The sequence below is a fragment of the Streptomyces sp. NBC_01551 genome (assembly GCF_026339935.1).
GTDB lineage: Bacteria > Actinomycetota > Actinomycetes > Streptomycetales > Streptomycetaceae > Streptomyces.
In genome coordinates, this window is the sequence record NZ_JAPEPX010000001.1 from 3,999,655 (window position 1) to 4,113,522 (window position 113,868).

Here is a 113,868-nt window from a genome sequence, read left to right on the forward strand (position 1 = left end):
GGGCTCGCCTACGCCGCGGGCGCCGCCGGGATCGAGGGCCCCTTCACCGTCGCCACCGACGCGCGGCGCAAGGAGGTCTACTGGGCCCGGTACGAGGACCCGCGCACGCGCGTCGGCGAGCCCGCCGTCGACCGGCCGGCGGACATCGCCGAACGGGTCGCCGGCCTGCCCGCGGTCGGCCAGGGGGCGCGCCTGTACCCCGAGGTCTTCCGGGACGCCCGCGAGCCCGAGCACCAGTCGGCGGCCGCCCTCGCGGCCCTGGCCGCCGAGCGACTCGCGGCCGGGGCGGAGTTCTTGCCCGCGACCCCGCTCTACCTGCGCCGGCCCGACGCGCAGGTGCCCAAGAACTACAAGGTGGTCACCCCGCAGTGACAGCGGTACTGCGCGAGATGCGCTGGTGGGACATCGAGCCCGTGCTGGAACTGGAGCACGAGCTGTTCCCCGAGGACGCCTGGTCCGCGGGGATGTTCTGGTCCGAACTCGCCCACGCCCGCGGCCCCGAGGCCACCCGCCACTACGTCGTCGCCGAGGACCCGGAGGGCCGCCTGGTCGGCTACGCCGGGCTGTCCGCCGCCGGCGACCTGGGCGACGTACAGACCATCGCGGCCGCGCGCGACCAGTGGGGCACCGGGCTCGGCGCCCGGCTGCTCACTGACCTGCTGCGCGCCGCCACCGCGTTCGAGTGCGCCGAGGTGCTCCTGGAGGTACGGGTCGACAACACCCGCGCCCAGAAGCTCTACGAGCGCTTCGGCTTCGAGCCGATCGGCTTCCGGCGGGGCTACTACCAGCCCGGCAACGTCGACGCGCTCGTGATGCGCCTTTCCGATCCCTCCAGCTCCGTCACCGCAGGCGGACCCGTACAAGGTGAGACCCATGGCTGACGAACCGCTCGTCCTCGGCATCGAGACCTCCTGCGACGAGACCGGCGTCGGCGTCGTCCGCGGCACCACCCTGCTCGCCGACGCGATCGCGTCCAGCGTGGACGAGCACGCCCGCTTCGGCGGGGTCGTGCCCGAGGTCGCCTCGCGGGCGCACCTGGAGGCGATGGTCCCGACCATCGAGCGCGCCCTGAAGGAGGCCGGGGTCAGCGCCCGCGACCTCGACGGCATCGCGGTCACGGCCGGCCCGGGCCTGGCGGGGGCGCTGCTGGTGGGCGTCTCGGCGGCGAAGGCGTACGCGTACGCGCTGGGCAAGCCGCTGTACGGGGTGAACCACCTGGCCTCGCACATCTGCGTGGACCAGCTGGAGCACGGGCCGCTGCCGGAGCCGACGATGGCGCTGCTGGTGTCCGGCGGCCACTCCTCGCTGCTGCTGGCCCCGGACATCACCTCCGACGTACGGCCGCTCGGCGCGACCATCGACGACGCGGCCGGCGAGGCCTTCGACAAGATCGCCCGCGTCCTCCAGCTCGGCTTCCCCGGCGGCCCGGTCATCGACCGGCTCGCGCGCGAGGGCGACCCGAAGGCGATCAACTTCCCGCGCGGGCTCACGGGGCCGCGCGACGCGGCGTACGACTTCTCCTTCTCCGGCCTCAAGACGGCGGTCGCCCGCTGGATCGAGGCGAAGCGGAAGGCGGGCGAGGAGGTGCCGGTGCGCGATGTGGCGGCGTCCTTCCAGGAGGCCGTGGTGGACGTGCTGACGCGCAAGGCGATCCGCGCGTGCAAGGACGAGGGCGTCGACCACCTGATGATCGGAGGCGGTGTCGCGGCCAATTCCCGGCTGCGCTCGCTCGCACAGGAGCGCTGCGACGACGCGGGGATCATCCTGCGCGTGCCGCGGCCGAAGCTGTGCACCGACAACGGCGCGATGGTGGCGGCGCTGGGCGCGGAGATGGTCAAGCGCAACCGTCCGGCCTCGGACTGGGACCTGTCCGCGGACTCCTCGCTGCCGGTGACGGACCCGCACGTCCCGGGCACGGCCGCCGCCGAGGACGACGGGACCGCGCACGGTCACGGGGGTCACGGGCACGCGCACGACCACGACCACGTCCACGAGCTGAGCAAGGACAACCTCTACTCATGAGCACCGTCGCGCTGATGTGGGAGGCCCGGGCCGTCGACGGGCGGGGCAACGAGCTGCTGGAGTGGGCCCGTTCGCAGGTGCTGGCCCGGGAGCCGGTGCGCCGTGAGGTGTTCCGGGCCCCGCAGGACCGGGTGCTCGTCATCACCTGGTGGGAGGCGCCCGAGGGGGTGGCGGCGGAGCTGCCCGAACTCCCCGAGCCCGCGGCCGACTTGATCACCCGGGCCGTGCACCGCTGGCGCTTCGAGTCGGTGGAGGTCGGCGAGGGCTGACGCGCCCCCGTCCCGTCCCCGTCCGTCCCCGCCCCGACCCCGGCTACGGCTGCGCGGGCGCGCCGATCAGCATCGACGGCGCGCCCGCCACCCGGGTCAGGAACACCGTCGCGGAGTTCGGGCCCTGCGGCTTGACCTTCTTGCGCAGTTCCTCGGGCTCGACGGCGGAGCCGCGCTTCTTCACCGTCAGGATGCCGACCTCGCGCTCGCGCAGCAGCGCCTTCAGCTTCTTCAGGCCGAAGGGCAGCACGTCGGTGATCTCGTACGCCGTCGCGTACGGGGTGGCGCGCAACTCGTCGGCGGTGACGTACGCGATGGTCGGGTCGATGAGCCGGCCGTCCAGCTGCGCGGCGACCTCGGCGACCAGGTGGGCCCGGATCACCGCGCCGTCGGGCTCGTAGAGGTAGCGCCCGACCGGCCCGGCCTCGGGGTCGGGCAGCGGGTCGGCGGTCTCCAGCGTGCGCGGCCCGGGGAGCAGGGTGGCGCGGACGGTTCCGGGGGCGGTGCCGAACCAGAGCACGGCCTCCTTGACGTCACCGGAGTCGGAGATCCACTCCGCCTCGGCCTCCTTCGGCACCGCCTCGTGCGGGACGCCGGGGGCGATCTTGATGGCGGCGCGCGGGGCCGACAGGGCGGCCTTCACGGCCCACGACAGCGGTGGGGAGTAGCTCTCCGGGTCGAAGACGCGGCCGCGCCCGCCGCGCCGGGCCGGGTCGATGAACACGGCGTCGTACCCGGAGGTGTCCACCTCCGTCACGTCCGCTTCCCGGACCTCGATCAGGTCCGCCAGGCCCAGCGCCTCGGCGTTGGCGCGCGCCACGGCGACGGTGAGCGGGTCGCGGTCCACCGCCAGGACCCGGATGCCGAGCCGGGCCAGGGCGAGGGCGTCCCCGCCGATGCCGCAGCACAGGTCGGCGACGCTGCGCACGCCGAGGGCCGCGAGGCGCTCCGCGCGGTACGAGGCGACCGATGCCCGGGTGGCCATCTCGCCGCCGCCGGGGGTGAAGTACATCCGGTAGGCGTCCTCGGCGCCGAACTTCGCCACCGCCCGCTGCCGCAGCCGGGCCTGCCCGAGCGCGGCGGAGACCAGCTCCGCGGGGTGCTCGCGGCGCAGCCGGGTGGCGACGGCCAGCTCCTGGGCGGGGTCGTGGTCGCGGAGCGAGTCGAGGAGGGCGTGGCCCTCGGGGGTGAGGAGGGCGGCGAAGTCTTCGGGGGTCACCGCTTCATTGTGGGCCAGTCGGTGGAAGGTCGGCCTCCGCTCGCGGTGTCGCCCGGGCGGCGCGGGCGGGTGGTGTAAGGATCCGCTGCTATGCAGCTAGTAGGACAAAAAGCAAATCAGAAGCAATACGGTCACCGGTCCGCGGGGCGTGCGCGCGGCCGGTTCGGGGTGGCCTTGGCCGCGCTGCTGGTCGCCGGCCTGGGAACGGCGTGCGGATCCTCGGACTCCGCAGCGCCGGACAAGACGGAGAAGACGAAGGCCGCCAAGGGCGCGGAGACGGGCGCCGCCGGCGCGCTGGCCCAGGCGGAGAAGGCCAAGGCCGCCCAGCAGGCCCGTGTCGCCCTCGCGAAGCGCTGGGGCCTGGCCAAGACCCCGCTCCTCGCCCCGGCCGCACCGAAGGAGAAGCCGGAGATCACCACCCGCGAGGGCTTCGAGGTGGAGGACGGCGAGGAACTGCCGCAGGTCTTCACCACCGTCCCGACCGAGGACAAGGTCGTCTTCCTCACCATCGACGACGGCGCCGAGAAGGACCCCGAGTTCCTGAGGATGATGCGGGAACTGAAGATCCCGTACACGGCGTTCCTCAGCGACTACCTGGTGCGGGACAACTACCCGTACTTCAAGGACATGCAGGCGGCCGGAGTCACCCTCAACAACCACACCCTCAACCACCGCTACATGCCCGGGCTCTCGTACGACCAGCAGCGCGAGGAGATCTGCGGCCAGCAGGACACCATCCAGAGGGTGTTCGGCAAGCGCCCGACCCTCTTCCGGCCGCCGTACGGGAACTACAACCAGGACACGCTGCGCGCGGCGAAGTCCTGCGGGATCAAGGCGGTTCCGCTGTGGAACGCCGAGGCGTTCACGAACCGCATGGACTACCGCGAATGGGACCGGGACCTGCACCCCGGTGACATCATCCTCACGCATTTCCGGGGCAAGGAGGACTGGAAGGGGTCGATGCCTGACATGATCCGTCATGTCATGAAGACCGTCACGGACAAGGGGTACGCCGTGGCCCGGCTGGAGGACTATCTGTGAAGCACGCGCGCCGGTTGGTAGCCGGAACGCTGGCGGCCGGCGCGCTCGCGCTGTCCCTGTCGGGGTGCGGGAACAGCGTGGACCCGATCGAACGGATGGGCCGCAAGGCCTCGCAGGGGGCGAGTCCGCAGGCCGCGGCCTCGCCCTCGCCCTCCGCCCGGTCCTCCGCGGGGGCGGAGGCTCCGGCTGACGACGCGTACAAGCGCTGGGGGCTCTCGCAGCCGCTGAAGTTCGCACCGAAGCCCGACCGGAAGCCCGCCCTCGCGTCGGCGGCACCGGGCAAGGCCCCGGTCGTGGACCGAATACCCGTGCCGGCGGGGGAGAAGGTCGTATTCCTGACCTTCGACGACGGCGCCGAGAAGGACCCCGAGTTCCTGAAGATGGCGGCCGACCTGAAGCTGCCGATCAGCATGTTCCTGACGGACAACGTGGCTTCGTCGGACTACGGGCACTTCGAGAAGCTCCGCGACAACGGCAGCGGCAGCACGATAAACAACCACACCCTGACGCACCCGAACCTGCGCACCCTCTCCTTCGCGGCGCAGAAGAAGGAGATATGCGGCCAGCAGGACCGCCTGCAACAGCGCTTCGGCCACCGGCCCCCGCTGTTTCGCCCGCCGTTCGGCAACTACAACGACGACACCCTGAGGGCCGCCTCCGAGTGCGGGGTCTCGTCGGTGGTGCTGTGGCGGGTGTCGATGCAGATCAACAACTTCCAGTACGCCGAGGGCTCGGCGCTGAAACCGGGTGACATCATCCTGGCCCACTTCCGCGGCAAGGCGGAGCTCAAGGGCTCGACGGAGATCGAGATGACGACGCGCATGCTGCGCCGCATCCAGGACCAGGGCTACGCGATAGGGCGGCTGGAGGACTACCTGTAGGGCGGCGCCCCCGCCGCCACCACAGGCGTGATCGTGGTTTCCACCGGGCCGCGGGCGTCCGCCTGGCGTTGGCGTTCCGCGCTGTCGCTGATGCGCAGGAGGAGCGCGATCATGATCCAGTTGGCCAGGAGTGACGAGCCGCCCTTCGCGAGGAAGGGCAGGGCCTTGCCGGTCAGGGGGATCAGGCCCGTCACGCCGCCCGCGACCACGAAGACCTGCAGGGCCAGCGCCGCCGAGAGGCCCACGGCCAGGAGCTTGCCGAACGGGTCGCGCGCGCCCAGGGCCATGCGCAGGCCCCGCTGCACGAGCAGGGCGTAGAGGATCAGGACGGCCATGACGCCGGCCAGGCCCAGTTCCTCGCCCACCGTGGTCAGGATGAAGTCGCTGCGGCCCGCGAACTTGATCAGCTCCGGGTGGCCCATGCCCAACCCCGTCCCGGACACCCCGCCCGTGCCGAAGCTGAACAGCGCCTGCGCCGACTGGTCCGAGGTGACGCCCGGCGGCCGGTCCTTCCAGTAGTAGGACAGCGGGTTGAGCCAGGCGGCCACGCGGGCCTTGACGTGCGGTTCGGTCGAGCCCACCACGAAGGCGCCCACCGACGCCATGAGCACCCCGCACACGATCCAGCTGGTGCGCTCGGTGGCGACGTACAGCATCACCACGAACACGCCGAAGAAGATCAGCGACGTGCCGAGGTCGCGCTCGAAGACGAGCACCAGCATCGACAGGATCCACACCGTGATGATCGGCCCGAGCTGGCGCATCGGGGGCAGCCGCATGCCCAGGAACTTCCGGCCGGTCAGGGACAGCGAGTCGCGGTGGATGACCAGGTAGCCCGCGAAGAAGACCGCGATCATGATCTTCACGAACTCGCCGGGCTGGAGCGAGAACCCGAACAGGATGATCCAGCGCTTGGCGCCGTACGTGTCCGCGCCGAAGAACACCGGCGCGATCAGCAGCACCAGCGCCACCGCCATGGTGATGTAGATGAACCGCTGGAGCAGCCGGTGGTCGCGCAGCAGTGCCAGCACCAGCAGGCACGCGGCGACCCCGACCACGGTCCACAGCAGCTGGTCCGGGGCGTTCGGATCGCCCCCGTACCGCTCGATGTAGCTCTGGTCGAGCCGGTGGATCAGCACCAGTCCGAGCCCCGTCAGCAGCATCGCGATCGGCAGGATCAGCGGATCCGCGTAGGCCGCGAACCGGCGCACGCCCAGGTGCCCCACCAGCGACAGCAAGGTCATGCTGAGGGTGAAGCCGGCGAGGTTCGGCGGCAGCTCGCCGTTCATCGCCAGGCTCGCGCTCGCGTGCCCGAAGACGGCGATGGCGATGACGAAGACGAGCAGCAGCGCTTCCGTGCGGCGGCGCGCGCCGGCCGCCGTCAGGGGCCTCAGTCCACGCACGGGATGCCGCCACCGTCCGCGGCGCTCTTCGGCGAGGCGCTGGGGGAGGGTGACGAGGGAGGTGCCGCGGAGTGCGCCTCACCGGATGCCGGAGGGGTGCTCGGGCCTGCGGAAGCCATGCGTCCGATCTGCTCGGCAATGAGGCGCTTTATCTTCATATCATCTACGACGTTGATGTCCTCCCCATGGTTCCTTCCGAAGCGCTCTATGGGGAGTGTCATGAACCTCGTTTTGCCGCCGGACAGGTTTTTGGCCTGTTTCACGAACGACAGCAGGTCCCACCCGGCATCCGTCACCACGTCCTTCTTCGCGGAGTCGATCAGCTTGATCAGCTTCGTGGGATCGGTGAACGTCCCGACCGAGTTCAGCTTCTGCGTCGCGCCAGCAAGGAAGGCCTGCTGCCGCTTCGTGCGGTCCAGGTCGCCCCCGTCCAGGCCGTGCCGCTGCCGTACGAAGGCCAGCGACTGCTGCCCGTCGAGGGTCTGCCGGCCCGCCGGGAAGTCGGCGCCCGAGTACCGGTCCTTCACCGCCTTGTTCAGGCAGACCGGTACGCCGTCCAGCGCGTCGGCCAGGTGGTAGAAACCGGCCAGGTTCAGCTCGGCGAAGTGATCGATCGGGACGCCCAGGAAGTCGCGTACGGTCTCCAGCTGCGCCTTGCGCCCCGCCTCGCGGCCCTCCCGCTCCAGTTCCCGCCGGTCCTTGACCCCCTGGGCGGCGAGGGCGTCCTCCCTGGCCGCCTTGGCCAGCCCGTACGCCTTCTTGATCTTGTCCTTCCCGTGCCCGCGGATCGCCACGAAGTCGTCGCGCGGGATGGAGAAGGCCGTCGCCCGCCCGCCGTCGCCGGGTACGTGCAGCAGGATCAGGGTGTTCGCGTTGTAGCCGCCGATGTCGGAACTCCCGGCGTGCAGCTTGTCGAGGACCTCCTCCGGCAGCTTCTCGCCGTTCTGGTCGCGGCGGCTGTCCAGGCCCATGAGCAGGATGTTCGTGTCGCCGAACCTCGACTTCTCGGCGCCCTCCAGGGCCTTGGAGCTGCCGATGCTGCCCGCCAGGTCCAGGTACGCGTACCAGGCGGTGCCGCCCGCGACCGCCGTCAGGACGCAGCCGGTGATCAGCAGCGTGCGGCCGAGCCGGCGGGACGGGTGCCGGCGGCGGGGCTTCCTCCGTTGCGCGCTCATGCCTGTCGATGCTGGGGGAGCGGCGCTGAAGGAAACCTGAGGGTCCTGAAGGCGCCTTCAGGAACGGGGCCGTCAGGAGCAGGGCCGTCAGGAGCAGGGCCTTCAGGAGCAGGGCCTTCAGGAGCGGGGCCGTCAGCCCCGGGGTGTCATGGCCGGGCCGTCAGGAGCCGGCCGTCAGGAGCCCGCAGGGCGCCCCGCCGTGCGCCCCGGCACGCGCAGGACCAGCCGTGCGCCCCCGGCGGGGGAGGGGAGTACGTGGACGTCCCCGCCGTGCGCCCGCGCGATCTCCCGGGCGATGGCCAGCCCCAGCCCGGTGCCGCCGCCGGCCCGGCTCCGGTCCGGATCCAGGCGTACGAAGCGCTCGAACACCCGGTCCCGGTCCGCCTCCGGGATCCCCGGGCCGTCGTCCGCGACCTCCAGCAGCGCCCAGCCCCCGGCCGGGTCCGCGTCCGCCCGGACGGTGACCCCGGCGCGGGCGTGCCGCAGCGCGTTGTCCACCAGGTTGGCCAGCGCCCGCTCCAGCCGCGCCGGATCCCCGGCCGCCGGTACGGGCGCCCCCGCGTCCAGACGTACCGGAACCCGGGGATCCGGGCGCCGCGCCACGTCCTCGGCGGCCAGCAGCGCCAGGTCCACCGGCTCGGAGCGGGCGCCGTCGCCGTCCCCGTCGAGCCGGGCCAGCAGCAGGAGGTCCGCCGCGATCCGCTGGAGCCGCTCGGTGTCGGCCAGTGCGGCGGCCACCGACTCCCGGTCGGGCCGCTCCAGCGCGACCTCCAGCCGGGACCGGACCGCCGCCAGCGGATTGCGCAGCTCGTGCGAGGCGTCCGCCGTGAACTGCCGCTGCCGGGCGTCGCTGCGCTCCAGCCGGTCGAGCGTGTCGTTGACGGCCCGGGCCAGTTCGGCGATCTCGTCCGCCCCGCCCGGGTCCGGAACCCGCCGGTCCAGCTCGCTCGCCGTGACCGCCGCCAGCCCCGTCCGGATCGCGGTGACGGGGCGCAGCGCCTGCCCCGTCACCCACCAGGCCAGGGCCGCCGCGAAGCCGATCAGCGGGGGCGCGCCGGCCAGCATGCCGACCGCGACGGCCCGTGTGGCGTCGTCGACGTCGCCGAGCACCGTGACCGCGACGACCTCGCGCGCGCCGGGGGCCGCCACCGCGACCGCCGCGCGCCGTTCCGCGCCGGGGCGCGCGGGCGGCAGTACGGCCGACCGGGAGTCCTCGCCGGACGGGGGGCGCAGCGGGCCGAGGTCGGGGGTGTCCTTCGGGTCCCCGCTGGAGGCGAGGATCCGGCCGGCCGCGTCCCGTACGAGGACCAGGTCCACGCCGCCTTCCGGCCCGGGCAGCCGCCCGCCGGGCGGGAGGGGCCGGGCGTCGAGCTGCGCGGCGACCTTGCGGGCGGCGAGTTCGGTGCGTCCGGTGGTGTTGTCGAGCAGGTTCGCCCGCAGCAGCGCGTACAGCCACAGCCCGCCGGCGCCGAGGACCGCTGCCATCGCGAGGGCAGCGGCCGCCGCGGTGCGCGCCCGGACACCCCTAGCCACCGTCGGGGGCCATCCGGTAGCCGGTGCCGTGGACGGTGAGGATCGAGCGGCGGCCGAAGGGGGCGTCGATCTTCCGGCGCAGGGAGGAGACGTACACCTCCACGATGTTCGGGTCGATGGCCTGCGGGCCGTCCCAGACCTGGTCGAGGATGTCCTGCTTGGCGACGGCCTCGCCGGGGCGTTCCAGCAGGCAGGCGAGGACGCCGAGCTCACGGGCGGTCAGCTCGATCTCGCGCTCGCCCCGGCGGCAGCGGCGGGCGGGCGGGTCGAGGACGAGGTCCCCGGCCCGCAGGGTGCTGCCGGCGCCGGGCGTGCCGGCGCGGCGGGCGAGGGCGCGCAGGCGGGCGGCGAGTACGACGAAGGAGAACGGCTTGGTGAGGTAGTCGTCGGCGCCGCGGTCCAGGCCGTCCGCCTCGTCGTGTTCGCCGTCCCGGGCGGTCAGCATCAGCACCGGCGTGGTGTCGCCGTGGGCGCGCATGCGGGCGCAGATCTCGTAGCCGTTCAGGCCCGGGAGCATCAGGTCGAGGAGGACGGCGTCGTACGGTCCGCCGGCGAGGGCGAGGTCCAGGCCGCGGTGGCCGTCGTGGGCGACGTCGACCCAGTGGCCCTCGGCGGACAGGCCCCGCCGCAGGGACTCGGCCAGGCCTTCTTCGTCTTCGACCACGAGGATGCGCACCGCACAAGCCTCACATATGGTGCGGCGGTCCGACCGGGGCCCTGACCGCCGAGCCGTCGCCGGCCGGGCTGCCGTCGCCGGCCGCGCCGTCCTCCCCGCCGGCATCGCCCTCACCCGCCGCGCTGCCGTCCCCGATCGTGCCGCGCCGGCGCCCGATGGCGTCCCGTACGGCCGCGATCACCGCCCAGACGGGGAAGATGCAGGCGAGCACGCCTATGCCGATGGGCAGCAGCGACGTGAGGAGGTCCGTCTGCACGACGGTGTCGGCCGAGGGCCCACTGACCCGGGCGGCCATCGGCTGCGTCGGCCGCTCGTCGAACAGGCCGTCGATGTCGATCCCTCGGAGCGTGAACGATCCGTCGGCGGCGGTGAAGGATCCCGTGCACGCCGCGTGCCGTTCCCCGTGCGTGTTCTCCTCCCAGCGGCACCGCTCGGCGACGAAGGTGCCCTCCACCCCGGTCAGCTGGGTCACCAGCCGCGGTACGGCCACCGAAAACGCGAAGATCCCGATCCCGAAGCCGATGAGGATCGGGATGGCGTGCCGCCAGCGGACGCCTGAGTTTGCCCTGGTCATGAGGCGGACAGTAGTGCTCCCGCCCGTACGCGCGTACGGGTTTTCGCGAGCCGGGAGGCCGGATCCGCGCAACGCCCGCCGACGGGAATTGGCACTCCGCTTGACCGAGTGCTAATCGCCGGAATAGTGTCGCACCTGGCACTCGCCACCGGTGAGTGCCAACACAGCGACAGGCAGGTCCGGCACCCGCGACGACGGATCGACCTGGTCGCCACCTCAGACAGTTAACCCCGGATCTCCGAAGGGGGAGGTCGGATCGTGACGACCGCCAGCTCCAAGGTTGCCATCAAGCCGCTTGAGGACCGCATTGTGGTCCAGCCGCTCGACGCCGAGCAGACCACGGCCTCCGGCCTGGTCATCCCGGACACCGCGAAGGAGAAGCCCCAGGAGGGCGTCGTCCTCGCCGTGGGCCCGGGTCGCTTCGAGGACGGCCAGCGTCTCCCGCTGGACGTCACCGTCGGCGACATCGTGCTGTACAGCAAGTACGGCGGCACCGAAGTGAAGTACAGCGGCGAGGAGTACCTCGTCCTCTCGGCTCGCGACGTCCTCGCGATCGTCGAGAAGTAATCACTTCTTCAGTTTTGCTTTGAGCTGCGCCCCTGGTCACCCCGCTGATTGCCGGGCGGCGAGGGGCGCTGCTCGTTAAACCCGAGTTTTCGAGAGGGCTGAACCGCTCCCATGGCGAAGATCCTGAAGTTCGACGAGGACGCCCGTCGCGCCCTCGAGCGCGGCGTCAACAAGCTTGCCGACACGGTCAAGGTGACGATCGGCCCCAAGGGCCGCAACGTCGTCATCGACAAGAAGTTCGGCGCCCCCACCATCACCAACGACGGTGTCACCATCGCCCGCGAGGTCGAGCTGGACGACCCGTACGAGAACCTGGGCGCGCAGCTCGTGAAGGAGGTGGCGACCAAGACCAACGACATCGCGGGTGACGGCACCACCACCGCCACCGTGCTGGCCCAGGCGCTCGTCCGCGAGGGTCTGCGCAACGTCGCCGCGGGTGCCTCCCCGGCCGCCCTGAAGAAGGGCATCGACGCCGCGGTCAAGGCCGTGTCCGAGGAGCTCCTCGCGACCGCCCGCCCGATCGAGGACAAGTCCGACATCGCCGCCGTGGCCGCGCTCTCCGCGCAGGACCAGCAGGTCGGCGAGCTCATCGCCGAGGCGATGGACAAGGTCGGCAAGGACGGTGTCATCACCGTCGAGGAGTCGAACACCTTCGGCCTGGAGCTCGAGTTCACCGAGGGCATGGCCTTCGACAAGGGCTACCTCTCGCCGTACATGGTCACCGACCAGGAGCGTATGGAGGCCGTCCTCGACGACCCGTACATCCTGATCAACCAGGGCAAGATCTCGTCCATCCAGGACCTGCTGCCGCTGCTGGAGAAGGTCATCCAGGCGGGTGGCTCCAAGCCGCTGCTGATCATCGCCGAGGACGTCGAGGGCGAGGCGCTCTCCACCCTCGTCGTCAACAAGATCCGCGGCACGTTCAACGCCGTGGCCGTCAAGGCCCCCGGCTTCGGCGACCGCCGCAAGGCGATGCTCCAGGACATGGCCACCCTCACCGGTGCCACCGTCATCGCCGAGGAGGTCGGCCTCAAGCTCGACCAGGCCGGTCTGGACGTCCTCGGTTCCGCGCGCCGCGTGACCATCTCCAAGGACGACACCACCATCGTCGACGGCGGTGGCGAGTCCTCCGAGGTCCTCGGCCGCGTCAACCAGATCAAGGCCGAGATCGAGTCGACCGACTCGGACTGGGACCGCGAGAAGCTGCAGGAGCGCCTGGCGAAGCTCGCCGGCGGCGTCTGCGTCATCAAGGTCGGCGCCGCCACCGAGGTGGAGCTCAAGGAGAAGAAGCACCGCCTCGAGGACGCCATCTCGGCGACCCGCGCCGCGGTCGAGGAGGGCATCGTCTCCGGCGGTGGCTCCGCGCTCGTCCACGCCGTGAAGGTGCTGGAGGACAACCTGGGCCTGACCGGCGACGAGGGCACGGGTGTCGCGGTCGTCCGCCGCGCCGCCGTCGAGCCGCTGCGCTGGATCGCGGAGAACGCCGGCCTCGAGGGCTACGTCATCACCGCGAAGGTGGCGGAGCTGGAGAAGGGCAACGGCTTCAACGCCGCCACCGGCGAGTACGGCGACCTGGTCAAGGCCGGCGTCATCGACCCGGTCAAGGTCACCCGCTCCGCGCTGGAGAACGCCGCTTCCATCGCCTCCCTGCTGCTCACGACCGAGACCCTGGTCGTCGAGAAGCCGGCCGAGGAAGAGGCCGACTCGCACGGCCACGGTCATGGCCACAGCCACTGATCGCGTCCCACGCCGAGAAGGCCCCGTTCCGCAGTCGCGGAACGGGGCCTTCCCCGTTTCACCCCGTTCGGGTTCAGGATCCGTACGGCGATCCCGAGCCGCCCATTTCGCGTTGCAGCTGTCCGGGGTTGTAGTGCCACCAGCCCTCGGCGATCTCCCCGTTCAGGATCCGGAACGTGGTGGTGCCCGACATCTCGTACGTCTTGCCGGTCGAAGCGACCCCCATGAACTCGCCCTTCTGGGTGCCGCGCCAGTTCCACACCGTGGTGACGAAGTCGCCCTCGCACACCTGGGCCACCGGCTCGAAGTTCATGTCGAAGGCCGCGCGCCACGTCTGCATGTCCGAGCGCATGCCGTCGCGTCCGACGACGGTGGACTCCTCCTTGCTGGCGTCGTGGTCGATGTAGTTCGCCGCGAAGCACTCGTCGAGGACGCTCATGTTCCCGTCCGTGACGGCTTCCTGGAACACCCGGTTGACGAGCTGCTTGTTGAGGTGCTCGTCGCGGACCACGTCGAGGTTCATGAACTTCGGCATTCCCTCGCAGAGAGCCACCATCTGCTGGAACATCCGGTCCGTCTCCGGCAGATGAGAGTTCTTCATGGCGTCCTCGTACGAGGCGAATTCCACCATGTCCACGTAGTGGTTCCGGGCTTCGCGGTCCTGGCCGATCATCGTGTGGGTCGCGGTGCGCTTCCCGCTGCTCTGCTCCGCCCAGCGGTCGATGAGCGCGTTCATCTCATCGAACCGCTTGGTCTCGTAATCGATCACCTGTACGAATGTCATCGCGTCGCCTCCCGCTGGAGATGGGACAAGTCCAGTTTAGGGAGGGTTCGCCCGTTTAGCGGCTTACTGGGGCCCGTACTTGCGGCCGGTGCGCGAGGACACCCCGCCCAGCAGGCCGCGCGGCGTCAGCTTCACCACGCTCATCAGAGCCTTGTACCGGGGGTCCGGGATCGACACCGTCCTGCCGCGCGCCAGGTCGGCCAGCGCCGCCGCCACCAGCTTGTCCGCGTCGAGCCACATCCAGCCGGGGATGTTGTCCGTCCCCATGCCGGCCCGCTGGTGGAACTCCGTGCGCACGAAGCCCGGGCACAGCGCCATCAGCCGCACCCCGGAACCCGACAGGTCCCGCGCCGCGCCCTGGGTGAACTGCACGACCCACGCCTTGCTCGCCCCGTACGTGCCGCGCGGTACGAACGCGGCGACCGAGGCCACGTTGATGACCCCGCCGCGGCCGCGTGCGCGCATCGACCCGGTGGCCGCCGAGGTCAGCCGCAGCACCGCCTCGATGTGCACCTTCAGCATGGTCAGCTCGTCGGCCATCGAGACTTCGAGGTAGCGGCCCTTGTTGCCGAATCCCGCGTTGTTGACCAGCAGGTCCACCGGGTGCGTCCGGTCGCCGAGGCGCTGCTCGACCGCCGCGATGCCCTCCTCGGTGGCGAGGTCGGCGGCCAGCACCTCGGCCTCGATGCCGTGCCGGTCGTGCAGCTCGGTCGCCTGTTCGGCGAGCCGCTTCGTGTCGCGGGCCACCAGTACCAGGTTGTGCCCCTGGGCGGCGAGCCGCCGGGCGAAAGCGGCGCCGATGCCCGCCGTGGATCCCGTAATCAACGCAGTCGTCATAGGCGCAACCTAGCCGCCCGCGCCGACGGCGCCGAGAGGACCCGGCCCGCAGGGCCTACGGGGCGCCCCGGGTCCCGTACTTCTCCACGTACCGCCGGACGGCGTCGTGCGCCTGCGGCTCCATCGCCGCGCCCGCCGCCGCCGTGCGCGGGAGCAGCGCCCGCTCGGTGGTGAAGGCGCGGAACCAGAACCCCACCGTCACCTCGTGGTCCGGGCGGTACAGGACCTCGACCCGGTCGCCGGGGCGGACCGCGCCCTCCTCGATCACCCTCAGGTACGCGCCCGGCCGCGCCGCCCGGGTGAACCGCCTGACCCACGCCGGCTCGCCGAGCGCGCCCTGGAAGGTCCGGCAGGGGATGCGCGCCGAGGCCACTTCGAGGACGAGGTCCGCGCCGACCCGCCAGCGCTCGCCGAGCAGCGCTCCCGTCACGTCGATGCCGGAGGTGGTGAGGTTCTCGCCGAAGACCCCGGCGGGCAGCTCCCGGCCCAGCTCCTCCTCCCAGCGGTCCAGGTCCTCGCGGGCGTACGCGTAGACCGCCTGGTGGTCGCCGCCGTGATGGCGCAGGTCGCAGACGGCGTCGCCCTCGACGCCGCTGCCGGCCGTGCCCTTGGGGCCCGGCGCGAACACCCGGACCGGTCCCGGGACGGGCCGCTTGCCGATGCCCGTCACGCCGCCCTCGGCGTCGGTGTGGTCCGAGGCCGTGGCGCGGCCCAGGTTGACGGAGATGAGGTGCATGCCCACCACGCTAGCCGAGCCGCCTCAAAGCCCCGGAGGGACATTCGCGCCGCGGTCAAAGCAGGGCTTATGCTCGAAGGGTGATCGAGGCACGTCATCTCCGCGTCCTGCGCGCCGTCGCCGGGACCGGGTCCTTCTCCGCCGCCGCCCGCGAGCTCGGCTGCACCCAGCCCGCCGTCTCCCAGCAGATGAAGGCGCTGGAGCAGTCGGCCGGCACCCCGCTGCTCATCCGCACCGGGCGCGAGATGCGGCTCACCCAGGCCGGTGAGGCCCTGGTGCGGCACGCCGCCGGGATCCTCGCCGGGCTGACGGCCGCCGAGGAGGAGGTCGCGGCCATCGCGGGGCTACGCGCGGGCCGGGTCCGGCTGGTGTCCTTCCCCAGCGGGAGCTCGACCCTGGTGCCGACCGCGCTCGCGGCGATGCGCGCCGAGCACCCGGGCACCCGCATCTCGCTGGTCGAGGCCGAGCCGCCGCGCTCCGTGGAGATGCTGCGCGAGGGCGACTGCGACCTGGCGCTGGCGTTCCGGTACGGCGGGGCCGCCCATTCCGCCGCGGAGTGGGAGGACCTGGTGGTGCGGCCGCTGCTGACCGACCGGCTCGTCGGGCTGGTTCCCGACGGGCACCGGCTGGCCGGCGCGGAGCGGGTGGGCATGGCGGAACTCGCCGACGAGCCCTGGATCGCGGGCTGTCCGCGCTGCCGCCGCCATCTCGTGGAGGTGTGCGAGGGCGCGGGCTTCACCCCGCGCATCGACTTCGCCACCGACGACTACCCGGCCGTGGTGGGCCTGGTCGGCGCCGGGCTGGGCGTGGCGGTGCTGCCGGAGCTCGCGGTGGAGTCCGTCCGGGCCAAGGGTGTGAGCACCCTGAGCGTGGAACCGGCCGTTGAGCGGGAGGTCGTGGCGCTGACGCTGCCCGACCTGGCCAGGGTGCCGGCCGTGGCGGCGACCCTGGCCGAGCTGGAGCGGGCCGCCACGCGCTGACCGTACGTACGGCCGGACGCGTGACGGCTCGGGGGCGAGGAAACGTTCCTTCGGGTGTTCCCCGCCCGTCGGTCAATGCGGCGCGATCGGTCCGATCGCGCTGGATGCGGGGATCAGGCGGTGCCGTGCGCGGCCCATCAGCTCTTCGCGTTCGTCTTCCGTGAGGCCGCCCCACACCCCGTAGGGCTCGCGGACGGCCAGTGCGTGGGCGGCGCATTCCGAGCGCACCGGGCAGCGCATGCAGACCTCTTTAGCCGAGGCCTCGCGCGCGCTCCTGGCCGCGCCCCGCTCGCCTTCCGGGTGGAAGAACAGGGAGCTGTCGACCCCGCGGCAGGCTGCCAGCAGCTGCCAGTCCCAGAGGTCGGCGTTCGGTCCGGGGAGGCGGGAGAAATCTGCCATGGGTAGTCCTCTTGGTGCCGGTACTGAGGCGGATACGGTCCATGTCTCCAACGGGTCTCCACACCTACTGTCTGAGTAGATGTAAATATGACTCATTGGGAATCTAGCCTCAGACACGTGCCAAACGGAAGGAAAGCCGCCAAATAGGGCATAGCTCCAGATGGAGGACAGATGAGTTGCGCCTCCCGCGTGGTGATCGGTTCCTCACGTAGAGTGCCGAAGGTGTCCGTCCAACCCGTAACTCTTTCGAGTGACCATCGTTGAGAGTGCGAAGGCGGTTGAAAGAAGAAGTTCCCGGACATGTGTCCGAGAGCATCGACCGCACAGGTGACGATACGTACCAGCCTGGAGGCTCAAGGTGACGCGCATCAGCAGCTGCGGAGGGCGGTCATGACATCCGTCCTCGTCTGCGACGACTCCCCGCTTGCCCGAGAGGCGCTCCGTCGCGCGGTTGCCACCGTGCCCGGCGTCGAGCGTGTGACGACGGCTGCCAACGGCGAGGAAGTCCTCCGCCGCTGGGGTGCCGACCGCTCCGACCTGATTCTGATGGATGTACGGATGCCCGGGCTGGGCGGTGTGGAGACGGTCCGCCGGCTGCTCTCGGCCGACCCGGGCGCCCGCATCATCATGCTGACGGTCGCCGAGGACCTGGACGGCGTGGCCCTCGCGGTCGCCGCCGGCGCCCGGGGCTATCTGCACAAGGACGCCTCGCGCGCCGAACTGCGGGCCACGGTCACCCAGGCCCTCGCCGACCCGACCTGGCGACTGGCCCCGCGCCGGCTCCGCTCGGCCGAGATGGGCGCCGCGCCCACGCTCACCGCGCGCGAGATCCAGGTCCTGGAGGGCATGAGTCACGGCCGGTCCAACGCGGAGATCGGGCGCGAGCTCTTCCTCTCCGAGGACACGGTCAAGACGCACGCCCGCCGGCTGTTCAAGAAGCTGGGCGCCTCGGACCGGGCGCACGCCGTGGCGCTCGGATTCCGCTGGGGCCTGGTCCGCTGACCGTCCGCCCGACCGCACGCCCGCCGGCCGGCCACCGCCCCTGACCGCGACCGGCCGGCCGCGCGTGTCCCGCCGTACCCGGTGCGCGCCCGGGGATTGGCGGGGCACAATCCGGGGGACGTGTCGCGGGGACGTGTCGCTTCGTGCGCGATGCCGCATCCTTGAGTGTGTGGCCGCGTTTTTCGGAGATGGGGCCGCGGGGATGATTCGGGCCGAGCGGAGGGGAGGGGGGACGATGAGTACCGGCGTACCCGCTCACAACGCTTCGATGCACAACAGTGACGACCGGGGTGCCACGAATGCTCCGGCGCCAAGGCACCATGGATTGATGCGTGACGACGAGGCCCTGGGGTCACCCGCGGCCACAGGCCCGAGCGGCACCGCCAAGAGCGGCAGTGCCGCGGGTGTCAGCGCGCTCGTACGCCGGGCGGTGGAGGGTGACGAGCAGGCCACGCACGACCTGCTCGCCTTCGTGCACCCGCTCGCCATCCGGTACTGCCGCACCCGGCTCTCGCGGCTTCCCGGTGACGCCCGCCACTTCGTGGAGGACCTCGCGCAGGAGGTCTGCGTCGCCGTCCTGATGGCCCTGCCGAGGTACCGGGACACCGGGCGGCCCTTCGAGGCCTTCGTCTTCGCCATCGCCGCGCACAAGGTCGCCGACCTCCAGCGCGCCGCCATGCGGCACCCGGGGAGCACCGCCGTGCCCTCCGACGAGATGCCGGAGCGGCCGGACGACTCGCTGGGCCCGGAAGAGCGGGCGCTGCTCAGCAGCGACGCCGCATGGGCCAAGAAGCTGCTGGCCAACCTCCCGGAGAACCAGCGCGAGCTGCTGGTCCTGCGGGTGGCCGTCGGGCTGACCGCCGAGGAGACCGGGCAGATGCTCGGGATGTCCCCCGGCGCGGTGCGGGTCGCGCAGCACCGGGCGCTCAGCCGGCTCCGCGCGCTCGCCGAGCAGTGACACCCGAATCCTCGTAGGACTCGCAGGAACATGGGTGGGACATGGGACTCGTAGGAACAGACGAAACTTCTGCTTGACCTTGGTCGTGGAATGAGACGCGTCGGGATCCCGTTAGCATGGACATCCGCGCTGAGCAAGACCATTTGGGAAGGTGTCATGACCGCCGACGGAGTGCCCGACAAATTCGCCACGCTCGGACTGACCTACGACGACGTGCTGCTGCTGCCGGGCGCGTCGGACATGGCGCCGGACCAGATCGACACCTCTTCCCTCATCTCGCGCAACGTCCGCGTGAACGTGCCGCTGCTCTCCGCCGCCATGGACAAGGTCACCGAGGCCCGCATGGCCATCGCGATGGCCCGACAGGGCGGCGTCGGCGTCCTGCACCGCAACCTCTCCATCGCCGACCAGGCCAACCAGGTCGACCTGGTCAAGCGCTCCGAGTCCGGCATGGTCACCGACCCGATCACGGTGCACCCGGACGCGACGCTGCGCGAGGCCGACGAGCTGTGCGCGAAGTTCCGCATCTCCGGCGTCCCCGTCACCGACCCGGCCGGCAAGCTCCTGGGCATCGTCACCAACCGCGACATGGCCTTCGAGTCGGACCGCAGCCGCCAGGTGCGCGAGGTCATGACCCCGATGCCGCTGGTCACCGGCAAGGTCGGCATCTCCGGCGTCGACGCCATGGAGCTGCTGCGCCGCCACAAGATCGAGAAGCTTCCGCTGGTCGACGAGGCCGGCATCCTCAAGGGCCTCATCACGGTCAAGGACTTCGTCAAGGCCGAGAAGTACCCGAACGCCGCGAAGGACAAGGACGGCCGGCTGCTCGTCGGCGCGGCCGTCGGTGTCGCCGGTGACGCGTACGACCGCGCGCAGGCCCTGATCGAGGCGGGCGCCGACTTCATCGTCGTCGACACCGCCCACGGCCACTCCCGCCTGGTCGGCGACATGGTCGCCAAGATCAAGTCGAACTCCTCGGTCGACGTCATCGGCGGCAACATCGCCACCCGCGACGGCGCCCAGGCCCTCATCGACGCCGGCTGCGACGGCATCAAGGTCGGCGTCGGCCCCGGCTCCATCTGCACCACCCGCGTCGTCGCCGGCATCGGCGTCCCGCAGGTCACCGCGATCTACGAGGCCTCCCTCGCCGCCAAGGCCGCGGGCGTCCCGGTCATCGGCGACGGCGGCCTCCAGTACTCCGGCGACATCGCCAAGGCCCTGGTCGCGGGCGCCGACACGGTGATGCTCGGCTCGCTGCTCGCGGGCTGTGAGGAGTCCCCGGGCGAGCTGCTCTTCATCAACGGCAAGCAGTTCAAGTCGTACCGCGGCATGGGCTCGCTCGGCGCGATGCAGTCCCGCGGCGACCAGCGCTCCTTCTCCAAGGACCGCTATTTCCAGGAGGGCGTGGGCGGCGACGACAAGCTCATCCCCGAGGGCATCGAGGGCCAGGTCCCCTACCGCGGCCCGCTCTCCGCGGTCGTGCACCAGCTCGTCGGCGGCCTGCGCCAGTCGATGTTCTACGTCGGCGGCCGCACGGTGCCGGAGCTCCAGGACCGCGGCCGGTTCGTCCGGATCACCTCGGCGGGCCTCAAGGAGAGCCACCCGCACGACATCCAGATGACGGTCGAAGCGCCGAACTACTCCCGTAAGGGGTAGCGGCCAGAGTCAGCGCATGGGGCGGGTCCGGAGCAACCGGGCCCGCTCCTCGCCGTTGCGGGGGCTGCGACCCCGGGCCCCCGCGCCTCACACTCCGGTGGGGCCCGAGCGGTGTCCGTACAGCGGTCGCCGGAACGCGGGCCCCCGGGGTTCGGGGATACTGGACAGGCAGACCCAGAGGAAAGGCCACCACACGTGACTGAGATCGAGATCGGGCGCGGCAAGCGCGGCCGCAGGGCGTACGCGTTCGACGACATCGCCATCGTCCCGAGCCGGCGTACCCGGGACCCGAAGGAGGTCTCGATCGCCTGGCAGATCGACGCGTACCGCTTCGAGCTCCCCTTCCTGGCCGCCCCCATGGACTCGGTCGTCTCCCCGCAGACCGCCATCCGCATCGGCGAGCTCGGCGGCCTCGGCGTGCTGAACCTCGAAGGCCTGTGGACCCGGTACGAGGACCCGCAGCCGCTGCTCGACGAGATCACGGAGCTGGACGAGGAGTCCGCGACCCGCCGTCTCCAGGAGATCTACTCCGCGCCGATCCAGGCGGACCTGATCCGGCAGCGGATCAAGGAGGTGCGCGACTCGGGCGTCGTCACCGCCGCCGCGCTCTCCCCGCAGCGCACCGCCGAGTTCTCCAAGGCCGTCGTCGACGCCGGTGTGGACATCTTCGTGATCCGCGGCACGACCGTGTCGGCGGAGCACGTCTCCGGCGCCGCCGAGCCGCTGAACCTGAAGCAGTTCATCTACGAGCTCGACGTCCCGGTCATCGTCGGCGGCTGCGCCACCTACACCGCGGCCCTGCACCTGATGCGCACCGGCGCGGCCGGTGTCCTCGTCGGCTTCGGCGGCGGCGCGGCGCACACCACGCGCAACGTGCTCGGCATCCAGGTCCCGATGGCCACCGCCGTCGCGGACGTGGCCGCGGCGCGCCGCGACTACATGGACGAGTCCGGCGGCCGCTACGTGCACGTCATCGCCGACGGCGGCGTGGGCTGGTCCGGCGACATCCCCAAGGCCGTCGCCTGCGGCGCCGACGCCGTGATGATGGGCTCCCCGCTGGCCCGTGCCACCGACGCGCCCGGCAAGGGCAACCACTGGGGCATGGAGGCCGTCCACGAGGACGTGCCGCGCGGCAAGAAGGTCGACCTGGGCACGGTCGGCACCACCGAGGAGATCCTCACCGGCCCGTCGCACACCCCGGACGGCTCGATGAACATCTTCGGCGCGCTGCGCCGCTCGATGGCGACCACCGGCTACAGCGAGCTCAAGGAGTTCCAGCGGGTCGAGGTCACCGTCGCGGACTCGCAGCACAGCCGCTGACGATCGCGCAACGCGTTGGGCCCGGCACCCCGGAAACGGGGTGCCGGGCCCTTCGGCGTTACGGGGCGGGCCGGCTCAGGCGGAGGCCTTGCGGGTCGTCTGGAACGCGACGTAGGCGCCGATCAGGAAGAACACGACCGAGATCGGGTCGAAGTTGTCCAGGTAGGACTGGTGGGTCTCGGCGATCCGGCTGGTGAGGCCCTCGGTCACCGAGATCGGCGGAAAGCCCTTGTGGATGAGGACGGCCTCGCACAGCACGTAGCCGGCGTACACGCCGACGAGCGTCAGCAGGGCGCTGACGGCCGGGAGGATCGGGTTGCGGCCGCCGAGGCGGGAGGCGACGAGGCCGACGAGGAGGCCGACGCCGGCCGCCAGGTAGCCGATCTGGTACTCGATCGCGCCCATGATGCCGCCGTAGGCGCAGCCCGAGGCCAGCGCGGTGAGCGCGGCGGCCCCGACGGCCAGGGCCACGTTGCCGCTGCGGGCGGGGGCGGGTGCGGGGGCCGGGGTGTAGGAGTCGGGCGCGGGCGGCTGGACGGACTGCTGGCTCATGCGGGTGATCCCCCCTGGGATGCGGATTGCACGTGTGTCCAGGGGACATAAGTGCGAGATAAGTGGACGCAGGCTAGCAGTCGTCCATGCCGTCCGCAGAGGGGATTCCCGAGGTGAAAAACGCCTTCTAGAGGCGGTGCGCCGCGCCGACGGGGCTGGCGCCGCGGGTGTCGAGGAGCAACTGGGCCTTCACCGCGAGGCCTTGGAGGTCGTACGTGCGGTGGTGCTGGAGCAGGATCGTCAGATCGGCGTTGGCGGCGGCCTCGTAGAGCGACTCGGCGCGCGGGACGGGCTGGTCCCGGACCCGCCACCCGGCGATGTACGGGTCGTGGTAGCTGATCATGGCCCCGAGGTCGAGGAGGCGGCTGGCGATCTCGCGGGCCGGGGAGCCCTCCTGGTCGGCGAGGTCGGGCTTGTACGTGACCCCGAGCAGCAGGACCCGGGCGCCGCGGGCGGATTTTCCGTGCTCGTTCAGCAGAGTGGCCGAGCGCTGGATGACGTACTGGGGCATCCGGTTGTTGATCTCCTGCGCCAGGCCGACCATGCGCAGGGGGTGGCCGGGGGTGCGCGTGGTGTGGGGGAGGTAGTTGGGGTCCAGGGGGATGCCGTGGCCGCCGACGCCGGGGCCGGGGCGGAAGGCCTGGAACCCGTACGGCTTGGTCTCGGCGCAGCGGATGACGTCCCAGAGGTCGACGCCGAGGTCGTGGCAGAGGACCGCCATCTCGTTCATGAGGGCGATGTTGACGTGCCGGTAGTTGGTTTCGAGGAGCTGTACGGTCTCGGCCTCGCGCAGCCCGCGGGCCCGGACCACCTTCTCGGTGAGGCGGGCGTAGAAGGCGTGCGCCGACTCGGTGCAGGCGGGGGTGAGGCCGCCGATCACCTTGGGGGTGTTGGCGATGCCGTGGGTGCGGTTGCCGGGGTCGAGGCGGCTGGGGGAGTAGGCGAGGTGGAAGTCGCGGCCGGCGCGCAGCCCGGAGCCCTCTTCGAGGATCGGGCGCAAGTAGTCCTCGGTGACGCCCGGGTGGACGGCGGATTCGAGGATGACGGTGGTGTGCGGGCGCAGCCGGGCGGCGAGGGTGCGGCCGGCCTCGCCCACGGCGGTCAGGTCGAGCGCGCGGTCGGCCCCGAGCTGGGTGGGGGCGCAGATGACGGCGGTGCGGACCCGGCCGAGTTCGGCGGGGTTGGTGGTGACCCGGAAGCCGGCCGCCGACATGCGGCGGATCTCGGCGGCGGTGAGGGTGCTGTCCGTGGCCGGACCGCTGTCGTAGCCGACGGTCTCGATTCTGGCGGCGACGGCCGCCTGGGCGAGGGGGAGGCCGAGGTGGCCGAGGCCGATGACGGCGAGATCTGCGGGCATGGGGGGCCGTCCCTTCCCTTCCCTGACATGCATGAGGGGGCGGTGCGCGCAAGTCCTGTGGACCGGGGGAGCAGGCTGGAGCTGGCGCAATGTCAGACTAGGCGTATATATGACAGAAATGTCGCATTACGGGGCGGTGGTCACGCTTGTGTTGTCCACAGGCGGTGGCCGATGTGGGTGCGGGCGGTCAGAATCATGAAACGGGGGATGTGAGCGGGATCACCAACGGGAGGCAGTCGTGAGGACAGCGGCACTGGGACCGGTCCAGCGCGCCGAGGCGCTCGCCCGGATGGCCGAGCGGGAACTGGACGTGCTGGTGGTGGGCGCGGGCGTGGTGGGAGCCGGAACCGCGCTGGACGCCGTCACCAGAGGACTCTCGACCGGGCTGGTCGAGGCGCGGGACTGGGCGTCGGGCACCTCCAGCCGGTCCAGCAAGCTGATCCACGGCGGGCTGCGGTACCTGGAGATGCTCGACTTCGCCCTCGTGCGGGAGGCGCTCAAGGAGCGCGGCCTGCTGCTGGGGCGGCTGGCGCCGCACCTGGTGAAGCCGGTGCCGTTCCTGTACCCGCTCCAGCACAAGGGGTGGGAGCGGCTCTACGCGGGCTCGGGCGTCGCGCTGTACGACGCCATGTCGGTCTCCAGCGGGCACGGGCGCGGACTGCCCGTGCACCGGCACCTCTCGCGCAAGCGGGCGCTGCGGGTCGCGCCGGCGCTGCGCAAGGACGCGCTGGTGGGGGCCCTGCAGTACTACGACGCCCAGATGGACGACGCGCGGTACGTCACCACGCTGGTGCGGACGGCCTCGGCGTACGGGGCGCACTGCGCCAACCGGGCGAGGGTGGTCGGGTTCCTGCGCGAGGGCGAGCGGGTGGTCGGCGCGCGGGTGCGGGACGTGGAGGGCGGCGGAGAGTACGAGATCCGCGCGAAGCAGATCGTGAACGCCACGGGGGTGTGGACGGACGACACCCAGGCGCTGATCGGGGAGCGCGGACAGTTCCACGTCCGGGCGTCCAAGGGCATCCACCTGGTCGTGCCGAAGGACCGGATCCATTCGAGCACCGGGCTGATCCTGCGGACCGAGAAGTCGGTGCTGTTCGTGATCCCGTGGGGGCGGCACTGGATCGTGGGCACCACGGACACCGACTGGGACCTCGACAAGGCGCACCCGGCGGCGTCCAGCGCGGACATCGACTACCTGCTGGAGCACGTGAACTCGGTGCTGGCGGTGCCGCTGACGCGGGACGACGTCCAGGGCGTGTACGCGGGCCTGCGGCCGTTGCTGGCCGGCGAGTCGGACGCGACGAGCAAGCTCTCGCGGGAGCACACGGTGGCGCACCCGGTGCCGGGGCTGGTGGTGGTGGCGGGCGGCAAGTACACGACGTACCGGGTCATGGCGAAGGATGCGGTGGACGCGGCGGTGCACGGGCTGGCCCAGCGGGTGGCGGACTGCGTGACGGAGGACGTGCCGCTGGTGGGCGCGGAGGGGTACCGGGCCCTGTGGAACGGCCGCGCGCGGATGGCGGCGCGGACGGGGATTCACGTGGCGCGGGTGGAACACCTGTTGAACCGGTACGGGTCGATGGTGGAGGAGCTGCTGGACCTGATCGCGGAGGATCCCGGGCTCGCGGAGCCGCTCGGCGGGGCGGAGGACTACCTGCGGGCGGAGGTGGCGTACGCCGCCTCGCACGAGGGTGCGCGGCACCTGGACGACGTGCTGACGCGGCGGACGCGGATCTCGATCGAGACGTTCGACCGGGGGACGCGGTCGGCGCGTGAGGCGGCGGAGTTGATGGCTCCGGTTCTGGGGTGGGACAAGCAGCAGATCGAGAGGGAAGTGGAACACTACGAGAAGCGGGTGCAGGCGGAGCGGGAATCGCAGCGCCAGCCGGACGACCAGACGGCGGACGCGGCGCGGCTGGGGGCGCCCGACATCGTTCCGTTGTAACTCCGGGATCTGGAACGGGGAACCGCAGACCCGGGGCTTCCGTCCGTTGCGGAGTGAGGAACAATGAGGGTTCTGCCGGGGCGGGTTCTGCCGGGGTTGGTCACCTGACACCCCGGCCGCCGGGGCTGCCTGGGCAGCCTGAGCAGGCGGCACGATCGCAGAGGGGACGCATGTCGAAGCCGGAGCACACCGAGTCGCCGGAGCCGTCTGTCGGGGCCGGTTCGCCTGCGGCGAAGCCGGGCGCGTCTCCGCGACCCCCCAAGCCGACGGGGTCCACCGGGTCCACCGGGCCTGCGGGGCCGGACCTGCGCAAGGCCGCGCCCGCGGAGCCGGAGGACGCCAAGCCCGCGGCGGCGGGGCCGGGCAAGGCCGCGCCCGCGGCGGCGAAGTCGGCCGCTGCGGCGGACGCGTCCGCGGAGCCGGAGGACGCCAAGCCCGCGGCTGCGAAGACCGGGTCTGGCAAGTCCGCTTCGGCGGCGGGCACGGGCGGCGGTTCGGCGAAGCCGGGTAGCGCCAAGCCGACGGCCGCCGGCCCGAGCCTGGGCAAGGGCGCGCCCGCCGAGCCGGAGGACGCGAAGCCCGCGCCTTCCGGCCTGAATCCGGGCAAGGCCGCGCCCGCCGAGCCCGAGGACGCGAAGCCCGCGGCGGCGAAGGCCGGGGCCGGCAAGCCTGGTTCCGCTGCGTCCTCGGACGCCAAGCCCGCGGCCAAGGGGCCCAATCCGGGCAAGGCGGTGGCCGGGAGTGGCGGGGGGAACCCCGTGGCGGAGAAGGCCGACGCGGTGGCCGCCGAGGTCAAGGCGCGGGCCGAGGCGGCGAAGGCCGCCGGGAACGGGCAGGACAAGGGCCGGCTGCTCGCGGGCCGGTACCGGCTCGGGGCCGTGCTCGGCAAGGGCGGCATGGGCACCGTCTGGCGTGCCGAGGACGAGACCCTCGGCCGGACGGTCGCCGTCAAGGAACTCCGCTTCAGCACCGGGGTCGACGAGGACGAGAAGCGTCGCCTCATCACCCGTACCCTCCGCGAGGCCAAGGCCATCGCGCGCATCCGCAGCGGCGGCGCCGTCACCGTCTACGACGTCGTGGACGAGGACGGCCGCCCGTGGATCGTCATGGAGCTCATCGAAGGCCCCTCGCTCGCCGAATTCATCCGCGAGCGCGGCACGCTGACGCCCCGCCGCGCCGCCGAGGTCGGCCTCGCGGTGCTCGACGTACTCCGCGCCGCGCACGGCCAGGGCATCCTGCACCGCGATGTGAAGCCCTCCAACGTGCTCATCGCCGGCAACGGCCGCGTCGTCCTGACCGACTTCGGCATCGCGCAGGTCGAGGGTGACCCCTCCGTCACCTCCACCGGCATGCTCGTCGGCGCGCCCTCCTACATCTCCCCCGAGCGCGCCCGCGGCCAGCGGCCCGGTCCGCCCGCCGACATGTGGTCGCTCGGCGGTCTGCTGTACGCGGCCGTCGAGGGCGTGCCCCCGTACGACAAGGGGTCCGCGCTCGCCACCCTCACCGCCGTGATGACCGAGCCGGTGGACCCGCCCAAGAACGCCGGTCCGCTGACCGAGGTCATCTACGGCCTGCTGGCCAAGGACCCGGCACGGCGCCTCGACGACGAGCGCGCCCGGGCGATGCTCAACGCGGTCGTCAACGCGCCCGACGAGCCCGAGCCCGCGCCCGAGCCGGTTCCTTCCCCGGAGGAGACCCGCCAGATCTCGCTCGTCGAGGCCAAGCAGGCCGCCGAGAAGATCGCCGGGGCCAAGGCTGCCGAGAAGGCGGAGAAGGCCGAGAAGAAGGAGCGCGAACGCCGCGAGCGCGAGCAGCGCGAACGCGCCCGCGCGGCCTTGAAGGCGGCCCGCAAGGCGGCGGCCGTCCCGGCCGCCTCGGCGGCCGAACCGCCGGCGCCCCGGCCCACCGCCCCGGTCGCCGCGTCGCTCACCGACGTCATGCCGCGCCGCACCATCGCGCTCGCGATAGCCGGCCTGGTCGTCGTACTGGCCGTCATCGGCTCGCTGCTCGTCTACGCGTTCAGCGGCGACGACTCGGAAGGCCGCAAGAACGAGGGCAAGGGCGGCGCGACCCCGAGCGCCTCCGGCAAGGCCTCCCCGGGCGGGGCGGACGGCAGCGCCAAGGGCGGCGGTGACGCCAAGGGCGGCGGGGAGCCCGGCACGGGCCAGTCGCCCAGCGCCCAGCAGAGCAGCCAGGGGCAGGGCCAGGGTCAGGTCCAGGGCCAGAGCGAAGGCCAGGGCCAGGGCCAGGGACAGAGTCAGGGGCAGGGGGCCTCGCCCGGAACGCCGGGCGGAGCGCTGCCGGCCGGGTACACCACGGTGACGGACCCCCGGTTCCACTTCAGCATGGCGATGCCCGAGGGCTTCCACCAGACCGACACGGCGGGTGAGAACTCCGGCGCGATATACAGCCGCGACGGAGGATTCCCCCGCATACAGGTCGACTTCAACGCCCGCCCGCTCGACGACGCGCGCGCCGCGTGGGCCTCGCTGGCCCCCGCCGTGGCCGGCAGCAGCAAGAACTACAAGGTGATCCGGATCGACTCGGTGAAGTACCGGGACTACCCGACCGTCGCCGACTGGGAGTTCGAGCGCGACCAGAAGGGCATCCGGGTCCGGGTGCTCAACCGCGGTTTCAAGGCGGACTCCAAGCACGGCTACGCCATCATGATCAGCTGCGCCGCCGACGAGTGGGACGGCGAGGAGTGCACGCGGATGCGCGAGACGGCGTTCGAGACGTTCCAGATCCTGGGTTGACGCGGATCCCCCGACCGGGGCGGGCCTTGTCAGCCCCGGGACGCGGGCGGCCCCGGCGACGTATCGTGTCCGAGGGGCCATGGGGAGCCCCGCCGCACTCGGGGGAGGCGATGTGGAGGACTACGCGGGCCGGATCCTCGCCGACCGCTACCGTCTGCCGCTGCCGCCGTCGGACGAGTACGAGCTGATCGAGACCCGGGCCTTCGACACGCGCAGCGGCCAGGAAGTCCTCGTACGGCAGGTGCCGTTGCCGGAGGTCGTGGACGCGGAGCTGCTGGACGGCCGGGGCGCCGGTCCGGCCGTGGCCGGGCGGGGGCCGGTGGGGGAACTCCCGGCGGTGCGGCGGGCGATCGCGGCCGCGCAGGCGGCGGCGTCGGTGCCCGACCATCCGCGCCTGGACCAGGTCTTCGACGTGTTCGCGGAGGGCGGGTCGCTGTGGATAGTGAGCGAACTGGTCCCCGCGAGGCCGCTGGCCGCGCTGATCGCCGACGAACCGCTGAACCCGTACCGGGCGGCGGAGGTCGCGGCCGATGTGCTGACCGCGCTGCGGGTGTTGCACGCGCACGGCTGGACGCACCGGAACATCACGGTGCGGACCGTGTTGATATGCGATGACGGTCGCGTCGTCCTGACGGGCCTGGCGGCGGGCGCCGCCGAGGAAGCCCTGTGCGGCTACGACCCGGTCCCGCCACCGGACGGCTCCACCACCGACCCGGAATCGGACTCCCGCTGGGGCGCCCCCGCCCCCGCCGCCCCAGCCGCCGACCCGTCCTGGGGCACACCGCCCCCCGGCCTTCCCGTCAGGTCCGCCGCACCCGCACACCCCGCCGACGACCCCGGTACGGGCGCGCCCGGCGGTGAGGGCGGCTCGGATTCCGCTGGCGGGGCGGCCGGCTACGCGCCGCTCGTCGCGCCCGGGTACGACACCGGGCCGCGGTACTCCGACCACATCACCCCCGGGCGGCCTCCGGAGCAGTCCGATGCGAAGGCCGCCGCGCGGGCCGGGGCCATCGCCGCCTACCGGGCCGGGGCGCAGGCCGCCGCCGCGCGCAAGGCGGAGGCGCGGCCCGAGGGGTCGAACCTGCCCGAGGGGTACGCGTACCCCTACGGCGGCCCGGAAGCGAACGCGGCCGCGCCCTGGCCGGGGGTCACCCGGCGCGACCAGCCGCTCCCCGAGCAGGAGCAGGAGCAGGAGCAAGAGCAGGAGCAGGAGCAGGAGCCGGAAGCGCCCACCCGGCCCGCGCTGCCCGCGCAGCTCGCCCTCCCGCAGGGCTACCGCCAGGCCGAGACCGCCGAACAGCCGCGTGCGGACGCCCCCGAAGACGACTGGGCCGGCCCCCGTGCCGGGGCCGGGGCGTACCCCGCCGGGGCCGCAGTGGCGCCGGGGCGGGGCTACGGCGGGGACGGCGGGCCGCGGAGCGGGCTTGACGCCGAGCGGGCCCGGCAGACGCGGATGGCGGTCGTCGGGGCCGTTACCGAGCGGTGGGCGCCCGAGCAGGCGCGGTCCGTGCAGGGGCCCTGGCAGCTGGCCGCGCCCGTCGGGCCCGCCACCGACCTGTGGGCGCTCGGCGCGCTGCTGTACCGCGCCGTCCAGGGGCACGCCCCGTACCCCGAGGACAGCGCCGCCGAGCTGGTCGAGATGCTCTGCGCCGAGGCCCCCGCGTTCGCCGAGGAGTGCGGCCCGCTGCGCCCCGTCGTGGAGTCGCTGCTGCGTCAGGACCCCACCGAGCGCCCCGACTTCGAGGAGCTGCGCGGCTGGCTGCGCTCGCTCGTACGGTCCGCCCCCGAGCCGGACGGGGGTTTCGGCGCGCTCCCGATGCCGGAACCCGACCCCGCGAAGCTGCCCGTCGTACGCAGGCGCGGCGACCTCCACGGGCGCCACCGCAACCCCGCCGCGCCCCGCAGGTCCCGCTCCCTCGGGCGGATCCTGCTCGTCGGCGTCCTGGCCCTGCTCGCCGCGGCGGTGGCGTACGCGATGGTGTTCATGCCCCGCTCCGGCGAGACCGGGCAGTCGCCGCAGAACGCGGGCAAGCCCGTCCCCCAGCAGTCCCAGCCCCGGTCCCCCGAACCCACGAAGCCGCAGCCCCAGCCCCAGCAGAGCAGCGGCGCGCCGCAGTCCAAGCCCGCCCAGCAGACCGCCCCGGAGGGGTACACGATCCAGCAGGACCCCGAGCACTTCGAGATCGCCACGCCCAACGGCTGGGAGCGCCACGGCATCAACGAGGCCGGCCAGGTGCGGTACACCGAGGGCGCGTTCACGCTGATCGTCGTCCCCGGCCGGGACAAGGTGCAGGGCAATCCGGACCCGGCGACGTACCAGAAGGACAAGGAGCCGGAGTTGAACGCGTACCGCAACTCCACCTGGACGACGAGCGGCGACGTCAAGTCCACCACGGTCGGCCAGCAGCTCCGCGTCACGGGCCGCTACACCTGGCACGACGCCAACGGCCGGAGCGTGTTCGCCCGCAACTTCGTCGTTGCCCTCGGCAACGGCTACCACGTCGTCATGGTCACGGGCCCGGAGGACGAACAGGACAAGGTGACCGAGGTCTTCGAGAAGGCCACGGGGAGTTACAAGTCGGGCGGGTGAACGGGTCCTGACGGGCGATCAAGTACGGCAATTGCGTCACAGTGCGGTCTCACCGCCCCCGTGCGGTTCCGGCTTCACCCGCGGGATCCGTAATCTGGCCGCAAGTGCAAAGGGTGGCGGGGATTCGTGGAACAGCAGACAGGCGCGGGTGCGGTGCTCGCGGGCCGGTACCGGCTCGTCGAGCCCATCGGCAGTGGCGGCATGGGCAAGGTGTGGCGCGCGCACGACGAGCTGCTGCACAGGACCGTCGCCGTCAAGGAACTGACGGCGGGCCTGTACGTCGCCCAGGCCGATCGGGACGTGCTGCACGCCCGGACGCAGAAGGAGGCCCGGGCCGCGGCCCGGATCCAGCACCCCGCGGTGGTCACCGTCCACGACGTGCTGGAACACGACGACCGGCCGTGGATCGTCATGGAGTACATCGACGGCCCCTCCCTCGCCGAGGCCGCCAAGGCGGCCGGCCGGATCGAGCCCCGCGAGGCGGCCCGGATCGGGCTGCACGTGCTGGGCGCGCTGCGCGCCGCGCACGCGGTCGGCGTGCTGCACCGGGACGTGAAGCCGGGCAACGTGCTGCTGGCCAAGGACGGCCGGGTGCTGCTCACGGACTTCGGGATCGCCGCGATCGAGGGCGACTCCTCCATCACGCGCACCGGTGAGATCGTCGGCTCCATCGACTACCTGGCCCCGGAGCGGGTCACCGGCGGGTCCCCCGACCCGTCCTCGGACCTGTGGTCGCTGGGCGCCACCCTCTACACGGCCGTGGAGGCCCGCTCGCCGTTCCGCCGTACGTCGCCCATCTCCAGCCTGCAGGCGGTGGTCAACGAGGAGCCGCCGCCCCTGAAGCAGTCGGGGGCGCTGGGGCCGATCATCACCGCCCTGCTGCGCAAGGACCCGGCGCAGCGCCCCTCGGCCGCGGAGACCGAGCGGATGCTGATCGAGGCGATGGAGGGGCGCGCGTCGAAGGCGGCGCACGCGTACGTGCCCACGGGCCCGGTGAGCGCGGAGGATCTGGCGACGATCCAGCCGGCCCCGCACCCGGCGGAGTCCCGGCCGTTCGCGCAGCCCGGCGTGACCAAGGCCCTGCCCGAACAGCCCGCGCCCGCGTCGGCGCCGCCCGCGACCCCGCCGCCCGGCCCGGTACCGCCCGGCTCGGTGCCCCCCGGCTCGGTACCGCCGGGCACCGCGGCCCCCGGCACCGCGGCCCCCGGCTCCACGCCGTCCGGTTCCGCGCGGCCCGGCCGGGTCAGGCGCGCCGCGCTCGTCGCGCTGGTGGCGGCGCTGCTCGGCGGCGGCGGTGTCTTCGGCGTCCTCAAATTCACCGACGACTCCGGCGAGGGCGCCACCGGCGGCACCGGCAAGGACGGCTCCGACAAGAACGCGAGCGCCCCCGACCGCACGCAGGGCGAGACCACCCCGCCGACGGGGTGGAAGAAGGTCACCGACCGCGCCGGTTTCACCCTCTTCGTCCCGGACGGCTGGACGCGCCAGGTGAACGGCGACCAGATCGACTACACGCCGGACAACGGAAAGCACTTCATCCGGATCGCCTCCGACTCCACCCCGGACTACGTGAACCCGTACGCGCACCTGGTCGACCTGGAGAAGCAGGTGAAGAAGCGGACGGACTACACGAAGCAGCGGCTGAACCAGAACACCTTCCGGGACAGCACCCGGGCCGCGCTGTGGGACTTCACCTGGACCGAGAAGCAGAACCACCCCGGACCGCGCCGGGCCATCGAGCAGATGTACATCGCCCCGGACGACACCGAGTACGCGATCTACATGTCGAGCCCCGTCGCCGACTGGGAAACGACCCGCCAGCAGTTCGACATCGTGCTCAGCGGCTGGGAGCCGCCCGCCGCGAAGCCCTGATCCCGTCATCCTGCCAGCGTTCACTGGCGGAAAAGGCAAAATCCGGTTACCCACGGGTACCCAAAGCCCGCCGGGCGGAATACGCTCACCGCCATGACGGACTCGCAGGCCCCCGCCGCCCCCGACCGCGCCGTACCGGAGCCCACCAACCCGGTCGCCCCCGCCCCGGCAGGGGCCCGTACCGCCGCCGACGTGGTGACCCCCGCGCTGGTCGCCCGGCTGACCCGCGGGGTCACCGGCTCCGGGCGCACCGCCAACCACACCCCCTTCACCGGGGAGAAGCTGGCGGACCTGCCCGAGGCCACCCCCGAGGACGTGGCCGCGGCCTTCGAGAAGGCCCGCGCCGCCCAGCCCGGCTGGGCCGCCGTCCCCGTGCGCAAGCGGGCCGCCGTCCTGCTCCGCTTCCACGACCTGGTGCTGTCCCGGCAGGCCGAGGTCCTCGACCTCATCCAGCTGGAGACCGGCAAGGCCCGGCTGCACGCCCACGAAGAGGTCCAGGCCGTCGCCGTCGCCGCCCGCCACTACGGCCGCAAGGCCCCCGGCTACCTGCGCCCCAAGGGCCACACGGGCGCCATCCCGACCCTGACCAAGGTCACCGAGCTGCGCCAGCCGCGCGGCGTCGTCGGGCAGATCGCCCCCTGGAACTACCCCCTCGAACTCTCCGTCGGCGACGCCCTGCCCGCCTTCGTCTCCGGCAACGCCGTCGTCATGAAGCCCGACACCGAGACCGCGCTCACCGCCCTGTGGGCCCGTGACCTGCTGATCGAGGCCGGGCTGCCCGCCGAGGTGTTCCAGGTCGTGCTCGGCGAGGGCCCGGTCGTCGGCCCCGAGGTGGTCCGCCACGCCGACTACGTCTCCTTCACCGGCTCCACCCGTACCGGCCGCGAGGTCGCCCAGGGCGCCGCCGCCCGCCTCGTCGGGGTCACCCTCGAACTCGGCGGCAAGAACGCCATGCTCGTGCTGCGCGACGCCGACATCGAGAAGGCCGCCGCGGGCGCCGTCCGCGCCTGCTTCTCCTCCGCCGGCCAGTTGTGCATCTCCATAGAGCGGCTCTACGTCCACGCCTCGATCGCCGACGAGTTCACCGCCCGCTTCGCCGCCCGGACCAGGGCCATGCGGCTGGGCGCCTCCCTCGCGTACGGCGCGGACATGGGCTCGCTCGTCGGCGAGCGCCAGCTGGAGACCGTACAGCGGCACGTGGACGAGGCCGTCGCCAAGGGCGCGACCCTCGTCGCGGGCGGCGTGGCCCGCCCCGACATCGGCCCGCTGTTCTACGAGCCCACCATCCTCGACGGCGTCGAGGCGCCCATGGCGGTGTGCGGCGAGGAGACCTTCGGCCCCGTCGTCTCCATCTACCGCTTCACCGACGAGGACGAGGTCATCGCGCAGGCCAACGCCACCGCGTACGGGCTCAACTCCAGCGTCTGGACCAAGGACGCCCGCCGCGGCCACGCCGTCGCCGCCCGGCTGCGCACCGGCACCGTCAACATCAACGAGGGCTACGCCCCCGCCTACGGCAGCGCCCAGGCGCCCATGGGCGGCATGAAGGACTCCGGCCTCGGCCGCCGGCACGGCTCCGAGGGCATCCTCAAGTACACCGAGGCCCAGACCGTCGCCCACCAGCGGCTGCTCCCGATGGCGCCCTCGCTCGGCATGGACGACGAGAAGTACGCGGCGTTCATGACCCGCAGCCTCAAGGTCATGAAGACGCTCCGATTCCGCTAGGCACCACCGCTCGGGGAGGCACCGCAGTGTCGGACAACACCGACGAGTACGCGTACGACTACGACGTGATCGTCATCGGATCGGGCTTCGGAGGGTCGGTCTCGGCGCTGCGGCTCACCGAGAAGGGCTACCGGGTCGGCGTCCTGGAGGCAGGGCGCCGCTTCACCCGCGAGAGCCTGCCGAAGAACAGCTGGGACCTGCGCAACTACCTGTGGGCCCCGGCCCTCGGCCTGTACGGGATCCAGCGGATCCACCTGCTCGGCAACGTGATGGTGCTCGCGGGCGCCGGCGTGGGCGGCGGCTCGCTCAACTACGCCAACACCCTGTACGTGCCGCCCGCCGCCTTCTTCGAGGACCGGCAGTGGGCGGCCATCACCGACTGGCGCGAGGAACTCGCCCCGTACTACGAGCAGGCCAAGCGGATGCTCGGCGTCCGGCTCAACCCGACGCTGACCCCGTCCGACGTCCACCTGAAGGCCGCCGCCGAGAAGATGGGCGTCGGGGACTCCTTCCACATGGCCCCGGTCGGCGTGTTCTTCGGGGACGGCCAGGACGGCCAGGACGGCCAGGACGGCGCGGGACAGCCGAAGGTCCGGGCGGGCGAGGAGGTCCCCGACCCCTACTTCGGCGGCGCCGGGCCCGCGCGCAAGGCCTGCACCGAGTGCGGCGAGTGCATGACCGGCTGCCGGCACGGAGCGAAGAACACCCTGAACGAGAACTACCTGCACCTCGCCGAGCGGGCGGGCGCCGTCATCCACCCCATGACCACGGTCACCGCCCTGTCCGACCACCCGGACGGCGGCTACCGGGTCCGCACCGTCCCCACCGACCACCGCCGGTCCGGCAAGGCGAAGGTGCTGCGCGCCCGGTACGTGGTCCTCGCGGCCGGTACGTACGGCACCCAGACCCTCCTGCACACGATGAAGGACCGCGGCGAGCTGCCCCGCCTCTCCGGCCGGCTCGGCGAGCTCACCCGCACCAACTCGGAGGGCCTGGTCGGCGCGCAGACCGACGACCGCCGCTACCGCAGGCGGCACGGCGACGGCCCCGGCAAGGAGCGTCGGGCCGACTTCACCAAGGGCGTGGCGATCACCTCGTCCGTGCACCCCAACGCCGACACCCACATCGAGCCCGTCCGCTACGGCAAGGGCTCCAACGCCATGGGGTTCATGACGATCCTCCAGGTCCCCTACACCCGGCGCCGGGTCCGGGCCTGGTTCGCCCGGACCGCCACGCACCCGGTGCAGCTGATGCGCTCGCTGTCCAACCGGCGCTGGTCGGAGCGGACCATCATCGGCCTGGTCATGCAGTCGCTGGACAACTCGCTGACCACGTACCGCAAGCCGGGCGGCCTCGGGAAGGGCCTGCTCACCGCCCGCCAGGGCCACGGCGCCCCGAACCCGGTGCAGATCAAGGAGGCCACCGAGGCCGCCACGCTGCTGGCCGAGGAGATCAACGGCTTCCCGGGCAGCAACATCGGCGAGCTGATGGGCACCCCGCTGACGGCGCACTTCCTCGGCGGCTGCCCGATCGGCGCCTCGCCCGAGGAGGGCGTCGTGGACCCGTACCACCGGCTGTACGGGCACCCGGGCATCTCGGTCGTGGACGGTTCGGCGGTCTCCGCGAACCTCGGGGTCAACCCGTCGCTGACGATCACGGCGCAGGCCGAGCGGGCCATGTCGTACTGGCCGAACAACGGCGAGCGGGACCCGCGGCCGGAGCAGGGCGGGGCCTACGTCCGCCTCGCGGCGGTGGAACCGGTCCGTCCGGCCGTCCCCAAGGAGGCGTTCGGCGCGCTGAGGCTGCCGTTCCTGGCGGTCCCGGAACTTCCCCCGCGGAAAACGGAAGCGGAGCTCTGAGTGTGATGTCCGCCTGACATGACGGCGGCGGGCACCGCGCTCCCCCTCCGAGCGCGGTGCCCGCCGCGATACTGATGTGACAGGCGGTCGCGGCGGAAGGTTGTACCGGAATCCGGTGAGCGGGGCTGTGGTGTCCGTCACACAGGGACAGGCGCAACTGCGATGCGTGTTCGAGGGTCAAGGGGGGCATGAGAAAGCGCATCTCTTTGCTGGCCGCGAGCGGCCTGGTGGTACTGGGTCTGGCCACCGCCCCCGCGCACGCCGCGGACCCCGTCTTCACCCTCACAGGCCCGGCCGAGGCCGGTCTGCGTCCGCACCCCGGACCGAGCGGTGACGTACAGAAGACCACCGTCGAATTCCGTGTCGGCAACACCACCGGCACGGTCTTCGACAAGCGGAGCACCTTCACGATCGACCTGAGCGCCTTCAAGGGCATCGCCGACGTGACGCTCAACAAGGGCCGCAGCCAGGGCTGCACGCAGACCGCCACCGCGGTGACCTGCGTACGGGAAGGGCTCTACCCGCGCGACAGCCTCGTCGCGACCCTGGAACTCGGCGCCGCCAAGGACAGCAAGCCCGGCACGAGCGCCGATCTGACCATGACCGGCAAGACCGAGGGCGCCACCTTCAAGCCGGCCACCACCAAGGTCAAGGTCGGCGGCCCCGACCTGGTGCTGGAGAAGGCCCCGCTCAAGGCGAGGATGAACCCGGGCGACACCCAGGGCCTGCCGATCGTCTTCGCCAACGCGGGCACCGAGTCCGTGAGCGCGGTGGCGCTGGAGATCGGCACCTCGCACGGCATGGAGCTGGTCGAGAAGTACGACAACTGCTCCTACGACAAGACGTCCGACCGGACCACCACGGTGTGCGTCCTCGACGGGGAGTTCAAGCCGGGCGCGGTCTACGAGGTCTCCGGCCCGCTGACCCTCAAGGCCGCCCCGCACGCCTTCCGCGACGACGTCAGCTACGCCGTGTCCGCGGCCGGCAAGGAGTCGGCGGCCGGGCAGCAGCCGGGCAAGAACACCGGCGGCAAGAAGCTGGCGGTGACGGAGCGGACGGCGGCCAAGGCGGCCCCGCGCCCGGGTACCGGCTCGGTCACCGGCGGGGGCGCCGACCTCGACCCGAGCGACAACCGGCACGAGTTCGACTTCGAGGTGAAGAACACCGCCGACCTCGCGGCCGACGCCGTGTCCCTCAAGGGCAAGGCCGGCGACACCGTGAAGGCCGACCTCGGCTTCCGGAACAAGGGCCCGGCCTGGGTGTCCTACGCGCACGAAGGCACGGGCGTCGCCCGCACCGACATCGTGATCCCGAAGGGTGCGACGGTCACCAAGGTCCCCGCCGGCTGCGAGGGCGTCGAGGCCGACGGCACGGGCCGCAAGCAGAACACGGGCGCCCCGCGCTACTTCTGCTGGACGGACTCCACCCTGGGCGAGCAGGAGAAGGTCTCGTACCCGTTCGAGCTGAGGATCGAGAAGGTCGTGGAGGACGCCAAGGGCTCCGTCACGGTCGACGGCCGGGCCCCCGGCGGCATCCAGGCGCAGGGCTGGGACCCGAACCGGGCCAACGACAAGGCCCTGTTCGTGATCAACGCCAAGGACGGCGGAGCCACGCCGAAGCCGACGGCCTCGACCGGCACCCCGAGCCCGAAGCCGAGCTCCTCGAAGAGCCCGTCCCCGTCCGCGTCGGCGAACACCGCCACCACCGGCGGTACGGGCGCCAAGGCCAACGGCAACCTGGCCTCGACCGGCAGCTCCGTCGGCCCGGTCGCCCTCGGCGCGGCCGTGCTGGTCGCCGCGGGCGGCCTGCTGTTCGTGGCGGCCCGCCGTCGCGGCACCGGGCGCGCGTAACGGCGTAGGGCAGCAGAAGAACGGCCGGCCCGGGGCGTCCCCCGGGCCGGCCGTCCTTTATGGGGTGACCGGGCTGCTGTCCCCTGCCGTCCGGTCACGCGAGGGAGCGAGGTCCCACGACGCACGCCCCTCGGGCCGTCCGTCTCACCGCTCCCGCGCCAGCCACGCGTGGTGTTGCGGCCCCGCGCCTGGCTGGCGCGGACACCCGCATCAACGAAGGGCCGCCGAGGCCGGTCACGGTCCGGAAGAGTGACGAACGGCCGATCGCGGCGCGAGCGCGGTTCACACCCGGCCGCGGCACAGCTCCAGCAGCGTCATCGCCAGCGTGGTGCCGGGCTTGCCCAGGGCTTCGCTCCAATGCGAGAGCACCTCCATCTCGCGCGAGAGGTGCACCCGGCGGCCGCCGGAGGAGATCCGGGCCTCCTGGATGACCGTCGACACGGCCATCCGCTCCTGGATCAGGCCGATGATGCGGTCGTCGATCGCGTCGATGCGCTCGCGGGAACCGGCGATCAGCTGCTCGGGGGTGGTGGTGACGCTCATGGGTCTCTCCTGTGGGTCGTGCCGACGGGGACCGGCCCGGCAGGAGCGGAAACGCGGAGCGCCCCGGTCCTGTCGGACCGGGGCGCTCTGGGAAGTCAGTGGCTCAAGCGAGCATCACGATGACCCATGGCGACCGGACCGGCCGGTGCCATAGGTAAAGAGGAAGCTCAGCTGCTTGCGCATGGGACGGATTATTACCCTCCGCGGCGCCCCCGGCCAACCGGGTTCGGATGGTGAGACGAAGACGCCCACCCGGCCCCCGTTAGAATCGACAAAACAACCCCCTCTTCCGCCGGAAGGCCTGCCCCGTGCCAGAAGCCACCTCCGCCACCCACGACAGCGCCCCGGACACGGTTCTCGTCGTCGACTTCGGCGCCCAGTACGCCCAGCTCATCGCCCGCCGCGTCCGCGAGGCACGGGTCTACAGCGAGATCGTGCCCAGCACCATGCCCGTGGCCGAGATGCTGGCCAAGAACCCCAAGGCGATCATCCTCTCCGGCGGCCCGTCCTCCGTGTACGAAGAGGGCGCCCCGCAGCTGGACCGTGCGATCTTCGAGGCCGGCGTCCCCGTCTTCGGCATGTGCTACGGCTTCCAGCTGATGGCGGTCACCCTCGGCGGCACCGTCGACAACACCGGCGCCCGCGAGTACGGCCGCACCCCGCTGGCCGTCTCCAAGCCCGGCTCCACCCTGTTCGAGGGCACCCCCGAGAACCAGTCGGTGTGGATGTCCCACGGCGACGCCTGCTCCGCCGCACCCGAGGGCTTCACCGTCACCGCGTCGACCAACGTCGTCCCGGTCGCGGCCTTCGAGAACGACGAGAAGAAGCTGTACGGGGTCCAGTACCACCCCGAGGTCATGCACTCCACGCACGGCCAGCAGGTCCTGGAGCACTTCCTCTACCGCGGCGCCGGCCTCAAGCCGACCTGGACCACCGGCAACATCGTCGAGGAGCAGGTCGCGGCCATCCGCGAGCAGGTCGGCGACAAGCGCGCCATCTGCGGCCTCTCCGGCGGCGTGGACTCCGCGGTCGCCGCGGCCCTCGTCCAGAAGGCCATCGGCTCCCAGCTGACCTGCGTGTACGTCGACCACGGCCTGATGCGCAAGGGCGAGACCGAGCAGGTCGAGAAGGACTTCGTCGCCGCCACCGGCGTGCAGCTGAAGGTCGTCGACGCCCAGGAGCGCTTCCTGAACGCGCTCGCCGGCGTCTCCGACCCGGAGACCAAGCGGAAGATCATCGGCCGCGAGTTCATCCGCGTCTTCGAGCAGGCCCAGCTGGAGATCCTCCAGGAGGACGGCCCGGCGGTGGCCTTCCTCGTCCAGGGCACCCTGTACCCGGACGTCGTCGAGTCCGGCGGCGGCACCGGCACCGCGAACATCAAGTCCCACCACAACGTCGGCGGCCTCCCCGACGACATCGAGTTCGAGCTCGTCGAGCCGCTGCGCCAGCTGTTCAAGGACGAGGTCCGGATGGTCGGCCAGGAGCTCGGCCTGCCCGACGAGATCGTCCAGCGCCAGCCCTTCCCGGGCCCCGGCCTCGGCATCCGCATCGTCGGCGAGGTCACCAAGGAGCGCCTGGACCTGCTCCGCGAGGCCGACGCCATCGCCCGCCACGAGCTCACCGCGGCCGGCCTGGACCGCGAGATCTGGCAGTGCCCGGTCGTCCTGCTCGCGGACGTCCGCAGCGTCGGCGTCCAGGGCGACGGCCGCACCTACGGCCACCCGATCGTGCTGCGCCCCGTCTCGTCCGAGGACGCGATGACCGCCGACTGGACGCGCATGCCGTACGAGGTGCTCGCGCGGATCTCGACCCGCATCACCAACGAGGTGCCGGACGTGAACCGCGTGGTCCTGGACTGCACGAGCAAGCCGCCGGGCACCATCGAGTGGGAGTGATCCCCCAGGGGTGATCCCCAGGAGGTGATCCCCCAGGGGTGATCCCCAGGAGGTGACCCCCAGGAGGTGACCCCCAGGGGGTGACCCCGCCCGCAGTGCGTGACGAAGCCGCCGTCCCCTCCCGGGGCGGCGGCTTCGCCGCGTGTATGGCCTCTTCGCCCGGCCGCCGGTACCTTGCGCCGCGACCTTGAAGGAGGGCCCATGGCCGAGCGACCCGTACCCGTGCCCGTGGAGCGGCTTGGCTTCGAGATGCCGCCGGTGTTCGCCACCGCCGCCGAGGAGCGCGCGGACCGCAAGGAGCGGCTGGCCGGGGCGCTGCGGCTGCTGGGGCGCCTCGGGTACGAGGACGGGGTCGCCGGGCACGTCAGCGCGCGGGACCCGGAGTTCGAGGACTGCTACTGGGTGAACCCCTTCGGGCGGTCCTTCGCCGGCCTGACCCCCGGGGACCTGCTGCTCGTCGACGGGGACGGGCGGGTGCTCCAGGGGGAGCGCCGGGTCAACGAGCTGGCCTTCGCCGTGCACGCGGCCGTGCACCGGGAGCGCCCCTCGGTCGTGGCGGTGGTGCGCACGCAGGCCCCGTACGGCAGCGCGCTGGCCGCCCTCGGCGACCTGCTGGCCCCCGTCACCCACGAGGCCTGCGCCTTCTACGAGGACCACGCCCTGCTGGACGCGTACACGGGCCCCGAGGACGCCCGCGCGATCGGCCGCGCCCTCGGCCCGTACAAGGCGCTGATCCTGCGCCACCACGGGCTGCTGACCGTCGGGGACTCGGTGGACGCCGCCACCTGGTGGTTCATCGCGGCGGAGCGGGCGGCCCGGGTGCAGCTGACCGCCCGCGCGGCCGGGAAACCGCAGCTCATCGACCACCGGGCGGCGCTCGCCACCCGCGAGCGGTTCGGCTCGGACCTGGCGGCCTGGGTGAACTACCAGCCCCTGCGCCAGAGCGTCGCCGCGGAGGTGGCGTCAACATCATGAACCGTTAATCACCTGCTCTGACATCGTGCGCAATCCGGAGCACTGCCGCAGTGGTGCACAATTCGCTGGCATTGCACCGTAGTTCAGAGAGGCGGCACGCACGTGGCTGTCCAAGAGATGTCCCGGGGTACCCATACCGCCGCTTGCGCCTGTGAGGAGTGCACGCGCGAGAGCCACCGTCGCGCGGTGGCCGCCTTCCTGGAGAAGCGCGACGAGTTCGCCGCCGGGCAGGGGCTGCCCGCCGCCGTCGCCCACTCGCTCGGCGCGTCCCGTCAATGGGTCTCCGACGAGCTGACCCTGTCCGCCCGCAACGTCGCCGACCGGGGGCGGGAGGCCGGCACCTCCTGGCTGTACCTGTTCTCCCGGCGGGCCGTGCTCGCCGTGTGGATCGCCGCCGGGGTCCTGCTGGTGGTGCAGGTGGGCACCGCGCTCGGCACCGGCTGGTCCACCGCCCGCACCGCAGGGCTGCTCGCCGCCCTGGTGCTGGCCGGGCTGCTCACGGTCGCCGCCCGGGCCCAGTCGCTGCGCGGCGGGCTGCTCGCGCCGCTGGTCGGCGAGGACAACCGGCTGTCCACCTCGAAGGCGGTGCCCAGCGCCTGGCTCGTCCTGACGGCGTTCGCCACGCTGCTGCCCGCCCTGCGGCTGGCCGCGTCCTCGGCGGGACCCGAACGGCAGGCGCTGTACCAGGGCTTCGCGCTCGGGCGGGCGCTGCCGCTGCTGGCGGTGCTCGCGCTGACCTCGGCGGTGGCGGTGCTGGTGCGCCGGGTGGTCTCCGTACGGATCGTGAGCCAGAAGCTGCAGAAGCTGCCCGCGGACCGCCCGGCCGGCGCGGACCTGCTGACGGACGACGCCGGGCGCGGGAGCTTCCCAGACGCGCAGTACGTCCTGGTCTCCACCGTCGTCCTGGCCTACGCGGCGGTGTCGCTGGCCCGGTTCCCGGACCGGCTGCCGCAGCTGCCGTGGGCGCTGGCGATGCTGGTGGCGCTGTCGGCGGCGGTCTACCTGGCGGCCAAGTACGCGGAGGGCAGCCGTCCGTTGGTGCTGTCGGTGGTGCGCAGACGGGAGCCCGGGGACCTGGACGCGGCCGTCCGCCCCGGGGACGACATCGAGATCCGGGGCGTGGGCTTCGTGCCGCCCGGGGCGCAGACGCCGGAGATGCTCGCCCGGCTGGTGGTCCGGATCGGGGCCGTCCACGTGCACGTGCCGCTGGTTCCGGTGGCCGGCGGGTTCGCCAACCCCTCGGACGCGGTGCTGACCGTACCGGTCCCGGCGGAAGTGGAACCGGGCCGCGTGGAGATCCAGGTGGTCACCGCCGCCGGAGTGGAATCCAACCGCTGCACCATCGACGTGGCGGAGTGAACGGGGTACACATGTCCCGTGACCCGAACTGACGTACTTTCCGGGCTGAGAGAACAAGCCCCCAGGCACGCCCTCCTGCCGCTGCGGATCTTCCTCGGAGTGACCTTCGTCTACGCGGGTCTGGACAAGCTGACCGACTCCGCGTTCCTGTCCGCCGACGGCCCCGGCTCCATCGGCGAGCTGATGCGCGGGGTGCGCGACACCTCCGCGATCCCGGCCATGGTGGACATGGCCCTCGACGCACCCGTCGGCTTCGCCGTGGCCCTGGCCATCGGGGAGCTGCTGGTCGGCCTCGGCACCCTCGCCGGTCTGCTGACCCGGATCGCGGCCGTCGGCGGAGCGCTGATCTCGCTCAGCCTCTGGCTCACGGTCTCCTGGGCGGTCGCCCCGTACTACTACGGCAACGACCTGATCTACCTGATGGCCTGGACCCCGCTGATCCTCGCCGGGGCGCCCTACCTGTCGCTGGACGCGCTGATCCGGTCGCGCCGGTCCCGGCGCACCGCGTAGGTGGTCATCCCGACCAGCGTGGCGAGCGCGAGCCCGCCCGCGGCCATCGGGATCACCGCGAACCACGGCAGATCGGCCTCACCCGTCGCGTCGAGCAGGTAGAGCACGCCCACGGTGAGCAGGACCAGCCCCGCGATCAGCCGTCCGGGCTGGAACTCATGACGCCGCACGGGCCACCTCCACCTGTCCCACACCCGCTTCGAGGTGCAGCTCGATCGTCCCGCCGGCCTCGGTGCCGGCGGCGGGCGGCAGGGTCACCTGCCGCTGTTCGCCCCCGCTGCGCAGGCGCACGTCCCCGCCCCGGTCCCCGGGCAGCTGTACGTCGCCCAGCCTGCGGATGTCGATGTCGGCCCGGGCGGTGACCTCCCGGGGCACGACCACCAGGAGCCGGCCCGCGTCGATGCCCGCCCGGACCTTCAAGGTGGTGCCCTTCGGCACGTCCAGGCGGCTCAGGTCGAGCGTCGCGAGCCCGGTGCCCGCCTCGTAGACGGGCCGCACCTCCTGCACCGCGGCCGGGCGCCAGTCGACGTGCCGCCAGTCGGTGCCGATCTCGCGGGGCAGCGCGGCCGCCACGGCCAGCAGCCCGGCGGTGATCATCGCCAGCAGGATCGTGCCGAAACCGGTGCGGCCCTTGACCGAGCTGACCAGCACGCCCAGGCCGAAGACGGCCAGCGTGGAGGCGAGACCGATCTCCAGAGCGTGCCCCAGCGGGCTGCCCTGCCACACCGAGGCGGTCGCGACGGCGCCGGCCAGCACCGCCAGGACGAACAGCCGGCCGCCCATGCCACCCCGCGGCACCGCAGGGGCGCGCACCCGGCCCGGCGCCGCCGGGGCGTCCGCCGCGTCCGCCGGGACCGCGTCGTCGTCCGGGCCCCACAGGTACCCGCTCGCGCCGACCGGGCCGGTGGTGCCGTCCTTGACCAGCGGGTCCCGCCACCACGACGGGCCGCCGGGGGCGGGCGGCGCCTGCGTCTCCGGCGGGGCCGGACTGTGCGCGGGGCGGGGCGCCGCCGGATCGGCCGGCGCCTGCGGGGCCTGGGCGCCGCGGCTGCGCTGCGACCAGTACGCGCCGCCGCCGACCGCCACGATGACCAGCCCGGAGAACACCGCCAGCCCGCCGTTGTCCAGCATCGACAGGAACAGCGCGCAGCCGACCAGGGCCGCGAACACCGCCGCCAGGGTGGTGCCCTCCACCCGGCCGGTCAGCAGCTTCTTCGCCTCGCTGTCCTCCTCGCCCTCCAGGGGCAGCAGCAGCCAGGCGAAGCCGTAGAAGATCAGCCCCATGCCGCCGGTGACGGCCAGCACACCGAGCACGATGCGGAAGATCACCGGGTCCAGGTCGAAATACCGGCCCAGGCCCCCGCACACGCCCGCGAGGACCTTGTCCCGCTTGGCGCGGCGCAGGGGCGGTCGCCCGTCGGGTGTCGAGGGGGGCCCCGGATCCACCGGGGCGTCGTGCACTTCGGTCATGCGTCCATGGTGACGGGCCACGACGCCCCGCGGCATCGGGCCCGACCCTGGTGCAACCCTGATATCCCCCGGGCAGAACTGGGGGGCTGCCCTGATGCCCCGCGCCCCCCGCGCGTGTGACCATCGGTGACATGCCCGCAGCAGCCGCCCCCCGTACCCCGCACGCACAGGCCCCACCGGAAACCGCCGAGACCCCGCAGCGCAAGCTCTACCGCAGCGCCGACGGCCGGATGCTCGGCGGCGTCGCGCGCGGCCTCGCCGGGCACCTCGGGCTGCCCGTCATCTGGGTCCGGCTCGCCTTCCTCGGCCTCTTCATGTGGGGCGACGGCCTCGGCGTGCTGCTCTACGCCGCGTTCTGGGTCTTCGTACCGCTCGGCATCGGCGGCCGCAGCGGCCACCGCTCCTTCTTCGACACCCTCCCCGACGGCACCCGGCGGCTGCGCAAACCCGAGCGGGGCCAGATCACCGCGCTGATCGCCCTGTGCGTCGGCGTCGGGATCTTCGCCGCCAAGGTGCAGGCCGGCGGCGCGGGCGGCCGCTACGTCTGGCCGACGCTGCTGGTCGGAGCCGGTGTCGTGCTCGTGTGGCGGCAGGCCGACAACGCCCGCCGCGCCCACTGGGGCGCCGTCGCCGGACGCAACGCGCGGCTCCTCCAGGCGGCCCGGGGCCTGGCGGGGGTCGCCCTCGTCGGCGTCGGCCTGACCGTGTTCATCGTCGTACGGGGCTCCGCCGCCCAGCTCGGCAACGTCCTCACCGCCACCCTCGCCGTCCTCGTCGGCGTCGCCCTGCTCGCCGGACCCTGGCTGATCCGGATGACACAGGACCTCTCCGAGGAACGCCTCATGCGCATCCGCGCCCAGGAACGCGCCGAAGTCGCCGCCCACGTCCACGACTCCGTGCTGCACACGCTCACCCTGATCCTGCGCAACGCGGAGGACGTCGGCGAGGTGCGCCGGCTCGCGCGGGCCCAGGAACGCGAGCTGCGGAACTGGCTCTACAAGCCCGAGGGCACCGGCAAGGACGAGGCCGAGGAACCGGCCACCCTCGCCGAGGCCGTCAAGAAGACCGCCGCCGAGGTCGAGGACCACCACGGCGTCCAGATCGAGGTCGTCGTCGTCGGCGACTGCCCCCTCGACGACGGGCTGTCCGCGCAGCTGCAAGCCGCGCGCGAGGCAATGGTCAACGCCGCCAAGTACGGTGGCGAGAGCGGGCCCGTGCAGGTCTACGCCGAAGTCGAGGGACAGACGGTGTTCGTGTCCGTACGGGACCGCGGACCGGGCTTCGACCTCGACGCGGTACCCGACGACCGCATGGGCGTACGAGAATCGATCATCGGCCGGATGCAGCGCAACGGCGGGACCGCACGGCTGCGGTCCGCGCCCGGCGGCGGCACGGAAGTCGAGCTGGAGATGGAGAGGGCGGCGAACGCAGCATGACCGAGGAGACCACGACCGGTCCGGCCCCGGAGACCAGGAGGGTCCGGGTGGTGCTCGTCGACGACCACCGGATGTTCCGCACCGGTGTCCAGGCCGAGATCGGCGAGACCGCCCGCACCGGCGTCGAGGTCGTCGGCGAGGCCGCCGACGTGGACCAGGCCGTCACCGTCATCACCGCCACCCGCCCCGAGGTGGTGCTCCTCGACGTGCACCTGCCCGGCGGCGGCGGCGTCGAGGTGCTGCGCCGCTGCGCCCCGCTGATGTCGGCGGCCGAGAACCCCGTGCGGTTCCTGGCCCTGTCCGTTTCCGACGCCGCCGAGGACGTCATCGGCGTCATCCGGGGCGGCGCCCGCGGCTACGTCACCAAGACCATCACCGGCACCGACCTGGTGAACTCCGTCTTCCGGGTCCAGGACGGCGACGCGGTGTTCTCGCCGCGGCTGGCCGGCTTCGTCCTCGACGCCTTCGCCTCCACGGACGCCCCGCCCGTGGACGAGGACCTGGACCGCCTCACGCAGCGGGAGCGCGAGGTGCTGCGGCTGATCGCGCGCGGATACGCGTACAAGGAGATCGCCAAGCAGCTGTTCATCTCGGTGAAGACGGTGGAATCGCACGTCTCGGCGGTGCTGCGCAAGCTCCAGCTGTCGAACCGGCACGAGCTGACCCGGTGGGCGACGGCGCGCCGGCTGGTCTGACCCTCCCGACCGCCGCGTTGTGATCCACACCGCACGCGGCCCGGGCAACCGGGCCGCGCCGCGCGCTCCTCTTGGGGGGCGTGATGAGTCTGACGGGGACCCCCCTCTTCGCGACGGTGATCGCCCTGGCCGTGCTGGCCGTCGTCCTGCCGCTGGCGCTGTGGGCGAAGGTGCGCGGACCCGCCGTCGTACGCCACGCCACCCGCGTCCTGATGCTGGTGTTCGCCCAGGCGACCGCCATCGCCCTGCTGTTCGTCGGCATCAACAACGAGCAGAACTTCTACGCCTCCTGGGACGACCTGCTCGGCACCGGCACGTACGTCAAGGCCGCGCACGACCTCGGCGCGGACGGCCTCGGCGGCAAGAAGGTCGAGGCCGAGCCGAAGGTCCTCCAGGAGTTCACCGCCGTCGACGGCCTCGGCGGGCGGGTCCGCAAGACCCAGCTCGACGGGAAGATATCCGGGGTCAAGGGCGACGTCATGGTGTGGCTGCCGCCGCAGTACGACGACCCGGCCTGGAAGGACCGCACGTTCCCCGTCGTCGAGCTGATCCCCGGCATCCCCGGCACCGGCAAGTCCTGGTTCCAGGGCGTCAAGGTCCACACGAAGCTGGAGCCGCTGATGAAGAGCGGCGAGGTGCAGCCGTTCATCCTCGTCTCGCCGCGCGCCATGCTGCTCGGCGACGCCGACACCGGGTGCGCCAACATCCCGGGCAAGGTCAACGCGGACAGCTGGTTCAGCGTGGACGTCCGCAAGATGGTGACCGACAACTTCCGCGCGTCGGGCGAGGCCCGGCACTGGGGCGTGGCCGGCTACTCGGCGGGCGCCTACTGCGCCGCCAAGCTGGCGATCGCCCACCCCGACCGCTACAGCGCGGCCGTCTCCCTGTCCGGCTACAACGACCCGGGCCAGGAGCGTACGTCGCTGGTGGCCAAGGACCCGGAGATGCGCAAGGCGCACAACCTGGTCAACCTGCTCAAGGCGGCCCCGGCCCCGCCCGCGGTGGCGCTGTGGATGTCGGGCGCCGAGCACGACGGCTACCTGTCCGGGCGCGACCTGGGCGCGGTGGCGAAGGCGCCGACGGTGGTGCACGCGCAGATGGTGGGCGGCGGCCACAACATGGACACCTGGACGCGGCAGTTGCCGGAGACCTTCGCGTGGCTGGGCACGGTGGTCAAGATGCCGTAGCCGCCCGCCGGGGCTTCGCGCCGCGTGCCTACGACGGGCGGGAGGCGCCCGCCCAGGGCATCGAGTCCACGGGGGCCAGCCGGACCGTGGAGCCGGGGCGGGGGGCGTGGATCATCTGGCCGTTGCCGACGTACAGGCCGACGTGGGTCACCCCGGAGTAGAAGAACACCAGGTCCCCCGGGGCCAGCTGGTCGCGCGAGACGCGCCGCCCGGCGTTGATCTGGGTGTAGGTGGTGCGGGGCAGCGAGACCCCGGCCGAGCGCCAGGCCGCCTGGGTCAGGCCCGAGCAGTCGAACGAGCCCGGTCCCGTCGCGCCCCAGACGTACGGCTTGCCGATCGCCCCGTAGGCGAAGGACACGGCGCGGGCCGCGCGCGAGCCGTCGGCCGGGGGCGGGGTCTGCGCGGCCGGCGCCGCGGGGGCGTCCTCGGCCTGGCGGGCGCCCGCCGACGGCGTGGGGGCCGCGGCCGACCGGGCCTCGTACGCGGCGCGTTCCTCGGCGGTGAGCCGGGCCAGCAGCTGCCGCGCGGTGCTGAGCTTCCCCTCGACGGCCGCCTTGTGCTCGGCGAGTTCGGCCTGCCGGGCGCGCAGGTCGGTGAGCCGCCCGCCGGCCTGCTTGCGCAGCTGCCCGACCTCGTCGAGCTGCCGGCGTACGGAGGCGATCTCGGCGGCGTTGCGGTCGCCGGTCCGGGTCATGAAGGAGGCCCGGTCCAGGTAGTCCTGCGGGTTGTCCGCCGTGGCCAGCTGGACGGCGGTGCCCAGGCCGCCGGCGCGGTACTGGCTGGCGGCCAGGGAGCCGAGCGCGCGGCGGGCGGTGTTGAGCCGGTCGGTCTTGCGGGCGGTCTCGTCGCGGAGGGTGGTCAGCGCGCGCTGGGCCTCGTCGGCCTTCTCCTTCGCCCCGTTGTACTTCTCGGTCGCCGCCTCGGCCTCCTCGTACAGCCGGTCCACCTCCGCCTTGACCTGGGCGGGGGAGAGCTGGGGCTCGGCCTGGGAGGTGCCTTCGAACGCGGTGGCGGTGGCAGCGCCCGCGAGGGCGAGGGTGGCGGCGGTCCGTACGGTGCCGCCGGACAGCGGGCGCTGCCTGGGCTTTCGATGACTGGCCACGCGGGCCTCACGTCCTTCCTCCGTCGGGGCTTGGAGGAGGACGCTAGACCCGGGGGTAACGGTCGGATGACGAGATGATCCGAAGTGACCGGATGCGGCCGGATGTGACCGTCCGGGGTCAGCGCCAGAGAACGGCGATGAAGATATTGACCACGGTGAGGCCGCCGACCGCGCCGAACAGTGCCTTGTCGACCCGCTCGTCGTCCCGCTTCACGTAGACGAGGGCCAGGACGACGAAGAGGATCGCCAGCTTCACGCCGATCTTGACGTTGTTGACGGGACCGCCGTCCATCTCGCGGAAGCCCACGAGGAGCACACCGGTCACGAGCATGGTCAGCGCGCCGTGCAGCATCGCGGGCGTGAAGCGGGCGGTGCCGGCGCTCATCGCCTTCATCTGGGTCAGGAAGCCGCCGAGGAGGGCGGCGATCCCGATGATGTGGAGGCCGATGAAGACATTGATGAGTACGTCCATGGCGCCGAGCGTACGGGGCGGCCCGCGGCGGTCCGGGGGCGGCCGTGGCCGTTCGAGATCTGCGTACAGTGGGCGCATGGCCGCCGTTACTGAGCTGACCCACCCCGCCGTCGACCGGATCGAGCTGGTCGAGGTCCTCGCTGCGCTCGGGCATCCCGCCCGGATGGAGATCGTCCGCAAACTGGCCTCCGGGGAGGCGGCGTACTGCGGCGAGGTGGTGCCGGACCTGCCCCGCTCCAGCGTCACGCACCACCTGAAGACGCTGCGGGAGAGCGGTGTGATCAGGCAGGAGCCCCAGGGACGGCGGACCTACCTGGTGCTGCGGCGGGACGACCTGGAGGCCCGCTTCCCGGGCCTGCTGGAGCTGGTGCTCGCGAACGCGGCGGCGGCGGTTCGGTGATTTTCCGGTGCCGGGACCGGCTGTCGGTCCCGCCCCCTAGACTCGGAATGCGATGAGCAGCCTCTTTGACGACAGTTTCCTGGCGGACCTCACCCCCTCCGACGAGGTCCCGCCGCCGCCCGAGGACCACGCCGCCCCGGAACCGGACGCGGACGATCTCTTCGGGGGCCGGTTCGACGTACCCATGAGCGGGGACGCGTACTACCGGGACGGCGCCCCCCGGCCCGTCATCGACGCCGCGGCGCTCCTGGACGGGCTGAACAAGGAGCAGGCCGCGGCCGTCGTGCACGCCGGGTCCCCGCTGCTGATCGTGGCCGGCGCCGGCTCCGGCAAGACCCGCGTGCTGACCCACCGCATCGGCCACCTGCTGGCCGCGCGGAACGTCCACCCGGGCCAGATCCTGGCGATCACCTTCACCAACAAGGCCGCCGGCGAGATGAAGGAGCGCGTCGAAGGCCTCGTCGGCCCCCGTGCAAACGCCATGTGGGTCTCGACGTTCCACAGCGCGTGCGTCCGCATCCTGCGCCGCGAGTCCAAGCGGCTCGGTTTCACCTCGTCGTTCTCGATCTACGACGCGGCCGACTCGAAGCGCCTGATGGCGCTCGTCTGCCGCGACCTGGACCTGGACCCGAAGAAGTTCCCGCCCAAGGCCTTCAACGCCAAGATCTCGAACCTGAAGAACGAGCTGATCGACGACGAGGCCTTCGCGGCCCAGGCCGTCGACGGTTTCGAGAAGACGCTCGCCCAGGCGTACGCGATGTACCAGGGGCGGCTGCGCGAGGCCAACGCGCTCGACTTCGACGACATCATCATGACGACCGTGCACCTGCTCCAGGCGTTCCCGGACGTCGCCGAGCACTACCGGCGCCGCTTCCGGCACGTCCTGGTCGACGAGTACCAGGACACCAACCACGCCCAGTACACGCTCGTGCGCGAGCTGGTCGGCACCGGCTACCCGGACCTGCCGCCCGCCGAACTGTGCGTCGTGGGCGACGCCGACCAGTCGATCTACGCCTTCCGCGGCGCGACCATCCGCAACATCCTCCAGTTCGAGGAGGACTACAAGGACGCGACGACGATCCTGCTGGAGCAGAACTACCGCTCCACCCAGACGATCCTCTCCGCCGCCAACGCGGTCATCGAGCGCAACGAGAACCGCCGCGCCAAGAACCTGTGGACCGAGGCCGGCACCGGCGCGGTCATCACCGGCTACGTCGCGGACACCGAGCACGACGAGGCACAGTTCGTCGCCGACGAGATCGACCGGCTGACGGACGCCGGCGACGCCAAGGCGGGCGACGTCGCGATCTTCTACCGCACCAACGCCCAGTCGCGTGTGTTCGAGGAGATCTTCATCCGGGTCGGCCTGCCCTACAAGGTCGTCGGCGGCGTCCGCTTCTACGAGCGCAAGGAGGTCCGGGACGTCCTCGCGTACCTGCGCGTCCTGGCGAACCCGGAAGACAACGTCCCGCTGCGCCGGATCCTGAACGTGCCCAAGCGCGGCATCGGCGAGCGCGCGGAAGCGATGATCGACGCCCTCGCGATGCGCGAGAAGATCACCTTCCCGCAGGCGCTGCGGCGGGTGGACGAGGCGTTCGGCATGGCCGCCCGCTCGACCAACGCCGTGAAGCGGTTCAACGTGCTGATGGAGGAACTCCGCACGATCGTCGACTCCGGCGCCGGTCCGGCGGTCGTCCTGGAGGCGGTGCTGGAGCGTACGGGCTACCTCGCCGAGCTCCAGGCGTCGACCGACCCGCAGGACGAGACGCGGATCGAGAACCTCCAGGAGCTGGCGGCGGTGGCGCTGGAGTTCGAGCAGGCGCGGGTGGCCGCGGCCGCCGAGGCCGCCGAGAACGGCGCCCCGCCGGTGGGCCCCGGCACCCTCTCCGAGTTCCTGGAGCAGGTCGCGCTCGTGGCCGACTCCGACCAGATCCCGGACGAGGACACCGAGGGCACCGGCGTCATCACCCTCATGACGCTGCACACCGCCAAGGGCCTGGAGTTCCCGGTGGTCTTCCTGACCGGCATGGAGGACGGGGTCTTCCCGCACATGCGGTCGCTGGGGCAGACCAAGGAGCTGGAGGAGGAGCGGCGCCTGGCGTACGTGGGCATCACGCGCGCCCGGGAGCGGCTGTACCTGACGCGGTCCTCGATGCGCAGCGCGTGGGGGACCCCCTCGTACAACCCGCCCTCGCGGTTCCTGGAGGAGATCCCGGCGGAGTACCTCCAGTGGAAGCGGACGGGCGCGGCGCAGAAGCCGGCGGGTCCGATGCGGAGCTCGGGGTACGGGTCGGGTTCGGGGTCGGGCTTCGGGTCCGGGTCCGGTTCCGGCTCCGGGAAGGCGTCGTTCGGGACCTCGCCCGAGGCGTTCCTGTCCTCGTCGCGCACGAAGGCGGGCCCGTCCGGGTTCGCGACGCGCCGGGCGACCGACAAGCCGGTCATCGCGCTGGCCGTCGGGGACCGGGTCACGCACGACCAGTTCGGGCTGGGCACCGTGATGGAGGTCAAGGGAGCCGGCGCGGACGCGCAGGCCACGATCGACTTCGGGGACGACAAGCCGAAGCGGCTGCTGCTGCGCTACGCGCCGGTGCAGAAGCTGTAGTCCGTCCGTCCCGGGCGGCGTTCCGCCGCCCGGGATCGGTCAGTTCGGGTCCAGGCCGTGGCTGCGCAGCCACGACAGGGGGTCGATCGCCGCGCCGCCGCCGGGCCGTACCTCGAAGTGCAGGTGCGGGCCGGTGGAGTTGCCCGAGTTGCCGGAGTACGCGATGACCTCGCCGGCCTTGACCTTGCCGGACCGGATCTTGGTGCTGCTCAGGTGGCAGTACCAGGTCTCGGTGCCGTCGGGCGAGGTCACTATCGCCATGTTGCCGTAGGCGCTGTTCCACTGGGTGCGCACGGTGCCGTCGGTCGCGGCCATGACCGGGGTGCCGTAGCCGACCGGGAAGTCGATGCCGGTGTGCACCGACATCCACATGCCGCCGGCCTGCCCGAAGGTGGCGCTGAGGCCGTGCTGCCCGACCGGGACGGCGAACTTGGGGCGGGCCGCTTCCTTGGCCGCCGCCTCCTCCGCCTTTTTCTTCTTCTCGTCTTCCTGGCGCTGGCGCAGGTCGATGCGCTCCTGCGTGCGGCTCGCGCGGTCCGCGAAGTCGCCCGCGTCGGCGCTGAGCGCGGCCAGCTGGGTGTCGAGCTGGCTGTTCGCGGCGACCGGCTTCACCGCGGCCGGGTCGGGCGCGGCCAGGGTGGTGACGTCCTCGCCGGTCTTGCCGCCGGTGTCGGTGAGTCCGCCGACGGACGCGGCGGCCACTCCGGCGACGCCCATCACGCAGACGGAGGGCACGGCGACGGTGAGCAGGGCGGAACGCTTCGCCGGGGTGCGGCGGCGACTGTTGCCGGCCTTGGCGGTGCTGCCCTTGGCGGCACCCTTCGCCGAGCCGGCCTTTGCCGCGCCGGCGCGGCGCGCGGCGCGCGGCTCGGCGGGCGGGGTGACCGGCATGGCCTGGGTGGGCAGATCGTGCACGGCGCCGGGCTCGGGCTCTTCGAGTGCGAGCTGGGGCTCGGGTTCGGGCTCCGGCGCGACGGGCGTGGGCTCGTACGAGAGGTCGTAGCCCTGCGGCTCGTACTGGGTCTGCTCGTATTGCGGCTGTTCGTGCTGCGGCTGCTCGTACTGAGGCTGTTCGTACTGCGCCTGTTCGTACTGCGCCTGCTCGTACTGCTCGTAGGCGTACGGGGTGGCGGTGGCGGTTGCCTCGGGCTGGAGCCCTTCCTGGGCGACGGTGTTCCAGGCGGTGGCGTCGTAGGCGCCGGTCTCGGTGCCGGTGGTGCCGTAGCCGGGCATCGCCCAGTGTCCGGTCTGCTCGCCGGAGGTGTCGTAGCCGAAGCCGGTCGACTGGTACTCGGGGCCGGGGGCCGCCGCGTTCGCCGCCGTCCACGCGCCGGCGTCCCACTGGCCCGTGCCGTCGGCGGGGACGCCCTGGCTGGGGATGGTGGAGAGGTACGCGTCCTGCTGCGGGTAACTGTCCTGCGTGGTCCAGGCGGTGGTGTCGTACGCGCCGGTCTCGTAGGAGTTGTACGCGTAGTTGTACCCCTGGCCCTGCGTTTCGTAGGCAACGTAGGCCGAGTCACCAGCGAAAGTGGTGGTGGAAAGGCCGTCGTACCCGAGATCGGGGTACTGGCCCGACGGTGGGCGGTCGTTCACCAACTTCTCTTTCGCCTCGGCGGTGGGGGGCCTGGGTGGCCGGGGAATGAGAGGTTCCCCGGAGGAGAGCAGTGGCGTGACTGTACCCGCCGGTTACGTGCGACGACAATCTTCGGAGGGGTTCGTCCTCGGGGGAACCGGGCATTCGGCCGCCTTTCGGTCGCCGAAACACTCAGCCTTGGCCTTGAGTTCGAAATTCGTTCGACTTTCGTTGGGTTTCGTGAACCGGCTCAGGCGGACTCGGAGGACCAGGTTCCGGGCTGCGGAGCCGACACCTCACCGAGCTCGCCGGGCCGCCCGTCGAGGGCGCGGCGGACCGCCGCGATCACCGCCGGGTGCGCCGGGAGGGCGAGGTGCCCGATACCGGTGACCTGGATGTTCTCGGCGTGCAGATCCGGATGCTCCAGGCGTGCCGTCCCGGCCGGAGCCATGATCGCGTCGAGCTCGCTCCAGAACGCGACGCACCGGGTCCGGCACCCGGGCGCGGGCGCGCGGAGCTCGGCCATCACGGCCGAGTCCGGGCGCATCTGCCGGACCAGGGGGTGCGCGTCCATGAAGGGGGCGACCCGGGTTCCGGAATGCGGGGTGCCGAGGGTGACGAGCGTGCGGACGCGCGTGTCGCCGCCGAGCCGCTGGACGTAGTACCGCCCGACCAGCCCGCCCAGGCTGTGGCCGACCAGGTCCACCCGGTCCTGCCCGGTGCGCTCGCACAGCTCCTCGACGCGGCGCGCGAGATGGCGGGCCGTGACGCGCAGGTCGCGGGTGAAGGGGGAGTAGTTGTACGTCTCCACGTGCCGGCGGCCGCCCGCCCCGAGGGCGCGGCGCAGCAGGACGAAGACGGAGCGGTTGTCGGAGAACCCGTGCAGCAGCAGGACCGGCGGACGCGGCCCGGCCGGCCCGGTCGGCGGGCGCTCGCTCAGCACGCCGGTGGGATAGAGGAGCAGGTGCCCGGCGAACACCAGCGCCTCCAGCACGGCGGCCCGCACCACGGCCCCCGACGGCGCCACGGACTGCGAAACGGTCAGCAACGGCGTGATCGACAGACCCATCGACGGCCTCCCCTAAGCCCCTTGAGCCCCTTGGGTACGCGCCGGTCGACCGCCCGCCGCCTGTGGCCGGATGTGACCCCGCCACCGTGCCGTGCGGCTGTCGGCGCGGTGGCGGGGCTACTGGTTGCGGCTCTGTGCGGCTCCTCTGGTGAATCAGTCGCGGTGAATCAATGGCGTCCCACGTGTGATTTCCCCCTCGTGGTTGACCGCGAAACGGTGGCGTGCGCGATGCTGTACTTAACGTTCGTTCACTCGGGAGGCAGTGCGATGGGTGTGACCGGTCCGATCCGTGTGGTGGTGGCCAAGCCGGGTCTCGACGGCCACGACCGTGGTGCCAAGGTCATCGCGCGGGCTCTGCGGGACGCCGGCATGGAGGTCATCTACACCGGCCTCCACCAGACCCCCGAACAGATCGTGGACACCGCGATCCAGGAAGACGCCGACGCGATCGGCCTCTCGATCCTCTCCGGCGCCCACAACACGCTGTTCGTGCGCGTCCTCGAACTCCTCAAGGAGCGCGACGCGGAGGACATCAAGGTCTTCGGCGGGGGCATCATCCCGGAGGACGACATCGCCCCCCTGAAGGAGAAGGGCGTAGCCGCGATCTTCACCCCGGGCGCGACGACCACGTCGATCGTCGACTGGGTCCGCACCCACGTCCGCCAGTAGCCTCCGGCGGCCCCGCACCCTGCCACTCCGCCAGCCGGCGCCCGGCCCCCGCTGACCGGGGCGCCGGGACTACCGGGCTTGCCGGGACCAGCCCCCGCGCTGCCCGGTAGCGCCGGGGTCGCCGGGCGCGCCGCCGTTGTCGGGGCCGGCGCCCGGCCCCCGCGCCTCAATCGCCGGCGGGGCTGGGGTGCGACGGCCGGGCTGGGCGGTGCGGCGGCAGCTGCGGGCACGGGCTTTGCCCGGTGCCCTTCGGCGGCTGGATTGTCCGGAGGGCAATTGCGGCTCGCCGCACCCGTCCGACGCGTCGGCCAAGATCCAGCCCCGCCGTCACACCCCAGCCCCGCCGGCGTTTGAGGCGCGGGGTCTGGGGCGGAGCCCCAGGGGCTGCAGCCCGGCTACCGCTCCAGCTCGGCCTGTCCGGCGTACCCCGTCAGCCTCGTCGGCGTTGAGGCGGGGTTCAGAGGGGCGGGGTTAGTTCCGACAGCATGGTCGCGCGGATGCGAAGGGTGGCCACCAGGCGCTGGAACGCCTCCGACCAGTACGCCGCCGCCCCCGGCGCGGAGTCCGGATCCTCCGGCGCGGCCGTCAGCGCTTCCAGACGCCCCGCCTCCGCAGGATCCAGGCAGCGCTCCGCCAGCCCCATCACCCCGCTGAAGCTCCACGGGTAGCTGCCCGCCGCCCGCGCGGCGTCCAGCGCGTCCACCACGGCCCGCCCCAGCACCCCCGCCCACGGCACCCCGCACACCCCGAGCAGCTGAAACGCCTCGGACAGCCCGTGCGCCCGCACGAACTCCGCGACCCACCGCGCCCGTTCCCCCTCCGGCAGGATCGACAGCAGCTTCGCCCGCTCCGCTATCGACGCCGTCCCCGGCCCGGCCGCGGCCGGCGCGGACGCCGAGCCGAGCAGGGCCTGCGACCACCCGGGATCACGCTGGCGCACCGCCGCCCGGCACCACGCCGCGTGGAGTTCCTCCGCCCAGCCCTCGGCCACCGGCCGCGCCACTATCTCCGCCGGGCCCAGCCCCCCGAACCGCTCCGGCCAGCAGGACAACGGCGCCGCCTCCACCAGCTGGCCCAGCCACCACGCCCGCTCCCCGCGCCCGGCCGGCGGCCGTTTCACCACCCCGTCCCGCAGCATCCCCGCGTCGCACTCCGCCGGCGGAGTCACCCCCTCCGGGCCCACGCAGGCCAGCGCCCGCTCAGCCATCCGTCCCGCCAGCGCCGAACCCGGCAGCGCGGACAGCAACTCGGCCGCCGTCGCGCGGACATTGCGGCTGCGGTCTCCCAACGCCGCCTCCAGGAACGGCTCGTCCCCCTCCGACAGCCCCACCCGCAGCGAATCGAGGAACATCAGCCGGTCCTCGGCCCGTTCGGTGGCCCAGGTCGTCGCCAGCAGCCGGGTCGCCCCCGCCGCCTCGTGCGCCCGTACGGCGCCCAGCAGCGCGACCCGTTCCGCGAACAGGCCCTCCTGCCACAGCCGTTCCACCCCCGCCGCGTCCGTGACCTCCGGCAGCTCCCCGCCGCCCCCCGACCCGCCGCGCAGCGCGAACCGCCAGTCGGGATTCAGCCGGGCCAGCCACAGCCCCCGGACCCCGGCCAGGGCCAGCGCCTGCGGGCGCAGGTCCGTACGCGCCCGGGCCGCGTCCAGCAGCGCCGGCACCAGCGCCGCCGGCGCCCGGTACCCGTACCGCCCGGCGGCGGCCAGCCACTGTGGCAGCAGCTCCGTCAGATCCGGGGCGGTGCCGCGACGGCCGCCCCCGCCGGCCGCTCCCGAGCGGCCCGCCAGCAGCTGCGCGAGCCGCCGCCGGGCCGCTTCCGGTGGCGCCGGGCGCGGATCCCGGGGCGCCGGCTCCGGGCGCGGACCCGCCTCGGCGGGCCGCAGCCCGGCCCGCCGCCGTACGGTCTGCACCGCCGCCGCGTCCAGCAGCGCCTCCGGACTGCCCTGTCGCCGCTCGGTGCCCAGCAGCGCGACCCCGACCAGCTCCTCCCAGTCCCCGTGCGGCGTCTCCCCGTCCAGCGTCTCCATCGGACCCCTCCCTCGCGTCGTGTTGCCCGGCTCCGGTCCCGCCCCCTCCGCGGGACCGGAGCGGCTTTCCGCCCCGTTTCGACCAGCGTTCAGCTGGCGTGGCTGTCGTTCACGCTTGCCCCCCGGCTCGCTCGTGTGTTCACGCCGACGCCCCCGCGCCGTGCGCTTCCTTCGTCTCCCCGCGCCGGCGCTCCCCCTGGCCGGTCAGACCAGGGCCACGGGCTCCGGCGTATCCGGCTGCCAGGCCGTCAGCGGAGTGAAGCCGCGATGGCCGCACTCGCCGAAGACCGTGACGGGACCGCCGCCCGAGAGGGCGGCCAGCTGCCACAGTCCGGACCGCGAACGGCCCCCGGCGAGGGCCACCGGCAGGGCGGACGTCCCCTCCACGTCCGCCAGTTGCCAGCCCAGCTCGCCCGGTATCGGGAGGACCGGGCCCAGCACCACGGGCCAGGAATCCAGCCACGGGTCCTCGCGCAGCGCCGCCCCGTACGCCTCCAGGGCGGCCTCCGTGCTCACCCCGGCCGGGGCCTGCGCGCACGGCGTCGCCGCCGCGAACCGCTCCCCGAGGTCCGCCCGGAGCCCCGCCGAACCGGGCCGGAAGCGAGCCTCCGCCTCCAGCACCAGCCCCACCGGCAGCGCCAGCCCCGGCGGCCGCCCGGGCGGCCCGAAGTCGAGCACCAGGGCCGGGCGCCCGCTCCCCAGCCCGCGCAGCCATATCCGGCGGGTGGTGAGGCGGCCGTCCGCGGACACCGAGTCGTACTGGGACAGGACCAGCCACCGGTCCCGTACCGCCTCCCCCTCCCCGGAGGCGCCCGGTATCCCCACCCGGTTGCGGACCGTCGCCGCCAGCGGTTCCGGCAACGCCGAAACCCCAAGCCAGGCCCGGTCCAGCAGGTGCAGCAGCGCGGCCTCCTCCAGCATCCGGGCGGGCCAGCCGGGCCCGCAACTGGGTATCGTCCCCAACTCCCGCACCCGCGCGGCCAGTCCGGGGGCCTGGGCGTCGACCATCCGGGCCGCGGTCTCCTCCCAGCCCGCGTAGCCCGTCTGCTCCTGGCCGGCCAGGCCGCCCCGCAGCAGGTCCGAGAGCCGCTGTTCGAGCTCTCCGACGCCCGCGCCGACGCGCGCCGCCCGCCGCTCGGCCCGGCGCCGGGCGGCCTCCTCGTCCACCGGCTTGGCCGGCCCGCCGGCCGGGCGCGCGGCCTTCGCCGCCCGCCCGGCGAGCCATTCCCCGGCCCAGTCCGGCGCCTGGCCGGGCTCGCCCAGCCCCTCCGCCGCCCAGAGCAGCAGCAGCCCCAGCGCGTGCTTGCACGGGAACTTCCGGCTCGGGCAGGAGCACTTGTACGCCGGGCCCGTCAGGTCCACGACCGTCCGGTACGGCGTACTGCCGCTGCCCTTGCACAACCCCCACACCGCACCGGAAGCGGAACCTCCGGTCTGCGACCACGGGCCCGGCCCGCCGAGCCTGCCCCCCGCCTTGCGTGACGCCACGTCAGGAGCCAGAGCCAGTACCTGTTCCGCCGTCCAGCGGTCCCCCTGCTCAGTCATGTGTTCCACCGTAGAGACCCCCACTGACAATCGCCCTGACCAGCAACAACGCTCCGAACAAGGCCCGTTGTCAGTGGCGTGGTGCACCGTTGTCACAGCAGTCGGGAGCGGCTGCCGAGCAGTGGAGGGGGAGCATGACCATGCCCGAGAACAGCACCGGCGCCGAGGCGCTGCGACCGCACGCCGAAGACGCCTTCGCACACGAACTGAAAGCCCTGGCGGCCGCCGACGACCGGCCCCGCCCGACCCGCTGGAAGCTCTCCCCGTGGGCGGTGGCCACGTACCTGCTCGGCGGCACCCTCGACGACGGGACGGTCATCACGCCCAAGTACGTCGGACCGCGCCGCATCGTCGAGGTCGCCGTCACCACCCTCGCCACCGACCGCGCCCTGCTCCTGCTCGGCGTCCCCGGCACCGCCAAGACCTGGGTGTCCGAACACCTCGCCGCGGCCGTCAGCGGGGACTCCACCCTCCTCGTCCAAGGCACCGCCGGCACCCCCGAGGAAGCCATCCGGTACGGCTGGAACTACGCCCGGCTCCTCGCCCACGGCCCCAGCCGCGAGGCCCTCGTCCCCAGCCCCGTCATGCGCGCCATGGCCGACGGCATGACCGCCCGCGTCGAGGAGCTCACCCGCATCCCCGCCGACGTCCAGGACACCCTCATCACCGTCCTGTCGGAGAAGACCCTCCCCATACCGGAACTCGGCCAGGAGGTGCAGGCCGTACGCGGCTTCAACCTCATCGCCACCGCCAACGACCGCGACCGCGGGGTCAACGAGCTCTCCAGCGCGCTGCGCCGCCGCTTCAACACCGTCGTGCTGCCCCTGCCCGCCACCGCCGACGCCGAGGTCGACATCGTCGCCCGCCGCGTCGACCAGATGGGCCGCGCGCTCGACCTGCCGGCCGCGCCCGAAGGGCTGGAGGAGATCCGCCGCGTCGTCACCGTCTTCCGCGAGCTGCGCGACGGGGTCACGGGCGACGGCCGCACCAAGGTCAAGTCGCCCAGCGGAACCCTGTCCACCGCCGAGGCCATCTCCGTCGTCACCAACGGCCTCGCCCTGGCGGCCCACTTCGGGGACGGCGTCCTGCGCCCCTCCGACGTGGCCGCGGGGATCCTCGGGGCCGTCGTGCGCGACCCGGCCGCCGACAAGGTCGTCTGGCAGGAATACCTGGAGGCCGTCGTCCGTGAGCGGGACGGCTGGAAGGACTTCTACCGGGCCTGCCGGGAGGTGACGGCATGAGCGTCCCCGCCGCGCGGGGGCCGCTGCTCCTGGGCGTACGGCACCACGGACCAGGCTCCGCCCGCGCCGTGCGGGCCGCCCTGGAGGCGGCCCGGCCCAGAGCCGTGCTCATCGAGGGCCCGCCCGAGGGGGACGCGCTGCTCCCGCTGGCCGCCGACCCTGGGATGCGGCCGCCCGTCGCCCTGCTCGCGCACGCCGCCGACGACCCCGGCCGGGCCGCGTTCTGGCCGCTGGCCGGCTTCTCCCCGGAGTGGGCCGCGATCCGGTGGGCGCAGGAGCGGGACATACCGGTCCGGTTCATCGACCTCCCGGCCGCGCACACGCTGGCCGCGGAACCGGAGGCGCGCGCGCCCGACACCGTACGGCTGGACCCGCTCGCGGTGCTGGCCGAGACCGCCGGGTACGACGACCCCGAGCGCTGGTGGGAGGACGTCGTCGAACACCGGGGCGCCGGAGCGGCCGATCCGAAGGCCGCCTTCGAGGCGCTCGGCGAGGCCATGGGCGCCCTGCGCGAGGAGTACGGGGACGGCGGGCACGCCCGCGACCTGGTCCGCGAGGCGTACATGCGGCAGCGGATGCGCGCCGCCCGCCGGGAGTTCGGCGAGGAGTACGCCGTCGTGTGCGGCGCCTGGCACGTCCCGGCGCTGCGCGCCCGCACCACGGCCGCCGCGGACAAGGCGCTGCTCACCGGGCTTCCCAAGGTCAAGGTGGAGACCGCCTGGGTGCCGTGGACGCACCGTCGGCTCGCCCGGGCCGGCGGGTACGGGGCGGGCATCACCTCGCCCGGGTGGTACGCGCACCTCTTCGCCGCCCGCGACCGGCCGGTCGAGCGCTGGCTGACCAAGGTGGCCGGGCTGTTGCGGGAGGAGGACCGGCAGGTCTCCTCGGCCCATGTCATCGAGGCGGTCCGGCTCGCCGAGACGCTGGCCGCGGTGCGGGGGCGGCCGCTGCCGGGGCTCACCGAGACCCTGGAGGCGGTGCGGGCGGTGATGTGCGACGGCTCGGACGTGCCGCTCGCGCTGATCGAGGACCGGCTGGTCGTCGGCGACGTGCTCGGCGAAGTCCCCGACGCGGCGCCCGTCGTACCGCTCCAGCGGGACCTCACGCGCCGGCAGCGCTCGCTGCGGCTCAAGGCGGAGGCGCGGGACCGGGAGCTCGAACTCGACCTGCGCAAGGACACCGACGCGGCGAAGTCGCTGCTGCTGCACCGGCTGCGGCTGCTCGGCATCGAGTGGGGCACCCCGGCGGCGTCCCGGGGGAGCACGGGGACGTTCCGGGAGACCTGGCGGCTGCGGTGGGAGCCGGAGCTGTCGGTGCGCGTCGCCGAGGCCGGGATCTGGGGCACCACCGTCCTGGCGGCGGCCACGGCGAAGGCCGAGTCGGACGCGGCCGGGGCGGGGGAGCTCGGGGAGGTCACGGCGCTCGCCGAGCGGTGCCTGCTGGCGGGGCTGAGCGAGGCGCTGCCGGCGGTGCTGCGGGCGCTGGCCGACCGGGCCGCGCTGGACACCGACGTGGCGCGGCTGGCCAAGGCGCTGCCCGCGCTGGCCCGCTCGCTGCGGTACGGGGACGTCCGGGGGACCGACGCGTCGGCGCTGGGCACGGTCGCGGCGGGGCTCGCGGAGCGGATCTGCGTGGCGCTGCCGGTCGCGTGCGCGGCGGGGCTCGACGCGGACGCGGCGGCGGAGCTGCGGGGCCATGTGGACGGGGTGCACGGGGCGATCGGGCTGCTGGGGTCGCAGGACCTGCGGGAGCGCTGGTCGGCGGTGCTGCGGGCGCTGGCCGCGCGGGACACGGTGCCCGGGCTGATACGGGGGCGGGCGGCTCGCCTGCTGCTCGACGACGGCCGGCTCCCGGAGGAGGAGACGGCGCGGCTGATGGGGCTCGCCCTGTCGCCGGCGTCCTCCCCGGCCGACGCGGCGGGGTGGATCGAGGGGTTCGCGGGCGGCGGCGGCACGCTGCTGGTCCACGACGAGCGGCTGCTGGGGCTGATCGACGCGTGGCTGGTGTCGGTGCCGGAGGGGGCGTTCATCGACGTACTGCCGCTGCTTCGGCGGACGTTCGGGGCGTATGAGCCGGGCGTGCGGCGCACCCTGGGCGAACTGGCCCGCCGGGGCCCTGGCCGGGCGTCGGCGCTCCCCGGCGGTGCCCTGCCGGGCTTCGCCCCGACCTTGGACCCCACCCGCGCCGACGCGGTCCTCCCGGTACTCCGCCTCCTCCTCACCCCCACCCCGCCGTGACGCGGCCCGCCCGGCGCGCCGCCGTTTCCGGGGGCGGAGCCCCAGGGGCTTCAGCCCCTCGGGCGGTTGAGGACTGAGCAGGGACAGGGGGATCGGATCGATGAGCGGGACGGGAGATGTGATGTCGGCGGATGGTGGGGAGCGGTTGCGGCGGTGGCGGATGGTGCTGGGTGGGGGTGAGGCCGACGGGACCGGGGCCGTGCTCGGGGGGCGCGATGCGGGCATGGACGGGGCGCTCGGGGCGCTGTACGGGGGCGCCGGCGGTGGAAGGGGTGAGCGGTCCGCGGGGCTCGGGGGGTCCGCGCCGAACGTGGCGCGGTGGCTCGGGGACATCCGTACGTACTTCCCCAGCTCCGTCGTCCAGGTGATGCAGCGGGACGCCATCGCACGGCTCGGCCTGTCCACGCTGCTCCTGGAGCCGGAGATGCTGGAGGCCGTCGAGCCGGACGTACATCTGGTCGGCACCCTGCTGTCGCTCAACAAGGCCATGCCCGAGACGACCCGGGAGACGGCCCGCGCCGTCGTCCGCAAGGTCGTCGAGCAGTTGGAGAAGCGGCTCGCGTCCCGCACCCGGGCCACCCTCACCGGCGCACTCGACCGTTCCGCCCGGGTCAGCCGCCCCCGGCACGCGGACATCGACTGGAACCGGACCATCCGGGCGAATCTGAAGAACTATCTGCCCGAGTACCGCACCGTCGTCCCCGAGCGGCTCATCGGGTACGGGCGCGCCTCCCAGGCGGTGAAGAAGGAGGTGGTGCTCTGTATCGACCAGTCCGGGTCGATGGCGGCCTCCGTCGTCTACGCCTCCGTCTTCGGCGCGGTGCTGGCCTCGATGCGGTCCATCGCGACCCGGCTGGTCGTCTTCGACACCGCCGTCGTGGACCTGACCGACCAGCTCGACGACCCCGTCGACGTCCTCTTCGGCACCCAGCTCGGCGGCGGCACCGACATCAACCGGGCGCTCGCGTACTGCCAGTCCAAGATCACCCGCCCCGCCGACACGGTCGTCGTCCTGATCAGCGACCTCTACGAGGGCGGCATACGCGACGAGATGCTGAAGAGGGTCGCCGCCATGAAGCGGGCGGGGGTCGAGTTCGTGACCCTGCTCGCACTGTCGGACGAGGGCGCGCCCGCCTACGATCGCGAACACGCCGCCGCCCTCGCCGCGCTCGGCGCACCGGCCTTCGCCTGCACCCCCGACCTGTTCCCGGACGTCATGGCGGCCGCCCTGGAGAAGCGGCCCCTGCCCGACCCCCGCCCGGCGTAGTAAATCGGCAGATCGCACGAAGACGCAGCTCAACCGTGAGGCGATCTGTGACAGGTATCACCGCTCAGGTGTGATCTGCGATTTAGGGACCCACGTCCCACGGGGATAACCTGCGAGACGGACATGCCGCGTCCACGGTCACCGTGTGCGCCTTCCTTGTGACAGAGCCGTCACGTTGCCCTCCGCGGCACGCCCACGCAGATAGCAGACAACCGCGAATCACTGCGAATCTTTGAAGACAAGGGACGGACGCGCGTGGACCTGTTCGAGTACCAGGCGAGGGACCTCTTCGCCAAGCACGGTGTACCGGTGCTGGCCGGTGAAGTCATCGACACGCCTGAGGCGGCGCGCGAGGCCACCGAGCGACTGGGCGGCAAGTCGGTCGTCAAGGCGCAGGTGAAGGTCGGCGGCCGCGGCAAGGCCGGCGGCGTCAAGCTCGCCGCCACCCCGGACGAGGCCGTCGCCCGTGCGACGGACATCCTGGGCATGGACATCAAGGGCCACACGGTCCACAAGGTGATGATCGCCGAGACGGCTCCCGAGATCCTCGAGGAGTACTACGTCTCGTACCTGCTGGACCGTACCAACCGCACCTTCCTGGCCATGGCCTCGGTCGCGGGTGGCATGGACATCGAGCAGGTCGCCGAGGAGACCCCGGAGAAGCTCGCCAAGGTCCCGGTGAACGCCAACGAGGGCGTGACCATCGAGAAGGCCCGCGAGATCGTCGCGCTGGCGCAGTTCCCGGCCGAGGTCGCCGAGAAGGTCGCCGAGGTCCTCGTGACCCTGTGGGCCACCTTCATCGCCGAGGACGCGCTCCTCGTCGAGGTCAACCCGCTCGCGAAGGTCGCCAACGGCGACGTCATCGCGCTCGACGGCAAGGTCTCGCTCGACGAGAACGCCGAGTTCCGCCAGCCGGGCCACGAGGAGTTCGTGGACCACGCGGCCGCGAACCCGCTGGAGGCCGCCGCCAAGGCGAAGAACCTCAACTACGTCAAGCTCGACGGTGAGGTCGGCATCATCGGCAACGGCGCGGGTCTCGTCATGAGCACCCTCGACGTCGTCGCGTACGCCGGTGAGAACCACGGCGGCGTCAAGCCCGCCAACTTCCTCGACATCGGCGGTGGCGCCTCCGCCGCCGTCATGGCCAACGGCCTCGAGATCATCCTCGGCGACCCGGACGTCAAGTCCGTGTTCGTCAACGTCTTCGGTGGCATCACCGCCTGCGACGAGGTCGCCAACGGCATCGTCCAGGCGCTGCAGCTGCTCGAGGACAAGGGCGAGGCGGTCACCAAGCCGCTGGTCGTCCGCCTCGACGGCAACAACGCCGAGCTGGGTCGCAAGATCCTGTCGGACGCCAACCACCCGCTGGTTCAGCGCGTGGACACCATGGACGGCGCGGCCGACAAGGCCGCCGAGCTCGCGGCTGCGAAGTAAGGGCAGAGGTCACAGACTCACATGGCTATCTTCCTCAACAAGGACAGCAAGGTCATCGTCCAGGGCATGACCGGTGCCACGGGCATGAAGCACACCAAGCTGATGCTGGCTGACGGCACCAACATCGTCGGTGGCGTGAACCCGCGCAAGGCCGGCACGACCGTCGACTTCGACGGCACCGAGGTCCCGGTCTTCGGCTCGGTCGCCGAGGCGATGGAGAAGACGGGCGCCAACGTCTCCGTCCTCTTCGTCCCGCCGGCGTTCGCCAAGGCCGCCGTCGTCGAGGCCATCGACGCCGAGATCCCGCTGGCCGTCGTCATCACCGAGGGCATCGCGGTGCACGACTCCGCCGCCTTCTGGGCGTACGCGACCGCCAAGGGCAACAAGACCCGCATCATCGGCCCGAACTGCCCGGGTCTGATCACCCCCGGCCAGTCCAACGCCGGCATCATCCCGGGCGACATCACCAAGCCCGGCAAGATCGGTCTCGTGTCCAAGTCCGGCACGCTGACCTACCAGATGATGTACGAGCTCCGTGACATCGGCTTCACCTCGGCCGTCGGCATCGGTGGCGACCCGGTCATCGGCACCACGCACATCGACGCCCTGGAGGCCTTCGAGGCCGACCCGGAGACCGAGCTGATCGTCATGATCGGCGAGATCGGCGGCGACGCCGAGGAGCGTGCGGCGGACTTCATCGCGAAGAACGTCACCAAGCCGGTCGTCGGTTACGTCGCGGGCTTCACCGCCCCCGAGGGCAAGACCATGGGCCACGCCGGCGCCATCGTCTCCGGCTCCTCCGGCACCGCGCAGGCCAAGAAGGAGGCCCTCGAGGCCGCCGGCGTCAAGGTCGGCAAGACGCCGACCGAGACGGCGAAGCTCGCGCGCGAGATCCTGAACGCCGCGCAGTAGCAGCCCTTGGCTGTACGCATGCACGGGCGTGGCCCGCACCCTTTCGGGGGTGCGGGCCACGCCCGTTTTCGCGTTGCCCGGCTGTGTGGCCGCTCGACCTCGCGGCCGCTCGGCTACTCGACCCCGGGGGCGATGCGGGCGGGCCCGGCCTCCGGGTCGTTGCGCAGCTTGTCGTGGAGTTCCCTGCTCCGCTCTGTCAGATGCTGGGGGCCGCTGAGCGGGGGCACCCCGGAGACGTTCGCGCCCGGGGCCAGCGGGGGGATGTACTCGGTGGGCGCGGTCGCGACGGTGTAGGCGGTCGCGGCGGCGATCATGGCGGTCAGGCCGAGTACGGAGCGGCCCAGGAGCCGGGTGCGGTGCTCGCCGGAGCCGCGTACGGCGGCTGCCGGGCGCGGCTCCAGGGGTACGGCGGGCCGCAGCGCGCCGAGCCGGTGGCGCAGCACCGCCGACTGCTTCTCAGGCGGTACGGCGGCCAGTTCGGGAATCCGGGCGGCCAGCGCGGCGTGCGCGCGCAGGAGGCGGCTGCCGGCGGTGGGGGTCGTGGCCTCGGTCTCGGCGGCGGTGTCGGGGAGGTCGAGGCCGATGCCGTCGTAGAGGAGCACGGTGCGGCGGTGGACGGGGGGCAGGGCGAGCATCGCGTCCATCAGGATCCGGTCGGCGGGGTCGGCCGGGGGCTTGTCGGCGTGCTTGTGGGTGCGCAGCAGCCGGTGCCAGGGGGAGAGGGCGTACTCGTACGCGGCCGCGCGCACCCAGCCGATGGGATCGGGGTCGGCGATGACCTCGGGCCAGCGGTTCCAGGCCAGGTGGAAGGCCCGCTCGACGGACTCCAGCGCGAGGGTGCGGCGGCCGGTGAGCAGGTACGCCTGACGGACGAGGGCGGGGGCGGTGCGGGCGTAGAGGACGTCGAAGGCGGCGGCGGGCGTCACCGGTGCCACCGGTTCCGCTGCCGCTGGGTCGGGCGGGCTGTCCGGCCCCGGGGCCGGGGCCGGACCGGATCCCCGGGCACCCGGAGCCCACGAGGCGCCCGCGAGCCCGGGGGACTCCACGGATTCCGACCCTCCGTCGGCGAGCGGCGATGCCTCGACCGCGACCCCCACGGGCGCCGGAGCGCCGGCCGCGGCGGGGGAGGCGGAGACGGCCTGGAAACCCGGGGACGGATCGGGGCCGAGGGGGCCCGGAGCCGGGTCAGCCCGGAAGAGCTGGTAGCCCGGGGAACCCGGGGCCGCCGGGGCGGCTTCGGGGCCGGAGGAGCCCGGAGCGACCGAGGCGGCCGGCGCCGCAACGGGCGCGGGGACTTCGGCTGACGGGGCGTGAGATCCCGGAGGCATGGCGGGGCCGGTGGTGCCCGAAGCCTCGGGGGAGGTGAAGAAGCCGTCGGATCCCGGGGGCCTGGCGGAGCCGAGGCCGGGGGTGCCCGGGGCCTCGGGAGGGGTGGGGAAGGCGTGGGAACCCGACGGCGCGGCGGATGCTCCGGCGGAGTCGGAGGAGCGGGCGGAGCCCGGAGCGCCCGGGGCGTCGTGGGAGGTGGGGAAGGGCTGGGCTCCTGGGGGCATGGTGGGGCCGGGTGTGCCTGCGGGTTCGGGGAAGGGCTGGGATGCCCTGCGCATGGCGGGGTCAGGGGTGCCTGCGGGGCCGGGTGTGCCTACGGGTCCCGGGAAGGGCTGGGATGTCGGGGGCATGGCCGGGGCCGGGGTGCCTGCCGGGACGGGGGAGGGGTGGGGACCCCGGTAGGTGGTGGGGGTGAGGGAGGGGCGGGTCCAGGTGGGAGGGTGGAAGGGGGGAGTGGGTGGGGGGTTGGGGGCGGGGTGGGGCCAGGGGGTTGGGGGTTTTGTGGGGTGGCCGGACGGGGGACGGGGGTGGGTGGCGCCGCGGGGGGTGGTGCGTTCGGACAGGGCGGACAGGAACGCGGCGTACGACGCGCGCTTGCGGCCGCGCGGTTCGGTGCGGCCCAACTCCCAGGAGCGGACGGTGGTCCCGGTGACCCCGACCGTCGCCGCGACCTGGTCGTACGTCAGCTCGGCCGCCTCGCGCAGCCTTCGGCGCTCCCCGGGCGTGGGGAGGGCCGGCTCAGGGGCCGGGCCCTCGCCGGAGGTCGTACCGACGTTTTGTGTCATGCCACGCTCCCCGTGACCCGGCGACCCTGGGCGATAAAGTACATAAACGTATATTGAGCGACACCACGGACATTCGCCTGTTACCCACCCATAGCGCGTGTCGTTGGCACCATGGCGGGGTGACCCAAGTAATCGAACGCGGGACCCCGTTGCCGCCGGCGCCCCCGAGGGCCGGCGGGCGGCGCCGTTCACCGGCGGCCGCCGCGTGTGTGCTGGGCGGCGCGATGGCCGCCGGACTGGGGCTCGGCTTCCTCGCCGTGCTCGTGATCGTGCTGTGGATCAGCTCCCCCTACCCCGACAGCGGCCCCGGCGGCGCACTGCACCTCGCCGCCGGGCTGTGGCTGCTCGCCCACGGCACGGACCTCATCCGCTACGACACCCTCTCCGGCGTGCCGGCGCCCGTCGGGGTGACCCCGTTGCTCCTGGTGGCGCTGCCCGTGCTGCTGATGCGGCGCGCCGCGCGGCTCGGCAGTGCCTCGGGGGACGGGAGCGACGGCGACGAGGTGCTGCCGGCCGGCGCCGTCTTCTCGGCCGTGACCTGCGGATACCTGACCGTCGGCTCGCTGGCCACGGTGTACGCGGCCGGCGGTCCGATGCCGGCGGATCCGCTGAGCGCGGCCTGGCACGTCCCGCTGGTGGCGGTGCTCGCGGCGGCGGGCGGGGTGTGGGTGGCCAAGGGGCGCCCGCTCGGCCCGTTGCCGGAGTGGGTGCCGAGGGGCGTACGGAGGGCGGTGGCGCGCCCCCGTTACGCGCTGGCGCTGCGGTCCGGCGCGGCTGGGGCGCTGGTGCTCCTGGGCGGGGGCGTCCTGCTGGTCGGGGCGTCGCTGGCGTGGCACGGCGCGGAGGTCCAGGGGACGTTCCTGTCGCTGACGGGGGTGTGGTCGGGGCGGTTCGCGGTGCTGCTGCTCGCGCTGGCGCTGATCCCGAACGCGATGGTGTGGGGCGCGGCGTACGCGCTCGGGCCGGGGTTCGCGCTGGGCGCCGGGGCGACGGCGACGCCGCTGGGCTTCGAGGGGTCGGCGGCGCTGCCGTTGCCGCGGTTCCCGCTGCTGGCGGCGTTGCCGCCGGAGGGGCCGGGGTCGCCGGTCACCTGGGCGGTGGGCGTGATTCCGGTGGCGGCCGGGCTGGCGGTGGGGTGGTTCGCGGTGCGGCGGGCGCGCGAAGTCTCGTACGGGGAGACGGCGCTGACGGCGGCTCTGGGTGCGGTGGTGTGCGGGCTGTTGATGGCGGGACTGGCGGGGGTGGCGTCGGGGCCGCTGGGGTCGCGGGAGTTGGCGCGGTTCGGGCCGGTGTGGTGGGAGGTGGGGGGCGCGGCTGGGGGGTGGACGCTGGGGCTGGCGGTGCCGTTGGCTGTCGCCGTGCACGGGTGGCGGAACCGGCTGGGCGGTGTCGATGCCGGTGACGCCGGCGCTGATGTTGATGTTGACGCGGATGAGTGGCATGCGTCGGGTACGCGGGAACTCCGGTGGGAGGCGTTGCGCCGGACGGCGGGGACGCTGGTTCCGGATCTGGCGTCGACGCCGGTCACGCCGGTCACGCCGGTGCGGCCGCATCCGAGGCCGGATCCCGTGCCGGTTCCGGATCCCGAGCCGGAACCCGAGCCGGACCCGGTCCCGACCCCGATCCCGGACCCGACCCCGGTCGCCCCACCGGTACCCCCGGTCTCAGGCGCCCGAGTCCTGTCCCGCCGCCGCCCACCCCTCTGACCCCGCCTCAATCGCCGGCGGGGCTGGATCGACCCGGCCGGGGTCGGGGCGTTCCGGGCGGTGCCGGCTTGTCCGTCGCGCCGCCGTTGCCGGGGGCCGGCCCCCGGACCCCCGCGCCTCAATCGCCGGCGGGGCTGGATTTACCCCGGCCAGGGTTCGAGGGGCCGGCGGAACTGGATTTACCCGGCCAGGGCTGGAGGGGCCGGCTGGGCTTGAGGGGCCGGCGGAGGCGGCAGGGATGTTCAGGGACCCGCCGGGGTCAGCGGCGGGACTTCAGGATGTCGCCGATCACGTTGTCCGGGAGGAGGGTGTTGCACTGGAGTTCCGCCGTCTTCGTGAGGGCGTCGTCGCGGCAGACGTAGAAGTCCTTGTAGGCCAGCTGCAAGGCGTACGAGCTCGCCGCCAGCAGGATCGCCAGTGACGCCGTCACCAGCCCGCTGATCGCGGCCGTCCGCTGAGGACGCGCGGCCGGGCCGAGGGCCGCGAGGCCGGAGGGCGGCGGTGTGGTGCCGTCCGTCGGGGTCGCCGCGGCCGGGCGGCCGCGCAGTGCGGTGATGCCCCAGTAGAGCGCGAGCGCTCCCAGCAGGAGCCCCATCGACGGGATCCCGAAGATCCCGAAGAAGAAGCCCCACATGCCCGACAGCAGCGCGTACCGCGCGCGCCGCTGGACCGGGTCCGTCGGGTCCCAGCGGGCGGGGCCGCCAGCGTCGGGGTCGGTGCCCCGGCGGTCGCGGTCGCCGTCGCGCCCGTCTCCGCCGCCGCCGTCGCGCGGCTCCCACGGCTGGTCGGGCCGGCCCTCGGGGGGCGCCGCGAAGGGGTTGTCGTCGGTCGAGGAGTCGGGCTGACGGCGGTCCGGCATCGAGTGCGTTACTTCCCCTGTGTCGTGGACTCGGCATGCGGCGCGGGGCATCGCGCCGACATCGCGCCGCACCGTTCGCGGCTTGTAGGCCAGACGCTACCCCTCGGCCGTCCCCCCGTCCCTCGGGGGCCGTCCGGTGAGCCGGTATCGTTGCAGCCGGTCGGTGGCTTCGTATGGTTCCCCGTATATCGGTGCCCTGGAGTTTCGTACGATCACACTAAACGAACGACGCGTTTCCCCCGAGAAAGGGCCTCCCATGGCCGTCTCCCGCCTGGTCGTGCTGGTCTCCGGGTCCGGCACCAACCTCCAGGCCCTGCTCGACGCCATCGCCGGCGACCCCGGCGGTCCCGAGGGCTTCGGCGCCGAAGTGGTCGCCGTCGGCGCCGACCGCGAGAACATCGCCGGGCTGGAGCGGGCCGAGAAGGCCGGGATCCCCACTTTCGTGTGCCCGGTCAAGGCGTACGCGACCCGCGAGGAGTGGGACACCGCCCTCACTGAGGCCACCGCCGCCCACGAGCCCGACCTGGTGGTCTCCGCCGGGTTCATGAAGATCGTGGGCAAGGCGTTCATCGACCGCTTCGGCGGCCGGTTCATCAACACCCACCCCGCCCTGCTCCCCGCCTTCCCGGGGGCGCACGGCGTACGGGACGCGCTCGCCTACGGCGCGAAGGTCACCGGCTGCACCGTCCACTTCGTGGACGGCGGCGTGGACACCGGTCCGATCATCGCCCAGGGTGTGGTCGAGATCCGGGACGGGGAAGACGAAGGCGCTCTCCATGAGCGCATCAAGGAAGTCGAGCGCACGCTGCTCGTCGACGTCGTGGGGCGCCTGGCCCGGCACGGCTACCGCATTGAGGGACGAAAGGTAACAATCCAGTGACCGCCGTAGAGAGCGTTGCGAGCAACGACCCGACCACGACCCAGCGGCCGATCCGGCGTGCGCTCATCAGCGTCTACGACAAGACGGGACTGGAAGAGCTGGCCCGCGGCCTGCACGAGGCGGGCGTCGCGCTCGTCTCCACCGGCTCCACCGCCTCGAAGATCGCCGCCGCCGGGGTGCCCGTCACCAAGGTCGAGGAGCTGACCGGCTTCCCCGAGTGCCTGGACGGCCGGGTGAAGACCCTGCACCCGCGCGTGCACGCCGGCATCCTCGCCGACCTGCGCCTGGAGGACCACCGCAACCAGCTCGCCGAGCTCGGTGTCGAGCCCTTCGACCTGGTCGTCGTCAACCTGTACCCCTTCCTGGAGACCGTCCGGTCGGGTGCCACGCCGGACGAGTGCGTGGAGCAGATCGACATCGGCGGCCCGTCGATGGTCCGCGCCGCCGCCAAGAACCACCCGTCGGTCGCGGTCGTGACCAGCCCCGACCGCTACGCCGACGTCATCGCCGCGGCCCAGGGCGGCGGCTTCGACCTCACCGCCCGCAAGCGGCTCGCCGCCGAGGCCTTCCAGCACACCGCCGCCTACGACGTCGCCGTGGCCTCCTGGTTCACCAACGCGTACGCCCCGGAGCCGGAGGCCGTCCTGCCCGAGTTCCTCGCCGGCGCCTGGGACCGCAAGTCCACCCTCCGCTACGGCGAGAACCCGCACCAGGCCGCCGCGCTCTACACGGACGGCCAGCCGGGCGGGCTCGCCAACGCCGAGCAGCTGCACGGCAAGGAGATGTCCTTCAACAACTACGTGGACACCGAGGCCGCGCGCCGCGCCGCCTACGACCACGAGTACCCCTGCGTCGCGATCATCAAGCACGCCAACCCCTGCGGCATCGCGGTCGGCGCGGACGTCGCCGAGGCGCACCGCAAGGCGCACGCCTGCGACCCGCTGTCGGCGTTCGGCGGCGTCATCGCCGTCAACCGCCCGGTGACCGTCGAGCTCGCCGAGCAGGTCGCGGAGATCTTCACCGAGGTCATCGCCGCCCCGGCGTACGAGGACGGCGCGGTCGAGATCCTGGCCAAGAAGAAGAACATCCGCGTGCTCAAGGTGGACGGCACCCCGCACCAGCCGGGCGACCTGAAGCCGATCTCGGGCGGCGCGCTGCTCCAGCAGAGCGACCTCTTCCAGGCCGAGGGCGACGACCCGGCGAACTGGACCCTCGCCACCGGCGACGCCCTCTCCCCGGAGCAGCTCGCCGAGCTCGCGTTCGCGTGGAAGGCCTGCCGGGCCGTCAAGTCAAACGCGATCCTGCTCGCCAAGGGCGGCGCCTCGGTCGGCGTCGGCATGGGCCAGGTCAACCGCGTCGACTCGGCGAAGCTCGCCGTCGAGCGGGCCGGCGCCGAGCGCGCGCAGGGCTCGTACGCCGCCTCGGACGCCTTCTTCCCCTTCCCGGACGGGCTGGAGATCCTGACCGCCGCCGGCATCAAGGCCGTGGTCCAGCCGGGCGGTTCGGTCCGTGACGAGCAGGTCGTCGAGGCCGCGAAGGCGGCCGGCGTGACCATGTACTTCACGGGGACGAGGCACTTCTTCCACTGAGTGACCCGGACACCGGCCCGGACCCGGTACCGCTGACGGCGAAGGCCGCGTTCCGCAGCAGTGCGGGACGCGGCCTTCGCCGTGTGCGTGGTCCGGGGGCCTACGGGGATCAGTAGCGCGGGCGCTGGAACCAGGCGGTCGCAGCGCTGCCCACCATCGAGCCGAGGATGATGCCGCTGATGGTGAGGCCGATGGCGCTTCCGATGAGGGAGCCGGCGATGGTGGCGCCCGCCGATTCCTCGTGGAGCGAGGAGGAGGCGGCGATCGAGCTGGCCACGTTGCCCAGGTTGCCCAGGATGCCGAGGGCGCCGTAGATGATCGTCAGGACGCGCACCGGGGTGGCGCCCTTGCCCAGCCGGGCGGCCAGGGTGATGGAGAGGGTGGCGAGGAGGGCGAGGCCGACGCCCAGGGCGATGGCGGCGCCGCCCAGCACGTCCCCGACGTCGGAGTCCTCGGACCCGGCGAACAGCGCGCCGAAGACGACGGCCAGGATCGCGCCGATCAGCTGGAACCCGCCGATGACGAACAGCACGACACGGGCCGCCTTCATCAGGCCCGGCATCTGCATCGGCGGCGGCTGGTACGAGGGGTACCCGGGGTAGGCCTGCGGCGCCTGCTGCTGCGGGTAGCCGTAGCCCGGCTGCGGCGGGATGCCCTGCGGGGCCTGCTGCGGGTAGCCGTACCCGGGCTGGCCCTGCTGCTGTCCGTACGGATTGTGCGGGTCGCCGAAGCTCATCTGGGATGTTCCTCCGTGGAAGCGCGGGAAGTGCGGGACGCACGGCACGCCACGGAGACGTCACTGCGTCCTTGCGGCCCGCCCCCCGGCACTGCCCGCGGCACTCTGTGACCGCCATCGTGATCGCCGTGCGCGGGACTTGTCCAGCCGTTGCGCACACGGACGGTCACTTGTTGTGCAAGTGCAATGAATCCGAGGGGCCGCCGAGGCGACGCGACTGGAACCGGGGCCGCCCCATCCGGGAGGATGGGGGTATGACCGCCCAGATTCTCGATGGCAAGGCCACGGCAGCCGCTATCAAGTCCGAACTGACCGCCCGCGTGGCGGACCTCAAGGCGCGGGGTGTCACTCCCGGCCTCGGCACCCTGCTGGTCGGCGACGATCCGGGCAGCCGCTGGTACGTCAACGGCAAGCACAAGGACTGCGCCGAGGTGGGCATCGCCTCCATCCAGCGCGAACTGCCCGCCACCGCCTCCCAGGAGGACATCGAGGCGGTCGTACGGGAGCTCAACGAGAACCCGGAGTGCACGGGCTACATCGTCCAACTCCCGCTGCCCAAGGGCATCGACACCAACCGGGTGCTGGAGCTGATGGCGCCGGAGAAGGACGCCGACGGCCTGCACCCGATGTCGCTCGGCCGACTGGTGCTGAACGAGCCGGGACCGCTGCCGTGCACCCCGTACGGCATCGTCGAGCTGCTGCGCCACCACGGCGTCGAGATCAACGGCGCGCACGTCGTCGTCCTCGGCCGCGGCATCACCGTCGGGCGCTCCATCGGGCTGCTGCTGACCCGCAAGTCCGAGAACGCCACCGTCACGCTCTGCCACACCGGTACGCGCGACCTCTCCGGGCTGCTGCGCCAGGCGGACGTCATCGTGGCCGCGGCGGGGGTCCCGCACCTGGTCAAGCCGGAGGACGTGAAGCCGGGCGCGGCCGTGCTCGACGTCGGCGTCAGCCGGGACGAGAACGGCAAGATCGTCGGCGACGTCCACCCCGGGGTCGCCCAGGTGGCCGGCTGGATCTCCCCGAACCCCGGCGGAGTCGGCCCTATGACCCGGGCGCAGCTGCTGGTCAACGTCGTCGACGCGGCCGAACGGGCGGCGACGCACCATGCGGGCTGAACGCGAGCCGGGTGCGCCGGACGCGATGAGCGGGCCGAAGGCGGCTGGCGCCGCGAAGCCGACGGGCGGCAAGGAGGCGGGGGCGGCCACGAAGGCCGCGGGCTCCGCGAAGGCCGCCGCGGGCGCCGCGAAGCCGGGCGGCGCCAAGGAAGCGGCGGGCGCGCCGAAGGCAGTACGGGCCACGAAGGCGGCGACCGGTCCGAAGGCCACCAGTGGCCCGAAGGCGACGTCGGCTGCGACCGCCACGACCGCTGCGACCGCCACGACCGCTGCGACCGCCCCGACCGCCGTGACGGCCGGGACCTCCCCGACCGCCACGGCGGCGGCGATCGCCACGGCGGCCGCCGGCGTCAAGCAGGCGGCGGGTGCGACCGTCGCGGTGGGGCAAGGGGCGAAGGAGGGGAAGGCGACGCGCCGGTTCCCCTCCGTCACCCAGGACACCGCCCGCCCCGAGGGCGGCGGCCGGGCGGCGCACCGCGACGCGCCCGCGCCGGCCCGCCAGTGGCCGATGCTCAGCGTGCTCGCCGCTACCGCCGCCGGACTGCTCGGCACCGCCATGGGGCATCCCCGGATCGGCTGCCTGGCCATCGGCATCGCGCTGATCGCGGCGGCCGTCCTGCGCCGCGTCCTGCCCTCGGTCGGCATGCTCGCGGTGCGCTCCCGCTTCACGGACATGGCCACGTACGGGGTACTGGGCGTGGCGATCACGCTGCTCGCGCTGGTCATGCAACCGAAGCCGTGGCTGGACATCCCCTCGCTGGAGTCGGCGGTCCACTTCAGCATCCGCTGAGCGCATGAGGGGTGCGAGCCCCTCCGCGCCTTCGAACTCCCGGGCGACATGTGCCACGCACCACACGGACCCGGGGGTTAGCCCGCGCCGGGGTCGGATAGCCTGACCGCGGATGTCTCTTCACGTCAAGACTTAATGGGGAGCGGCGTCCTCCAGCACATGGGGCAGGGACGCCCCACCGCCAGCTGTCTAACGGAGAAGGCCATGACCCGCACTCCCGTGAATGTCACCGTGACCGGCGCCGCCGGCCAGATCGGCTACGCGCTGCTCTTCCGCATCGCGTCCGGTCACCTGCTCGGCGCGGACGTGCCGGTCAAGCTCCGTCTTCTGGAGATCCCCCAGGGCATGAAGGCCGCTGAGGGCACCGCCATGGAGCTCGACGACTGCGCCTTCCCGCTCCTCCAGGGCATCGACATCTTCGACGACCCGAACAAGGGCTTCGAGGGTGCCAACGTCGCGCTGCTCGTCGGCGCCCGCCCGCGCACCAAGGGCATGGAGCGCGGCGACCTGCTCTCCGCGAACGGCGGCATCTTCAAGCCGCAGGGCAAGGCCATCAACGACCACGCCGCGGACGACATCAAGGTCCTCGTCGTGGGCAACCCGGCCAACACCAACGCGCTCATCGCGCAGGCCGCCGCCCCGGACGTACCGGCCGAGCGCTTCACCGCGATGACCCGCCTGGACCACAACCGCGCGATCTCGCAGCTGGCCGCCAAGACCGGTGCCGCCGTCTCCGACATCAAGCGCCTCACCATCTGGGGCAACCACTCGGCGACCCAGTACCCGGACATCTTCCACGCGGAGATCGCCGGCAAGAACGCCGCCGAGGTCGTCAACGACGAGCTGTGGCTGGCCGACACCTTCATCCCGACCGTCGCCAAGCGCGGCGCCGCGATCATCGAGGCCCGTGGTGCGTCCTCGGCCGCCTCGGCCGCCAACGCCGCCATCGACCACGTGCACACCTGGGTCAACGGCACCGCCGCGGGCGACTGGACCTCGATGGGCATCCCGTCGGACGGCTCCTACGGCGTCCCGGAGGGCATCATCTCCTCCTTCCCCGTCACCACCAAGGACGGCAAGTACGAGATCGTCCAGGGCCTGGACATCAACGAGTTCTCCCGTGCGCGCATCGACGCGTCCGTGGCGGAGCTCGTCGAGGAGCGCGACGCGGTGCGCGAGCTCGGCCTGATCTGATCCGTCGTCCGAAGCGCCCCGGCCCGTGCGGCCGGGGCGCTTTGGCGTGTTTACGCCTGTCGCTCGCGGTACGGGAAACCTAGGGTCGGGCGGTGGTTTCGGAACAGAGCCCGTCCGGCGGGCCCCGCTGGGACGCGCAGGCGCAGCGCTGGGTGTGGGAACGGCCCGAGGGCGAACCGCCCGCGGCCTCGCAGGTGTACGTCCCTCCACCGGTGGCTCCGCCGGTGTCGCAGGGTGGGCCGAGCGCGCCGGGCGACCAGAACCCGCCGGGGGAAGACGCCGAACCGGCGCCGCAAAGCCCGCCGGAGGACCGCGACACGCCGGGGGTGCCGGTGCACTTCCCGCCGGGGCCGCAGAGTCCGCCGCGAGATCCGGCCATGCCGGGGGAGCACGCCCCGCCGGCGCCGCAGAGCCCGCCGGAGGATCGCGCCGCGCCGGGGGTGTCGTCGCAGGGTCCGGGCGCGCCCGGGGTGTTGGCGTACCCGCAGGCGCAGGCGCAGGCGCAGGGGGTGTCGGGGGAGCGGGTGCTGCCTGACCGGCCTGCGTACCCTCCCTCGTACCCCGGGCCGCAGGAGCGGACGGCTGCGCTCGGGCTGCCCGCGTACCCGCCGGCGTACTCCTCGCCGCCGGGGCAGCAGCCGTCCTACGACGCGTATCCCCCGTACGTGCCGCCGGAGCCGCCGCGCCCGGGGCGTGGGCGGTGGGTGACCCCGGCCACGGCGGGTATCGCGGTCGCCGCGCTCGCGCTCGGCGCCGGGGCGGTGTGGTTCCTGGCCCGGGACACGGACGACGCGACCCGCGCCGGGGAGAAGAACGGCACGGTGGCCTCGGGCGCGCCGTCGGCGCCGGACGAGACCCCCTCGGGCGGGGCCTCGCAGGCTCCCGAGGGCACCCCGAGCGCTTCGGGGAGCCCGGGTCCGAACCCGAACCCGAGCGGTACGGATGCCAGTGCCGGCGCCAGTCCCGGAGGGAGTGCGCCGGCGGCGCACGAGACCCGGCAGGATCCCGGGGGCTTCACCATCGCCGTCCCCGCCGGCTGGGCGCGGGAGGAGACCAAGGACGGGGTCTTCTACCGCTCGGCCGACCGGACCGCGCTGCTCCAGATCTTCCGGGTCACGGAGCCGGAGCTCAGCCCGCTCGAAGCCGTCAAGGCGTCCTCGACCCACCTGCGCGCCCAGACCACCGGCTACGAGGAGATCAGCGTCGGCCCCGTCCCCGGCGGATCCGGGGCGGCGGAGCTGGTCTACGAGTACGACAGCGCGGAGTCGCACGGCCGCCGCCGCAGTGTCGAAAGGGTGTTCTTCGCCCCGGGCGGCGGAAAGTGGGCGGTGCTGACCGCTGGCCCGGGCGGCGAGTGGGACACCACCCGGGAACACCACGCGGCGGCGCTGGCGGCGTTCAGCCCGGGCGGCTGACGGGGCCCGTCACCCCGCCGTACCTTCCCGCTCAGATCTTGAACATGCCCGGGGTGTAGTGCCCCGGCACCGAGCGGGAGGTCACGGCGAACCGGTTCCAGGCGTTGATCGTGGCGATCAGTGCGGTCAGCTGGGCCAGTTCGGCCTCCTCGAAGTGCTTGGCGGCCTTCTCGTACACCTCGTCGGGTACGAAACCGTCCGTCAGGACGGTGACGGCCTCGGTGAATTCGAGGGCCGCCAGCTCCTTCTCGGTGTAGAAGTGCCGGGACTCCTCCCAGGCGCCCAGCTGCACGATCCGCTCGACGCTCTCGCCCGCGGCGATGGCGTCCTTGGTGTGCATGTCCAGGCAGTACGCACAGTGGTTGACCTGCGAGGCGCGGATCTTGACCAGTTCCGCGAGGGTCGGGTCGAGCCCCTTCCGGGCCGCGATCTCCAGGGCCACCATCGCCTTGTAGACCTCGGGGGCGAGCGCGTGCCACTGCATCCGGGAGGGCTGTTCGGGGGCGTTCACGGGGGCTTCGTTCGTCGTCGTCATGTACCCAACGGTACGGGGGAGAAGCCCAGCGATATGGTCCATATCCATGACGGATTCCTGGGCCAATTTCGGCGCCGACCTGCATCTCGACCTTTCCGCCGGGCGCGGTCGGCGCGCCGGGCTCGTGGAGGCGCTGCGCGAGGCCGCGCGCAGCGGGCGGCTCGCGCCGGGCACCCGGCTGCCGTCCTCGCGCTCGCTCGCGGTGGACCTCGGGATGGCGCGCAACACGGTGGCGGAGGCGTACGCGGAGCTCGTCGCCGAGGGGTGGTTGACGGCACGTCAGGGTTCGGGGACCCGGGTCGCGGAACGGGCCCGGCCGCGGCCTGGGAAGCCGGCGGGCGTGGTGCCGGTACGCCGTCCGGAGCGGCGCGGGCCCTCGTACAGCCTGGTGCCCGGCACCCCGGACCTGAGCGGCTTCCCGCGCGCGGCCTGGCTGGCGGCGGCCCGGCGGGCGCTGACGCACGCGCCGAACGACGCGTTCGGGTACGGGGCGGACGGGCGCGGGCGGGTGGAGCTGCGGGAGGCGCTGGCGGAGTACCTGGCGCGGGTGCGGGGGGTGTACGCGGATCCGGAGCGGATCGTGCTGTGCGCGGGGTTCGTGCACGGGCTGAAGCTGATGGCGGGGGTGCTGCGGGCGCGGCGGGTACGGGAGGTGGCGGTCGAGGGGTACGGGCTGGACGTGCACTGGGACGTGCTGGCGGGGGCGGGGCTGCGGATGCGGCCGCTGCCGGTGGACGGTGCGGGGGCGCGGACGGAGGCCCTGACCGGGGCGGGGGCGGGGGCGGTCCTGCTGACGCCGGCGCACCAGTTCCCGACGGGCGCCGCGCTGACGCCGGCGCGGCGGGCGGCGGCGGTCGACTGGGCCCGTACGACGGGCGGGCTGATCCTGGAGGACGACTACGACGGGGAGTTCCGCTACGACCGACAGCAGATCGGGGCGTTGCAGGGGCTGGACCCGGACCGGGTGGTGTACCTGGGCACGGCGAGCAAGGCGTTGGCGCCGGGGTTGCGGATGGGGTGGCTGGTGCTGCCGCCGGGGCTGGTGGGGGAGGTGCTGGCGGTGAAGGGCCGGGCCGACTGGACCTCCAGCGCGCTGGACCAGCTGACGCTGGCGGAGTTCATCCGGTCGGGGGCGTACGACCGGCACGTGCGGGGGATGCGGCAGAGGTACTTGCGGCGGCGCGAGGCGCTGGTGGCGGCGGTGGGGGACCGGGTGACGGCGGTGTCGGGCATCTCGGCGGGCCTGCACGCGGTACTGGACCTCCCGCCGGGCACGGAGCAGCCCCTGATCCAGGCGGCCTCCTGGCACTCCCTCTCCCTGACGGGCCTCTCCCGCTACCGCCATCCCCAGGCCACGATGCCGCCCCGCGACGCCTTGGTGGTGGGCTACGGCACCCCGCCGGACAGCGCCTGGACCCCGACCCTGAACGCCCTGTCGGCAACCCTGCCGTGACGATCCTCTGCGGGCACCGCCGCCGGGGCCGTCGCCCCCGCGGGGCCGCCTGTCGCCGTGCCGACGGGTCCGCTCCCTGCGGGCAGCGCGTGGCCGGATGCCCGTGTGCGGGGGCTTCCGCCGCCGGGGTCGCCCCGCCACCTGCAACCCCGCGGCGCGGAGCCCCACGACGGGCGCCGCAGACGCAGGGGGTTCGGGCGCAGGGAAACGGTGAAAGGGCAGCGCGTGGCCGGAGGCCCGTGTGCGGGGGCTTCCGCCGCCGGGGTCGCCCCGCCACCTGCAACCCCGCGGCGCGGAGCCCACGACGGGCGCCGCAGGCGCAGGGGGTCCGGGCGCAGCCCGGGAAACGGTGAAAGGGCGGGGCGGGGACGATCCCGGGGCGAAGCCCCGAGCGCCGCGCGGCCGCACCACATCCGGCCCCGCCCCGGGGAAGCCCGGCCCCGCTCCGGGAAGGGTCGCGCCAGGTCCGGGTCCCCGGGCTACGCACGGGCAGGGGCGTCCGCAGGTGGTGGGGGTTCGCCGAAGCGGGCCAGGGCCAGGGCGCCGGCCACGGAGACGGCGAAGCCGGTGACGGCCAGCCACGCCAGACCCTCCCGCGGCCGGTCGCCGAGGAACGCCACCCCGACCACCGCCGGCCCGATCGTCTCGCCCAGCACCAGCCCGGCCGTCGCCGCCGTCACCGAGCCCCGCTGCAACGCCGAGGTGAGCAGCAGGAACCCCGCGCCCCCGCCCAGCAGCAACGCGTAAACGGCCGGGTTGGTCAGCGAGAACCCGTCGATGAGCCGGACCGCGACCTCCACCACCCCGAACCCCGTCCCCGACGCCAGGCCGAGGACCAGCGCCCGCGGCCCGTCCGGCAGCCCCCCGGCCGCCGCGCCCACCAGCAGCACCAGCACCGCCGCCCCCAGCAGCCCCCACTTGAGCGCCGGCGACCCCTCCCCGGAGCCCTCCTGCCCCGACGACAGCCCCAGCATCAGCAGCCCCGCGCAGACCACCCCCACCGCGCCCCACTCCGTCCGGCTCAGCCGCACCCGCAGCAGCCGCGCCGCGACCACCGCCGTCACCGCCAGACTGGCGGCCATCGCCGCGCCCACCGCGTAGATCGGGATGTGCAGCAGGGCGATGATCTGGAGGACGAACCCGGCCCCGTCCAGCCCCAGCCCCAACAGGTACCGCCACTGCCGCAGCGCGCGCAGCATCAGCGCCGGGTCCACCCCCGACCCCGTCCCCGGCTCCGCCGCCCGCGCGGCCACCGCCTGCAGGACCGAGGCCGTACCGAAACAGACCGCCGCACCGAGCGCGCAAATCATCCCAAGCAGCACGAAGCGACTGTAGAACACCGCCTTGAAGACGGCCGGATTCCATCGCTCCGATACCCCGCTCTACTCTGTCGGCAGCACGCCGCCGCGCCACGAGGGGGAGCCACACACGCATGGACAGCACCGGCACCAGTACCAGCAGCACCACCACCGCCCGCCGCCGCATGCGCTCCGGCGCCGTCGCGCTCGGCGGCATGGGCCTGCTCGCCGCCACCCTCGTCGCGTGCGGCAGCAGCGACGAGCCCGACAAGCGCTGCGCCTCCCGCACCACGCTGGACCACCTGAACAGCAAGGACTGCAAGAGCGGCGGCCGCGGCTCGTACTACTACGGCGGCTACGTCAGCAACGGCAAGGTCACCGGCGGCAGCTTCGACAAGTCCGCCGTCACCCGCGGCGGCATCGGCAACGGCAGCCACTCCGGCTCCAGCGGCGGCTGAGGAGCCCGGATCCATGAAGCGGCACACCATCGAGCCCCGCCCCGACTGGCAGCGGACCGTCGAGGAGCAGGGGCTGATCTACCCCCTGACCCGCTACCCCGACGACTCCCTGCGCCCCTACTGGGACGAGAGCGCGTACTACTCCTTCACGCTCCCGGAGGTCGAGGCGCTGGAGGGGGTCGTCGAGGAACTGCACGCCATGTGCCTCGCGGCCGCCGCGCACATCGTGGAGCACGACCGCTTCGCGGACCTCGGCATCAAGGATCCGAAGCTCGCCGCGCTCATCGCCGAGTCCTGGCGCCGCCGCGCCGAACAGCCTTCCCTGTACGGGCGTTTCGACCTGCGCTACGACGGCACCGGCCCGGCCAAGATGCTGGAGTACAACGCCGACACCCCCACCTCCCTGGTGGAGGCGGCGAGTCCGCAGTGGTTCTGGATGGAGGACCGTTTCCCCGGCGCCGACCAGTGGAACTCCCTCCACGAGCGGCTCGTCGACGCCTGGCGCCGGCAGGCCGAACTGCTCCCGCCCGGCCCGCTGCACTTCGCGCACTCCGAGACCGACGAGCTCGGCGAGGACCTGATGACGGTCGCCTACCTCCAGGAGACCGCGGACCAGGCCGGCCTCGAAACGCACGCGCTCTCCGTCGAGCAGATCGGCTGGGACAGCCTCTCCGGCCGCTTCGTGGACGAGCGGCTCCGCTTCATCCGCGCCTGCTTCAAGCTCTACCCCTGGGAGTGGCTGGCCGAGGACCAGTTCGGCCCCCAGGTGCTCGGCAGCTACGACCACGGCGGCGGCTCCGGCACCACCCAGTGGATCGAGCCGCTGTGGAAGATGCTGCTCTCCAACAAGGCGCTGCTGGCCGTCCTGTGGGAGCTCTTCCCGGAGCACCCGAACCTGCTGCCCGCCTACCTCGACGGCCCGCGCGAGCTCGCGGACACCACCGGGTACGCCGCCAAGCCGCTGCTCGGCCGCGAGGGCGCCGGGGTGACGCTCCACGAAGCGGGCGGGGACGGCGCGCCGTTCGTCCCGGTCGAGGGCGAGACGTACGTCTTCCAGGGCCTTGCCCCGCTGCCCGACTTCGACGGCAACCGGGTGGTGCTCGGCGCGTGGGTCGTCGAGGAGGAGGCGGCGGGGCTCGGCATCAGGGAATCCGCGGGGCCGGTCACGGACGAGTACGCCCGCTTCCTGCCCCACGTCATCCTGTAGTCCGGCGGGGGCCCGGGCCCGGCGGGGGCCGGGCTAGACGCAGAGCACCGACCGCAGCTGGTCGAGGCCCCAGTCCAGGTCCTCCTTGCTGATCACCAGCGGCGGGGCGATCCGGATCGTCGATCCGTGGGTGTCCTTCACCAGCACCCCGAGCTCCATCAGCTTCTCGGAGATCTCCCGCCCCGAGCCGTGCGACGGGTCGATGTCGACGCCCGCCCACAGGCCGCGCCCGCGCACGGCGGTCACCGCACCGCCGCCGACCAGCAGGTTCAGCTCCCGGTGCAGGTGGTCGCCGAGCTCGGCGGCGTGCTGCTGGAACTCGCCGGAGCGCAGCATCGCGATCACCTCCAGGGCGACGGCGCAGGCCAGCGGGTTCCCGCCGAAGGTGGACCCGTGCTCACCGGGCCGGAACACGCCGAGCACGTCGCGGTCGGCGACCACGGCCGACACGGGCACGACCCCGCCGCCGAGCGCCTTGCCCAGGATGTACACGTCCGGGACGACCCCCTCGTGCTCGCAGGCGAAGGTCTTGCCGGTCCGGCCCAGCCCCGACTGGATCTCGTCCGCCATGAAGAGAACGTTCCGCTCGCGCGTCAGTTCCCGTACGCCCCGCAGGTATCCGGCCGGCGGCACCAATACCCCCGCCTCGCCCTGGATCGGCTCCAGCAGCACCGCGACGGTGTTCTCCGTGACGGCGTGCGCGAGCGCGGTGAGGTCCCCGTACGGGACGATCTCGAAGCCGGGCGTGTACGGCCCGAAGTGGTCGCGGGCGTCGTGGTCCGTCGAGAAGCTGACGATGGTCGTCGTACGGCCGTGGAAGTTGTCGGCCGCGACCACGATCTTGGCGTGGCCGTCCGGGACGCCCTTGACCTCGTAACCCCACTTCCTGGCGGTCTTCACCGCCGTCTCGACCGCCTCCGCCCCCGTGTTCATCGGCAGCACCATCTCCTTGCCGCACAGCTCGGCGAGCTGCGCGCAGAAGTCGGCGAAGCGGTCGTGGTGGAAGGCGCGGGAGGTCAGCGTGACCCGTTCCAGCTGGGCCTTCGCGGCGTCGATCAGGCGGCGGTTGCCGTGCCCGAAGTTGAGCGCCGAGTATCCGGCGAGCATGTCCAGATAGCGCCGTCCCTCCACGTCGGTCATCCAGGCGCCGTCCGCCGACGCGACGACGACGGGCAGCGGGTGATAGGTGTGCGCGCTGTGCGCGTCGGCGGAGCGGATGGCATCAGCAGTTGTCGACACGGGGTCTCCGATCGTCCGTCAGGCCTGTGACGAGGGTGGCGTCACTGTCCATCCTCGCTCGTATACCGGACGGAGAAACCTTTCTTGTGGCGCGCCCGCTAAGGTGGTCGGTACGCACGGCGACTGGCGTACGGAGAACCAACTCCGGGGGAGTCGTGCGCGTACGACCGCACACAGGGCCGCTCGCCTGGGCCTCGCGGGGACGAGAGACGACATCGACCCCGGAGGAGCCGCCATGACCGCGCGCCGCCATCCCGCCCTTTTCGCTACCGACCCCGAACTGGCGTCGTTCGTCGAGGCGGAAGAAGCACTCCAGGCGGAGACCCTCCGCCTCATCCCGAGCGAGAACTACGTGTCCGCGGCCGTCCTGGAGGCCTCCGGCACGGTGCTGCAGAACAAGTACAGCGAGGGCTACCCCGGCCGCCGCTACTACGAGGGCCAGCAGAACATCGACCGCGTCGAGGCGCTGGCCGTCGAGCGGGCGAAGGGCCTGTTCGGGGTGGACCACGCGAACGTCCAGCCGTACTCCGGCTCGCCGGCGAACCTCGCGGTGTACCTGGCGTTCGCCAAGCCCGGCGACACGGTGATGGGCATGGCCCTGCCGATGGGCGGGCACCTCACCCACGGCTGGGGCGTCTCGGCCACGGGCTCCTGGTTCCGGGGCGTCCAGTACGGCGTACGGGCCGACACCGGCCTGATCGACTACGACGCGGTGCGCGAGCTGGCCCTCGCGGAGCGCCCGAAGATCATGTTCTGCGGCGGCACCGCCCTGCCCCGCACGATCGACTTCGAGGCCTTCGCGTCGATCGCGCGCGAGGCGGGCTCGGTCCTGGTCGCGGACGTGGCGCACATCGCCGGCCTGATCGCGGGCGGCGCGCACCCGTCGCCGGTGCCGCACGTGGACGTCGTCTCCACCACCACGCACAAGACCCTGCGGGGTCCGCGCGGCGCGATGCTGATGTGCCGGGAGGAGCACGCGAAGGCCATCGACAAGGCGGTCTTCCCGGGCCTGCAGGGCGGCCCGCACAACCAGACGACGGCGGGCATCGCGGTCGCCCTCCACGAGGCCGCGCAGCCGGCGTTCGTGACGTACGCGCACGCGGTGGTGGCCAACGCGAAGGCCCTGGCCGAGGCGCTGCTCGCACGCGGCTTCGACCTCGTCTCGGGCGGCACGGACAACCACCTGATCCTGATGGACCTGACCTCCCGGGGCGTCCCGGGCAAGGTCGCGGCGAAGGCGCTGGACCGGGCCGGGATCGTCGTGAACTACAACACGGTGCCGTTCGACCCCCGCAAGCCGTTCGACCCGTCGGGGATCCGGATCGGCACGCCGTCGCTGACCTCGCGCGGGCTCGGCGTCCAGCACATGCCGGTGGTGGCGGAGTGGATCTCCCGGGCCGTCGACGCGGCCGCCAAGTCGGACGAGCCGGCCCTGGCCGCCGTCCGCGCGGAGGTCGAGGACCTGATGTCAGCCCACCCGGCCCCGGGCCTCCCGCTGTCCTGACACGTCGGCCGCCGGCGGGGCCGGCTGGATCCAGCCCCCGCCGGGCCGCTCGGCGGGGGCTGAAGGAACCGGCCCCGCCGGCGTTCGAGGCGCGGAGCGCGGGGCCGCTTGCGTGGCGGCGCCGCGGACGCGTGCGGCGGAGCGAGGGGCCGCGGCGCCGGCGGCGGTGTCGCGTTCGCCCCCGCGACAAGGGCGCCGGTGGGCCCGAGCCCGCCCGCGCACCTGAGAGAATGAAGCCATGGCTTCTGATCGTCCTCGCGCGCTCTCCGGCATCCAGCCCACCTCCGGTTCGTTCCACCTCGGGAACTACCTCGGTGCCATCCGCCAGTACGTCGCCCTCCAGGAGACGCACGACGCGTTCTACATGGTCGTCGACCTGCACGCGATCACCATGCCGCAGGATCCGAAGGATCTCCGCGCGAACACCCGCCTCTCCGCCGCGCAGCTGCTCGCCGCCGGCCTGGACCCCGAGCGCTGCACGCTCTTCATCCAGAGCCACGTGCCCGAGCACGCGCAGCTCGGCTGGGTCATGAACTGCATCACCGGCTTCGGCGAGGCCAGCCGGATGACCCAGTTCAAGGACAAGTCCGCGAAGTCGGGCGCGAACAACGCCACCGTCGGCCTGTTCACGTACCCGATCCTCCAGGTGGCCGACATCCTCCTCTACCAGGCGAACGCCGTCCCGGTCGGCGAGGACCAGCGCCAGCACATCGAGCTGACCCGCGACCTCGCCGAGCGCTTCAACACGCGCTTCGGCCGGACCTTCACCCTCCCCGCCGCGCACATCGTCAAGGAGGTCGCGAAGATCTACGACCTCCAGGACCCGGCGATCAAGATGTCGAAGTCCGCGTCCTCGCCCAAGGGCCTGATCAACCTCCTCGACGAGCCCAAGGTCACCGAGAAGAAGATCAAGAGCGCGGTCACCGACACCGAGGCCGAGATCCGCTTCGACACCGAGAAGAAGCCCGGCGTCAGCAACCTGCTCACGATCTACTCCACCCTCACGGGCGAGACGGTCACCGCCCTGGAGGAGAAGTACGAGGGCAAGGGCTACGGCGCGCTGAAGACCGACCTGGCCGGTGTGATGGTCGATTTCGTCACACCGTTCAGGCAGCGCACCCAGGAGTACCTGGACGACCCCGAGACCCTGGACGCCATCTTGGCCAAGGGCGCGGAGAAGGCCCGCGCGGTCGCCGCCGAGACCCTGGCGCAGGCCTACGACCGCCTCGGGTTCCTGCCCGCGAAGCACTGAATCCGCTCTGAATCCGCCCTGACACCGCGCTGACACCCCCGGGCGCCGGCCCCGCCGAAAGAGGCCTCTGGCGTCCCAGGGGTGCTGCCGCCACACTGAAGCGACAGCACGCGCGCAAACCGACTGACGGAGGAGACATACGTGGGGACCGTAACGCTCGGCGTTTCGATCGCGGTCCCGGAGCCGCACGGCAGCCAGCTCCAGGAGCTGCGCGCCGGCTTCGGGGACGCCGCCGCGCACGGCATTCCCACGCATGTCACCCTCGTGCCGCCGACCGAGGTGGAGGCGGACCGGCTCCCGGCGATCCGCGCGCACCTGAGCGAGGTCGCGGCCGCGTTCCGCGCCTTCGCGATGCGGCTGTCCGGGACGGGAACCTTCCGCCCGCTCTCGCCGGTCGTCTTCGTGAAGGTCGTCGAGGGCGCCCAGGGCTGCACCCGCCTCCAGCACCAGGTCCGCGACCCCGAGGGGCCGCTCAGCCGGGAGCTGGCGTTCCCGTACCACCCGCACGTCACCGTCGCCCACGGGATCTCCGAGGAGGCGATGGACCTGGCGTTCACGACCCTCTCCGAGTACGCCGCCGAGTGGGTCTGCGACGGCTTCGCGCTCTACGAGCAGGGCTCGGACGGGGTCTGGCGCAAGCTGCGTGAATACCCTTTCGGCGCGGGTCCGACGGGCGTCCCGGCGCAGCTGAGCTCCCCCGCCGATGACGCGGCCGAGGCGACGATACGCCCCTCCTGACGGCCCCGGCGCGGCCGCGAGGCCAGCGGTCGCAAGGCCAGCGGCCGCAAGGTCATCCGGGCACCGAACCTGATCCTCCGTAGGACCAGGGCATGGAACGGGCGAGCCGTCGGGCGAAAAGTCACAATCGACGACCGTAGTGCCCAAAAGCGACAATCCCCGCTATTTCCGGCAGCTCATTTACGGTGACCCCATGGACTGGCTGACGAAACTCCCGGTGATCGGGCCGGTGGCGGCCGCGCTGATGCGTACGCACGCGTGGCGTTCCTACGAGCGGCTCGACCGGGTGCACTGGACGCGGCTGGCCGCCGCGATCACGTTCATCAGCTTCCTCGCGGTCTTCCCGCTCCTCACCGTCGCGGCCGCCATCGGCGCGGCGCTGCTCAGCCAAGAGCAGCTCGACAAGCTGGAGAAGAGCCTCACCGAGCAGGTGCCCGGCATCTCCGACCAGCTCGACATCAACGGCCTCGTCGCGAACGCGGGCACCGTCGGGCTCGTCGCCGGCGTCATCCTGCTGTTCGCCGGCATCTCCTGGGTCGGCGCGATGCGGGACTGCCTGCGTGCCGTGTGGGACAAGGACGACGAGGACGAGGGCAACCCCGTCGCGCGCAAGGGCAAGGACACGCTGGTCCTGCTGGGCCTCGGCGCCGCGGGGCTGGCCTCGGCGGCGGCCTCGATCATCGGCTCCAGCGCCGTCGGGAAGTTCGGCGGCTGGCTCGGCATCCCGCAGCACGGCGTCGGAGGCTGGGTGCTGCGCGCGGCAGCGTTCCTCGTCGGGGTGGTGGCCGCCTTCCTGCTCCTGCTCTACGTACTGACCCTGCTGCCCGGCGTCGAGCCGCCGCGCGGCCGCCTGATCCAGGCGGCCCTCATCGGCGCGGCGGGCTTCGAACTGCTCAAGCTGCTGCTGAGCGGGTACATCCGCGAGGTCGCGGCGAAGAGCATGTACGGGGCCTTCGGCGTGCCGATCGCCCTGCTGCTCTGGATCAACTTCACGGCCAAGCTGCTGCTGTACTGCTCGGCCTGGACCGCCACCCGGGACGACGGGGAGGAGCGGGACGAGCCGGACGGCCCCGACGACACGGACGGCCGGGAGGAGCCGGCCGCCACGACCTAGGGAAGCAGGTCGGTGTCCGGGCCGCGACCGCCGCGCGGGCGGCGCGGGTGGCGGCGGCCGGCGACGAACACCCCGCCCGCCGCGACGGCCAGCGCCCCGCCCGCGATGCCGAGCGCGGTCCCCATCCCGCCGCCGGCGCCCTCGCCGGACGCCGACGGGCCGTTCTCGTGGGACTGGGCGGGCGAGCCGTGGGACGAGGTGTCCTCGCTCTTCGGCGGCACCAGCTCACCCACCGGCTTGACCTTGCCGAGCGCGGCGAACCCCCAGTCGAAGAGGTCGGCGGTCTCCTCGTAGACGGAGTTGAGGCCGCCGGTGTCCGGGTTCATCACCGTGACCAGCAGCGTCTTGCCGTCGCGCTGCGCCGCGCCGGTGAAGGTGGAGCCGGCCATCGTGGTGTTGCCGTTCTTCACCCCCGCGATGCCCTTGTACGGGGAGAGGCCGTAGGCGCCGGTCATCAGCCGGTTCGTGTTCTGGATCTCGAAGTAGTCGCGCGCCTTGCCGGACCCCCCGCTGCCCGGGAACTTCGCGCTCACCGTGCCGCAGTACTCCTTGAAGTCCTGCTTCTGGAGACCCGACCGGGCGATGAGGGTGAGGTCGTAGGCGCTGGAGACCTGCTCCGGCGCGTCGTACCCGTCCGGGGACACCACGTGCGTGTCGAGGGCCTGGAGCTCCTCGGCGTGCGCCTGCATGTCCTTGACGGTCTTCTCGACGCCGCCGTTCATGGCCGAAAGCACGTGCACGGCGTCGTTGCCGGAGCGCAGGAACACGCCGAGCCACAGGTCGTGGACGGAGTATTCGTGGTCCTCCTTGACCCCGACCAGGCTGGAGCCCTGCCCCACGTCGGACAGCTCCTCCTCCGTGACCATGTGGACCTGGTCCCTGGGGAGGGTGGGCAGCACGGTGTCCGCGAAGAGCATCTTCATGGTGGAGGCCGGGGGGAGCCGCCAGTGCGCGTTGTGCGCGGCCAGGACCTCGCCGGTGTCGGCGTTCGCCACGATCCACGAGCGCCCGGTGAGGCTCTCGGGCAGGGCGGGCGCGCCGGGCAGCAGGTTCACCTGGGTCCCCGGCTGGCCGAGGCGGGCCCCGCCGATGGAGGACATCGACACGGGCGGCGCCGGGGCCTGCTTGGCCCCGCCCTTGCCGTTGTCCGGCGACGGCGTGGGCGCGCGGCCGGGCCCGGGCACGTGGGGGGTGCGCGGGAGGCCGTGGGCGGGGGCCGTGAGCACGACGGGGACCAGCAGCGCGGCGGAAAGGACCGCCAGCGCGGTCTTCTTGGCAGACACGCAGGTGAAAGTACATCCCGATGCTGTGTCCGCCGTCGCGGACCGGCCAACCCGCCGCAACCATTGCCGGTACAGCCCACCCCGGCGCGTCCGTCCTGGGGAAGAAACCGATACTGGGTTCATGAGACTCAGCCGCGCCGCCTCCTGGTTCCTGCTCGCCTTCGGAGTGTGGAGCTGGTTCATCTGGGTGTCCTTCGTCCGGAACCTGTGGAAGAACGGCAGTGGCCTGGCGTTTGACGCCGCGGGGGATCCGACGTCCTACTTCTGGGTCCACCTTCTCTTGGCGGTGACCTCCTTTCTCCTGGGGACGGCCGTTGGTGTGATCGGGCTGCGTGGCGTTCGGGCGCTGCGGCGCGAATCGCGTGAATCGCGTGAAGCCCGATGAAGGTGGCGATCTTCGCGCTGGTCGCGCTGGCGGTGCTGGGCCTGCTGGTGCTGGTGCACCGGTGGCTCTGGATCCGGCTGGTCCGCGACACGTCGCGACCGGGCGGCGCGTGGCGCCGGGTGGGCACGACGCTGGCCTTCGCCCTGCCGCTGCTGTCGGTGGCGGCGCTCACCGCCGGGCGCGCGGGTGCGCCGTTCTGGCTCCAGCAGACCGTGTCCTGGCCGGGCTTCATGTGGCTGGCGGTGCTGCTGTACCTGACCTTGGCGATGCTCCTGGCGGAACCCGCCCGAGCCCTTGTGCTCCGCCGGGCGACCCGCCCCCGGCCTCCTCGATCGCCGGAGGGGCCGGGCAACGCCGCCGCAGGCGAGCGGGACCTGGCTCCCGCCGTGAGCCGTGGTGCCGGCCCGGGTGAGCGGGGCGAGGCCCCCGCCGGCTCCGCCACCGGCGGCGGGTCGGGTGCGGGGACTGGGGCGGAGCCCCAGGAGCGGGGAGGGGCGGGCAGGGGACCGGCGCCGCAGGCTCCCGCAGTCGCTCCCGCTCCCGGAGCCGAGGTTGTTCCCGCAGCCGTTCCCGGAGCCGAAGCCGCTCCCGCGTCAACACCGGCACCGGCGGCGGCGTCGGCCTCGGCGGAGGACTCGGACGGCGGGATCAGTCGGCGGAGGTTCGTCGCCCGCACGGTCGGCGGGGTGGCTGCGGCCGCCGCCCTCGGGACCGTGGGGTACGGGACCTACGGGGTCATGCGCGGGCCGCGGGTCAAGCGGGTGCGGGTGCCGCTCGCCAAGCTGCCGCGCGCCGCGCACGGGTTCCGGATCGCGGTCGTCAGCGACGTCCACCTCGGCCCGATCCTCGGCCGCGCCCACACCACCCGCGTCGTCGACACCGTCAACCGCACCCAGCCCGACCTCATCGCCATCGTCGGCGACCTCGTGGACGGCAACGTCCACGACCTCGGCGACGCCGCCGAGCCGCTCCGCGCGCTGCGGGCCCGCCACGGCTCGTACTTCGTCACCGGCAACCACGAGTACTTCTCCGGCGCCCAGCAGTGGATCGACCACGTCCGCGAACTCGGCCTGACGCCGCTGGAGAACGCCCGCCGCGAGCTCCCGCTCTTCGACCTCGCCGGCGTCAACGACGTACAGGGCGAGACCGAGGGCCACGGCCCGGACTTCGGCGCGGCCCTCGGCGACCGCGACCGGTCCCGCGCCGCCGTGCTCCTGGCCCACCAGCCGATCGTCATCCACGACGCCGTCCGGCACGGCGTGGACCTCCAGCTGTCCGGCCACACCCACGGCGGCCAGCTCTGGCCCGGCAACTACCTCGCCGAGCTCGCCAACCCCACCGTCGCCGGCCTGGAGCGCTACGGAGACACCCAGCTCTACGTGTCCCGCGGCGCCGGCGCCTGGGGACCCCCGGTCAGGGTCGGGGCGCCGTCGGACATCACGGTCGTCGAGCTGGAGTCCCGCCAGGCGTAGACCTGTAGACCCGCAGACCCGTAGACCCGCAGACCCGCAGACCCGCAGGACTACGGCTGGTCCGCGTCCGACGCGCGCTTGCGCGACACCGCCGTCTGCGCCATGCCCGGCAGGAAGTCCGCGAACAGCTCGTGGACTTCCCGCACCAGCGGCCGCAGCACCCGGAACCGGGCGAGCACGATGCCCCGCGTCGTCAGCTGCGCGCCGCGCTCGGCCAGGCGGCGGGTCTTCTCGCTGTCCGGGGAGCGGTCGAAGACCCAGTACAGGACCAGGCCCATCTGCGAGAGCCACATCAGCTCCGGCAGTACGTCGGCCAGCTCCTCCGGCACCTTGGTCTTCGCCCCGGCCAGCACCTCGCGGTGCATGTCGATGGCGGCCTGGCGCGCGGGCTCCGACTCCGGGGAGAAGGGGCTGAGCGGACTCTCGGGGTCCGCCGCGTTCTTGAAGAACTGCGACGCGAACTCGTGGTAGGGGGCGGCGATGTCGAGCCAGGCGGTCAGTACGCCCGCGAGCCGCTTCTGCAGGTCGGTCTCACTGTCCAGGATGGGCCGGACCGCCGCCTGGTGGGCGGCTCCGATCCGGTCGTAGAAGCCCTGGACGAGGTGTTCCTTCGACGCGAAGTAGTAGTAGGCGTTGCCGACCGAGACCCCCGCCTCCTTGGCGATGCCCCGCATGGTCGTCTTGTCGAAGCCGCGCTCCTGGAAGAGACGGAGCGCGGTTTCGAGGATGAGCGTGCGGGTCTGCTCGCTCTTGGGAGCCTTCTGATCAGTCACGGTGTCCGACCTTATCGGGGTACGGCGCACTGGTCGTCACAGGCCGGTTCTTCCGGCTCCGCTTCGCCGTTGGTACGGACCGCGGCCCGCCAGGCGGAGGCGGTGTACATGGCCGCCCGGGCGAAGGGCCGGCCGGCCGCGGTGGCCAGCCAGTTCGCCTTGGGCCGGTGCTCGTCCAGCGCCCACAGGCACACGATGAAGGCGTCGGTGTCGGTCCACACCTGGCCCGAGTCCCCGACCACGGTGATCTGGCGCAGCGTCTGCGCGTGGTCCAGCCGGGGGAAGCGTCGCCGCGCCGCCTCGGACCCGGCCGGCAGGAGCCGCAGCGGCACCAGCCAGCGCTGCCCGAGCAGCCAGTGCCGGATGTGGACGCAGAGCGGGCAGTTGGCGTCGTACAGCACCGTGAGGTGCTGTACGGCCGTCGTCGGCGTCGCCATCGCTCAGGCTCCGGCCGGGGCGGTCCAGGCGCTCGGGGCGACCGGCGGGGTCTGCTGGCTCTCCATGATCCCGCGGCGGCGCATCTTGTTGAGCACCCACACGTTGCCGAGGTGCATGACGCCGAGGACGAGCAGGACGACGCCGAGCTTGACCGAGAGCGCCTCGAAGAGGCCGCGGGCTTCGAGGATGGTCTCGCTCGACCGCAGGTAGAGGGTCACGAAGCCGATGTTCACGAGGTAGAAGCCGACCACCAGGAGGTGGTTGACGGCGTCCGCGAGCTTCTCGTTGCCGTGCAGGACGTCGGCGATGAAGACCCGGCCGTTGCGGCTGAGGGTGCGGGCCACCCAGACGGTGAGGCCGATGCTGACGAGCAGGTAGATGACGTACGCAACCACGGTGAGGTCCATTGCCCCAGCCCCCTTGAACGCGTTCAATTGCTGACAGGCATGACTGTAGACCTTCTTTTGAACAGGTTCAAGCGAATGGGGGCCGGGGCTGTGAGAGGTCAGGACCGGAGGAAGTCCAGCAGCAGCCGGGTGGTCTCCGCCGGGCGCTCCAGGGAGGGCAGGTGTCCCGCCCACGGCAGCTCGACGTGGACCGCGCCCGGGACGAGCGAGGCCAGCTCGGCGGGGACCTCCCGGAACTCGGGGATGTCGTGCGCCCCGCCGACGGCGAGGACGGGGGCGGCGATGGCCGTCAGGTCCACGTCGGGCTCCGGGAGCTCGTGGCCCTCGGCGGCCCCCAGCGCCCCCCGGAAGTTGCCGAGCTGCATGGCGCGTACGAGGGCGTGCGCGGCCTCGTCGGCGTCCGGGCCGAGCCACTGGCGGGCGTTGAGCGCGGCCGCGCCGTCCAGGTCGCCCGCGTCCACCAGGGCGCCCTCGGCGGCGTTGAAGGCCAGCAGCGCCGGGCCGCGCCGCTGCGCGGGCCGGGCGGGGCAGAGCAGGGCCAGGGAGCGCACCCGGTCCGGGTGCAGGGCGGCGAGCTGTAGCGCGATCCGGCCGCCGTACGAGGAGCCGACGAACGCGGCGCGCGCGATGCCGAGCCGGTCCAGCAGGTCCAGTACGTCCCCGGCGTCGCTGTACGGGGCCTCGGCGGCCGGGGAGTCCCCGCAGGTCCGGAAGTCCGGGCGGACCACCCGCATGCCCGCCCCGGCCAGCGGGGCCCACTGGGGCTCCCACATCCGGCGGTCGCACACGGAGGAGTGCAGCAGCACCACGGCGGACCCGTTCGAGGGCCCTTCCACGTCATGAGAAATGATCATGGCCCGATCGTTGCGGACCGGGGGCGCGGCGGCCACCCCTTTGGCGGGGGTGGCCGGACGGCCGCGCAGCGGGGTGCCGCGTCAGACGCTGAGCGAGCGCGCGTAGTTGATCTGGTTCATGACCCACATGTACGTGTTCGGGTCGGTCGCCGGGATCATCGTGGAGTGGTGACGGCCGCCGCTGTGCACGGTGACCTGGATGTAGCCGGTCGTCCGCTTCTCCTTCATCAGCAGGAACAGCAGCCCGAGCAGGCAGAACAGGAAGAAGACGATGGCCAGCACGACCGCGTGGGTCGGCATCTTCTCCTCGGTGCGCGAGAAGTCGGTGGCGTTCCACATCGCGCCCCGCAGCGGCATCGTGCCCGACGGGGTGATGATCTGGTCCCCCGAGATGCTGATGTCCCCGAGCGACAGGCCCTGCCCGGGCACCGCGCCGGGACCGGGCGCGTAGCCGGGGGCCGGCTGCTGCGGAATCGGAAGGCCCCCGCCGCCGATGGTCGGCTGATGGACCGGGGGCTGCGGATAGGGCTGGGGATATCCGTAACTGGCCTGGCCGGGGCCCCACTTGTACTCGTCCTGCCCCGGGCCGGGTTCGCTCGCGTACGGATTCGGCTGCTGCTCACTCATACGGCCGATCCTTCCACAGCCCGCCTCCGCTCCGTACCCCCCGTCAGAACACCGAGTCCACCCGGCCGATGACGGCCCCGTCCGGCCCCTGGCCCTCCCCGGGCACGGCAGAGGGCCCCGCCCCGGGCACGGCGAAGGCCCCGCCCCCGGAACGGATCCGGGGGCGGGGCCCAGTCGGCCGATGCCTCGGCCACGAGCGACGGACGGAGTCCGGCGCGTCGGAACGGCTAGAAGCGGCGCGTGATCAGGGCGCGCTTGACTTCCTGGATGGCCTTCGTGACCTCGATGCCGCGCGGGCACGCGTCGGTGCAGTTGAAGGTCGTGCGGCAGCGCCAGACGCCGTCCTTGTCGTTCAGGATCTCCAGCCGCTGCTCGCCGGCCTCGTCGCGCGAGTCGAAGATGAAGCGGTGCGCGTTGACGATCGCCGCCGGGCCGAAGTACTGGCCGTCGTTCCAGAACACCGGGCACGAGGACGTGCACGCGGCGCACAGGATGCACTTGGTGGTGTCGTCGAAGCGCTCGCGGTCCTCGGCGGACTGCAGGCGCTCACGCGTCGGCTCGTTGCCCGTGGTGACCAGGAACGGCATGACGTCCCGGTACGCCTGGAAGAAGGGCTCCATGTCGACGACGAGGTCCTTCATCACCGTGAGGCCCTTGATGGCCTCGACGGTGATCGGCTTCTCCGGGTTGATGTCCTTGATCAGCGTCTTGCAGGCGAGCCTGTTCTTGCCGTTGATCCGCATCGCGTCGGAGCCGCAGATGCCGTGCGCGCACGAGCGACGGAAGGTCAGCGTGCCGTCGAGGTCCCACTTGATCTTGTGGAGACCGTCGAGCACGCGCTCCTTCGGGTCGATCTCGATCTGGAAGTCCTGCCACTGCGGCTCGTCCGAGATCTCGGGGTTGAAGCGGCGGATCCGGAACGTGACCGTGATGAACGGGGAGGCGGCGGCCGCCTCTTCCATCTTGTCCGTCTTGGACAGGGTCGGGGTGGCCATCAGTACTTACGCTCCATCGGCTGGTAGCGGGTGACGACGACGGGCTTGTAGTCCAGCCGGACGGTGTCCTGACCGTTGTCGTCGACCTCGCGGTACGCCATGGTGTGGCGCATGAAGTTGACGTCGTCGCGGTTCGGGTAGTCCTCGCGGTAGTGACCGCCGCGGGACTCCTTGCGCGCGAGCGCGGACACGGCCATGACCTCGGCCAGGTCGAGCAGGTTGCCCAGCTCGATGGCCTCCAGCAGGTCCGTGTTGAAGCGCTTGCCCTTGTCCTGGACGGACACGTTCTTGTAGCGCTCGCGCAGCTCCGCGATCTTCTCGACCGCGGTCTTGATGGTCTGCTCCGTGCGGAACACCATCACGCACGCGTCCATCGTCTCCTGGAGCTCCAGGCGCAGGTCGGCGACCCGCTCCTTGCCCGTGGAGTTGCGCAGGTGCTCGACCAGGTCGGCCACCTGCTGCGCCGGGTTCTCGGGGAGCTCGACGTAGTCGTTCTCCTGCGAGTACTTCGCCGCCGCGATGCCCGAGCGCTTGCCGAAGACGTTGATGTCCAGCAGCGAGTTGGTGCCCAGACGGTTGGCGCCGTGCACGGAGACACAGGCGACCTCGCCGGCCGCGTACAGGCCCGGGACGACGGTGGTGTTGTCCGCCAGGACCTCACCCTCGACGTTGGTCGGGATGCCGCCCATGGCGTAGTGCGCGGTGGGCTGGATCGGGATCGGGTCCGTGTACGGCTCGATGCCCAGGTACGTGCGCGCGAACTCGGTGATGTCCGGGAGCTTGGCGTCCAGCTGCTCCGGCGGCAGGTGCGTCAGGTCCAGGTACACGTGGTCACCGGCGGGACCGCAGCCGCGGCCCTCACGGATCTCGGTGTAGATGGAGCGCGAGACGACGTCACGGGACGCGAGGTCCTTCATGACCGGCGCGTACTTCTCCATGAAGCGCTCGCCGTCCTTGTTGCGGAGGATGCCGCCCTCACCGCGGGCGCCCTCCGTCAGCAGGATGCCCATGCGCCAGATGCCCGTCGGGTGGAACTGGAAGAACTCCATGTCCTCCAGCGGCAGGCCGCGGCGGTAGCAGGCCGCCTGGCCGTCACCCGTGAGGGTGTGCGCGTTGGAGGTCACCTTGAAGAACTTGCCGGTGCCGCCGGAGGCGTAGATGACGGCCTTCGCCTGGAACACGTGGATCTCGCCGGTGGCGAGCTCGTACGCGACCACACCGGCCGACTTCTTGACGCCGTCGACCTCGACCAGCAGCTGGTCCAGGACGTAGAACTCGTTGAAGAACTCCACGCCCTCCTTGACGCAGTTCTGGTACAGCGTCTGGAGGATCATGTGGCCCGTGCGGTCCGCGGCGTAGCAGGACCGGCGGACCGGCGCCTCGCCGTGGTTGCGGGAGTGGCCGCCGAAGCGGCGCTGGTCGATGGTGCCGTCCGGCGTGCGGTTGAACGGCAGGCCCATCTTCTCCAGGTCGAGGACCGCGTCGATGGCCTCCTTCGCCAGGATCTCGGCGGCGTCCTGGTCGACCAGGTAGTCACCGCCCTTGACCGTGTCGAAGGTGTGCCACTCCCAGTTGTCGTCCTCCACGTTGGCCAGCGCGGCGGCCATGCCGCCCTGCGCGGCACCCGTGTGGGAGCGGGTGGGGTAGAGCTTCGTCAGCACCGCGGTGCGGCTGCGCTTCGTCGACTCGATGGCGGCGCGCATGCCCGCGCCACCCGCGCCGACGATGACGGTGTCGTACTTGTGGATCTTCATTGGTTTCGCCTCAGCCCCGTTGCCTAGCGGATGTTCGGGTCGAAGGTGAAGATCACCAGCGTGCCCAGAAGGATGGTGAACACCGTGGCGGTGTAGAGCAGGCCCTTCAGCCACAGCCGCGTGTTGGCGCGCTCCGCGTAGTCGTTGATGACGGTACGCAGACCGTTGGAGCCGTGCAGCATGGCCAGCCACAGCATCAGCAGGTCCCAGACCTGCCAGAACGGGGACGCCCAGCGGCCGGCCACGAAGGCGAAGCCGATCTTGGAGACGCCGCCGTCCAGCACCAGCTGGATCAGCAGGTGGCCGATGACGAGCACCACGAGGACGATGCCCGAGAGGCGCATGAAGAGCCACGCGACCATCTCGAAGTTGCCGCGGGTCGAGCGCGGCGTCTTGCCGGTGCGCTTGCGCGGGGCCTCGATGTACGGGGCGGGGTTGTCGACGTCGTAGAGGCTCACGCTCTCCACGGCGCCGACCGTCTGAGCGGAAGAAGTGTCAGAAGACATGCGCGTCACTTCCCGAACAGTTCATCGGCTGCGTGGCCCAGTACGGGGAACAGGGCCCCGATCATCAGGACGACCCAGATCGCCACGACCGACCAGAGCATCTGCTTCTGGTAGCGCGGGCCCTTGGACCAGAAGTCCACGGCGATGACACGGAGACCGTTGAGCGCGTGGAACAGGATTGCGGCGACGAGGCCGTACTCCAGCAGCGCGACGATCGGATTCTTGTAGGTTGCCACGACATCGTCGTACGCCTCGGGGGAGACGCGGACGAGAGCGGTGTCGAGGACGTGTACGAACAGGAAGAAGAAGATGAGGACGCCGGTGACTCGATGAGCCACCCAGGACCACATTCCTTCCCGGCCGCGGTACAACGTTCCAGCCGGCACGGAAAACCCTCCGGAAGCGGGGCGGGGGCCAGCCGGCTTCGTTGTCGGTCGGGCCCGGCCGGGTACGGTCCTCCGGCCCCGGACATCGTAGCGACGCTTTGTCGGTTCCTTCGCGCGGGGGCCATCGGTGTGATCAAACAGGCACGTACGGGCTATCCCACAGGGGAAAATAGCCCGAAATCCGCCGCGAACAGCCCATCGTGCGGGGCCGCCCGGTCCAGCAGCTGCGGCAGTCGGTCCAACAGCTCGGCGAGTCGGGCCTGCGCGAGGCGGCGCAGCTCGTCCGCGGAGATGGCCCGCTCCTCGTCGATCTCGTGGCCCATCCGGCGCCGGATCGCCCCCAGCAGCTGGTCCGCCCGCTCCTCCGGTGGATGTCCGGCCAGGCAGATCACGAAGGCGTGGCCGAAGGTGCGCTCGTACTCCGCGTGCGCCGCGTCGAGCGCCAGCAGTGCCGCGTACGGGGCCCCGTGTCCCAGCTCCGCCGGGAACTCGGCGCTCAGCGCCTCGGTGAGATCGCCCTGCGAGAGGTCGTACGAAGCCTCGTCCGCCGCGGCGAGTAGGGACGCGGTGTCCGGGTAAGGGCGGTGGGCGGCGAGCCGGTGGGCCCAGCGCCGGCTGCCGCAGCAGTGCAGCAGGATGGCGTCGGCGTCCTCGTGGGAGAGGGCGTTGAACCGGGTCAGCCCGCAGCCGTGGCCCGTGGTGGAGCCGGAGGTGTCGGAGCTGCCGCGGGCCTGTGCCGGAAGGTGGCTGGACAGCGGGGGGCTCCTCGGGGCGCGGCGCGGGTGTGCCGCCACGCTATCGAGGTGCGGCCGGGTGTGCTGTACCCATCCGAGGTTTTCACCCGGAAGTGAGCCGAAAGGATGACGTGCGGCATGTGTGAACTCGCCGGGTCCACCGAACGGGCGACACCGACGGGGCACGGAGGGCGAGAAGCTGAGGGGGGAGGACGACCGAGGCCGCCACCCCCCACAGGAGAGGCCCCGGTCGCCATCCGTCACGGACTCGTGCGACAAGCCCGTATCCCAGTCAGCGCCTTCGGTGCGTTTTGTGTCACACCTCGCTCCGCGCAGGATTGGTTGCTGGTTGTACAACGCGTGGACGAGACGTGCTTGAAAGCCGTAACGTGCTGATTTGCGCCACACGTACAGGACAGGTTGGGGACTTTGCTGGGGGACGACGCGGAGCTGACCGCCGCGGTGCTCGCGGCACAGCACGGCGACGAGAACGCGTTCCGTACTGTGTACCGCGCCGTGCACCCACGCCTGCTCGGATACGTACGGACGCTCGTCGGCGACGGCGACGCGGAGGACGTCACCTCCGAGGCCTGGCTGCAGATCGCCCGCGACCTCGATTCCTTCACCGGCGACGCCGACCGCTTCCGGGGCTGGGCAGCCCGCATCGCCCGCAACCGCGCCCTCGACCACATACGGATGCGCGGCCGCAGACCCGCCATCGGCGGCGATGAGACGGAACTCACGGGACACGCCGCCGACAGCGACACGGCGGGCCTCGCGATGGAGTCCCTCTCCACCGGCCGCACCATGGCGCTGATAGCCCGCCTGCCGCAGGACCAGGCCGAGGCCGTCGTGCTCCGCGTGGTCGTCGGACTCGACGCAAAGAGCGCCGCCGAGACCCTCGGGAAGCGGCCGGGAGCCGTCCGCACCGCGGCCCACCGGGGTCTGAAGAAGCTGGCGGAGCTGCTGAGCAGCGAGCTGCCCGAGGAGGGGGCTTCCGGAACCGGACCGTCCGTCGGCCATAATGCCGGTGGCCGGACGCGGGACGGCGGAGGCGAGAGGGATCTCGACGCCGTTCCGGCGCAGCGCGGCCATGGCGGGGGCCTCGTAGAACAAACCGGTGTGACGCATTCACGTTGGCGGACGCAGAAGGACATGTGATGGCCGACGAGCGCAACAGGTGGCTGGACCAGGCCGCGGCGGACAAACTCCTGCGCGGCGAACCGGTCGGACCTGTCGCCGATCAGCGCGCCCAGGCCGAGGCCGCCCGCCTCCGTGCAGCCCTCGACGCCCTCGCCCCGCCCGCCCCGCACCCCGCCGGCGGCCCGGAACTGCCCGGTGAGGCCGCCGCCCTGGCCGCGTTCCGCGCGGTGCACGCCGGACCCGGGCCCGAGGCCGCCGCGTCGGCGACGGCCCACGAACCCCTGGTGGAACTCGCCCGCGGGACCCACGTCGCCCCGGCGCTGCGCGTACGTCCGCACGCGCCGCGGGGAGTCAGGACCATGCGGTTCGGGCTGGCGGCCGCGCTGGCGAGCGTCGCCGTCGGCGGGCTGGCCGCGGCCGCCGGAACCGGGCTGCTGGACCAGACCCTGCGCACCACGGCCGGACCCCTGCCGTCGGTGTCCGTGAGCACCGACCCGCATCCGGGGGCGACGCTGGACGTGGACGGCGCCCAGCCGCTGCGCTCCCCGCGCCGGCAGCCGACCCCGCCGTTCGGCGGCGAGGCCTTCGCGCCCGTCGGCCCCTCGGCGTCGCAGGGCGTGGACGGGACCGGCGAGGCGTCCGGGGACGCGCAGGCGACGTCGGGAGCCGGAACCGGGAACTCCTCGGAGCCGGCGTCCGTCGGCGGCAGCGGCAAGGACGCCGGCCGGGACCGGGCGTCCGGCGGTGCCAAGGACCGCGACCGGGACCGCGACGGGGAGAACACGGTCAAGGCGGCCAACCTGTGCGAGTCCTACCGCGCCGGGCAGATGAACGACGACCGGCGTGAGCGGCTGTCGAAGCTGGCCCGGGGCGCCGCGCGGATCGCGAAGTACTGCGAGGCGCTGCTGGACGGGGTCCGCGACGCCGACCCCGTCGGCGGCACCGGGACCTCCGGCGGCACGGGCACGTCGGGCCCGGGCCGTTCGAGCGGGGGCCCCGGCAGTGACGTCCTGGAGGCTCCGACCCCGGCCGGCACGGGCGGATCGCTCGGCTTCCGCAGCCTCCTGTAACAAGCCCCGCGGCCCCGTCACACACGGCTGTAACACTTTTTGAGCCGCCGGCGCAGTACATATCGAGCCGACTGGTCATCGGCCGCGCATGAGCCGGGGTTCCCCCCGTACCCCTGGGCTCTGCGCACACGGCGCGGGCGGGACACGTTCCCCCGGTCCCGCCCGCGCCCATTAAGACCGGATCACCGGATTACCGGATCACCAGTAGACGACGACCTTGTCGCCCACCTTCACGTCGTTGAAGAGCTTCGACAGCTTGGCCTTGTCCCGGACGTTCACGCAGCCGTGCGAGGCGCCGTTGTAGCCGCGGGCCGCGAAGTCCGCCGAGTAGTGCACCGCCTGGCCGCCGCTGAAGAACATCGCGTACGGCATGGGCGTGTGGTAGATCGTCGACGTCCACTCCTTGGCCTTCCAGCCCACGTTGAACACGCCCTCGCGGGTCGGGGTGTTCTCGGAGCCGAAGCGGACGTCCATGGTGGAGACGACCTTGCCGTCGATCATCCAGGCGAGGGTGCGGCTCTCCTTGCTGATGCACATGACCCGGCCCGTCATGCAGCGCGGGTCCGGCGCGGCGACCTCGTTGACGGTCGGCGGGCGCAGCTCGGCCGCGGTGGGCTTCTTGGTCAGGTCCTGGATCTTCTTCCAGGTCGCCGCGTCCACCGAGCCGGTGGCGGTGAGCCCGTGCTTCGACTGGAAGGACTTGACCGCGGCCGTCGTCTTCGACCCGTAGAAACCGGTGGGCGCGACGCTCATCAGCTTGAGCTGGCGCAGGCGGGCCTGGAGCTCGCGCACCTGCTCGCTCTCGTCGCCGTTCGCCATGATCGCCTTGACCGCGGGCGGGGCCGACGGGGACGGGGGCGCGGAGACGGAGGCGGAGGCGGAGGCGGACGGGGAGGCCGACGACGGCGAGGCGGACGGCGACGCGGAGGTCTCGCCGGCCGGCTTGTTGTCGGAGGACGGTGAGGTCTCGGGGGAGGAAACCGCCGCGGACGCGGAGGGGGACGAGGAGGCGGAGCCGGAGCTTTCCGCCTTCTGCGGCCCACAGGCGGTCGCGGCGAGCGCGACGGCGGTGGCCAGCCCGAGTGTGCGGACCATTACTCTCTGACGGTGCATAGCAGTCCCCCGATTTTCCTGAGTCGTTTATCTAGGTGATGCCTGCCGGGCGTGGACAGTTGCACCCGGCCGTCCGATGTTGCGCCATTGTGACCAGGGCCCGGACCCGGGCCGTCGCGGCGGAGGTACCCCCCCAGCACGGAGGGCCACGGGCAGATGGCGAACACCGAGAGCGGAATTCCGATCGAACCCGTCTACGGGCCAGAGGCCCTGACGGACTGGGACCCGGCGGCCAAACTGGGTGAACCCGGGTCATATCCCTTCACTCGCGGGGTCTATCCCACGATGTACACGGGCCGCCCCTGGACCATGCGGCAGTACGCCGGCTTCGGCACGGCCGCCGAGTCCAACGCCCGCTACCGGCAGCTCATCGCGGGCGGCGGCACCGGCCTCTCCGTCGCCTTCGACCTGCCGACGCAGATGGGGCACGACTCCGACGCCCCGCTCGCGCACGGCGAGGTCGGCAAGGTCGGCGTCGCGGTCGACTCGGTCGAGGACATGCGGCTGCTGTTCGACGGGATCCCGCTCGACCGGGTCTCCACCTCGATGACCATCAACGCGCCGGCCGCCCTGCTCCTGCTGCTCTACCAGCTGGTCGCGGAGGAACAGGGCATCCCGGGAGGGCGGCTGACGGGCACGGTGCAAAACGATGTTCTGAAGGAGTACATCGCGCGCGGCACGTACATCTTCCCGCCCGGGCCCTCGCTGCGGCTGACCGCCGACACCTTCCGCTACTGCCGGGCCGAGATCCCCAAGTGGAACACCATCTCCATCTCCGGCTACCACATGGCCGAGGCCGGGGCCTCGCCCGCGCAAGAGGTGGCCTTCACCCTCGCCGACGCGATCGCGTACGTCCGTACCGCCATCGGCGCGGGCATGGCCGTCGACGAGTTCGCGCCCCGGCTCTCGTTCTTCTTCGTGTCCCGCACCACGCTGCTGGAGGAAGTGGCGAAGTTCCGGGCGGCGCGGCGGATCTGGGCCCGCGTCATGCGGGACGAATTCGGCGCCCGGGACCCGAAGTCGCAGATGCTGCGCTTCCACACCCAGACGGCCGGGGTCCAGCTGACGGCGCAGCAGCCCGAGCTGAACCTCGTACGGGTGGCCGTGCAGGGGCTGGCCGCCGTGCTGGGCGGGACGCAGTCGCTGCACACCAACTCCTTCGACGAGGCCATCGCGCTGCCGACGGAGAAGGCGGCCCGGCTCGCCCTGCGCACGCAGCAGGTGCTCGCGTACGAGACGGACGTGCCGCACACCGTCGACCCCTTCGCAGGGTCGTACGTGGTGGAGCGCATGACGGACGAGCTGGAGGCGGCGGCGCTCGCGCTGATGGGGCGGGTCGAGGAACTGGGCGGGGCGGTCGCCGCGATCGAGGCCGGGTTCCAGAAGGCGGAGATCGAGCGGAACGCGTACCGGATCGCGCGGGAGCAGGAGAGCGGCGAGCGGGTGGTGGTCGGCGTCAACCGGTTCGCCCTCGCGCGGGAGGAGCCGTACGAGCCGCTGCGCGTGGACCCGGCGATCGAGGCCCGCCAGTGCGCGGCGCTCGCGCGGCTGAGGGCCGAGCGGGACGGCGCGGCGGTGGCGGCCGCGCTGGACGCGCTGCGGGAGGCGGCGGCCGGGACGGCGAACGTGCTCTACCCGATGAAGGAGGCGCTGCGGGCCCGGGCCACCGTGGGCGAGGTCTGCGGAGCCCTGCGCGAGGTCTGGGGGACGTACGAGCCCAGCGGTTCCACATGGTGAAATGCGGTGGCGCGACAGGCGCGTACCCGTGCGACACTCCTGCACATGCTGGGTGTCACCGATCTGCCGACCTATCTCGCCGGCCTCGTCCTGATCATTCTCCTGCCGGGGCCGAACTCGCTCTACGTGCTCTCCGTCGCCGCGCGGCGCGGGGTCCGCACCGGGTACAAGGCCGCCGCCGGCGTGTTCACCGGCGACGCCGTACTGATGGTGCTCGCGGCCGCCGGAGCCGCCTCGCTGCTCCAGGCCAGCCCGATGGCCTTCGGCGTCGTCAAGCTGCTCGGCGCGGGCTACCTCACCTGGCTCGCCGTCGGCATGATGCGCGGCGCCTGGGCGCTGTGGCGCTCCCGCACCGATGAGGGCCCGGTCGCCGCCGACGCCGCCGACGCCGCCGACCCGGAGGCCGACGCCGAGCGGCCGTACCGGCGCGCGCTGCTGATCAGCCTGTTCAACCCGAAGGCGATCCTGTTCCTGGTCTCCTTCTTCGTGCAGTTCGTGGACCCCGGCTACGCCTACCCGGCGCTGTCGTTCCTGGTGCTGGGCACGCTGCTCCAGATCGGCAGCTTCCTCTACCTCACCCTGCTGATCTTCGGCGGGACCCGGCTGTCGGCGGCGTTCCGCCGCCGCAAGCGGCTCTCCGTCGGAGCGACCTCGGCGGCGAGCGTCCTCTTCCTCGGCTTCGCCGCCAAGCTCGCCGTCAGCTAGTGCCGTGACGGCCGGCTAGCTCAGCAGTTTCCGCAGCTTCGGGCCCAGCGGGCGCTCCACCAGCCGGTGGATCCCCCAGGCCAGGGCCAGCATGAACACCAGCGTCAGCACGAAGGTCGCCGGCGCCGGGATGCCCGCCCTGTGGTGCAGGGTCTTGATCACCACCCAGCCCAGGTGCTCGTGGACCAGGTAGAACGGGTACGTCAGCGCCCCCGCCACCGTCAGCCACTTCCAGCGCGCCCAGGCCAGCTTGCCGAGGGCGACCAGGGCCACCGCCGCGAAGCCGGCCGTGACGATCGCGATGATCACCAGCGAGCTGCGGTACGAGAAGAACTTCGGGTTCGGCGCGTGCCACAGCCCCGCCACCGCGTAGTGCTGCCCGATCAGCCAGCCGGTCAGGGCCACGGCCCAGGCGAGGCGGTCGCGGTGGTTGCGGTGCACCAGGTGAAGGCCGACGCCGCCGATGAAGAACGGCGCGTACTGCGGCATCAGGACCTGGCTGAGGAACGCCTTGCCCGAGGGGTCCCCGGCGTCGACCAGGACGGCGGCGATCGTCCAGATCCCGCAGAACAGCAGGGTCCGGCGGCGGCCGCCGCCCGGCAGCATCACGCAGAGCGCGAACAGGACGTAGAAGCGCAGCTCGACCCAGAGCGTCCAGCACACCCCGAGCACCCGGTCGGCGCCCAGCGGCTGCTGGAGCATGGTCAGGTTGAGCAGGAAGTCGGAGGGCGAGACCGCCTCGACCGCCACCGTGACCACGATCAGCGCCACCCAGTACGCCGGGTAGAGCCGGGCCGCGCGCGACGCGGCGAAGGCCCGGACCGTACGGCCCTGGGCGCTCATGCAGATCACGAAGCCGCTGATCACGAAGAAGATCTGGACGCCGAGCGGGCCGTACGCGAACCAGGTCGAGGCCTCCGGGAACAGCTTGTTCGGGGACGCCCCCCAGGCCTTGGCCACCTCCCCGCCGCGCCCGCCGTAGTGGTACACGGCGACCATCAGCGCGGCGAGCAGCCGCAGCCCGTCCAGGGCGCGGAGCCGGTCGCCCGCCGGCTTCGGCGCGGCCTCGGGCGCGTCGGCAGCGGCGCCGGTGCGCGCGGCCGGTATCGCCGGGGCGGTCATCGCCTGCCCCGCAGCCGCCGGACCCGGCGGACCTGACGGACGGCGCGGCGCACGGCCGGGCTGCGGGTGAGGAAGGTCAGCTGCGCGGGGATGCCGCCCGGCAGCCCCTGGCTCGCGAGCCGGCGGCGGTTGAAGTAGCGCCAGGTGTGCTCGTCGAGGTGGCCGGCCAGGTACGCCTCGGCCGCCGCCCGCCGCTCCGCGAGGACCCGCGGCTGCATCGCGAAGCCGACCGCGGTCAGCAGGCCGCCCAGCCGGGAGCGCACCTCCTCGGGGCCGGGGGCGCTCCAGCCGCGCACGGCCGCGGTGTCCGCGAGATCGGGGAGCAGCGCGTCCACCACGGTCAGCGGGACCCGGTTGCTGTTCTGGTACGGGGAGAGGCGGGCCAGCACCGTCTTCGTCCCGGCGCGGGCGACGGGCAGCCCGAACAGCGTGGCCGCCGTCAGCAGCCCGGTGGAGAAGCAGCCGACCACCAGCGCCGGGCGGACCTGCTGGTAGAGCACCTCGGCGAGCACCGGGGTGTCCAGCACCGTCAGGCGGGCGCCGAGCCGCTCGGCCTCGGCCTCGGCCCGGCGGGCGTACAGGGCCGGGGCGCTGGGGTGCGGCTTGAAGACCAGCTCCCGGTGGCCGAGGGCGAAGGCGCCGCGCACCATCTCGGCGTGCAGCTCCTCCTCCTGGACGGGGCTGATCAGGTCGAGCGCGGAGAGGTACTGGCCCAGCAGCAGCGCGGGTGCCTCGTCGGAAGCGGAGGCGGGCGCCGCACCGCCCGAGGCGGCGGCCAGCTCGGCCAGGACCTTCAGGAACTCGTCGGTCGGCACCAGCTCCGCCGGTACGCCGAACTCGGTGAGCAGCAGCGGCTCCAGGCCCGGTACGAGGTCCAGGTGCAGCACCCGCCGCACCCGCATCCCGATCTGCGGGTCGAGCCGCACGCGCGTGGGCCCGTAGCTCATCAGACCGTCGGCGTAGACGTCGACGGCGGCGCCGGGGAAGAGCTGGCACAGGCTCTGCGCGGGCGGCACCTGGAGGGACTCGACGATCAGTTCCACCCGGTCGTCGCCCAGACCCCACAGGGTCCGCAGGTACCGCTCCCAGATCGGGACGTCGTCCGCGCGCGGCGACCAGGAGCTCGGGTGCTGCGGCTCGATGACGGCGTTCCAGTCGAGCACCTCGTCGAAGCGGGTGCTCAGCGTGGCGAAGCCGGGCATGTCGGCGAGGCGCGGGCTGACCTCGGCGGCGAGCGCGTGGTTGCTGGTCAGCAGGATCCGGCGGTCGGCCGCCGGGAAGCTGCCGGCGTCCAGGGCCGCGGCCAGGGTGGCCGTCCCGTAGAGGGTGGAGCCGATGAAGATCTGGGTCAGGCTCACGCGGCCGCTCCCGCCGGGGTGCGGCGGCGGAGCCTGCGCAGCAGGGCCGAGCGATCGGCGTCCATCGAGGCCAGGGCCTGGTCCAGGACGTCCTGGGGCATGCGCCCGAGCGCGGCCGCGCTCATCGAACGGAGTTTCTTGGCCACGGCCGGTTCGAACCTTTCAAGGGACCCGTTGTGATGCGCGATGATCGCACAATATGTTCGGACGGCTTTCGGGAGCAGAAGATCGGATTCCCGGTCGGCCGCGGTTTCCGAAATCACCTGATCAAATGCGCGCATGAAATCGAGCTGACGCTCGTCGCCGATCTGCGTCAATGAGGTGGAAACCCCGCGACGGTAGAAGATACCGGGCAATCCGACCGCGGCGAAGGATTCCGCCTCGCGGTGCAGCCGCCAGATCCAGGGCCGGTCCTCGGCCGTGCGCAGCCCGTCGGTGAAGTGCAGCAGGCCCCGGTCCAGCAGCCGCCGGTGGTACATCCCGGCCCAGGCGTACGGGTAATCCACCGAGGTGGCGCGGTCCGCGGGCAGGATTCCGGAGCGCGGATCGGCGACGACCCCGTGCGCGCCGAAGGGCACGCGCTGCACGGAACGGGCCTTGCCGGTGACCTTCACATGGTCGTTTCGGATGAAATCGCAGTCCAGGGCCTCGATGGCCGCCACCATGCGGGACAGGTGGCCCGGGGCCAGCCAGTCGTCGCCGTCCATGAAGGTGACGTACTCGCCGCGGGCCGAGTCCAGGCCGGTGTTCCGCGCGGTCGCCAGACCGCCGTTGCGCTCGTGGCGCAGGTGCACCGCGCCGGGCAGCTCCCGCGCCGCCCGTTCCAGAAGATCGGGAGTGCCGTCCGTCGAGCAGTCGTCGACGAGCAGGAACTCGAAGTCGTCCCGGGCGTTGAGCTCGAGACTTTTCAGGGCATCCGGTGCATATGTCTGCACGTTGTAGAACGGCACGACAACAGAGAGCTTGAACACCTGCGAGACGTTAGGCCGTTGTCCGGCATTCACCATGACCCCAATACATATTCCATGTGAACGACGCGGGGCGGGCGAGTAAACCAGTGCGGATTCGCATGACGTAGACGGGTTGTTAACCCGCTGTTGTGCAGTCGTTGGGCCGATCACCGAAATTGCGGAATAGCTTCTGCCGCGTGTCAGTCAGCAATCGATCAGCGCAACGCTCCACTCCCCGCGCTCCGCTCCGGGTCGCCGTACTCGCGGATTCGGATACGCGGTGGAAATGGGGCGCACTCACCGCCCGTCGCCTCGCGCCCGACAACCGGCTCACCGGATACCTGCTGCGCGGCCGGGCCACCCCCACCGCGCGCCAGCTCGGCGAGGTGGGGGTCCAGGCCGACCGGCTGACCGAGGTGACCTGCGCGGAGTTCCTCGCGGACATCAAGCGCGAGCCGTACGACGTGGTCGTCCTCGCCCTCGTCGGCGGGGCCGTCCAGGCCGTTCTGCACGGCGTCCGCGCCCTGTGGCCCGAACCGGCCGAGCGCCCGGTGTTCGTCACCGGGTACGTGGGCGTCGTCTACGAGAAGCTCGCCGACGGGCTGCTGCTGCGCCACGGCGCCGACCTCGTCCTCGCCAACTCGCGCCACGACGTGGAGCGCTTCCGCGGCGTGTACGAGGGAGTGGGCGCGGACGCGGGCTCCGTCACCGAGACCGTGCTGCCCTTCCTCGACGGCGCGGCGTACGACGGCGCCGGGAGCCGGGCCAAGACGGTGGTCTTCGCCGTGCAGCCCTCCGTGCCCGAGAGTCGCGCCGACCGCGCGTACCTGCTGGAGCGGGCCGCCGGGCACGCCCGGCTGCACCCGGACCGGGAGGTGCTGGTCAAGCTGCGCAGCCGGCCGGGGGAGCACACCACGCACCTGGAGGAGCAGCCGTACCAGCGCCTCGCGGAGAAGCTCCCCGGCGGGCTCCCCGCCAACTGCCGCCTGGCGTACGGGAACATGGGCGAGGTCCTGGACGGCACCGACCTGCTGGTCACGGTGTCGTCGACGGCCGCGCTGGAGTCCCTGCACCGGGGCATCCCGACGGCCGTCCTGACCGACCTCGGCATCCGCGAGGCGCTGGGCAACCACCACTTCCTCGGCTCCGGCTGCCTGGCCTCCTGGGACCAGCTGGACGCGGGGCTGCTGCCGCAGGGCGACCCGCAGTGGCTGGCGGCACAGGGGGTGGCCCCCCTCGGCGCTGCCGGTCCGGGCGCTGCCGGTCCGGGCGCTGCCGGTCCGGGCGCTGCCGGTCCGGGCGCCGCCGATGCGGGCGCCGACGTGTTCGCCGCCGCGCGGGACCGGCTCACGGGGCTGCTGGAGCTGCCCCAACTCCCGCCCGTGGAGCCGTACTACACGCTGACCACCGCCCCCCGGTACCTGCCGGGGATCCTCGCCCGCCACCACCTCGCCCCCGACGGCACCCCGCTGCCCGGCACCGCCCGGGACGGCGCGGGCCGGTCGCGGCTGCACCGCCGGCTCCGCTCGCACCTGCGCGACGCCGCCCGCGGGCTGTACCGACACGGGGTCCAGCGCGTGGCCCCGCTCATCCGCCGAATGGGGGAGCTGTGAACCGCAGTCCCGACGGGTCCGCCCGAGAAGCCCGCACCGCGGGGGCCGGCCAGGCCGTCCGCGTCCTGGCCGTCATCCCCGCCCGGGGAGGGTCCAAGGGCGTGCCGGGCAAGAACCTGGCCGAGGTCGCCGGGGTCCCGCTCGTCGCCCGCGCCGTCCAGGCCTGCCTGGGCGCGCCGACCGTCACCGACGTCGTGGTCTCCACCGACGCCGAAACGATCGCCGCGGCGGCCACCGCCGCCGGCGCCGGGGTCATCAGCCGCCCCGGCGCGATCTCCGGGGACACCGCGAGCAGCGAGGCAGCCGTCCTGCACGCGCTCGACGCCTTCGAGGAACTGCACTCGGCCACCGTCGACGTGGTCCTCCTCGTCCAGTGCACGAGCCCCTTCCTCACCTCCTCCGACGTGGAAGCGGTGGCCGGCGCCGTCGCGGCCGGCGACGCCGACTCGGCGCTGACCGTCGCCCCCTTCCACGGCTTCCTCTGGCGCGCCCAGCACGGCGCGGGCCACGGCGTCAACCACGACAAGGCCGTCCGCCCGCGCCGCCAGGACCGCCCCCAAGACCTGCTGGAGACCGGCGCCGCCTACGCGATGGACGCCGCCGGATTCCGCACCGCCCGGCACCGGTTCTTCGGGCGCACCCTGCCCGTCGCGACCGACCCGGCACGGGTGCTGGAGATCGACGATCCACACGATCTCGCCCGCGCCCGACTGCTCGCCCCCCTGTTCGACGTACAGCCGGACACGGACCACTCAACCGACCCGACGCTCACACCCCTTGAGCACACCCCAGCACCCTCGCACCGAAGGACGTCACCTGCCATGACCGCCAACGCCAACTCCCGTCTGCGCACGTTCGGCCGTCGTACCGCCGGCCCCGGCCAGCCCGTCTACGTCGTCGGCGAGATCGGCATCAACCACAACGGCGAGCTCGACAACGCCATCGCCCTCATCGACGCCGCCGCCGAGGCCGGCTGCGACGCCGTGAAGTTCCAGAAGCGCACCCCGGAGATCTGCACCCCGCGCGACCAGTGGGACATCGAGCGCGACACCCCCTGGGGCCGCATGACCTACATCGACTACCGCCACCGCGTGGAGTTCGGCGAGGACGAGTACCGCGCCATCGACGAGCACTGCGCCCAGCGCGGCATCGACTGGTTCGCCTCCCCGTGGGACACCGAGGCCGTCGCCTTCCTGGAGAAGTTCGACGTCCCCGCCCACAAGGTGGCCTCCGCCTCCCTCACCGACGACGAGCTGCTGCGCGCCCTGCGCGCCACCGGCCGCACCGTCATCCTCTCCACCGGCATGTCCACCCCGAAGCAGATCCGCCACGCGGTGGAGGTGCTCGGCAGCGACAACATCCTGCTGTGCCACGCCACTTCGACCTACCCGGCCAAGGCCGAGGAGCTCAACCTGCGGGTCATCAACACCCTGCGCGACGAGTACCCCAACGTCCCGATCGGCTACTCCGGCCACGAGACGGGCCTGCAGACCACCCTGGCCGCCGTCGCCCTCGGCGCCACCTTCGTCGAGCGCCACATCACCCTCGACCGCGCGATGTGGGGCTCCGACCAGGCCGCCTCCGTCGAGCCGGGCGGCCTGACCCGCCTGGTCCGCGACATCCGCACCATCGAGACCGCCCTCGGCGACGGCGTCAAGAAGGTCTACGAGTCCGAGCTCGGCCCGATGAAGAAGCTCCGCCGCGTCCAGGGCGACCTCGCCGGCGTCTGATCCCGACCGCCCGCCGTACGACGCTCCGCCCCGCCCCTGACGAGGAGTACGTGGTGACCCGTTCAGACTCCACCCTGGCTTTCGTCGAGAGCCCGGTCCAGCTGCTCAACGTGCTGGAATGGGCGCACGCCCAGGCCGCTGCGGCGGAAGGCGAGGAGTCGCTGCTCAGCGGCGTCCCGAGCCAGCCGGTCCGGCGGGCCCCGGCCCGTCCGGCCGCCGAGGCCGCGACCGGGGTGCGGATCGTCGTACTGCCGCCCGTGGACCCGATGTCCCGGGGCCAGCTGCGCCGCATGGCGGGGCTGGCCCGGGACGAGGGCCACGAGGTGCACTGGCAGGAGGCCCGCGGCGGCAGGCTCGCCCCGTTCAAGGCGCTCGCCGCGCTCTCCCGCGACGTACGGCGGGCGCGGCGGGTCGTCGTCGGCGACCCCTTCTCCCGCTACGTGCAGCTGCTGCTCACCCTGGTGCGCGCCGAGGAACTCGTCGTGGTCGACGACGGCACCGCCACCATGGAGTTCGTCGCCCAGACCGCCCGCGGCGAGCGCCTCGTGCGCTGGCACCGGGTGGGCGGCGGCGGCCTGCCCGGCCGGGTGCGCGAACTCGCCTACGCCCCGGTCTCG

Annotated in this window: 100 protein-coding genes, 1 pseudogene and 1 riboswitch (2 of these 102 cut by a window edge); of the genes and pseudogenes, 59 read left to right on the forward strand and 42 right to left on the reverse strand. The window is 72.6% G+C overall.

Features of this window, described 5'->3' with window-relative positions; genetic code table 11:
- The 4 genes in view from tsaB to OG982_RS18170 are tightly spaced (at most 17 nt apart) and all read left to right on the forward strand, a layout consistent with a single transcriptional unit that may run on beyond the window.
- A protein-coding gene (gene tsaB / locus OG982_RS18155; RefSeq protein WP_266948878.1) for a tRNA (adenosine(37)-N6)-threonylcarbamoyltransferase complex dimerization subunit type 1 TsaB crosses the window boundary here: on the forward strand, positions 1–372 show its 3' portion. Its footprint begins 291 nt before the window's first position; 372 of the gene's 663 nt are visible here — the last part of the coding sequence; its start codon lies beyond the left edge, outside the window; the stop codon is at positions 370–372.
- 17 nt (positions 373–389) lie between these two features.
- A complete protein-coding gene (gene rimI, locus OG982_RS18160) occupies positions 390–881 on the forward strand; it encodes a ribosomal protein S18-alanine N-acetyltransferase (protein ID WP_266791885.1) in 492 nt (163 codons plus the stop codon).
- A complete protein-coding gene (tsaD, locus tag OG982_RS18165; RefSeq protein WP_266785501.1) occupies positions 874–2,022 on the forward strand; it encodes a tRNA (adenosine(37)-N6)-threonylcarbamoyltransferase complex transferase subunit TsaD in 1,149 nt (382 codons plus the stop codon). The genes rimI and tsaD overlap by 8 nt, the downstream gene beginning before the upstream one ends.
- A complete protein-coding gene (locus tag OG982_RS18170; protein ID WP_266785499.1) occupies positions 2,019–2,291 on the forward strand; it encodes a hypothetical protein in 273 nt (90 codons plus the stop codon). The genes tsaD and OG982_RS18170 overlap by 4 nt, the downstream gene beginning before the upstream one ends.
- A 43-nt stretch (positions 2,292–2,334) precedes the next feature.
- Here the strand turns inward: OG982_RS18170 and OG982_RS18175 are convergent, their stop codons facing one another.
- Positions 2,335–3,528 (reverse strand): methyltransferase domain-containing protein, encoded by a 1,194-nt coding sequence (locus OG982_RS18175; protein WP_266791883.1) that lies wholly within the window; start codon positions 3,526–3,528, stop codon positions 2,335–2,337.
- 150 nt (positions 3,529–3,678) lie between these two features.
- Here OG982_RS18175 and OG982_RS18180 point away from each other — a divergent pair, with 150 nt between their 5' ends.
- Together OG982_RS18180 and OG982_RS18185 are read left to right on the forward strand one after the other, a co-directional pair.
- Positions 3,679–4,551, forward strand: coding sequence for a polysaccharide deacetylase family protein (locus tag OG982_RS18180; RefSeq protein ID WP_266785497.1), 873 nt, complete (start codon positions 3,679–3,681; stop codon positions 4,549–4,551).
- A gap of 14 nt (positions 4,552–4,565) precedes the next feature.
- Positions 4,566–5,432: a polysaccharide deacetylase family protein gene (locus OG982_RS18185; protein ID WP_266949942.1), complete on the forward strand. Its 867-nt coding sequence runs from the start codon at positions 4,566–4,568 to the stop codon at positions 5,430–5,432.
- On the opposite strand, the gene OG982_RS18190 is transcribed toward OG982_RS18185, so the two are convergent.
- The 5 genes from OG982_RS18190 to OG982_RS18210 form a co-directional block, all read right to left on the reverse strand.
- Positions 5,423–6,835, reverse strand: a complete 1,413-nt coding sequence (locus OG982_RS18190; RefSeq protein ID WP_266785495.1) for an FtsW/RodA/SpoVE family cell cycle protein — start codon at positions 6,833–6,835, stop codon at positions 5,423–5,425. The two genes, OG982_RS18185 and OG982_RS18190, sit on opposite strands and share 10 nt — an antisense overlap.
- Entirely contained in the window at positions 6,823–8,010 is a 1,188-nt protein-coding gene (locus OG982_RS18195; RefSeq protein WP_266785493.1) for an LCP family protein, read from the reverse strand. Before OG982_RS18195 ends, OG982_RS18190 begins: the two co-directional genes overlap by 13 nt.
- A gap of 174 nt (positions 8,011–8,184) precedes the next feature.
- Positions 8,185–9,543, reverse strand: a complete 1,359-nt coding sequence (locus OG982_RS18200; RefSeq protein ID WP_266948880.1) for a HAMP domain-containing sensor histidine kinase — start codon at positions 9,541–9,543, stop codon at positions 8,185–8,187.
- Entirely contained in the window at positions 9,536–10,219 is a 684-nt protein-coding gene (locus OG982_RS18205) for a response regulator transcription factor (RefSeq protein ID WP_266785489.1), read from the reverse strand. Before OG982_RS18205 ends, OG982_RS18200 begins: the two co-directional genes overlap by 8 nt.
- A 10-nt stretch (positions 10,220–10,229) precedes the next feature.
- On the reverse strand, positions 10,230–10,793 hold the full coding sequence (locus tag OG982_RS18210) for a hypothetical protein (protein WP_266948881.1): 564 nt from the start codon (positions 10,791–10,793) through the stop codon (positions 10,230–10,232).
- 258 nt (positions 10,794–11,051) lie between these two features.
- Here OG982_RS18210 and groES point away from each other — a divergent pair, with 258 nt between their 5' ends.
- Together groES and groL are read left to right on the forward strand one after the other, a co-directional pair.
- Positions 11,052–11,360, forward strand: coding sequence for a co-chaperone GroES (gene groES, locus OG982_RS18215; protein ID WP_030011064.1), 309 nt, complete (start codon positions 11,052–11,054; stop codon positions 11,358–11,360).
- A gap of 111 nt (positions 11,361–11,471) precedes the next feature.
- Positions 11,472–13,097: a chaperonin GroEL gene (gene groL, locus OG982_RS18220; RefSeq protein ID WP_266785485.1), complete on the forward strand. Its 1,626-nt coding sequence runs from the start codon at positions 11,472–11,474 to the stop codon at positions 13,095–13,097.
- 73 nt (positions 13,098–13,170) lie between these two features.
- On the opposite strand, the gene OG982_RS18225 is transcribed toward groL, so the two are convergent.
- The 3 genes from OG982_RS18225 to OG982_RS18235 form a co-directional block, all read right to left on the reverse strand.
- A complete protein-coding gene (locus tag OG982_RS18225) occupies positions 13,171–13,881 on the reverse strand; it encodes an ester cyclase (protein ID WP_266785483.1) in 711 nt (236 codons plus the stop codon).
- Positions 13,882–13,944: 63 nt separating this feature from the next.
- Complete coding sequence (locus tag OG982_RS18230) at positions 13,945–14,718, reverse strand: SDR family oxidoreductase (RefSeq protein WP_266785481.1); 774 nt, start codon at positions 14,716–14,718, stop codon at positions 13,945–13,947.
- A 55-nt stretch (positions 14,719–14,773) separates the two neighbouring features.
- On the reverse strand, positions 14,774–15,454 hold the full coding sequence (locus OG982_RS18235) for an MOSC domain-containing protein (protein ID WP_266785479.1): 681 nt from the start codon (positions 15,452–15,454) through the stop codon (positions 14,774–14,776).
- 80 nt (positions 15,455–15,534) lie between these two features.
- On the opposite strand from OG982_RS18235, the gene OG982_RS18240 reads away from it, so the two are divergent.
- On the forward strand, positions 15,535–16,434 hold the full coding sequence (locus tag OG982_RS18240; protein ID WP_266785477.1) for a LysR family transcriptional regulator: 900 nt from the start codon (positions 15,535–15,537) through the stop codon (positions 16,432–16,434).
- A gap of 72 nt (positions 16,435–16,506) precedes the next feature.
- Here the strand turns inward: OG982_RS18240 and OG982_RS18245 are convergent, their stop codons facing one another.
- Entirely contained in the window at positions 16,507–16,833 is a 327-nt protein-coding gene (locus tag OG982_RS18245) for a WhiB family transcriptional regulator (RefSeq protein WP_030027725.1), read from the reverse strand.
- A 390-nt stretch (positions 16,834–17,223) separates the two neighbouring features.
- Here OG982_RS18245 and OG982_RS18250 point away from each other — a divergent pair, with 390 nt between their 5' ends.
- The 4 genes from OG982_RS18250 to OG982_RS18265 all read left to right on the forward strand — a co-directional run bounded on the left by OG982_RS18250 (position 17,224) and on the right by OG982_RS18265 (position 21,769).
- Positions 17,224–17,835, forward strand: a complete 612-nt coding sequence (locus OG982_RS18250) for a response regulator transcription factor (RefSeq protein WP_003948568.1) — start codon at positions 17,224–17,226, stop codon at positions 17,833–17,835.
- 328 nt (positions 17,836–18,163) lie between these two features.
- Entirely contained in the window at positions 18,164–18,793 is a 630-nt protein-coding gene (locus tag OG982_RS18255) for a sigma-70 family RNA polymerase sigma factor (protein ID WP_266785473.1), read from the forward strand.
- A 156-nt stretch (positions 18,794–18,949) separates the two neighbouring features.
- Positions 18,950–20,449 (forward strand): IMP dehydrogenase, encoded by a 1,500-nt coding sequence (guaB, locus tag OG982_RS18260; RefSeq protein ID WP_266785471.1) that lies wholly within the window; start codon positions 18,950–18,952, stop codon positions 20,447–20,449.
- A gap of 195 nt (positions 20,450–20,644) precedes the next feature.
- On the forward strand, positions 20,645–21,769 hold the full coding sequence (locus tag OG982_RS18265) for a GuaB3 family IMP dehydrogenase-related protein (protein ID WP_266785469.1): 1,125 nt from the start codon (positions 20,645–20,647) through the stop codon (positions 21,767–21,769).
- 75 nt (positions 21,770–21,844) lie between these two features.
- Here the strand turns inward: OG982_RS18265 and OG982_RS18270 are convergent, their stop codons facing one another.
- Both OG982_RS18270 and OG982_RS18275 read right to left on the reverse strand, forming a co-directional pair.
- The gene (locus tag OG982_RS18270; protein ID WP_266785467.1) at positions 21,845–22,321 is read right to left on the reverse strand and encodes a hypothetical protein; all 477 of its coding nucleotides are present in this window, start codon (positions 22,319–22,321) and stop codon (positions 21,845–21,847) included.
- Positions 22,322–22,448: 127 nt separating this feature from the next.
- Positions 22,449–23,678 carry a nucleotide sugar dehydrogenase gene (locus OG982_RS18275; protein WP_266785465.1) on the reverse strand — a complete coding sequence of 410 codons (1,230 nt, stop codon included), beginning with the start codon at positions 23,676–23,678 and terminating at the stop codon, positions 22,449–22,451.
- A 238-nt stretch (positions 23,679–23,916) separates the two neighbouring features.
- Here OG982_RS18275 and OG982_RS18280 point away from each other — a divergent pair, with 238 nt between their 5' ends.
- The 7 genes from OG982_RS18280 to OG982_RS18310 all read left to right on the forward strand — a co-directional run bounded on the left by OG982_RS18280 (position 23,917) and on the right by OG982_RS18310 (position 38,275).
- Positions 23,917–25,623, forward strand: coding sequence for a glycerol-3-phosphate dehydrogenase/oxidase (locus tag OG982_RS18280; RefSeq protein WP_266785463.1), 1,707 nt, complete (start codon positions 23,917–23,919; stop codon positions 25,621–25,623).
- Positions 25,624–25,793: 170 nt separating this feature from the next.
- A complete protein-coding gene (locus tag OG982_RS18285; protein WP_266948883.1) occupies positions 25,794–28,379 on the forward strand; it encodes a serine/threonine protein kinase in 2,586 nt (861 codons plus the stop codon).
- A gap of 112 nt (positions 28,380–28,491) precedes the next feature.
- The gene (locus OG982_RS18290) at positions 28,492–30,969 is read left to right on the forward strand and encodes a serine/threonine protein kinase (protein WP_266948884.1); all 2,478 of its coding nucleotides are present in this window, start codon (positions 28,492–28,494) and stop codon (positions 30,967–30,969) included.
- Positions 30,970–31,095: 126 nt separating this feature from the next.
- Positions 31,096–32,841, forward strand: coding sequence for a serine/threonine-protein kinase (locus tag OG982_RS18295; protein ID WP_266948885.1), 1,746 nt, complete (start codon positions 31,096–31,098; stop codon positions 32,839–32,841).
- Positions 32,842–32,934: 93 nt separating this feature from the next.
- Complete coding sequence (locus tag OG982_RS18300; RefSeq protein WP_266785455.1) at positions 32,935–34,566, forward strand: succinic semialdehyde dehydrogenase; 1,632 nt, start codon at positions 32,935–32,937, stop codon at positions 34,564–34,566.
- Between the two features lie 26 nt (positions 34,567–34,592).
- A complete protein-coding gene (locus OG982_RS18305) occupies positions 34,593–36,425 on the forward strand; it encodes a GMC oxidoreductase (RefSeq protein ID WP_266948886.1) in 1,833 nt (610 codons plus the stop codon).
- Between the two features lie 188 nt (positions 36,426–36,613).
- Entirely contained in the window at positions 36,614–38,275 is a 1,662-nt protein-coding gene (locus OG982_RS18310; RefSeq protein ID WP_266785451.1) for a peptidase, read from the forward strand.
- Between the two features lie 282 nt (positions 38,276–38,557).
- On the opposite strand, the gene OG982_RS18315 is transcribed toward OG982_RS18310, so the two are convergent.
- Positions 38,558–38,818: a chorismate mutase gene (locus OG982_RS18315; protein WP_266785449.1), complete on the reverse strand. Its 261-nt coding sequence runs from the start codon at positions 38,816–38,818 to the stop codon at positions 38,558–38,560.
- Between the two features lie 308 nt (positions 38,819–39,126).
- Here OG982_RS18315 and guaA point away from each other — a divergent pair, with 308 nt between their 5' ends.
- From guaA to OG982_RS18335, 4 genes are all read left to right on the forward strand, one after another.
- Positions 39,127–40,713 carry a glutamine-hydrolyzing GMP synthase gene (gene guaA, locus OG982_RS18320; RefSeq protein WP_266785447.1) on the forward strand — a complete coding sequence of 529 codons (1,587 nt, stop codon included), beginning with the start codon at positions 39,127–39,129 and terminating at the stop codon, positions 40,711–40,713.
- 201 nt (positions 40,714–40,914) lie between these two features.
- A complete protein-coding gene (locus tag OG982_RS18325; protein ID WP_266948887.1) occupies positions 40,915–41,688 on the forward strand; it encodes a class II aldolase/adducin family protein in 774 nt (257 codons plus the stop codon).
- 102 nt (positions 41,689–41,790) lie between these two features.
- Entirely contained in the window at positions 41,791–43,047 is a 1,257-nt protein-coding gene (locus OG982_RS18330) for a hypothetical protein (RefSeq protein ID WP_266948888.1), read from the forward strand.
- 18 nt (positions 43,048–43,065) lie between these two features.
- Entirely contained in the window at positions 43,066–43,557 is a 492-nt protein-coding gene (locus tag OG982_RS18335) for a DoxX family protein (protein ID WP_266785441.1), read from the forward strand.
- Here OG982_RS18335 and OG982_RS18340 read toward each other — a convergent pair.
- Together OG982_RS18340 and OG982_RS18345 are read right to left on the reverse strand one after the other, a co-directional pair.
- Complete coding sequence (locus OG982_RS18340) at positions 43,503–43,727, reverse strand: hypothetical protein (RefSeq protein WP_266785440.1); 225 nt, start codon at positions 43,725–43,727, stop codon at positions 43,503–43,505. The two genes, OG982_RS18335 and OG982_RS18340, sit on opposite strands and share 55 nt — an antisense overlap.
- Positions 43,714–45,027: a PspC domain-containing protein gene (locus tag OG982_RS18345; RefSeq protein ID WP_266948890.1), complete on the reverse strand. Its 1,314-nt coding sequence runs from the start codon at positions 45,025–45,027 to the stop codon at positions 43,714–43,716. The genes OG982_RS18340 and OG982_RS18345 overlap by 14 nt, the downstream gene beginning before the upstream one ends.
- A gap of 131 nt (positions 45,028–45,158) precedes the next feature.
- On the opposite strand from OG982_RS18345, the gene OG982_RS18350 reads away from it, so the two are divergent.
- The 3 genes from OG982_RS18350 to OG982_RS18360 all read left to right on the forward strand — a co-directional run bounded on the left by OG982_RS18350 (position 45,159) and on the right by OG982_RS18360 (position 48,345).
- Entirely contained in the window at positions 45,159–46,463 is a 1,305-nt protein-coding gene (locus tag OG982_RS18350) for an ATP-binding protein (RefSeq protein WP_266785437.1), read from the forward strand.
- Complete coding sequence (locus OG982_RS18355) at positions 46,460–47,158, forward strand: response regulator transcription factor (RefSeq protein WP_266948891.1); 699 nt, start codon at positions 46,460–46,462, stop codon at positions 47,156–47,158. The genes OG982_RS18350 and OG982_RS18355 overlap by 4 nt, the downstream gene beginning before the upstream one ends.
- A gap of 83 nt (positions 47,159–47,241) precedes the next feature.
- Positions 47,242–48,345, forward strand: a complete 1,104-nt coding sequence (locus tag OG982_RS18360; RefSeq protein ID WP_266785433.1) for an esterase family protein — start codon at positions 47,242–47,244, stop codon at positions 48,343–48,345.
- A 28-nt stretch (positions 48,346–48,373) separates the two neighbouring features.
- On the opposite strand, the gene OG982_RS18365 is transcribed toward OG982_RS18360, so the two are convergent.
- Together OG982_RS18365 and OG982_RS18370 are read right to left on the reverse strand one after the other, a co-directional pair.
- A complete protein-coding gene (locus OG982_RS18365; protein ID WP_266785431.1) occupies positions 48,374–49,447 on the reverse strand; it encodes an NlpC/P60 family protein in 1,074 nt (357 codons plus the stop codon).
- A 118-nt stretch (positions 49,448–49,565) separates the two neighbouring features.
- Complete coding sequence (locus tag OG982_RS18370) at positions 49,566–49,919, reverse strand: hypothetical protein (protein ID WP_266785429.1); 354 nt, start codon at positions 49,917–49,919, stop codon at positions 49,566–49,568.
- A 76-nt stretch (positions 49,920–49,995) separates the two neighbouring features.
- Here OG982_RS18370 and OG982_RS18375 point away from each other — a divergent pair, with 76 nt between their 5' ends.
- On the forward strand, positions 49,996–50,319 hold the full coding sequence (locus OG982_RS18375) for a helix-turn-helix transcriptional regulator (protein ID WP_266785427.1): 324 nt from the start codon (positions 49,996–49,998) through the stop codon (positions 50,317–50,319).
- A gap of 52 nt (positions 50,320–50,371) precedes the next feature.
- Positions 50,372–52,921 (forward strand): DNA helicase PcrA, encoded by a 2,550-nt coding sequence (pcrA, locus tag OG982_RS18380; protein WP_266948893.1) that lies wholly within the window; start codon positions 50,372–50,374, stop codon positions 52,919–52,921.
- 39 nt (positions 52,922–52,960) lie between these two features.
- Here pcrA and OG982_RS18385 read toward each other — a convergent pair whose 3' ends face one another.
- Together OG982_RS18385 and OG982_RS18390 are read right to left on the reverse strand one after the other, a co-directional pair.
- Positions 52,961–54,514: a M23 family metallopeptidase gene (locus OG982_RS18385; RefSeq protein ID WP_266948895.1), complete on the reverse strand. Its 1,554-nt coding sequence runs from the start codon at positions 54,512–54,514 to the stop codon at positions 52,961–52,963.
- Between the two features lie 230 nt (positions 54,515–54,744).
- On the reverse strand, positions 54,745–55,563 hold the full coding sequence (locus OG982_RS18390; protein ID WP_266785421.1) for a triacylglycerol lipase: 819 nt from the start codon (positions 55,561–55,563) through the stop codon (positions 54,745–54,747).
- A 267-nt stretch (positions 55,564–55,830) separates the two neighbouring features.
- Between OG982_RS18390 and OG982_RS18395 the strand changes: the two genes are divergently transcribed.
- On the forward strand, positions 55,831–56,232 hold the full coding sequence (locus tag OG982_RS18395; protein ID WP_266785419.1) for a cobalamin B12-binding domain-containing protein: 402 nt from the start codon (positions 55,831–55,833) through the stop codon (positions 56,230–56,232).
- A gap of 457 nt (positions 56,233–56,689) precedes the next feature.
- Here the strand turns inward: OG982_RS18395 and OG982_RS18400 are convergent, their stop codons facing one another.
- Entirely contained in the window at positions 56,690–58,258 is a 1,569-nt protein-coding gene (locus OG982_RS18400; RefSeq protein WP_266785417.1) for a DUF5691 domain-containing protein, read from the reverse strand.
- A 204-nt stretch (positions 58,259–58,462) separates the two neighbouring features.
- On the reverse strand, positions 58,463–59,803 hold the full coding sequence (locus tag OG982_RS18405; protein ID WP_266948897.1) for an SWIM zinc finger family protein: 1,341 nt from the start codon (positions 59,801–59,803) through the stop codon (positions 58,463–58,465).
- Between the two features lie 134 nt (positions 59,804–59,937).
- Between OG982_RS18405 and OG982_RS18410 the strand changes: the two genes are divergently transcribed.
- The 5 genes from OG982_RS18410 (at position 59,938) to sucD (ending at position 66,894) form a co-directional block, all read left to right on the forward strand.
- Positions 59,938–61,044, forward strand: a complete 1,107-nt coding sequence (locus OG982_RS18410; RefSeq protein ID WP_266948898.1) for an AAA family ATPase — start codon at positions 59,938–59,940, stop codon at positions 61,042–61,044.
- Entirely contained in the window at positions 61,041–63,281 is a 2,241-nt protein-coding gene (locus OG982_RS18415) for a DUF5682 family protein (RefSeq protein WP_266948900.1), read from the forward strand. Before OG982_RS18410 ends, OG982_RS18415 begins: the two co-directional genes overlap by 4 nt.
- A 100-nt stretch (positions 63,282–63,381) precedes the next feature.
- Positions 63,382–64,548, forward strand: coding sequence for a VWA domain-containing protein (locus OG982_RS18420; RefSeq protein ID WP_266785409.1), 1,167 nt, complete (start codon positions 63,382–63,384; stop codon positions 64,546–64,548).
- 255 nt (positions 64,549–64,803) lie between these two features.
- Positions 64,804–65,982, forward strand: coding sequence for an ADP-forming succinate--CoA ligase subunit beta (sucC, locus tag OG982_RS18425; RefSeq protein ID WP_250744077.1), 1,179 nt, complete (start codon positions 64,804–64,806; stop codon positions 65,980–65,982).
- A 21-nt stretch (positions 65,983–66,003) separates the two neighbouring features.
- Entirely contained in the window at positions 66,004–66,894 is an 891-nt protein-coding gene (gene sucD, locus OG982_RS18430) for a succinate--CoA ligase subunit alpha (protein WP_030710487.1), read from the forward strand.
- A 113-nt stretch (positions 66,895–67,007) separates the two neighbouring features.
- Here sucD and OG982_RS18435 read toward each other — a convergent pair whose 3' ends face one another.
- Positions 67,008–67,820 (reverse strand): hypothetical protein, encoded by an 813-nt coding sequence (locus tag OG982_RS18435; protein WP_266792358.1) that lies wholly within the window; start codon positions 67,818–67,820, stop codon positions 67,008–67,010.
- Between the two features lie 1,307 nt (positions 67,821–69,127).
- Here OG982_RS18435 and OG982_RS18445 point away from each other — a divergent pair.
- Complete coding sequence (locus OG982_RS18445) at positions 69,128–70,714, forward strand: DUF6350 family protein (protein ID WP_266785403.1); 1,587 nt, start codon at positions 69,128–69,130, stop codon at positions 70,712–70,714.
- Between the two features lie 259 nt (positions 70,715–70,973).
- Here OG982_RS18445 and OG982_RS18450 read toward each other — a convergent pair whose 3' ends face one another.
- The gene (locus OG982_RS18450; protein WP_266785401.1) at positions 70,974–71,573 is read right to left on the reverse strand and encodes a hypothetical protein; all 600 of its coding nucleotides are present in this window, start codon (positions 71,571–71,573) and stop codon (positions 70,974–70,976) included.
- Between the two features lie 256 nt (positions 71,574–71,829).
- Between OG982_RS18450 and purN the strand changes: the two genes are divergently transcribed.
- Positions 71,830–72,453, forward strand: a complete 624-nt coding sequence (gene purN, locus OG982_RS18455; protein ID WP_266785399.1) for a phosphoribosylglycinamide formyltransferase — start codon at positions 71,830–71,832, stop codon at positions 72,451–72,453.
- Entirely contained in the window at positions 72,450–74,042 is a 1,593-nt protein-coding gene (gene purH / locus OG982_RS18460; RefSeq protein ID WP_266948902.1) for a bifunctional phosphoribosylaminoimidazolecarboxamide formyltransferase/IMP cyclohydrolase, read from the forward strand. The genes purN and purH overlap by 4 nt, the downstream gene beginning before the upstream one ends.
- 109 nt (positions 74,043–74,151) lie before the next feature.
- Here the strand turns inward: purH and OG982_RS18465 are convergent, their stop codons facing one another.
- Positions 74,152–74,778: a hypothetical protein gene (locus tag OG982_RS18465; RefSeq protein ID WP_266785395.1), complete on the reverse strand. Its 627-nt coding sequence runs from the start codon at positions 74,776–74,778 to the stop codon at positions 74,152–74,154.
- A 254-nt stretch (positions 74,779–75,032) separates the two neighbouring features.
- Here OG982_RS18465 and OG982_RS18470 point away from each other — a divergent pair, with 254 nt between their 5' ends.
- From OG982_RS18470 to OG982_RS18485, 4 genes are all read left to right on the forward strand, one after another.
- Complete coding sequence (locus OG982_RS18470; protein WP_266785393.1) at positions 75,033–75,899, forward strand: bifunctional methylenetetrahydrofolate dehydrogenase/methenyltetrahydrofolate cyclohydrolase; 867 nt, start codon at positions 75,033–75,035, stop codon at positions 75,897–75,899.
- Positions 75,889–76,689: a DUF3017 domain-containing protein gene (locus tag OG982_RS18475; protein WP_266948904.1), complete on the forward strand. Its 801-nt coding sequence runs from the start codon at positions 75,889–75,891 to the stop codon at positions 76,687–76,689. The genes OG982_RS18470 and OG982_RS18475 overlap by 11 nt, the downstream gene beginning before the upstream one ends.
- 204 nt (positions 76,690–76,893) lie before the next feature.
- A complete protein-coding gene (locus tag OG982_RS18480) occupies positions 76,894–77,883 on the forward strand; it encodes a malate dehydrogenase (protein WP_266785389.1) in 990 nt (329 codons plus the stop codon).
- Between the two features lie 92 nt (positions 77,884–77,975).
- Complete coding sequence (locus OG982_RS18485; protein ID WP_266948905.1) at positions 77,976–79,298, forward strand: hypothetical protein; 1,323 nt, start codon at positions 77,976–77,978, stop codon at positions 79,296–79,298.
- A gap of 31 nt (positions 79,299–79,329) precedes the next feature.
- Here OG982_RS18485 and OG982_RS18490 read toward each other — a convergent pair whose 3' ends face one another.
- Entirely contained in the window at positions 79,330–79,833 is a 504-nt protein-coding gene (locus OG982_RS18490) for a carboxymuconolactone decarboxylase family protein (RefSeq protein WP_266948907.1), read from the reverse strand.
- A gap of 46 nt (positions 79,834–79,879) precedes the next feature.
- On the opposite strand from OG982_RS18490, the gene OG982_RS18495 reads away from it, so the two are divergent.
- Entirely contained in the window at positions 79,880–81,286 is a 1,407-nt protein-coding gene (locus tag OG982_RS18495; RefSeq protein WP_266948909.1) for a PLP-dependent aminotransferase family protein, read from the forward strand.
- A gap of 479 nt (positions 81,287–81,765) precedes the next feature.
- Here OG982_RS18495 and OG982_RS18500 read toward each other — a convergent pair whose 3' ends face one another.
- Positions 81,766–82,608: a hypothetical protein gene (locus tag OG982_RS18500; protein WP_266948910.1), complete on the reverse strand. Its 843-nt coding sequence runs from the start codon at positions 82,606–82,608 to the stop codon at positions 81,766–81,768.
- 110 nt (positions 82,609–82,718) lie between these two features.
- Between OG982_RS18500 and OG982_RS18505 the strand changes: the two genes are divergently transcribed.
- Positions 82,719–83,042 carry a hypothetical protein gene (locus tag OG982_RS18505; RefSeq protein ID WP_266785379.1) on the forward strand — a complete coding sequence of 108 codons (324 nt, stop codon included), beginning with the start codon at positions 82,719–82,721 and terminating at the stop codon, positions 83,040–83,042.
- Positions 83,043–83,055: 13 nt separating this feature from the next.
- Positions 83,056–84,249, forward strand: coding sequence for a glutathionylspermidine synthase family protein (locus OG982_RS18510; RefSeq protein WP_266785377.1), 1,194 nt, complete (start codon positions 83,056–83,058; stop codon positions 84,247–84,249).
- 33 nt (positions 84,250–84,282) lie between these two features.
- Here OG982_RS18510 and rocD read toward each other — a convergent pair whose 3' ends face one another.
- A complete protein-coding gene (gene rocD / locus OG982_RS18515; RefSeq protein ID WP_266785375.1) occupies positions 84,283–85,488 on the reverse strand; it encodes an ornithine--oxo-acid transaminase in 1,206 nt (401 codons plus the stop codon).
- Positions 85,489–85,597: 109 nt separating this feature from the next.
- A riboswitch (ZMP/ZTP riboswitch) is annotated at positions 85,598–85,688 on the forward strand.
- A 35-nt stretch (positions 85,689–85,723) separates the two neighbouring features.
- On the opposite strand from rocD, the gene glyA reads away from it, so the two are divergent.
- From glyA to OG982_RS18535, 4 genes are all read left to right on the forward strand, one after another.
- The gene (glyA, locus tag OG982_RS18520; RefSeq protein ID WP_266785373.1) at positions 85,724–86,992 is read left to right on the forward strand and encodes a serine hydroxymethyltransferase; all 1,269 of its coding nucleotides are present in this window, start codon (positions 85,724–85,726) and stop codon (positions 86,990–86,992) included.
- Between the two features lie 238 nt (positions 86,993–87,230).
- Positions 87,231–88,244 (forward strand): tryptophan--tRNA ligase, encoded by a 1,014-nt coding sequence (trpS, locus tag OG982_RS18525; protein WP_266785371.1) that lies wholly within the window; start codon positions 87,231–87,233, stop codon positions 88,242–88,244.
- Positions 88,245–88,385: 141 nt separating this feature from the next.
- On the forward strand, positions 88,386–88,982 hold the full coding sequence (locus OG982_RS18530; protein ID WP_266785369.1) for a 2'-5' RNA ligase family protein: 597 nt from the start codon (positions 88,386–88,388) through the stop codon (positions 88,980–88,982).
- Between the two features lie 193 nt (positions 88,983–89,175).
- Positions 89,176–90,096: a YihY/virulence factor BrkB family protein gene (locus OG982_RS18535; protein ID WP_266785367.1), complete on the forward strand. Its 921-nt coding sequence runs from the start codon at positions 89,176–89,178 to the stop codon at positions 90,094–90,096.
- Here the strand turns inward: OG982_RS18535 and OG982_RS18540 are convergent.
- Positions 90,093–91,379, reverse strand: a complete 1,287-nt coding sequence (locus OG982_RS18540) for a D-alanyl-D-alanine carboxypeptidase family protein (RefSeq protein WP_266948912.1) — start codon at positions 91,377–91,379, stop codon at positions 90,093–90,095. The genes OG982_RS18535 and OG982_RS18540 overlap by 4 nt on opposite strands.
- Positions 91,380–91,500: 121 nt before the next feature.
- Here OG982_RS18540 and OG982_RS18545 point away from each other — a divergent pair, with 121 nt between their 5' ends.
- Together OG982_RS18545 and OG982_RS18550 are read left to right on the forward strand one after the other, a co-directional pair.
- Entirely contained in the window at positions 91,501–91,764 is a 264-nt protein-coding gene (locus tag OG982_RS18545; RefSeq protein ID WP_266785363.1) for an SCO4848 family membrane protein, read from the forward strand.
- Positions 91,761–93,236, forward strand: coding sequence for a metallophosphoesterase (locus tag OG982_RS18550; protein WP_266948914.1), 1,476 nt, complete (start codon positions 91,761–91,763; stop codon positions 93,234–93,236). The genes OG982_RS18545 and OG982_RS18550 overlap by 4 nt, the downstream gene beginning before the upstream one ends.
- Before the next feature lie 50 nt (positions 93,237–93,286).
- Here OG982_RS18550 and OG982_RS18555 read toward each other — a convergent pair whose 3' ends face one another.
- The 10 genes from OG982_RS18555 to OG982_RS18600 form a co-directional block, all read right to left on the reverse strand.
- Positions 93,287–94,009: a TetR family transcriptional regulator gene (locus OG982_RS18555; RefSeq protein WP_266785360.1), complete on the reverse strand. Its 723-nt coding sequence runs from the start codon at positions 94,007–94,009 to the stop codon at positions 93,287–93,289.
- Between the two features lie 11 nt (positions 94,010–94,020).
- Positions 94,021–94,446, reverse strand: coding sequence for a thiol-disulfide oxidoreductase DCC family protein (locus OG982_RS18560; protein WP_266785358.1), 426 nt, complete (start codon positions 94,444–94,446; stop codon positions 94,021–94,023).
- A gap of 3 nt (positions 94,447–94,449) precedes the next feature.
- Positions 94,450–94,854, reverse strand: coding sequence for a hypothetical protein (locus OG982_RS18565; RefSeq protein WP_266785356.1), 405 nt, complete (start codon positions 94,852–94,854; stop codon positions 94,450–94,452).
- A 98-nt stretch (positions 94,855–94,952) separates the two neighbouring features.
- Positions 94,953–95,708, reverse strand: coding sequence for an alpha/beta fold hydrolase (locus tag OG982_RS18570; RefSeq protein WP_266948916.1), 756 nt, complete (start codon positions 95,706–95,708; stop codon positions 94,953–94,955).
- A gap of 81 nt (positions 95,709–95,789) precedes the next feature.
- Positions 95,790–96,335, reverse strand: coding sequence for a hypothetical protein (locus OG982_RS18575; RefSeq protein WP_266948917.1), 546 nt, complete (start codon positions 96,333–96,335; stop codon positions 95,790–95,792).
- Between the two features lie 227 nt (positions 96,336–96,562).
- Positions 96,563–97,330 carry a succinate dehydrogenase iron-sulfur subunit gene (locus tag OG982_RS18580; protein WP_266785350.1) on the reverse strand — a complete coding sequence of 256 codons (768 nt, stop codon included), beginning with the start codon at positions 97,328–97,330 and terminating at the stop codon, positions 96,563–96,565.
- Positions 97,330–99,084, reverse strand: coding sequence for a succinate dehydrogenase flavoprotein subunit (gene sdhA, locus OG982_RS18585; protein ID WP_266785349.1), 1,755 nt, complete (start codon positions 99,082–99,084; stop codon positions 97,330–97,332). The genes OG982_RS18580 and sdhA overlap by 1 nt, the downstream gene beginning before the upstream one ends.
- 23 nt (positions 99,085–99,107) lie before the next feature.
- Positions 99,108–99,590 (reverse strand): succinate dehydrogenase hydrophobic membrane anchor subunit, encoded by a 483-nt coding sequence (locus OG982_RS18590; RefSeq protein ID WP_266785347.1) that lies wholly within the window; start codon positions 99,588–99,590, stop codon positions 99,108–99,110.
- Between the two features lie 5 nt (positions 99,591–99,595).
- Positions 99,596–99,976, reverse strand: a complete 381-nt coding sequence (sdhC, locus tag OG982_RS18595) for a succinate dehydrogenase, cytochrome b556 subunit (protein WP_266785346.1) — start codon at positions 99,974–99,976, stop codon at positions 99,596–99,598.
- Between the two features lie 152 nt (positions 99,977–100,128).
- Positions 100,129–100,770 carry a 2-oxo-4-hydroxy-4-carboxy-5-ureidoimidazoline decarboxylase gene (locus OG982_RS18600; protein WP_266785345.1) on the reverse strand — a complete coding sequence of 214 codons (642 nt, stop codon included), beginning with the start codon at positions 100,768–100,770 and terminating at the stop codon, positions 100,129–100,131.
- A gap of 369 nt (positions 100,771–101,139) precedes the next feature.
- On the opposite strand from OG982_RS18600, the gene OG982_RS18605 reads away from it, so the two are divergent.
- Together OG982_RS18605 and OG982_RS18610 are read left to right on the forward strand one after the other, a co-directional pair.
- On the forward strand, positions 101,140–101,871 hold the full coding sequence (locus OG982_RS18605) for an RNA polymerase sigma factor (RefSeq protein ID WP_266785344.1): 732 nt from the start codon (positions 101,140–101,142) through the stop codon (positions 101,869–101,871).
- Positions 101,871–102,923 carry a hypothetical protein gene (locus OG982_RS18610; protein WP_266948927.1) on the forward strand — a complete coding sequence of 351 codons (1,053 nt, stop codon included), beginning with the start codon at positions 101,871–101,873 and terminating at the stop codon, positions 102,921–102,923. Before OG982_RS18605 ends, OG982_RS18610 begins: the two co-directional genes overlap by 1 nt.
- A 198-nt stretch (positions 102,924–103,121) precedes the next feature.
- Here OG982_RS18610 and OG982_RS18615 read toward each other — a convergent pair whose 3' ends face one another.
- Positions 103,122–104,018, reverse strand: a complete 897-nt coding sequence (locus OG982_RS18615; protein ID WP_266948928.1) for a L,D-transpeptidase family protein — start codon at positions 104,016–104,018, stop codon at positions 103,122–103,124.
- 174 nt (positions 104,019–104,192) lie between these two features.
- Here OG982_RS18615 and OG982_RS18620 point away from each other — a divergent pair, with 174 nt between their 5' ends.
- Together OG982_RS18620 and leuE are read left to right on the forward strand one after the other, a co-directional pair.
- A complete protein-coding gene (locus tag OG982_RS18620) occupies positions 104,193–105,773 on the forward strand; it encodes a methylmalonyl-CoA mutase (protein WP_266948930.1) in 1,581 nt (526 codons plus the stop codon).
- Between the two features lie 45 nt (positions 105,774–105,818).
- Positions 105,819–106,478: a leucine efflux protein LeuE gene (gene leuE / locus OG982_RS18625; protein WP_266785336.1), complete on the forward strand. Its 660-nt coding sequence runs from the start codon at positions 105,819–105,821 to the stop codon at positions 106,476–106,478.
- Positions 106,479–106,493: 15 nt separating this feature from the next.
- Here the strand turns inward: leuE and OG982_RS18630 are convergent, their stop codons facing one another.
- From OG982_RS18630 to OG982_RS18640, 3 genes are read right to left on the reverse strand one after another with little or no spacing between them, the layout of a single operon-like run.
- The gene (locus OG982_RS18630) at positions 106,494–107,600 is read right to left on the reverse strand and encodes an acyltransferase (RefSeq protein WP_266948931.1); all 1,107 of its coding nucleotides are present in this window, start codon (positions 107,598–107,600) and stop codon (positions 106,494–106,496) included.
- Positions 107,597–108,952 (reverse strand): polysialyltransferase family glycosyltransferase, encoded by a 1,356-nt coding sequence (locus OG982_RS18635; RefSeq protein WP_266949944.1) that lies wholly within the window; start codon positions 108,950–108,952, stop codon positions 107,597–107,599. Before OG982_RS18635 ends, OG982_RS18630 begins: the two co-directional genes overlap by 4 nt.
- A 2-nt stretch (positions 108,953–108,954) precedes the next feature.
- Entirely contained in the window at positions 108,955–109,929 is a 975-nt protein-coding gene (locus tag OG982_RS18640) for a glycosyltransferase family 2 protein (protein WP_266948933.1), read from the reverse strand.
- 176 nt (positions 109,930–110,105) lie between these two features.
- Here OG982_RS18640 and OG982_RS18645 point away from each other — a divergent pair, with 176 nt between their 5' ends.
- The 4 genes and pseudogenes from OG982_RS18645 to OG982_RS18660 all read left to right on the forward strand — a co-directional run.
- Entirely contained in the window at positions 110,106–111,521 is a 1,416-nt protein-coding gene (locus OG982_RS18645; protein ID WP_266948935.1) for a DUF6716 putative glycosyltransferase, read from the forward strand.
- Positions 111,518–111,955: pseudogene (locus OG982_RS18650) on the forward strand (NTP transferase domain-containing protein); the annotation flags it as partial. The gene OG982_RS18645 and the pseudogene OG982_RS18650, both read left to right, overlap by 4 nt.
- Positions 111,956–112,342: 387 nt before the next feature.
- On the forward strand, positions 112,343–113,251 hold the full coding sequence (locus OG982_RS18655) for an N-acetylneuraminate synthase family protein (RefSeq protein ID WP_266791877.1): 909 nt from the start codon (positions 112,343–112,345) through the stop codon (positions 113,249–113,251).
- 53 nt (positions 113,252–113,304) lie between these two features.
- Positions 113,305–113,868 carry the beginning of a hypothetical protein gene (locus tag OG982_RS18660; RefSeq protein ID WP_266785328.1) on the forward strand. Its footprint extends 591 nt past the window's final position, so 564 of the gene's 1,155 nt are visible here — the first part of the coding sequence; it begins with the start codon at positions 113,305–113,307; the stop codon falls past the right edge of the window.

What these genes read in the sequence shown, in the direction of transcription:
- rimI (WP_266791885.1), top strand. Translation starts at nt 390, where the DNA reads ATGCGCTGGTGGGACATCGAGCCCGTGCTGGAACTGGAGCACGAGCTG.
- tsaD (WP_266785501.1), top strand. Translation starts at nt 874, where the DNA reads ATGGCTGACGAACCGCTCGTCCTCGGCATCGAGACCTCCTGCGACGAG.
- OG982_RS18170 (WP_266785499.1), top strand. Translation starts at nt 2,019, where the DNA reads ATGAGCACCGTCGCGCTGATGTGGGAGGCCCGGGCCGTCGACGGGCGG.
- OG982_RS18195 (WP_266785493.1), bottom strand. Translation starts at nt 8,010, where the DNA reads ATGAGCGCGCAACGGAGGAAGCCCCGCCGCCGGCACCCGTCCCGCCGG.
- OG982_RS18210 (WP_266948881.1), bottom strand. Translation starts at nt 10,793, where the DNA reads ATGACCAGGGCAAACTCAGGCGTCCGCTGGCGGCACGCCATCCCGATC.
- groL (WP_266785485.1), top strand. Translation starts at nt 11,472, where the DNA reads ATGGCGAAGATCCTGAAGTTCGACGAGGACGCCCGTCGCGCCCTCGAG.
- OG982_RS18225 (WP_266785483.1), bottom strand. Translation starts at nt 13,881, where the DNA reads ATGACATTCGTACAGGTGATCGATTACGAGACCAAGCGGTTCGATGAG.
- OG982_RS18230 (WP_266785481.1), bottom strand. Translation starts at nt 14,718, where the DNA reads ATGACGACTGCGTTGATTACGGGATCCACGGCGGGCATCGGCGCCGCT.
- OG982_RS18235 (WP_266785479.1), bottom strand. Translation starts at nt 15,454, where the DNA reads ATGCACCTCATCTCCGTCAACCTGGGCCGCGCCACGGCCTCGGACCAC.
- OG982_RS18245 (WP_030027725.1), bottom strand. Translation starts at nt 16,833, where the DNA reads ATGGCAGATTTCTCCCGCCTCCCCGGACCGAACGCCGACCTCTGGGAC.
- OG982_RS18250 (WP_003948568.1), top strand. Translation starts at nt 17,224, where the DNA reads ATGACATCCGTCCTCGTCTGCGACGACTCCCCGCTTGCCCGAGAGGCG.
- OG982_RS18255 (WP_266785473.1), top strand. Translation starts at nt 18,164, where the DNA reads ATGCGTGACGACGAGGCCCTGGGGTCACCCGCGGCCACAGGCCCGAGC.
- guaB (WP_266785471.1), top strand. Translation starts at nt 18,950, where the DNA reads ATGACCGCCGACGGAGTGCCCGACAAATTCGCCACGCTCGGACTGACC.
- OG982_RS18270 (WP_266785467.1), bottom strand. Translation starts at nt 22,321, where the DNA reads ATGAGCCAGCAGTCCGTCCAGCCGCCCGCGCCCGACTCCTACACCCCG.
- OG982_RS18275 (WP_266785465.1), bottom strand. Translation starts at nt 23,678, where the DNA reads ATGCCCGCAGATCTCGCCGTCATCGGCCTCGGCCACCTCGGCCTCCCC.
- OG982_RS18285 (WP_266948883.1), top strand. Translation starts at nt 25,794, where the DNA reads ATGTCGAAGCCGGAGCACACCGAGTCGCCGGAGCCGTCTGTCGGGGCC.
- OG982_RS18300 (WP_266785455.1), top strand. Translation starts at nt 32,935, where the DNA reads ATGACGGACTCGCAGGCCCCCGCCGCCCCCGACCGCGCCGTACCGGAG.
- OG982_RS18310 (WP_266785451.1), top strand. Translation starts at nt 36,614, where the DNA reads ATGAGAAAGCGCATCTCTTTGCTGGCCGCGAGCGGCCTGGTGGTACTG.
- OG982_RS18315 (WP_266785449.1), bottom strand. Translation starts at nt 38,818, where the DNA reads ATGAGCGTCACCACCACCCCCGAGCAGCTGATCGCCGGTTCCCGCGAG.
- OG982_RS18325 (WP_266948887.1), top strand. Translation starts at nt 40,915, where the DNA reads ATGGCCGAGCGACCCGTACCCGTGCCCGTGGAGCGGCTTGGCTTCGAG.
- OG982_RS18345 (WP_266948890.1), bottom strand. Translation starts at nt 45,027, where the DNA reads ATGACCGAAGTGCACGACGCCCCGGTGGATCCGGGGCCCCCCTCGACA.
- OG982_RS18350 (WP_266785437.1), top strand. Translation starts at nt 45,159, where the DNA reads ATGCCCGCAGCAGCCGCCCCCCGTACCCCGCACGCACAGGCCCCACCG.
- OG982_RS18355 (WP_266948891.1), top strand. Translation starts at nt 46,460, where the DNA reads ATGACCGAGGAGACCACGACCGGTCCGGCCCCGGAGACCAGGAGGGTC.
- OG982_RS18360 (WP_266785433.1), top strand. Translation starts at nt 47,242, where the DNA reads ATGAGTCTGACGGGGACCCCCCTCTTCGCGACGGTGATCGCCCTGGCC.
- OG982_RS18370 (WP_266785429.1), bottom strand. Translation starts at nt 49,919, where the DNA reads ATGGACGTACTCATCAATGTCTTCATCGGCCTCCACATCATCGGGATC.
- OG982_RS18375 (WP_266785427.1), top strand. Translation starts at nt 49,996, where the DNA reads ATGGCCGCCGTTACTGAGCTGACCCACCCCGCCGTCGACCGGATCGAG.
- pcrA (WP_266948893.1), top strand. Translation starts at nt 50,372, where the DNA reads ATGAGCAGCCTCTTTGACGACAGTTTCCTGGCGGACCTCACCCCCTCC.
- OG982_RS18390 (WP_266785421.1), bottom strand. Translation starts at nt 55,563, where the DNA reads ATGGGTCTGTCGATCACGCCGTTGCTGACCGTTTCGCAGTCCGTGGCG.
- OG982_RS18395 (WP_266785419.1), top strand. Translation starts at nt 55,831, where the DNA reads ATGGGTGTGACCGGTCCGATCCGTGTGGTGGTGGCCAAGCCGGGTCTC.
- OG982_RS18400 (WP_266785417.1), bottom strand. Translation starts at nt 58,258, where the DNA reads ATGGAGACGCTGGACGGGGAGACGCCGCACGGGGACTGGGAGGAGCTG.
- OG982_RS18405 (WP_266948897.1), bottom strand. Translation starts at nt 59,803, where the DNA reads ATGACTGAGCAGGGGGACCGCTGGACGGCGGAACAGGTACTGGCTCTG.
- OG982_RS18410 (WP_266948898.1), top strand. Translation starts at nt 59,938, where the DNA reads ATGACCATGCCCGAGAACAGCACCGGCGCCGAGGCGCTGCGACCGCAC.
- OG982_RS18415 (WP_266948900.1), top strand. Translation starts at nt 61,041, where the DNA reads ATGAGCGTCCCCGCCGCGCGGGGGCCGCTGCTCCTGGGCGTACGGCAC.
- OG982_RS18420 (WP_266785409.1), top strand. Translation starts at nt 63,382, where the DNA reads ATGAGCGGGACGGGAGATGTGATGTCGGCGGATGGTGGGGAGCGGTTG.
- sucD (WP_030710487.1), top strand. Translation starts at nt 66,004, where the DNA reads ATGGCTATCTTCCTCAACAAGGACAGCAAGGTCATCGTCCAGGGCATG.
- OG982_RS18450 (WP_266785401.1), bottom strand. Translation starts at nt 71,573, where the DNA reads ATGCCGGACCGCCGTCAGCCCGACTCCTCGACCGACGACAACCCCTTC.
- purN (WP_266785399.1), top strand. Translation starts at nt 71,830, where the DNA reads ATGGCCGTCTCCCGCCTGGTCGTGCTGGTCTCCGGGTCCGGCACCAAC.
- OG982_RS18465 (WP_266785395.1), bottom strand. Translation starts at nt 74,778, where the DNA reads ATGAGCTTCGGCGACCCGCACAATCCGTACGGACAGCAGCAGGGCCAG.
- OG982_RS18470 (WP_266785393.1), top strand. Translation starts at nt 75,033, where the DNA reads ATGACCGCCCAGATTCTCGATGGCAAGGCCACGGCAGCCGCTATCAAG.
- OG982_RS18475 (WP_266948904.1), top strand. Translation starts at nt 75,889, where the DNA reads ATGCGGGCTGAACGCGAGCCGGGTGCGCCGGACGCGATGAGCGGGCCG.
- OG982_RS18480 (WP_266785389.1), top strand. Translation starts at nt 76,894, where the DNA reads ATGACCCGCACTCCCGTGAATGTCACCGTGACCGGCGCCGCCGGCCAG.
- OG982_RS18490 (WP_266948907.1), bottom strand. Translation starts at nt 79,833, where the DNA reads ATGACGACGACGAACGAAGCCCCCGTGAACGCCCCCGAACAGCCCTCC.
- OG982_RS18495 (WP_266948909.1), top strand. Translation starts at nt 79,880, where the DNA reads ATGACGGATTCCTGGGCCAATTTCGGCGCCGACCTGCATCTCGACCTT.
- OG982_RS18505 (WP_266785379.1), top strand. Translation starts at nt 82,719, where the DNA reads ATGGACAGCACCGGCACCAGTACCAGCAGCACCACCACCGCCCGCCGC.
- OG982_RS18510 (WP_266785377.1), top strand. Translation starts at nt 83,056, where the DNA reads ATGAAGCGGCACACCATCGAGCCCCGCCCCGACTGGCAGCGGACCGTC.
- glyA (WP_266785373.1), top strand. Translation starts at nt 85,724, where the DNA reads ATGACCGCGCGCCGCCATCCCGCCCTTTTCGCTACCGACCCCGAACTG.
- trpS (WP_266785371.1), top strand. Translation starts at nt 87,231, where the DNA reads ATGGCTTCTGATCGTCCTCGCGCGCTCTCCGGCATCCAGCCCACCTCC.
- OG982_RS18535 (WP_266785367.1), top strand. Translation starts at nt 89,176, where the DNA reads ATGGACTGGCTGACGAAACTCCCGGTGATCGGGCCGGTGGCGGCCGCG.
- OG982_RS18545 (WP_266785363.1), top strand. Translation starts at nt 91,501, where the DNA reads ATGAGACTCAGCCGCGCCGCCTCCTGGTTCCTGCTCGCCTTCGGAGTG.
- OG982_RS18550 (WP_266948914.1), top strand. Translation starts at nt 91,761, where the DNA reads ATGAAGGTGGCGATCTTCGCGCTGGTCGCGCTGGCGGTGCTGGGCCTG.
- OG982_RS18560 (WP_266785358.1), bottom strand. Translation starts at nt 94,446, where the DNA reads ATGGCGACGCCGACGACGGCCGTACAGCACCTCACGGTGCTGTACGAC.
- OG982_RS18565 (WP_266785356.1), bottom strand. Translation starts at nt 94,854, where the DNA reads ATGGACCTCACCGTGGTTGCGTACGTCATCTACCTGCTCGTCAGCATC.
- OG982_RS18570 (WP_266948916.1), bottom strand. Translation starts at nt 95,708, where the DNA reads ATGATCATTTCTCATGACGTGGAAGGGCCCTCGAACGGGTCCGCCGTG.
- OG982_RS18575 (WP_266948917.1), bottom strand. Translation starts at nt 96,335, where the DNA reads ATGAGTGAGCAGCAGCCGAATCCGTACGCGAGCGAACCCGGCCCGGGG.
- OG982_RS18580 (WP_266785350.1), bottom strand. Translation starts at nt 97,330, where the DNA reads ATGGCCACCCCGACCCTGTCCAAGACGGACAAGATGGAAGAGGCGGCC.
- sdhA (WP_266785349.1), bottom strand. Translation starts at nt 99,084, where the DNA reads ATGAAGATCCACAAGTACGACACCGTCATCGTCGGCGCGGGTGGCGCG.
- OG982_RS18590 (WP_266785347.1), bottom strand. Translation starts at nt 99,590, where the DNA reads ATGTCTTCTGACACTTCTTCCGCTCAGACGGTCGGCGCCGTGGAGAGC.
- OG982_RS18610 (WP_266948927.1), top strand. Translation starts at nt 101,871, where the DNA reads ATGGCCGACGAGCGCAACAGGTGGCTGGACCAGGCCGCGGCGGACAAA.
- OG982_RS18615 (WP_266948928.1), bottom strand. Translation starts at nt 104,018, where the DNA reads ATGGTCCGCACACTCGGGCTGGCCACCGCCGTCGCGCTCGCCGCGACC.
- OG982_RS18620 (WP_266948930.1), top strand. Translation starts at nt 104,193, where the DNA reads ATGGCGAACACCGAGAGCGGAATTCCGATCGAACCCGTCTACGGGCCA.
- leuE (WP_266785336.1), top strand. Translation starts at nt 105,819, where the DNA reads ATGCTGGGTGTCACCGATCTGCCGACCTATCTCGCCGGCCTCGTCCTG.
- OG982_RS18630 (WP_266948931.1), bottom strand. Translation starts at nt 107,600, where the DNA reads ATGACCGCCCCGGCGATACCGGCCGCGCGCACCGGCGCCGCTGCCGAC.
- OG982_RS18655 (WP_266791877.1), top strand. Translation starts at nt 112,343, where the DNA reads ATGACCGCCAACGCCAACTCCCGTCTGCGCACGTTCGGCCGTCGTACC.